General features: G+C 72.2%; 88 protein-coding genes and 1 pseudogene (2 of these 89 cut by a window edge). 46 read left to right on the forward strand and 43 right to left on the reverse strand.

Features of this window, described 5'->3' with window-relative positions; translation table 11 throughout:
• The 4 genes from F4556_RS29850 to F4556_RS29865 all read right to left on the reverse strand — a co-directional run.
• Positions 1 to 1,447: the 5' portion of a catalase gene (locus F4556_RS29850; RefSeq protein ID WP_184921557.1), read on the reverse strand. Its footprint begins 11 nt before the window's first position; 1,447 of the gene's 1,458 nt are visible here — the first part of the coding sequence; its start codon is at positions 1,445 to 1,447; its stop codon lies off the left edge, out of view.
• 95 nt (positions 1,448 to 1,542) lie between these two features.
• Positions 1,543 to 1,764 carry a hypothetical protein gene (locus tag F4556_RS29855; protein ID WP_184921559.1) on the reverse strand — a complete coding sequence of 74 codons (222 nt, stop codon included), beginning with the start codon at positions 1,762 to 1,764 and terminating at the stop codon, positions 1,543 to 1,545.
• 53 nt (positions 1,765 to 1,817) lie between these two features.
• Entirely contained in the window at positions 1,818 to 2,765 is a 948-nt protein-coding gene (gene ligD / locus F4556_RS29860) for a non-homologous end-joining DNA ligase (protein ID WP_376775752.1), read from the reverse strand.
• Positions 2,766 to 2,802: 37 nt separating this feature from the next.
• Complete coding sequence (locus tag F4556_RS29865; RefSeq protein WP_184921561.1) at positions 2,803 to 3,525, reverse strand: SDR family oxidoreductase; 723 nt, start codon at positions 3,523 to 3,525, stop codon at positions 2,803 to 2,805.
• Between the two features lie 101 nt (positions 3,526 to 3,626).
• On the opposite strand from F4556_RS29865, the gene F4556_RS29870 reads away from it, so the two are divergent.
• Positions 3,627 to 4,553, forward strand: coding sequence for a LysR family transcriptional regulator (locus F4556_RS29870; RefSeq protein ID WP_184921563.1), 927 nt, complete (start codon positions 3,627 to 3,629; stop codon positions 4,551 to 4,553).
• Between the two features lie 10 nt (positions 4,554 to 4,563).
• Complete coding sequence (gene ku / locus F4556_RS29875; protein WP_246511120.1) at positions 4,564 to 5,400, forward strand: non-homologous end joining protein Ku; 837 nt, start codon at positions 4,564 to 4,566, stop codon at positions 5,398 to 5,400.
• Positions 5,401 to 5,504: 104 nt separating this feature from the next.
• Here ku and F4556_RS29880 read toward each other — a convergent pair whose 3' ends face one another.
• Both F4556_RS29880 and F4556_RS29885 read right to left on the reverse strand, forming a co-directional pair.
• The gene (locus F4556_RS29880; RefSeq protein WP_184921565.1) at positions 5,505 to 6,899 is read right to left on the reverse strand and encodes an NADP-dependent succinic semialdehyde dehydrogenase; all 1,395 of its coding nucleotides are present in this window, start codon (positions 6,897 to 6,899) and stop codon (positions 5,505 to 5,507) included.
• A gap of 20 nt (positions 6,900 to 6,919) precedes the next feature.
• Positions 6,920 to 7,192 carry a DUF6158 family protein gene (locus tag F4556_RS29885; RefSeq protein ID WP_184921567.1) on the reverse strand — a complete coding sequence of 91 codons (273 nt, stop codon included), beginning with the start codon at positions 7,190 to 7,192 and terminating at the stop codon, positions 6,920 to 6,922.
• Positions 7,193 to 7,321: 129 nt separating this feature from the next.
• Between F4556_RS29885 and F4556_RS29890 the strand changes: the two genes are divergently transcribed.
• Both F4556_RS29890 and ligD (F4556_RS29895) read left to right on the forward strand, forming a co-directional pair.
• The gene (locus F4556_RS29890) at positions 7,322 to 8,350 is read left to right on the forward strand and encodes a PHP domain-containing protein (RefSeq protein WP_184921569.1); all 1,029 of its coding nucleotides are present in this window, start codon (positions 7,322 to 7,324) and stop codon (positions 8,348 to 8,350) included.
• The gene (gene ligD / locus F4556_RS29895) at positions 8,350 to 9,231 is read left to right on the forward strand and encodes a non-homologous end-joining DNA ligase (protein WP_184921571.1); all 882 of its coding nucleotides are present in this window, start codon (positions 8,350 to 8,352) and stop codon (positions 9,229 to 9,231) included. Before F4556_RS29890 ends, ligD (F4556_RS29895) begins: the two co-directional genes overlap by 1 nt.
• Here the strand turns inward: ligD (F4556_RS29895) and F4556_RS39795 are convergent, their stop codons facing one another.
• The 4 genes from F4556_RS39795 to F4556_RS29915 all read right to left on the reverse strand — a co-directional run bounded on the left by F4556_RS39795 (position 9,232) and on the right by F4556_RS29915 (position 11,796).
• The gene (locus F4556_RS39795) at positions 9,232 to 9,540 is read right to left on the reverse strand and encodes an LPXTG cell wall anchor domain-containing protein (protein ID WP_184925400.1); all 309 of its coding nucleotides are present in this window, start codon (positions 9,538 to 9,540) and stop codon (positions 9,232 to 9,234) included.
• 99 nt (positions 9,541 to 9,639) lie between these two features.
• A complete protein-coding gene (locus F4556_RS29905; protein WP_184921573.1) occupies positions 9,640 to 10,239 on the reverse strand; it encodes a vitamin K epoxide reductase family protein in 600 nt (199 codons plus the stop codon).
• Complete coding sequence (locus F4556_RS38575; RefSeq protein WP_184921575.1) at positions 10,236 to 11,033, reverse strand: thioredoxin domain-containing protein; 798 nt, start codon at positions 11,031 to 11,033, stop codon at positions 10,236 to 10,238. The genes F4556_RS29905 and F4556_RS38575 overlap by 4 nt, the downstream gene beginning before the upstream one ends.
• 112 nt (positions 11,034 to 11,145) lie before the next feature.
• Entirely contained in the window at positions 11,146 to 11,796 is a 651-nt protein-coding gene (locus tag F4556_RS29915; protein WP_184921577.1) for a hypothetical protein, read from the reverse strand.
• Positions 11,797 to 11,908: 112 nt separating this feature from the next.
• Between F4556_RS29915 and F4556_RS29920 the strand changes: the two genes are divergently transcribed.
• Entirely contained in the window at positions 11,909 to 12,901 is a 993-nt protein-coding gene (locus F4556_RS29920; RefSeq protein ID WP_184921579.1) for an adenosine deaminase, read from the forward strand.
• Between the two features lie 78 nt (positions 12,902 to 12,979).
• On the forward strand, positions 12,980 to 15,016 hold the full coding sequence (locus tag F4556_RS29925; RefSeq protein WP_184921581.1) for an ATP-binding protein: 2,037 nt from the start codon (positions 12,980 to 12,982) through the stop codon (positions 15,014 to 15,016).
• A 2-nt stretch (positions 15,017 to 15,018) separates the two neighbouring features.
• Here the strand turns inward: F4556_RS29925 and F4556_RS29930 are convergent, their stop codons facing one another.
• On the reverse strand, positions 15,019 to 16,680 hold the full coding sequence (locus tag F4556_RS29930; protein WP_184921583.1) for a hypothetical protein: 1,662 nt from the start codon (positions 16,678 to 16,680) through the stop codon (positions 15,019 to 15,021).
• 110 nt (positions 16,681 to 16,790) lie between these two features.
• Between F4556_RS29930 and F4556_RS29935 the strand changes: the two genes are divergently transcribed.
• On the forward strand, positions 16,791 to 17,420 hold the full coding sequence (locus F4556_RS29935) for an MBL fold metallo-hydrolase (protein ID WP_184921585.1): 630 nt from the start codon (positions 16,791 to 16,793) through the stop codon (positions 17,418 to 17,420).
• Between the two features lie 4 nt (positions 17,421 to 17,424).
• Here the strand turns inward: F4556_RS29935 and F4556_RS29940 are convergent, their stop codons facing one another.
• The gene (locus F4556_RS29940; protein ID WP_184921587.1) at positions 17,425 to 18,411 is read right to left on the reverse strand and encodes an aldo/keto reductase; all 987 of its coding nucleotides are present in this window, start codon (positions 18,409 to 18,411) and stop codon (positions 17,425 to 17,427) included.
• A 178-nt stretch (positions 18,412 to 18,589) separates the two neighbouring features.
• Between F4556_RS29940 and F4556_RS29945 the strand changes: the two genes are divergently transcribed.
• On the forward strand, positions 18,590 to 19,837 hold the full coding sequence (locus tag F4556_RS29945) for an amidohydrolase (protein WP_184921589.1): 1,248 nt from the start codon (positions 18,590 to 18,592) through the stop codon (positions 19,835 to 19,837).
• 7 nt (positions 19,838 to 19,844) lie between these two features.
• On the opposite strand, the gene F4556_RS29950 is transcribed toward F4556_RS29945, so the two are convergent.
• The 3 genes from F4556_RS29950 to F4556_RS29960 all read right to left on the reverse strand — a co-directional run bounded on the left by F4556_RS29950 (position 19,845) and on the right by F4556_RS29960 (position 21,669).
• Complete coding sequence (locus F4556_RS29950) at positions 19,845 to 20,642, reverse strand: DUF4389 domain-containing protein (protein ID WP_184921591.1); 798 nt, start codon at positions 20,640 to 20,642, stop codon at positions 19,845 to 19,847.
• A gap of 98 nt (positions 20,643 to 20,740) precedes the next feature.
• Positions 20,741 to 21,241, reverse strand: coding sequence for a methylated-DNA--[protein]-cysteine S-methyltransferase (locus F4556_RS29955; RefSeq protein ID WP_184925403.1), 501 nt, complete (start codon positions 21,239 to 21,241; stop codon positions 20,741 to 20,743).
• A 98-nt stretch (positions 21,242 to 21,339) separates the two neighbouring features.
• Entirely contained in the window at positions 21,340 to 21,669 is a 330-nt protein-coding gene (locus F4556_RS29960; RefSeq protein WP_184921593.1) for a hypothetical protein, read from the reverse strand.
• A gap of 166 nt (positions 21,670 to 21,835) precedes the next feature.
• Here F4556_RS29960 and F4556_RS29965 point away from each other — a divergent pair, with 166 nt between their 5' ends.
• Positions 21,836 to 25,201, forward strand: a complete 3,366-nt coding sequence (locus F4556_RS29965; protein WP_221503728.1) for a cellulose binding domain-containing protein — start codon at positions 21,836 to 21,838, stop codon at positions 25,199 to 25,201.
• A 27-nt stretch (positions 25,202 to 25,228) separates the two neighbouring features.
• On the opposite strand, the gene F4556_RS29970 is transcribed toward F4556_RS29965, so the two are convergent.
• Positions 25,229 to 26,008 (reverse strand): IclR family transcriptional regulator, encoded by a 780-nt coding sequence (locus F4556_RS29970; protein WP_221503729.1) that lies wholly within the window; start codon positions 26,006 to 26,008, stop codon positions 25,229 to 25,231.
• Between the two features lie 117 nt (positions 26,009 to 26,125).
• Between F4556_RS29970 and F4556_RS29975 the strand changes: the two genes are divergently transcribed.
• From F4556_RS29975 to F4556_RS30010, 8 genes are all read left to right on the forward strand, one after another.
• Positions 26,126 to 27,454, forward strand: a complete 1,329-nt coding sequence (locus tag F4556_RS29975) for a sugar ABC transporter substrate-binding protein (RefSeq protein WP_184921597.1) — start codon at positions 26,126 to 26,128, stop codon at positions 27,452 to 27,454.
• Positions 27,454 to 28,353, forward strand: coding sequence for a carbohydrate ABC transporter permease (locus tag F4556_RS29980; RefSeq protein WP_184921599.1), 900 nt, complete (start codon positions 27,454 to 27,456; stop codon positions 28,351 to 28,353). The genes F4556_RS29975 and F4556_RS29980 overlap by 1 nt, the downstream gene beginning before the upstream one ends.
• Positions 28,350 to 29,204, forward strand: coding sequence for a carbohydrate ABC transporter permease (locus F4556_RS29985; RefSeq protein ID WP_184921602.1), 855 nt, complete (start codon positions 28,350 to 28,352; stop codon positions 29,202 to 29,204). The genes F4556_RS29980 and F4556_RS29985 overlap by 4 nt, the downstream gene beginning before the upstream one ends.
• Positions 29,205 to 29,242: 38 nt before the next feature.
• Positions 29,243 to 30,166: a 5-dehydro-4-deoxyglucarate dehydratase gene (locus F4556_RS29990; protein WP_184921604.1), complete on the forward strand. Its 924-nt coding sequence runs from the start codon at positions 29,243 to 29,245 to the stop codon at positions 30,164 to 30,166.
• Complete coding sequence (locus tag F4556_RS29995; protein WP_184925409.1) at positions 30,166 to 31,422, forward strand: glucarate dehydratase family protein; 1,257 nt, start codon at positions 30,166 to 30,168, stop codon at positions 31,420 to 31,422. Before F4556_RS29990 ends, F4556_RS29995 begins: the two co-directional genes overlap by 1 nt.
• Positions 31,416 to 32,561: a hypothetical protein gene (locus F4556_RS30000; RefSeq protein ID WP_184921605.1), complete on the forward strand. Its 1,146-nt coding sequence runs from the start codon at positions 31,416 to 31,418 to the stop codon at positions 32,559 to 32,561. The genes F4556_RS29995 and F4556_RS30000 overlap by 7 nt, the downstream gene beginning before the upstream one ends.
• 5 nt (positions 32,562 to 32,566) lie before the next feature.
• Positions 32,567 to 33,325: an NAD-dependent epimerase/dehydratase family protein gene (locus tag F4556_RS30005; protein ID WP_184921607.1), complete on the forward strand. Its 759-nt coding sequence runs from the start codon at positions 32,567 to 32,569 to the stop codon at positions 33,323 to 33,325.
• 72 nt (positions 33,326 to 33,397) lie between these two features.
• Positions 33,398 to 34,585 carry an ROK family transcriptional regulator gene (locus F4556_RS30010; protein WP_184921609.1) on the forward strand — a complete coding sequence of 396 codons (1,188 nt, stop codon included), beginning with the start codon at positions 33,398 to 33,400 and terminating at the stop codon, positions 34,583 to 34,585.
• 2 nt (positions 34,586 to 34,587) lie between these two features.
• Here F4556_RS30010 and F4556_RS30015 read toward each other — a convergent pair whose 3' ends face one another.
• Positions 34,588 to 35,568 (reverse strand): glycosyltransferase family 2 protein, encoded by a 981-nt coding sequence (locus F4556_RS30015; RefSeq protein ID WP_184921611.1) that lies wholly within the window; start codon positions 35,566 to 35,568, stop codon positions 34,588 to 34,590.
• Positions 35,569 to 35,749: 181 nt separating this feature from the next.
• Between F4556_RS30015 and F4556_RS30020 the strand changes: the two genes are divergently transcribed.
• The 4 genes and pseudogenes from F4556_RS30020 to F4556_RS39870 form a co-directional block, all read left to right on the forward strand.
• Complete coding sequence (locus F4556_RS30020) at positions 35,750 to 37,021, forward strand: glycosyltransferase family 39 protein (RefSeq protein WP_246511121.1); 1,272 nt, start codon at positions 35,750 to 35,752, stop codon at positions 37,019 to 37,021.
• Positions 37,022 to 37,451: 430 nt separating this feature from the next.
• Positions 37,452 to 38,093: a hypothetical protein gene (locus tag F4556_RS30025; RefSeq protein WP_184921616.1), complete on the forward strand. Its 642-nt coding sequence runs from the start codon at positions 37,452 to 37,454 to the stop codon at positions 38,091 to 38,093.
• 347 nt (positions 38,094 to 38,440) lie between these two features.
• Positions 38,441 to 38,824, forward strand: coding sequence for a WXG100 family type VII secretion target (locus F4556_RS30030; RefSeq protein WP_184921618.1), 384 nt, complete (start codon positions 38,441 to 38,443; stop codon positions 38,822 to 38,824).
• A 179-nt stretch (positions 38,825 to 39,003) separates the two neighbouring features.
• Positions 39,004 to 39,303, forward strand: a pseudogene (locus F4556_RS39870) (WXG100-like domain-containing protein); the annotation flags it as partial.
• Between the two features lie 332 nt (positions 39,304 to 39,635).
• On the opposite strand, the gene F4556_RS30040 reads toward F4556_RS39870, so the two are convergent.
• The gene (locus tag F4556_RS30040; protein ID WP_184921622.1) at positions 39,636 to 40,058 is read right to left on the reverse strand and encodes a hypothetical protein; all 423 of its coding nucleotides are present in this window, start codon (positions 40,056 to 40,058) and stop codon (positions 39,636 to 39,638) included.
• Between the two features lie 403 nt (positions 40,059 to 40,461).
• Between F4556_RS30040 and F4556_RS30045 the strand changes: the two genes are divergently transcribed.
• The 4 genes from F4556_RS30045 to F4556_RS30060 are packed head-to-tail and all read left to right on the forward strand — an operon-like array spanning position 40,462 to position 49,114.
• Positions 40,462 to 43,707, forward strand: a complete 3,246-nt coding sequence (locus tag F4556_RS30045; protein ID WP_184921624.1) for a toxin glutamine deamidase domain-containing protein — start codon at positions 40,462 to 40,464, stop codon at positions 43,705 to 43,707.
• Between the two features lie 37 nt (positions 43,708 to 43,744).
• Complete coding sequence (locus F4556_RS30050) at positions 43,745 to 45,892, forward strand: SUKH-4 family immunity protein (RefSeq protein ID WP_184921626.1); 2,148 nt, start codon at positions 43,745 to 43,747, stop codon at positions 45,890 to 45,892.
• A 48-nt stretch (positions 45,893 to 45,940) separates the two neighbouring features.
• Positions 45,941 to 47,761, forward strand: coding sequence for an ATP-binding protein (locus tag F4556_RS30055; protein WP_184921628.1), 1,821 nt, complete (start codon positions 45,941 to 45,943; stop codon positions 47,759 to 47,761).
• A 54-nt stretch (positions 47,762 to 47,815) separates the two neighbouring features.
• Positions 47,816 to 49,114 carry an SUKH-4 family immunity protein gene (locus tag F4556_RS30060; RefSeq protein WP_184921630.1) on the forward strand — a complete coding sequence of 433 codons (1,299 nt, stop codon included), beginning with the start codon at positions 47,816 to 47,818 and terminating at the stop codon, positions 49,112 to 49,114.
• Positions 49,115 to 49,129: 15 nt separating this feature from the next.
• Here the strand turns inward: F4556_RS30060 and F4556_RS30065 are convergent, their stop codons facing one another.
• The 6 genes from F4556_RS30065 to F4556_RS39220 form a co-directional block, all read right to left on the reverse strand.
• The gene (locus F4556_RS30065) at positions 49,130 to 50,650 is read right to left on the reverse strand and encodes a CehA/McbA family metallohydrolase (protein ID WP_184921632.1); all 1,521 of its coding nucleotides are present in this window, start codon (positions 50,648 to 50,650) and stop codon (positions 49,130 to 49,132) included.
• Positions 50,651 to 50,745: 95 nt separating this feature from the next.
• Positions 50,746 to 52,710, reverse strand: a complete 1,965-nt coding sequence (locus F4556_RS30070; RefSeq protein WP_184921634.1) for a YehQ family protein — start codon at positions 52,708 to 52,710, stop codon at positions 50,746 to 50,748.
• Positions 52,707 to 53,867 carry a VWA domain-containing protein gene (locus F4556_RS30075; protein WP_184921636.1) on the reverse strand — a complete coding sequence of 387 codons (1,161 nt, stop codon included), beginning with the start codon at positions 53,865 to 53,867 and terminating at the stop codon, positions 52,707 to 52,709. Before F4556_RS30075 ends, F4556_RS30070 begins: the two co-directional genes overlap by 4 nt.
• Positions 53,864 to 56,137 (reverse strand): DUF5682 family protein, encoded by a 2,274-nt coding sequence (locus tag F4556_RS30080; protein WP_184921638.1) that lies wholly within the window; start codon positions 56,135 to 56,137, stop codon positions 53,864 to 53,866. Before F4556_RS30080 ends, F4556_RS30075 begins: the two co-directional genes overlap by 4 nt.
• Positions 56,134 to 57,234 (reverse strand): ATP-binding protein, encoded by a 1,101-nt coding sequence (locus F4556_RS30085; protein WP_184921640.1) that lies wholly within the window; start codon positions 57,232 to 57,234, stop codon positions 56,134 to 56,136. Before F4556_RS30085 ends, F4556_RS30080 begins: the two co-directional genes overlap by 4 nt.
• Positions 57,235 to 57,277: 43 nt before the next feature.
• Positions 57,278 to 60,904, reverse strand: coding sequence for a DUF4132 domain-containing protein (locus tag F4556_RS39220; protein ID WP_313068832.1), 3,627 nt, complete (start codon positions 60,902 to 60,904; stop codon positions 57,278 to 57,280).
• A gap of 265 nt (positions 60,905 to 61,169) precedes the next feature.
• Here F4556_RS39220 and F4556_RS30095 point away from each other — a divergent pair, with 265 nt between their 5' ends.
• The 4 genes from F4556_RS30095 to F4556_RS30110 are packed head-to-tail and all read left to right on the forward strand — an operon-like array spanning position 61,170 to position 67,185.
• Positions 61,170 to 62,714: an ATP-binding protein gene (locus tag F4556_RS30095; protein ID WP_184921644.1), complete on the forward strand. Its 1,545-nt coding sequence runs from the start codon at positions 61,170 to 61,172 to the stop codon at positions 62,712 to 62,714.
• Between the two features lie 29 nt (positions 62,715 to 62,743).
• Entirely contained in the window at positions 62,744 to 65,728 is a 2,985-nt protein-coding gene (locus F4556_RS30100; protein WP_313068835.1) for a Z1 domain-containing protein, read from the forward strand.
• On the forward strand, positions 65,700 to 66,707 hold the full coding sequence (locus tag F4556_RS30105; RefSeq protein WP_246511122.1) for a NaeI family type II restriction endonuclease: 1,008 nt from the start codon (positions 65,700 to 65,702) through the stop codon (positions 66,705 to 66,707). Before F4556_RS30100 ends, F4556_RS30105 begins: the two co-directional genes overlap by 29 nt.
• Before the next feature lie 4 nt (positions 66,708 to 66,711).
• Positions 66,712 to 67,185 carry a very short patch repair endonuclease gene (locus F4556_RS30110; protein WP_313068836.1) on the forward strand — a complete coding sequence of 158 codons (474 nt, stop codon included), beginning with the start codon at positions 66,712 to 66,714 and terminating at the stop codon, positions 67,183 to 67,185.
• A gap of 9 nt (positions 67,186 to 67,194) precedes the next feature.
• On the opposite strand, the gene F4556_RS30115 is transcribed toward F4556_RS30110, so the two are convergent.
• Positions 67,195 to 68,256, reverse strand: coding sequence for a DNA cytosine methyltransferase (locus F4556_RS30115; RefSeq protein WP_184921648.1), 1,062 nt, complete (start codon positions 68,254 to 68,256; stop codon positions 67,195 to 67,197).
• A gap of 432 nt (positions 68,257 to 68,688) precedes the next feature.
• Positions 68,689 to 70,299 (reverse strand): alpha/beta fold hydrolase, encoded by a 1,611-nt coding sequence (locus F4556_RS30120; protein ID WP_221503730.1) that lies wholly within the window; start codon positions 70,297 to 70,299, stop codon positions 68,689 to 68,691.
• Between the two features lie 202 nt (positions 70,300 to 70,501).
• On the opposite strand from F4556_RS30120, the gene F4556_RS30125 reads away from it, so the two are divergent.
• The 5 genes from F4556_RS30125 (at position 70,502) to F4556_RS30145 (ending at position 79,031) form a co-directional block, all read left to right on the forward strand.
• Complete coding sequence (locus F4556_RS30125; RefSeq protein ID WP_184921650.1) at positions 70,502 to 70,816, forward strand: hypothetical protein; 315 nt, start codon at positions 70,502 to 70,504, stop codon at positions 70,814 to 70,816.
• Positions 70,817 to 70,924: 108 nt separating this feature from the next.
• Complete coding sequence (locus F4556_RS30130) at positions 70,925 to 71,767, forward strand: SDR family NAD(P)-dependent oxidoreductase (RefSeq protein ID WP_184921652.1); 843 nt, start codon at positions 70,925 to 70,927, stop codon at positions 71,765 to 71,767.
• 147 nt (positions 71,768 to 71,914) lie between these two features.
• Positions 71,915 to 73,330, forward strand: a complete 1,416-nt coding sequence (locus tag F4556_RS30135) for an alpha/beta hydrolase (protein WP_184921654.1) — start codon at positions 71,915 to 71,917, stop codon at positions 73,328 to 73,330.
• 68 nt (positions 73,331 to 73,398) lie between these two features.
• Positions 73,399 to 78,735 carry a tetratricopeptide repeat protein gene (locus F4556_RS39565; protein WP_184921656.1) on the forward strand — a complete coding sequence of 1,779 codons (5,337 nt, stop codon included), beginning with the start codon at positions 73,399 to 73,401 and terminating at the stop codon, positions 78,733 to 78,735.
• A complete protein-coding gene (locus tag F4556_RS30145; protein ID WP_184921657.1) occupies positions 78,732 to 79,031 on the forward strand; it encodes a hypothetical protein in 300 nt (99 codons plus the stop codon). The genes F4556_RS39565 and F4556_RS30145 overlap by 4 nt, the downstream gene beginning before the upstream one ends.
• Positions 79,032 to 79,044: 13 nt before the next feature.
• Here the strand turns inward: F4556_RS30145 and F4556_RS30150 are convergent, their stop codons facing one another.
• The 4 genes from F4556_RS30150 to F4556_RS30165 all read right to left on the reverse strand — a co-directional run bounded on the left by F4556_RS30150 (position 79,045) and on the right by F4556_RS30165 (position 83,993).
• Positions 79,045 to 79,818, reverse strand: a complete 774-nt coding sequence (locus F4556_RS30150) for an SDR family oxidoreductase (RefSeq protein WP_313068839.1) — start codon at positions 79,816 to 79,818, stop codon at positions 79,045 to 79,047.
• A 654-nt stretch (positions 79,819 to 80,472) separates the two neighbouring features.
• A complete protein-coding gene (locus F4556_RS30155; RefSeq protein ID WP_184921659.1) occupies positions 80,473 to 81,228 on the reverse strand; it encodes a hypothetical protein in 756 nt (251 codons plus the stop codon).
• On the reverse strand, positions 81,225 to 83,387 hold the full coding sequence (locus tag F4556_RS30160; protein WP_184921661.1) for a hypothetical protein: 2,163 nt from the start codon (positions 83,385 to 83,387) through the stop codon (positions 81,225 to 81,227). The genes F4556_RS30155 and F4556_RS30160 overlap by 4 nt, the downstream gene beginning before the upstream one ends.
• A 60-nt stretch (positions 83,388 to 83,447) precedes the next feature.
• Positions 83,448 to 83,993 (reverse strand): hypothetical protein, encoded by a 546-nt coding sequence (locus tag F4556_RS30165; RefSeq protein ID WP_184921662.1) that lies wholly within the window; start codon positions 83,991 to 83,993, stop codon positions 83,448 to 83,450.
• A gap of 883 nt (positions 83,994 to 84,876) precedes the next feature.
• Here F4556_RS30165 and F4556_RS30170 point away from each other — a divergent pair.
• The 6 genes from F4556_RS30170 to F4556_RS30195 all read left to right on the forward strand — a co-directional run bounded on the left by F4556_RS30170 (position 84,877) and on the right by F4556_RS30195 (position 91,071).
• On the forward strand, positions 84,877 to 85,437 hold the full coding sequence (locus F4556_RS30170; RefSeq protein WP_184921664.1) for a hypothetical protein: 561 nt from the start codon (positions 84,877 to 84,879) through the stop codon (positions 85,435 to 85,437).
• A 35-nt stretch (positions 85,438 to 85,472) separates the two neighbouring features.
• Positions 85,473 to 87,623: a bifunctional polysaccharide deacetylase/glycosyltransferase family 2 protein gene (locus F4556_RS30175; protein ID WP_246511123.1), complete on the forward strand. Its 2,151-nt coding sequence runs from the start codon at positions 85,473 to 85,475 to the stop codon at positions 87,621 to 87,623.
• 406 nt (positions 87,624 to 88,029) lie between these two features.
• Complete coding sequence (locus F4556_RS30180) at positions 88,030 to 89,688, forward strand: M4 family metallopeptidase (protein WP_376775753.1); 1,659 nt, start codon at positions 88,030 to 88,032, stop codon at positions 89,686 to 89,688.
• A gap of 372 nt (positions 89,689 to 90,060) precedes the next feature.
• A complete protein-coding gene (locus tag F4556_RS30185; protein ID WP_184921668.1) occupies positions 90,061 to 90,234 on the forward strand; it encodes a DUF6479 family protein in 174 nt (57 codons plus the stop codon).
• Positions 90,235 to 90,314: 80 nt separating this feature from the next.
• A complete protein-coding gene (locus F4556_RS30190; RefSeq protein WP_184921670.1) occupies positions 90,315 to 90,647 on the forward strand; it encodes a DUF3040 domain-containing protein in 333 nt (110 codons plus the stop codon).
• Positions 90,648 to 90,681: 34 nt separating this feature from the next.
• Positions 90,682 to 91,071 carry an ATP-binding protein gene (locus F4556_RS30195; RefSeq protein WP_184921672.1) on the forward strand — a complete coding sequence of 130 codons (390 nt, stop codon included), beginning with the start codon at positions 90,682 to 90,684 and terminating at the stop codon, positions 91,069 to 91,071.
• Between the two features lie 18 nt (positions 91,072 to 91,089).
• Here the strand turns inward: F4556_RS30195 and F4556_RS30200 are convergent, their stop codons facing one another.
• Complete coding sequence (locus tag F4556_RS30200) at positions 91,090 to 91,578, reverse strand: DUF6328 family protein (protein WP_184921674.1); 489 nt, start codon at positions 91,576 to 91,578, stop codon at positions 91,090 to 91,092.
• Between the two features lie 313 nt (positions 91,579 to 91,891).
• Between F4556_RS30200 and F4556_RS30205 the strand changes: the two genes are divergently transcribed.
• Positions 91,892 to 92,803: a SigB/SigF/SigG family RNA polymerase sigma factor gene (locus F4556_RS30205; protein WP_376775807.1), complete on the forward strand. Its 912-nt coding sequence runs from the start codon at positions 91,892 to 91,894 to the stop codon at positions 92,801 to 92,803.
• Here the strand turns inward: F4556_RS30205 and F4556_RS30210 are convergent.
• Entirely contained in the window at positions 92,758 to 93,072 is a 315-nt protein-coding gene (locus tag F4556_RS30210) for a hypothetical protein (RefSeq protein WP_184921676.1), read from the reverse strand. The two genes, F4556_RS30205 and F4556_RS30210, sit on opposite strands and share 46 nt — an antisense overlap.
• Before the next feature lie 162 nt (positions 93,073 to 93,234).
• On the opposite strand from F4556_RS30210, the gene F4556_RS30215 reads away from it, so the two are divergent.
• Positions 93,235 to 93,930 carry a dienelactone hydrolase family protein gene (locus F4556_RS30215; RefSeq protein ID WP_184921678.1) on the forward strand — a complete coding sequence of 232 codons (696 nt, stop codon included), beginning with the start codon at positions 93,235 to 93,237 and terminating at the stop codon, positions 93,928 to 93,930.
• On the opposite strand, the gene F4556_RS30220 is transcribed toward F4556_RS30215, so the two are convergent.
• Complete coding sequence (locus F4556_RS30220; RefSeq protein ID WP_184921680.1) at positions 93,903 to 96,707, reverse strand: AfsR/SARP family transcriptional regulator; 2,805 nt, start codon at positions 96,705 to 96,707, stop codon at positions 93,903 to 93,905. The genes F4556_RS30215 and F4556_RS30220 overlap by 28 nt on opposite strands.
• A gap of 236 nt (positions 96,708 to 96,943) precedes the next feature.
• Here F4556_RS30220 and F4556_RS30225 point away from each other — a divergent pair, with 236 nt between their 5' ends.
• Positions 96,944 to 98,008 carry a substrate-binding domain-containing protein gene (locus tag F4556_RS30225; protein ID WP_184921682.1) on the forward strand — a complete coding sequence of 355 codons (1,065 nt, stop codon included), beginning with the start codon at positions 96,944 to 96,946 and terminating at the stop codon, positions 98,006 to 98,008.
• A 72-nt stretch (positions 98,009 to 98,080) separates the two neighbouring features.
• Here F4556_RS30225 and F4556_RS37655 read toward each other — a convergent pair whose 3' ends face one another.
• From F4556_RS37655 to F4556_RS30255, 8 genes are all read right to left on the reverse strand, one after another.
• Positions 98,081 to 99,157 carry a glycerate kinase gene (locus F4556_RS37655; protein ID WP_313068847.1) on the reverse strand — a complete coding sequence of 359 codons (1,077 nt, stop codon included), beginning with the start codon at positions 99,155 to 99,157 and terminating at the stop codon, positions 98,081 to 98,083.
• Complete coding sequence (locus F4556_RS37660) at positions 99,154 to 99,975, reverse strand: sugar phosphate isomerase/epimerase family protein (RefSeq protein WP_313068849.1); 822 nt, start codon at positions 99,973 to 99,975, stop codon at positions 99,154 to 99,156. Before F4556_RS37660 ends, F4556_RS37655 begins: the two co-directional genes overlap by 4 nt.
• Complete coding sequence (locus tag F4556_RS37665; protein ID WP_221504590.1) at positions 99,972 to 101,078, reverse strand: dihydrodipicolinate synthase family protein; 1,107 nt, start codon at positions 101,076 to 101,078, stop codon at positions 99,972 to 99,974. The genes F4556_RS37660 and F4556_RS37665 overlap by 4 nt, the downstream gene beginning before the upstream one ends.
• 35 nt (positions 101,079 to 101,113) lie before the next feature.
• On the reverse strand, positions 101,114 to 102,265 hold the full coding sequence (locus F4556_RS30235; RefSeq protein ID WP_184921683.1) for a Gfo/Idh/MocA family protein: 1,152 nt from the start codon (positions 102,263 to 102,265) through the stop codon (positions 101,114 to 101,116).
• Positions 102,266 to 102,330: 65 nt separating this feature from the next.
• Positions 102,331 to 103,311, reverse strand: a complete 981-nt coding sequence (locus F4556_RS30240; protein ID WP_184925431.1) for a hydroxyacid dehydrogenase — start codon at positions 103,309 to 103,311, stop codon at positions 102,331 to 102,333.
• Positions 103,312 to 103,433: 122 nt separating this feature from the next.
• Entirely contained in the window at positions 103,434 to 104,354 is a 921-nt protein-coding gene (locus F4556_RS30245) for a carbohydrate ABC transporter permease (protein WP_184921685.1), read from the reverse strand.
• Positions 104,351 to 105,319, reverse strand: coding sequence for a carbohydrate ABC transporter permease (locus tag F4556_RS30250; RefSeq protein ID WP_184921687.1), 969 nt, complete (start codon positions 105,317 to 105,319; stop codon positions 104,351 to 104,353). The genes F4556_RS30245 and F4556_RS30250 overlap by 4 nt, the downstream gene beginning before the upstream one ends.
• A complete protein-coding gene (locus F4556_RS30255; protein WP_184921689.1) occupies positions 105,316 to 106,653 on the reverse strand; it encodes an ABC transporter substrate-binding protein in 1,338 nt (445 codons plus the stop codon). Before F4556_RS30255 ends, F4556_RS30250 begins: the two co-directional genes overlap by 4 nt.
• Positions 106,654 to 106,897: 244 nt before the next feature.
• Here F4556_RS30255 and F4556_RS30260 point away from each other — a divergent pair, with 244 nt between their 5' ends.
• Together F4556_RS30260 and F4556_RS30265 are read left to right on the forward strand one after the other, a co-directional pair.
• Positions 106,898 to 108,829 (forward strand): DUF2264 domain-containing protein, encoded by a 1,932-nt coding sequence (locus tag F4556_RS30260; RefSeq protein ID WP_184921691.1) that lies wholly within the window; start codon positions 106,898 to 106,900, stop codon positions 108,827 to 108,829.
• Between the two features lie 5 nt (positions 108,830 to 108,834).
• Entirely contained in the window at positions 108,835 to 109,614 is a 780-nt protein-coding gene (locus F4556_RS30265; protein ID WP_184925434.1) for a sugar phosphate isomerase/epimerase family protein, read from the forward strand.
• A gap of 12 nt (positions 109,615 to 109,626) precedes the next feature.
• Here F4556_RS30265 and F4556_RS30270 read toward each other — a convergent pair whose 3' ends face one another.
• Positions 109,627 to 110,688, reverse strand: a complete 1,062-nt coding sequence (locus tag F4556_RS30270) for a substrate-binding domain-containing protein (RefSeq protein WP_184921693.1) — start codon at positions 110,686 to 110,688, stop codon at positions 109,627 to 109,629.
• A gap of 141 nt (positions 110,689 to 110,829) precedes the next feature.
• Positions 110,830 to 113,784, reverse strand: coding sequence for a polysaccharide lyase family 8 super-sandwich domain-containing protein (locus F4556_RS30275; RefSeq protein ID WP_184921695.1), 2,955 nt, complete (start codon positions 113,782 to 113,784; stop codon positions 110,830 to 110,832).
• A 480-nt stretch (positions 113,785 to 114,264) separates the two neighbouring features.
• Between F4556_RS30275 and F4556_RS30280 the strand changes: the two genes are divergently transcribed.
• On the forward strand, positions 114,265 to 115,343 hold the 5' portion of the coding sequence (locus tag F4556_RS30280; protein ID WP_184921697.1) for a phenylacetate--CoA ligase family protein. It continues 31 nt past the right edge of the window; the window shows 1,079 of its 1,110 coding nt (coding positions 1-1,079); the start codon lies at positions 114,265 to 114,267; the stop codon falls past the right edge of the window.

Below are 115,343 nucleotides of genomic sequence, written 5' to 3' on the forward strand. Positions count from 1 at the left end.
TGACCTTGGTGGCGATCCGGTCGCCGAGGTCCTTGTCGATGTTGCGCCAGTACTGCAGCGCCCGCTCCAGCACGGGCGCGGAGACCCCGCCCAGCAGATGCCCGCTGACGTTCGACACCAGCCGGTCGCGCGCCGCGTCGTCCAGCACCTGACGGACCATCGTCCCGGCCTGCCCCCAGTCGTCGTCCTCGCGGTGCAGCGGGTACGCCTCGCGGACCATCTTCCCCTGGACGTCCCAGCCGAGCGGCTCGCCCCACAGGTCCGGCTGGGCGGCAGGACCGCCGTAGGAGTTCGGCGCGTACGGCCGTTCGGTCCGCGCCGCGTCGAAGCGCATCGGCCCGTCCTTGGCGTACGAGTGCACCGGCACGTGCGGCCGGTTCGGCGGCAGCTGCGCGTAGTTGGGGCCGATCCGGTACCGGTGGGTGTCCGGGTAGGAGAAGATCCGGCCGAGCAGCATCTTGTCGGGGGAGACCCCGATGCCGGGCACCAGGTTGGCGGGCTCGAAGGCGGCCTGCTCGATGTGGATGAAGTAGTCGTCCGGGTTCCGGTTGAGGGTCATCCGGCCGACCTCGTGCAACGGGTAGTCGCCGTGCGGCCACACCTTGGTCAGGTCGAAGGGGTTGAACCGGTAGTCCCACGCCTCGGCGTAGGGCATGACCTGGACGTACAGCGTCCAGGACGGCGGCTGGCCGTTCTCGATCGACTCGTAGAGGTCGCGCCGGTGGCAGTCCGGATCGACGCCGGCCAGCCGGTCGGCCTCGGCCTGGGTGAGGAAGTCGACGCCCTGGTCGGTCTTGAAGTGGTACTTCACCCAGAACCGCTCGCCGCTCGCGTTGACCCAGCTGTAGGTGTGCGAGCCGTAGCCGTTCATGTGGCGGTAGGACTTCGGGATGCCGCGGTCGCCCATCAGCCAGGTGACCATGTGCGCGGACTCGGGGGAGAGCGTCCAGAAGTCCCACTGCATGTCGTTGTCGCGCAGCCCGTTGTCCGGGCGGCGCTTCTGCGAGCGGATGAAGTCCTGGAACTTGATCGTGTCCCGGACGAAGAAGACCGGGGTGTTGTTGCCGACCAGGTCGTAGTTGCCCTGCTCGGTGTAGAACTTCAGCGCGAACCCGCGCGGGTCGCGCCAGGTGTCGGGCGAGCCCTGCTCGCCCGCGACGGTGGAGAACCGGGCCAGCATGTCGGTCTTCTTGCCCGGCTGGAACAGGTCGGCCTTGGTGAACCGGCTGACGTCCTGGGTGACCTGGAAGAATCCGTAGGCGCCTGCGCCTTTCGCGTGCACCACCCGCTCGGGCACCCGTTCGCGGTTGAACTGGGCCATCTTCTCGATCAGGTAGTGGTCGTGCAGCAGGATCGGGCCGACCGGTCCTGCGGTCAGCGAATCCGAGTCGCTCTCGACCGGGACGCCGGCGTTGTTGGTGGTGAACGGGACGCTTGCTTCGGACATGGGGAAGGGCCTCCTTGAGGTACTCGCGTACCAGCCGGCCGGCGGTCGGCCCCGCGACGGCCGTCTCCTACTCGAACACCGACCGGGGCCGCTCGCTACTCGGCCGTCCACACCGTCCGGTCGCCGCCGACCCAGGCCACCAGGTCGGGATCGTCCAGGTCGGGGTCGGCCACGCCCGCCCGGCGGACGAACTCGGCCACGTCCTGCTCGCCGGTGGCCTTGCCGACCAGGCGGCCGTAGATCTCCACCCGGCGGTACGGCCGGGCGCCCCTGGTGGGGGCCCGGACCACGACCGGCGGGTGGAAGATGTCGTTCATGCCTCAAGTGTCGCGCCGCCGGTCCCGGACGGCGGGCCGGCGGCGGGCGGGTGTCAGCCGCCGGTGTGCTCGCGGATCACCTCGCGGGCGGGCTTGTCCTCGCGCAGGCCGAGGAAGCGCGGGTGGCGCAGCCGGCCGTCCCTGGTCCAGCCGGTGAAGGCGAGCTGGGCGACCAGCTCCGGGGCCACCCAGTGTGGATGCCGTTCGGGGACGGGGTCGGCGAACGGGGAGCTCGGGCGGGCCAGCTCGTCCAGCCGGGCCCGCAGGCGGACCAGGGTCGCGGTGTCGAAGCCGGTGCCGACCTTGCCGGCATAGCGCAGCAGCGGGCCCTCGTAGTGGCCGAGCAGCAGGGCGCCGAAGCCGGACCTGGCGCCCGCCGGGTCGGTGAAGCCGCCGACCACCAGCTCCTGGGCGGCCGAGCACTTGAGCTTGAGCCAGTCGGGGGAGCGGCGCTGCAGGTACGGCCCGTCCGCGCGCTTGGCGATCAGCCCCTCCCAGCCGCGGGCGCAGGCGTCCGCGAGCGGCACCGGGCCCTCGACCTCGCGGTGCAGGGTGAACCGCAGCGGCCCGCCGTAGTGCACCGCCCGGCGGAGCACCTCCTTGCGCTCGCGCAGCGGCAGCCCGGTGGTGTCGTAGTTCTCCAGCTGGAGCAGGTCGAACAGGTAGTACGTGACGGTCACCCCGCTGGCCCGGGCCCGGACCGGGTCGTGCAGCTGCATCCGGCGCTGGAGCAGCTCGAAGCTGGTCCGGCCGTGGTCGAGCGCGACGATCTCGCCGTCCAGCACGAACCGGCGCACAGGCTGGGCGGCCAGCGCCTCGACCAGCTCCGGGTAGCCCGCCTCCAGCGACTTGCCGTTCCGGGAGAGCAGCCGGATGTCGTCGCCGTCGCGGTAGGCGAGCGCCCGGATGCCGTCGAGCTTGCGCTCCAGCAACCAGCCGGGACCGAACGTCCGGCGCTCGCTCGGGGTGGCCAGCATGGGGGTGAACTGTTGCAGGGTCACCCCTCCAGGGTGCGCCGGGAGGGCGGCCGACGGAAGGTCAGGCGAGCCGGTGGCCGCCGTCCACGTGCAGCATGGTGCCGGTGACGAAGGGGTTGCCGAGCGCGTACAGCACGGCCTGGACCAGGTCGTCCGGCGTGCCCACCCTGCGGGCGGGGTTGCGTTCGGCGACGCCGCGCAGGAAGGCGTCCTTGCGTTCGGCGAGGCCGTCCCAGGCGCCCGAGTCGACGATGCCTGGGGAGACCGCGTTGACCCGGACGGGTGCCAGCTCGACCGCGAGGGCCTCGACCAGGAAGGCCAGCGCGCCGTTGGTGGTGGCCATCACGACCCGCTCCGGGGCCGGGCGCCAGGCGGCCACGCCGGAGAAGAAGGTGAACGAGCCGCCCTCGTTCACCTGGCCCGCCAGGTGCTTGGCGAGCAGCAGCGGGCCGATCACCTTGGCCGCGAACGCCCGCTGCACGGCGGCGAGTTCGAGGGTGGCGACCGGGCCGTTGGCGGGCATCGCGGCGGTGGAGACCAGGTGGTCGAACGGGCCGACCCGCTCCGCCAGCGCGGCGATCGAGCCCTCGTCGGCCAGGTCGAGCCGCTGGACCAGCGCGGGGCCGGCCAGCCCGGCGGCGGTGGCCTCGAGCTTGGCGGTGTCCGGCCCGGCCAGTACCAGGTCGGCGCCGGCGGCCGAGGCGGTCCGGGCGAGCGCGCGCCCGATGTTCGAGCCCGCGCCGACCACGACCAGGCGGCGTCCGTCGAGAGTGTCCTTGCTCATGAGCTGGGTGTCCTTGTCCGTTCGGGTGATGCCACGAGCCTGCGCCCACCTGCTGCCATACGTCCAAGACATGATTTCTTCGCCAGCCATAGACTCCGTGCATGGCAACCCTGCGGCAGCTCGAGTACTTCGTCACCGTCGTCGAGACCGGCGCCTTCACCCGGGCGGCCGAGCTGCTGCACGTCTCGCAGCCCGCCCTCTCGCACCAGGTGCAGGCGCTGGAGCGGGACGCCGGCGGGCGGCTGCTGGAGCGGCTGCCGCGCGCCGTCCGGCTCACCCCGATGGGCCGGGCGATGCTGCCGCACGCCCGGGCCGCGCTCGCCGAGGCCGACCGGGCCAGGACGGCCGCCCGCCGGGCCGCCGGGCTGGACGGCGGCGAGATCCAGCTCGCGGTGGTGTACTCGGTCACCCTCGGTGTGCTGCCGCCGGTGCTGCGGGCCTGGCGCGAGCGGCACCCCGAAGTCCGGGTCCGGCTGCTGGAGTTCGCGCACACCGAGGCGCTGACCGCCGCGATGGCGGCCGGGCGGGCGGACCTGGCGATCGGCCCGGTGCCGGAGTCCTGGGACGGGCCGGTACGGGAGCTGGGGGTCGAGGAGTTCGTCCTGGTGGTGGCCGGGGACGACCCGGTGGCACCCGGCGGGGAGAGCACGCCGCTCACCGAGTTCGCCGACCGGGACTGGGTGCACTACGCCCCGGGCAACGGCCTCGCCGAGCTGCTCGACCAGGTGTGCACGGCGGCCGGCTTCCGCCCCCGGGCGGCCGTCCGCACCGAGCAGACCGCGGCCGCCCCGCTGCTCGCCGCCGCCGGGCTCGGCCCCGCGCTGGTGCCGGCCGACCTGCTGCCGCCGGGCTTCGACGGCCGGGTGCTGCGCCCCGAGCCGCCGGTGCGCCGCACGCTGGCCGCGTACTGCCGCCCGGAGCCCGATCCGCTGACCGCGGCCTTCCTCGCCGTCCTCGGACGGCACACCCGGGTAGGAATCTGGCGCCCGGGCGGCGAAGCTGGAGGCGCGGGGGCCGGTACGCGCTGAGGAGGCCGCGATGGCCAGGGCGATGTGGTCAGGGACGTTGAGCTTCGGGCTGGTCACGGTGCCGGTGGCGCTGTACTCGGCCACCGAGGACCACTCGGTGCGGTTCCGCCAGCTCCAGCGCGGCACCTCGGACCGGGTGCGCAACCAGCGGGTGAACGAGCGCACCGGGGAGGAGGTGGAGTACTCCGACGTGGTCAAGGGCTACGAGCTGTCCGAGGGCGAGTACGTGGTGATCGAGCCGCACGAGCTGGACGAGCTCGCGCCCGGGCGGTCCCGCACGATCGAGATCATCGGCTTCGTCGAGCTGGGCGAGGTGGAGCCGATCCTGTTCGACAAGACCTACTACCTGGGCCCGAAGGGCAAGGAGTACACCAAGGTCTACGCGCTGCTGCGGGAGGCGCTGGCCCGGACCGGAAAAGCCGGGATCGCCAAGTTCTCGATGCGCGGCCGGGAGTACCTGACCGCCGTGCACGCCGAGGCCGACACCCTGACCCTGCACACCATGCACTTCGCCGACGAGATCCGGGATCCGCACCAGGAGGTGGACAACCTGCCGGCGGCCGACGCGACCGTCCAGGAACGGGAGTTGAAGGCCGCCGAGCAGCTGGTGGAGATGCTCGCGATGGACTGGGACCCGAAGGCCTACCGGGACGAGTACGAGGACCGGGTGCGCGAACTGGTCGAGGCCAAGGTGGAGGGCAAGGAGATCGTCCGCCCGGAGGGCCCGACGGTCGCCACCAACGTGGTCGACCTGATGGACGCGCTGAACCGGAGCATGGCGGCGGCGAGCGGTGGGGGGAAGCCGGAGGAGGACGAGCGCAACTCTATGAGAAGGCGAGTGAGTTGAAGATCCCGCACCGCTCCACGATGACCCGGGACGAGCTCCAGCAGGCCGTGCGGCAGGCCACCGCGCCCGCGAGCGGTAAGCGCAGGTTGAAGGCGGTCTCCTGATCAGGGGTTGCCCAGCCAGACGGTGGTGACGTTGCAGAACTCCCGGATGCCGTGGCCGGCCAGCTCGCGGCCGTACCCCGAGTGCTTGACGCCGCCGAACGGCAGGGCCGGGTGCGAGGCGGTCATCCCGTTGAAGAAGATCCCGCCCGCCTCCAACTCCCGCAGGCACTGATCCCGTTCGCCCGGATCGGTGGTCCAGACGTTCGAACTCAGGCCGTACGGCGTCGCGTTGGCCAGCTCGATCGCCTCGTCCAGGTCCCGTACCCGGTACAGCGCGGCGACCGGACCGAAGGTCTCCTCCCGGTACACCCGCATCGCCGCCGTCACCCGGGTGAGCACCGTCGGCGGGTAGTACCAGCCGGCCGACGGCAGGGCCGCGTGGGCGCCGCCGGTCTCGGCGGTGGCGCCGTGCGCGAGGGCGTCGGCGACCAGTGAGGCCAGCTCGTCCCGGCCCTGACGGGTCGCCAGCGGGCCCAGGTCGGTGGACGGCTCCATCGGGTCACCCACCCGCAGGGCCCGCATCGCCTCCGCGAAGGCCGCCGCGAACCGCGGGTAGACGTCCTGGTGCACGATGAAGCGCTTGGCGGCGATGCAGGACTGGCCGTTGTTCTGGATCCGGGCCCGGACGGCGGTGCTCACCGCGGCCGTCAGGTCGGCGCTCGGCAGTACCAGGAACGGGTCGCTGCCGCCGAGTTCCAGCACGCTCTTCTTGAGCGCCGCCCCGGCCGCCGCGCCGACCGCCCGGCCCGCGCCCTCGCTGCCGGTCAGCGTCACGGCCGCCACCCGCGGGTCGCGGATCAGCTGCGGCACGGTGTCGGAGCCGACCAGCAGCGCCTGGAAGCAGCCCGGGGCCGCCCCGGCCCGGCGGAACAGGTCGGCCAGCGCGAGCGCGGTGCGGGGCACGTTGGAGGCGTGCTTGAGCAGCGCGACGTTGCCCGCCATCAGGGCGGGCGCCAGGAACCGGACCACCTGCCAGAGCGGGAAGTTCCACGGCATCACCGCCAGCACGGCCCCGAGCGGGCGGTACCTGACGTACGCCAGCGCGGCCCCCGAGTCGGCCACGTCCAGGTCGTTCGGGTGCTCGTCGGCGATCAGCGCGGCGCCGTGGTCGGCGTACCAGCGCAGCGCCTTCGCGCACTTGGCCGCCTCCGCCCTGGCCTGGGCCAGCGGCTTGCCCATCTCGGTGGTCACCGTCCGGGCGATCTGCTCGCGCTCGGTGTCCAGCAGCCCGGCCGCCCGGCGGAGCAGTTCCGCGCGCTCCTCGAAGCCGGTGGCGCGGTACGTCCGGAAGGCGTCCGCCGCCTTGGCCAGGGCCAGTTCGACGGCGTCCCGGTCGAGCGGCTCGAAGGTCTCCAGGGTCTCCCCGGTGGCCGGGTTGACGGTCGCGATCGGCATGGCGTGCCTCCTGGGGGCGGTTACGCCGGGTGCTCGGCGATCCGGGTGGCGGCCTCCCGGGCCCGGGCGCCGGTCCTGGTCCGGCCCGGGGCGACGTGGCGGTAGGGGAAGCGGCGCAGGTACTCGGCCTCCAGCTGCCCGGAGCGCAGGGTGTGCCGGTAGAGGGCCTCCTCGGAGCCGTAGAGGAAGGTCTCGTGGCGGGTGCGGTGCAGCTGCTCCAGCTCGTGGAGCAGGACGTCCGTCTCCAGGTCGGCGGCCGGGATGCCTCCCGCGCGGGTGTCGGAGTGCAGCATGATCCGTCCTCCTCGGTGTCGTCCCCTGTTCTACCGAGTGCCCCCGTGCGGGCGGCGGAAACCGGGCAAACCGGTTCAGGGACTGCCAAACCGGTTTCCGGCCGGGCCGGACGGGGGACCAGCAGCCGTATGGACCCCGTCCGTGCACTGGAGCGGATCGCCTACCTGCTGGAGCGCGAGCACGCGACCGAGTACCGGGTGCGCGCCTTCCGGCAGGCCGCCGCCGCGGCCCGGGCGCACCTGGCCGAGCACCCCGACCCGGCCGCGCTGGCCGCCGGGGCGAGCCGGCTGCCGGGGATCGGCCCGACCACCGCGAAGGTGATCGCCGAGGCGGTGGCCGGCCGGACCCCGGCCTACCTGGCCGAGCTGGAGACCCGGGCCGACGAACCGCTGGCCAGCGGCGGCGAGGACCTGCTCGCCGCGTTGCGCGGGGACTGCCACCTGCACTCCGACTGGTCCGACGGCCAGGTCCCGATCGAGACCATGGCCAGCACCGCGATCGAGCTCGGCCACCGCTGGGCGGTGCTCACCGACCACTCGCCCCGGCTCACCGTCGCGCACGGCCTCAGCCCTGAGCGGCTGCGCCGCCAGCTCGACGTGGTGGCCGAGCTGAACACCCGGCTGGCGCCGTTCGAGCTGCTCACCGGGATCGAGTGCGACATCCTCGACGACGGCTCGCTGGACCAGGAGGACGAACTGCTCGACCGGGTGGACGTGGTGGTCGGCTCGGTGCACTCCAAGCTGCGGATGGACCCGCTGCTGATGACCCGTCGGCTGCTGAACGCGGTGCGCAACCCCCGGATGGACATCCTCGGCCACTGCACCGGGCGGCTGCTCGGCGACAAGCCCCGGCCGGAGTCCCGGTTCGACGCCGAGCGGGTCTTCACCGCCTGCGCCGAGGCGGGCACCGCCGTCGAGATCAACTGCCGCCCCGAGCGCCGCGACCCGCCGTCCCGGCTGATCGCGCTCGCGGTCGAGGCGGGCTGCCTGTTCTCGATCGACACCGACGCACACGCCCCCGGGCAGCTGGCCTGGCAGCCGTACGGCTGCGCCCGGGCCGCCGCCGCGGGCATCGGCGCCGAACGGGTCGTCACCACCTGGACCGCGAAGCAGCTGCGCAGCTGGGCGGACACCCGGCGTACGCCGAGGCGGCGATGATGCCGGAGGTGACGCTGACCGAGGTGGAGGGGCGGCGGCTGCGGCTGACCCATCTGGAGAAGGTGCTCTACCCGGAGACCGGCTGGACCAAGGCCGCCGCCCTGCACTACTACGCGAGCATCGCGCCGCGGCTGCTGCCGCACCTGGCCGGGCGGCCGGCCTCCTTCCTGCGCTTCCCCGAAGGCGTCCAGGGCCAGCGGTTCTGGGCCAAGCGAGTGCCCGCCGGAGCGCCGGACTGGCTCAGCACGCTGGACGTCGAGCACCGCGAGGAGACGCTCCGGCACGTGGTGGTCGCCGACCTGCCCACCCTGGTCTGGGCGGCCAACCTCGGGGCCCTCGAACTGCACGTCCCGCAGTGGCAGTTGGAGCCCACCGAGCACGACCGCCTGATCATCGACCTGGACCCGGGCCCCGGTGCCTCGATCGTCGACTGCTGCACCGTCGCACTGGCCGCCCGCCGGGCGCTGGCCGCGGACGGGCTCACGGCCTGGGCCAAGACCTCGGGCTCCAAGGGTCTGCACCTGCTGGTGCCGCTGCAGCCCACCCCCGAGCGGGTCGCCACCGGCTACGTCCGGCACCTGGCGATGCGACTGCGGAAGGCCGACCCGGCGCTGGTGGTGGACCGGATGGACAAGTCGCTGCGCCGCAACAAGGTCTTCGTCGACTGGTCGCAGAACACCAGCGCCAAGACCACCGTCGCGCCGTACTCGATCCGGGCCGGGGACCGCCCGCTGGTCTCGACTCCGGTGAGCTGGACGGCGGTTCGGGACTGCCGTCGCCCGGAGGAGCTGGAGTTCACCCCCGAACAGGTGCTGGCCCGGCGTCGCGACCCGATGGCCGACCTCGCCGAACCCCGGTACCGGGGGCGGCTGTCGGAGTGATCAGCCGCGTCGGCGGCGCAGCAGGGCCAGGCCGGCCAGCAGCAGCGCGGCGGCCAGCGCGGCCGCGGCCGGGACGGCCGGGGCGGAGCCGGTCGCCGGCAGTTCGGGCCTGGCCAGGTCGGCCGGGTCGGTGCCGGTCTCGGGTGCGGACGCGGTTGTTGCCGGCCACCGGGTTGCCCACCACCACCACCACCCGGTGGGCCCGGACCGGAGCGGCCGAACCGCTCGGACCGGCCAGCGGCCAGGCGGCGAGCGGCAGCAGGGTGGCGGCGGTGACGGCGCGCAGCAGCATGGGCCGATGCTAGGCAGCGCCGACCGGCGCGGACGCGGCGCCGCGCGGTGCGTCGGGGCAGGCCAAGTCCAATGGTCGTAGGGGTCCCGGTCCGGGCCGGGACCCCTGACCGAGGGTCAGATCAGGGTCTGCCAGTAGTACCAGAACCGCTGCAGGATCAGGATCGCGATCACCGCGTACCAGAGGGCGGGGACCGTCCAGTGGTAGCGGGCCGCCTCCCGGACGACCGGGCGCAGCGCGCCCGGGACGCGGATCACGCCGGACCTGAGGTTGTGCAGCGTGGTGTACCAGAACAGCGGGATCATCGCCGCCCAGACCACCATGCAGTACGGGCAGAGCGCGCCGATCGAGTACAGGGTCTGCGTCATCAGCCAGGTGACGAAGCCGATCCCGAACAGGGTGCCGAGCTGGAGTCCCAGCCAGAACCAGCGCGCGTACACCGCACCGGCCAGGATGCCCGCGCCGACCGCGGCCACCACGGCGAAGGCGGCCAGGCCGATCAGCGAGTTGGGGAAGCCGAAGACCGAGGCCTGGTCACTCAGCATCACCGAGCCACAGCTGATGATCGGGTTGATGCTGCAGCTGGGGACGTAGGACGGGTCCTCCAGCAGCTTGATCTTGTCCAGGGTCAGCACCGCGGAGGCGTACAGCCCGAGCAGGCCCGTGACGAGGAAGAGCCAGCCGAGCCGTCTGCCGGCCTGGACCGGCGTGGTCACTTGGCCCCCGTAGTCTGCTGCACCAGGGCCTTGAAGGCGTCGCCGGTGATCGGCTGGTTGCCCGGGAAGACGTTCAGCTGCTTGCCGTCGAGCTGGACGGTCGGGGTGCCGGTGACGCCGCTGTTGTCGAAGGCGGTGGAGACCTTGGCGGCCCAGGGCAGGTAGGTGCCCTCCTTGACGGCCTTCACGAAGGCGTCGGTCTTGAGGCCGGGCACCTTGTCGGCGAGGTCGAGGATGGTGTTGACGTCGCCGAAGCCGTCCTTGCGCTCGTCGGGCTGGTTGGCGTAGAGCACGTCGTGGAAGGCCTTGAACTTGTCCACGCCCTCGTTCAGCGCCGCACCGGCCGCGTTCAGCGCGGTCTTGGAGCCCTTGCCACCGAGGTTCTTGTCGAGGAAGGTGGCGAGCTGGTACTCGATCTTGTACGTGCCGTCGTCGGCGAGCTGCTGCATGGTCTTGCCCGCGGTGGTCTCCAGCTTCTCGCAGACCGGGCAGCGGAAGTCCTCGTAGACCTTGAGGGTGTGCGGGGCGTCGGCCTTGCCGTACGTGACCAGGGTGCCGTCGGGGCCCGAGGCGTTCGCCGGCACCACCAGCGGGCCGCTCGCCGCGCTGTCCGGGGTGCTCTTCTGGTCGCTGCCGCTCACGGCGAAGGCCACGCCGCCGACCAGGGCCAGCACGGCCACGGAGGAGACGCCGATCACGATCCGGCGGCGGCGCTTCTCGGCCTGCACCTCGCGGGCGCGCTGCTCGTGGAGGCGGGAGGTGGCGGACTGCTTCTTCTGCTGGTTGGTGCTCATGGGGAGTCGAATCCTGTCGCTGCGCGCGCGGAAGCCGCGCGGGTACCTGGGGGAGGCGGGACGTCCGGGCACAGAGCGGCCCGGACGGTCGGAGGGCCTACGCGAGGGGTACTCAGCAGGCCGGTGCGAACACCGGCGGGCCACGCCGCAGGGCGGGCCGGAGCAGGATGTCGTCGGCGGGGACCAGTGCCCGGCTCGACTCGGGGATGGGCAGCCGCAGCACCGGACGGGCCGGGCGCGGGGCCGGCAGGCGGAGCACCCGCCAGACACCGGCGAGCAGTTCGCCGAGCAGCCGGGAGGTGGTGGCCTGCCCGGTCAGCGCGGCCTCGCTGTGGCGCAGGGCCCAGGAGGCGAGCAGCGCGACCAGCAGGTGGCCGACCAGCACCGGCAGCCCCGCCAGCGGCGCGGGCGTGGAGCCCGGGCTGAGCAGGAACTCGCCGATCGATCCGCCGGAGCAGACCAGCGGCTCGAAGCCGGCCAGTGGCCGGGTGCCGCCCGGCACGGCGCAGGTGAGCTGGCCGAGGTCGAACAGCACGCCGACGGCCAGTTGGGTGGGGAGCAGAACGGCGAGGAGCCGGCCGAAGCCCCACCCCGAGCCGACGAAGGCGAACGCCACCAGGAAGGCGGCCAGCCCGCCGAGCGCCACCACCGAGACCGGCAGCGGCTGCCCGGTCAGCACGACCTGGCCGAGGGCGGCGAGCAGCACGACGAGCGCGGCGAACACCGCCGCGCGCACCGCCCTGATCGTCTGACTGCCCTTCATGCCGACGAGTCTGCCACAGCGGACATATGGCGGAGGTGAGCTTGTCAGCGTCCTGTGAGCGGCCTCACGCGGTGCGGGCGGGGGCGATGCTGCGTCCACGTAGAATGGCGCGATGTCCATACCCAAGGCCGAACTCCACCTGCACATCGAGGGCACCCTCGAACCCGAACTGGCCTTCCGGCTGGCGGAGCGGAACGGGGTCGCGCTGCCCTTCGGGAGCGTGGACGAGCTGCGGGCGGCGTACCGGTTCGACGACCTGCAGTCCTTCCTCGACCTCTACTACCGGCTGATGGACGTGCTCCGCACCGAGCAGGACTTCACCGACCTCGCCGAGGAGTACCTGACCCGGGCCGCCGCGCAGGGCGTCCGGCACGCGGAGATCTTCTTCGACCCGCAGGCGCACACCGCCCGCGGCGTACCGATCGAGACCGTGATCAACGGCCTGGGCGCCGCGCTGGACCGGAGCGAGGCCGCGCACGGCATCAGCACCGGCCTGATCCTCTGCTTCCTGCGTGACCTGAGCGCCGGGTCGGCGCTCGACACGCTGGAGTCGGCGAAGCCGTACCTGGACCGGATCACCGCCGTCGGCCTGGACTCAGCCGAGGTCGGCAACCCGCCGTCGAAGTTCACCGCCGTGTACGAGCGGGCCCGCGAGCTGGGCCTGCGGGCCGTCGCCCACGCGGGGGAGGAGGGCCCGGCCTCGTACGTGTGGGAGGCGCTGGACCTGCTGAAGGTGGAGCGGATCGACCACGGGCTGCGCTGCCTGGAGGACGAGGAGCTGGTGGCCCGGCTGGTCCGGGAGCGGATCCCGCTGACGGTCTGTCCGTTCTCCAACGTGCGGCTGCGCTGCGTCGACACGCTGGCCGACCACCCGCTGCGGCGGATGCTGGACGCGGGGCTGGTCGCCACCGTCAACTCCGACGACCCGGCCTACTTCGGCGGCTACGTCGGCCAGAACCTCACCGAGACCGCGGCCGCGCTCGGCCTGACCGCGCAGCAGCAGTACACCCTGGCCCGGAACTCCTTCGAGGCGAGCTTCCTGGACCGGCAGACCCGGGACCGCTACCTGGCCGAGCTGGACGCCTGGGCGGCCGCCTCGGCCTGATCCGACGTCAGGTGCGCCCACGGAGCACCCCTGTGCGATACGGTCGCGCGAGAGCGTGGCGGCAGGGGAGGGGCCGGGATGACGGAGAACAGCATCAGTGGCGGTCAGTTCGAGTCGGTGGTGATGGCCGGCACGGTGCACCTGCACAGCGGTGCGGTGCAGCAGCACTTCGCCCGGATGCTGGCGCAGCCGGTCCGGCGCTTCGTCAACCGGACGGCGGTGCTGGACTCGCTCGACGGGTGGCACCGCGAGGACAGCGAGGCCGACCGGCCGACCGTGGTGGTGCTCAGCGGGGTCGGCGGGATCGGCAAGACCGAGACCGCCCTGCACTGGATCCGGCGGCAGGTCGCCGCCTTCCCCGGGCACCAGCTGTACGCCGACCTCAGCCCGCAGGGGCCGTCGGCGCCGCGTCAACCGGCCGCCGTACTGGAGCAGTTGCTCAGCGAGCTGGGTGTGGCCAAGGACGACCGGCCCAGTGGCACCGAGGAGCTGGCGGCCCGGTTCCGCTCGCTCACCGGTGCCGGGCCCGTGGTGCTGCTGTTGGACAACGCGGTCAGCGCCGCCCAGGTCAGGCCGCTGCTGCCGGGGTCGGCGCAGGCGGTGGTGGTGGTCACCAGCCGGACCAGGCTGCCGGGGCTGATGATGAGTCATGACGCCCACCTGGTGGACCTCGACCCGCTCACCGTGGAGGAGAGCCGGGAACTGCTCGGCGGTGCGGCCGGGGACGCGGCCGACGTCGTGCTCCGGGCCTGCGGCGGTCTGCCGCTGGCGGTCCGGATCGCCGCCGCCAGGATCGCCGACGCGCTGCCGGGCGAGCTGGCCGAGCTGATGGTCCAACTCACGGACGGAGAGCGTCCGTTGGATGCTCTCACGATGCCGGACGACATCTCGGTGCGGGACGTCTTCGCCGCCTCCTATCGCTGGCTCTCCCCGGCGGCGGCTCGCTACTACCGGCAGCTCGGCGTGCACCCCGGCGGGGTCTTCCGGGTCGAGGCGGCCGAGCCGGTGGCGGAGCTGGTGAACAGCAGCCTGGCCACCCCGCTCGGCGACGGCCGCTATCGGATGCACGACCTGGTGCGGCAGTACGCGGCCGAGTGCGCGACGTTGCCCGAGCACGCCGAGGAGCGGGCGGCGGCGGTGGGTGAGGTGCTGCGGCGCGGTCTGCTGCTCGCCGCCGGAGTGGACTCCGCACTGTCCGGCCGGTGGCGGTACGAGCCCGAACCGCTCGGTGTGCTGCCGGCGTTCGCCGACGCCGATGCGGCGGTCCGGGAGCTGGCCGGGCAACGGGAGGCCGTGTTCGGCGCCGTGCGGCTGGCCCACCTGGAGGGTCGACACGTGGTCGGGTGGCAGCTGGGGCAGGCGCTCTGGGGCTTCTGCCTGCGGACCGGCGCGCACCGGGACTGGATCGACAGCCACCGGCTCGGGCTGGACTGCGCGGTCCGCAGCGGTGACCGGCTGGCCGTCGCGCGGATGCACTTCCAGCTCGGGTTCGCGCATCTCGACCGCGCGCTGACCGACCCGGACCACGACGACTTCGGCCGGGCGGGCGAGCAGTTCGGCTCCGCGTTGACGGTGGCCCGGGAGCTCGCGCACGCGCGGACCGAGTCCTCCGCGCTGGAGGGGCTCGGCCTGCTGGCGCTCAAGCGGGCGCAGTGGGCGGAGGCCGGGGAACGGTTCACCGAGGCGCGGGCGGCGCTCGCCGGAATCGACCATCCACGCGGACTGGCGCTGCTGACCAGCCACCTCGGTCGGGCCCGGCTCGGCGCGGGCGCGTACGGCGTCGCGGCGGACTGCTTCCTGACGGCCCGGGAGATGTTCGCAGCGCTGCCCCGGCCGGACGTCTACAACCAGGCGCGCTCGCTGACCCATCTCGCGGAGTGCCGTCGGCTGGAGCGCGAACTTCCCGCCGCGGTGGCCGCGTTGGCGGAGGCCGCCGAGCTGATGAAGGGTGAGGGTTCGGACCGCGAGCTGGGCGGCATCCACCTGCGGCAGGGCGATCTGCTGGCGGAGCTGGGCGACCGGGCCGCTGCGCGGGTGCAGTGGCAGGCAGCCGTGCGGTGCTTCGAGGGCAGCTCCGACCCGCGCGGCGGCGAGGCCCGCGGCCGGCTGGGCTGAGCTCAGGCCGGAGTGATCAGCAGTACCCCGGGCGGCATGTCAGCACCGGCTGTGAGGGTGAGCCGGGTTCTCTCGGCTGGGTGCTCCAGCAGCTGCCGGTGCAGGGCCGAGGCGGCGTGGGTGAAGTCGGCCCAGGCCGGTCTGCTCTCCCAACGGGCTTGTCGGCGTTGGCCGTTGGGGAGCAGGAGGAGGCAGGCGTGGTCCGGCTGCTCCAGGGCGATCACCGGTGCGCCGAGCCGGAACGGGCCCGCCAGGTCGGCCCACTCGGTGTCGAAGGTGCGGTCGGCGGGCAGCAGGAGCAGCTCGGCCGATCCGGGGAAGGTGGGATCCGGGTCGTGCCGGTCGGCGACCAGATGGGAGTCGGTGGGCTGACGGTCCGTCAACCGGGCCGGGTGACGGCGGATCAGCACGGTGTCGGGGGCGGTCGGGCTGACGGTCACGTACATCGGCGGCAGTACCGGCAGCCGGGGGTCCGCGCCGATCGACTCGGGGAGCGGGATCGGCAGGGTGCGCGCCGGGTACGGGGGCTCCGGCAGGTCGAGGCTGCGGTAGAACAGCCGGCGGTGCAGGGCCGCCGCCTCGCCGGGGTGGGAGGTCACCGCGCTCTGCTGCGCGCTCTGTTGCGGGGTCGGCCGGGGAAGTGCGGCGAGCTGTTCGGGCAGCGGGTGGTCGGTCAGCCGGGCGGTGGTCGCGCCGAGCCGGGCCATCGGGGAGCCCGGGGCGACCTTGGTGTCACTGAAGGCGCCGAGCAGGACGGGCGTCCCGAGGTGGGCCGCGTACAGGGTGAGCGAGCCGTGGTCGCCGATCACCGCGTCGGCGGCGACCAGGGCGGCCTTCCAGGTCTCGGTCTCGGGCGCGGGCAGCAGCAGACCGGCCTCGGTGAGATCGCCCAGCAGGCGCCGGACGTTCCAAGGGCCTTCCTTGAACCAGGCGTTGGGGTGCACGGCGGCGATCACCCGGTACTCGTCGGCGGGGAGCTCGGCGAGCGCCCGGCGGAGCTGGCGGTGCCCGGGGGAGCCGAGCAGCGAGCCCTCGGCCCAGGTGGAGGAGAGCAGCACCAGCCGCTGGCCCGGCAGCAGTCCGAACGCCCGGCGGTAGGCCGACCGGAACGGGACGGCGGCGGCGAGCTGGTCGGCACACGGGTCGCCCGCGACCACGGCCACGGGTACGGCCTCCGGGCAGCCCTCGGCCAGCCGGTCCAGCTGTTCGTGATGGGAGAGCACTATCGCGGCCGGTACCACCCGCCCCTCGTGCACCAACCACTCAGCCGTCAGCCCGAAGGCTCCCGGCTCCCGGCTCCCGGCTCCCGGCTCCCGGCTGAGTGTCTTATTGTATCCGGCGCCGTGCGGTGAACCGATAAGCGGGGTAAGGAGGTTGTGCAGATCGCCGCCCCGGTTGGTGGCGATCGCGACGTCGAGCGCGGCGGCTTTCGCCTCCTCCCACGGCAGGTACGGCATCCCCATCGTGGTGATGAACTCCCGCGTCCCCGGGTCCAGCGCCGAGGAGCCGGTGCAGGTGAAGACCACGCCCACCCGGTCGTCGCCGCGGAACACGCTGAGCAGGTCCAGCAGCCGGGTCGCCGAGGTGACGTTGTGCACCACGCCGAGCACCATCCGCTCGGGCGCCACGGTGTGCCACCGCCGGTCCACCGCATCCACCCGCACCGGCTCACCTCAAGCTCTCGCCCGTCCGGTCCCGTACCGGGGCCCTCCACTGTAGTGCCGGTCCGGGAAACTCCCGGCGGGCCGGGTGGTGCGGCTGACATAGTGGCCGGATGCGCTTGATCAAGTACGGCCACGCCTGCGTGCGCCTGGAGACCGACGGCCGGGTTCTCGTGATCGACCCGGGCACGTACTCCGAGGCCGAAGCTCTCGATTCGGCCTCGGACGTGCTGGTGACCCACGAGCACCCCGACCACATCGACATCGCCAAGCTGGTGGCGGCCCGGGAGCAGAACCCGGAGCTCCGGGTGTACCTGCCGCGGCACGCCGCCGAGCAGCTTCCCGAGCTGGGCGACTCGGCGGTGGTGGTCGAGGTCGGGCAGCGGTTCACCGCGGCCGGGTTCACCGTGGACGTGGTGGGCGGGGCCCACGCCGAGATCTACGACGGCCTGCCCGGCTGCGCGAACGTCGGCTTCGTGGTGGACGGCGACGTCTACCACCCCGGCGACTCGCTGTTCGTGCCGGAGCAGTCGGTGACGACCCTGCTGGTGCCCGCCGGGGCGCCCTGGCTCAAGCTGGCCGAGGCGCTGGACTTCGTCCGGGCGGTGAAGCCGGTCCGGGCGTTCCCGATCCACGACGCCTACCTGAGCGATCTCGGCCGGGAGAACTTCGACGGCTGGATGGACTTCAAGGGCGACACCGAGTACGCCCGGATCCCGCTCGGCGAGTCCGTGACGTTCTGACCGCTCAGCCGGCCGCGTCCAGACGGTCCCGCTGATCGGCCGTCAGGTCGAGGTCGACCGCCGCCAGGCTCTCGTCCAGCTGGGCCACTGAGCTGGCGCCGACCAGCGGGATCACCGGCACCTCGCCGCCGATCAGCCAGGACAGCACCACCTGGTTCGGCGTCGCCCCGGTCTCCGCCGCGACCTCGCGCAGGGCGGCCAGCCGGGCCGGGGTGCCGGCGTGGTCGAAGCCGGGGGTGAGCGGGCGGTCGGCGCGGGCGTAGGCGCCGGCCAGCAGCGGTGAGTACGCGACCAGGGCCAGCTGCGGTTCGGTGCGCAGATAGCTGAGCAGTTCGCCGGTCACCACGCCCTGGGTGCCGTCGGCGGAGCGCAGGCTCGGCCGGTCGGTGCGCTGGCGCAGGTAGCTGTGGTGGGACTGGACCACCTCGTACCCGGGCAGTCCGGCCCGGGCCGCCAGGCTGCGGGCCCGCTCGATCCGCCAGGTCCAGTGGTTGCTGACCCCGAGCAGGCCGACCGTGCCCTCGCCGACCACGGCGGCGAAGCCCTCGACGGTCTCCTCGAGCGGCACGGCGGTGTCCTCGATGTGGGCGTAGAGCAGGTCCAGCTTCTCGATGCCCAGGCGCTCGCGGCTGCGCTCGGCCTGCTCGCGGATCACCTTGGCGGACAGTCCCTCCACGTTCAGGGTGAAGGTGCTGGTGGGCTCCAGCGGCCGGGCGCCGAGCTTGGTGGCGATGGTGACCTCGTCGCCGATGCCCCGGCTGCGCCGCCAGCGGCCGAGCAGGGCCTCGCTCTCGCCGCCCTGGCTGCCGTGTACCCAGAACGAGTAGTTGTTGGAGGTGTCGACGAAGCTGCCGCCCGCCTCGACGTACCGGTCCAGGATCGCGAACGAGGTGGCCTCGTCGGTGTCCGTGCCGAACCGCATCGCGCCCAGGCTCAGCACGCTGACGGTGCGGCTGGTCTTCGGGTCGGTGCCGATCGTGCGGTACTTCATGGCGGGGCTCCCTCGTACGGCCCGTGCTCTCCGGGCTGGTGACGAGGAGTCTGCTGGTTAGAGCGCACTCCAGGTCAAGCGCGTCCGGGCGGGTGCCGTGACCTTCGGCCGGTTACGGGTGGGGCGCCGGGTGGAAGGAGTGCAGCGGCGGATCCGACGAGCTGTGAGGAGCACGAACATGGGCGAATTGGCACTGGACGGACCGGAGCTGGCGGAACTCGCCGGCCTCTACCGTGAGTTGCACGCCAACCCCGAGCTCTCCGGGGCCGAGCACCGGACCGCCGCCGAGATCGCCCGACGGGTGGAGAAGCTCGGCTACCAGGTGACCACCGGGGTCGGCGGGACCGGGGTGGTCGGGGTGCTGCGGAACGGCGAGGGGCCGACCGTGCTGCTGCGGGCCGACTTCGACGGGCTGCCGGTGCGCGAGGAGACCGGGCTGCCGTACGCCTCGACGGCCGTCGGCGTGGATCCGGACGGCAAGGAGGTGCCGGTGATGCACGCCTGCGGCCACGACATGCACGTGACCTGCCTGGTCGGGGCGCTGGGGCTGCTGGTCCGGGGCAGGAAGGCGTGGTCGGGGACGGTGCTGGCGGTGTTCCAGCCGGCCGAGGAGACCGGTACGGGCGCGCTGGCGATGGTGGCGGACGGCCTGTTCGAACGGTTCGGCCGCCCGGACGTGGTGCTCGGGCAGCACGTCGCCCCGTACCCGGCCGGGATGGTCGGGCTGCACGCGGGCCCGGCGTTCGCGGCCACCGACGCGCTGCGGATCAGGATGTTCGGCAAGGGCGCGCACGGCTCGCGGCCGGAGTCGGCGATCGACCCGGTGGTGATGGCCGCCGCCACCGTGCTGCGGCTGCAGACCGTGGTGTCCCGGGAGATCGCGGCGACCGAGACCGCCGTGGTCACGGTCGGTTCGCTGCACGCCGGCACCAAGGACAACATCATCCCGGCCGAGGCGGAGCTGCGGGTCAACATCCGCAGCTACACACCGGAGGTCCGGGCGGCCGTGCTGGCCGGGGTCGAACGGATCGTCAGGGCCGAGGCGGCCGCCTCCGGGGCGGTCCGGGAGCCCGAGTTCACGCCCCTGGACAGCTTCCCGGTGCTGGTCAACGACCACGCGGCGGTGGACCGGGCCCGGGCGGCCCTGGTCGCCCGGCTGGGCGAGCGGAGCGTGGTGGACCCGGGCCCGGTGACCGGCAGCGAGGACGTCGGCGCGTTCGGCGCGGCCGCCGGGGTGCCGACCTGCTACTGGCTGTTCGGCGGCGCCGACCCGGCCGAGTACGCCCGCGCGGAAGCGGCCGGCCGGGTGGCCCAGGACGTCCCGTCCAACCACTCGCCGCACTTCGCGCCGGTGATCGAGCCGACGCTGAGCACCGGGATCACCGCGCTGGTGACCGTCGCGACGGCCTGGCTGGGCCGGGACTGACGGCGGGTCAGTAGGTCGAGGTGAGCGGCCGGGAGACCCGGGCGGTGTCGTCGTCGTCCGAGGTGACGGTGGTGGTGACCGAGCTGGCGACGTACGACAGGACACCGATCACGATGAACACCACCAGCAGGCCGCGCCCGCCGCTGCTCAGCACCAGCGGCCGGGTGGCCGAGGCCGGGCCGCCGCCGACGGGGGTGTCGACGGCGGTCTCGCCGAACAGGCCCTTGGGGTAGGCGGAGCTGAGCATCAGGTAGTACGCCTGGTAGCGGTACCGGTAGCGGACGATGGCCGCGGTCGCCTCGAACAGCGGGCGCGGCATCCGGCCGAGGAACAGCACCACCAGCCAGCTGATGAACGACACCGCCCACCAGCCGAGGCTCAGCACGCCCTGGATGATCGCCGCCGGGATGACCAGGATGATGCGGAAGAAGACCGCCAGCCGGTTCAGCTCACCCGGGCGGACCTCGATCCGGACGGGGTACTCGGGCGCGTCGAACCGGAACGGCGGGTACGCGTCCACCAGCAGCATCAGGTACGCCTCCACCCGGGTGCTGTACGCGACGTACCCGGTCAGGTAGCGGGCCGCGAACTCCGGCAGCCGACCGGTGATCAGCGCTCCGAACCAGCCGATCACCACCACGAAGAACGCCACGATCGAGAGCAGCCAGACCACGATGAACTGCGGGATCAGCAGCAGCATCCGCAGGAACACGGTGAGCCTGCTCTGCTGCTTCGGCTCCGGCACGTCCAGCGCCGGAAGCCACTCACGGCCGGGCGCCGGCAGCGTGGCGGATGCGTCCCACATGGTGTCTCCCTGAGGCTTCGTCAGCAGTACCCTGCTCCGAAGATCGCAGGGCCCGACGGAGCCCGCCCGCCGGGCTGGACCGAACGGGACGGGAGCGGTCAGCCGCGACCCTCCAGCTCCAGCAGCTGCTGCTTGCGCTCCAGCCCGCCCGCGTAACCGGTGAGCGAACCGTCCGCCCCGATCACCCGGTGGCAGGGCCGGATCACCAGCAGCGGGTTCGACCCGTTGGCCGTCCCGACGGCGCGGGCCGACTTGCGGGGCAGCCCCGCCTGCTCGGCCAGCTCGCCGTAGGTGACCGTGCGGCCGTGCGGGACCTGCTCCAGCGCGGCCCACACCCGGCGCTGGAACTCGGTGCCGTGCGCGGTGAACTCCAGGTCGAAGGAGGTCGACTCGCCCGCGAAGTACGCCCGCAGCTGCTCGGCCACCTCGGCGAAGGCCTCGGCCTTCTCGATCCAGCCGGGCTGCACCACGGCCGCGTTCCGCTGCCCCGTCGTCATCGACACCGAGGCGAGCGCGGTGCCGCCCTTCGCGGTGGCGGACTCCTCGCCGACGAGCAGCAGCTCACCCAGCGGGCTGTCGAGGGTGGTGTAGACGGTGATCACGGTCTCTCCCAGGGAACGGGCGGTTCGTACCTGTCCCAGTCTGCCGGGTGGCCAGGGCCCCGACCGGCGGAAATCGGACACGGCACTCGCGCGGTTCAGCGGGTGGGCGTCCGGGACCCGGCGGCCAGGACGACGCCGGCGGCCACCGCGATCACCCCGGCGGTGCGGAACCCGCGGTGGGAGCGCCAGGACAGCACCGACCAGCGGGACTGCGCGGAGAGCAGCGAGCCGGTGCTCAGCCAGGACGCGGTGGAGACCACCGAGAGGGCGGAACCGATCGAGCCGAGCGAGAGCACACTGCCGACCGAACCGACGGACAGGACGGAGCCGACCGACCCGATCGAGAGCACCGAGCCCACCGAACCGATCGACAGCACGGAGTCCTTGGACCAGAGCGAGAGCGGCGAGTCAGCGAGAATCGGCATGCTCCGAATCGTAGACCGGGCGGTGTCGGATCTGACGGCCCGTCCGATTACTGCGCTGTCCACATATGTGGAAGGGATACGTAATTTAGGATAACTATTGACCTGCTGGACCGGTGTCAGCACCATGATGGGCGGCTGCCTCTCCCCCCACTGCTCTGGAGGTACGTTGTCCACACGAAAACTCGTCGCGCTCGCCTGCGCGGCGACGGTGCTGCTGGCTGCCGGCGGGCTAGCCGTCGAGGCAAACGGCGTGGCACCCAACGGAGTTCAGGAACAGGCCGTCGGCTCGCTGGACCTGTCGAAGGCCAACCGCAGGGCGCCCGTCGCCGGTCTGTACGACTGGTCCAAGGCGGGCTACCGGGGCGGCGCGGACCTGCCCGGCGCCGCCGACACCAACCCGGACGCGGCCTGCCAGATCACCCCGGCCGAGCTGGCCGCCCAGTTCGGGGTGCGCCCCGACGACGGGGTGGACGACTCGGCGGGGCTGCAGTCCGCGATCGACCAGATCAGGACCACCTGCTCGCCGAGTGCGGGCTACGGCAAGCTGTCGCTGATCACCCTGCCGGCCGGAGTGCTCCAGGTCTCCCGGCAACTCGGCGTCGATGCCGACTACTTGACGATCCGTGGGGCGGGCAGCGGCGCCGGTGGCAGCCGGATCGTGTTCCGGCCGGACGCCGACACCCGGTACGACGCGCTGACGCCGGACGGATCGGACTGGGACGAGGACGGCATGACCTCGGGCTCGGCCAAGGGCGGCTGGATCTGGCCCGGCCGCGGGCTGTTCCGGGTGCAGTCGCGCGGCGTGCACAGCGCCTACGCCAGTGAGTACGCGGCGGCGCCGGCCAACCGGAAGGACCTGTTCGAGGGCACGGTCAACGTGCACTGGAAGGCGGGCCTGAAGCTCCGTGAGAAGACCGGCGGCGCCGGGTTCGCGGCCAGGACCGGGGACACCGTGGTGCCGCTGGCGAGCAGCGGCGCGCTCACCGACTTCCGGGTCGGCGGGCTGGTCAACATCCGGGCCGCCAACTCGCTGAAGTTCTACGCCCAGCAGGACATCCAGCCGGCCGACGGCACGCTGCAGAACATCCACATGCGGCAGCAGATCTTCACCGTCACCGCCGTCGACACCGCCAACCGGACCCTCACGCTGGACAAGCCGCTGGAGTACGACGTCCCGGTCACCTCGACCTCGGACGGCTCGGCCGCGATCGACGGCGCGGTCTACGACTCCAAGGCCGCACCGATCGTGGACCCGGTGCTCGGGGTCGGCTTCGAGAACTTCGCGCTCACCCAGGACATGCCGAACCTCAGCCAGGCCGACGCCGTGCACAACTACGGCAACATGTCGCCTGCCGACGAGATTCACGGCATCGTCTTCAAGTGGGCCGCCAACTCCTGGGTCCGGGGCATCCGGACCGAGATGACCGGGTCGCACCCGATCGTCACCGAGGAGGCGTACCACCTCCAGATCGTGAACAACCAGCTGGACGGCTCCTGGAACAAGGGCAAGGGCGGCAACGGGTACTTCCGCGGCTCCCGGGTCTGGGACTCGCTGTACGCCGGGAACACCTCGCGGAACCTGCGGCACTTCACCTTCCAGTGGTCCGCCTCGGGCAACGTGGTGATCGGCAACGACTTCGACTCCGACATCAACCTGCACGGGGGATGGGAGCGGAACAACCTGATCGAGCTCAACACGGTGACCGTGCCGTACGAGCACCGCTCCGCCAACTGCCGCTCCAACTGCGGCGAGGAGGGCGGGGGTGGGACGGACGCCTCCACCTGGTTCCCGGTCTGGTGGGGCGCCGGGAAGAAGGCGGTGAAGTGGTCCGGTTCGAGCGGGCCGCGCAACGTGTTCTTCCACAACACCATGACCAAGCAGGTGGCCGCCGGTGCGGCGTACACCCCGTACTACGCCGACCAACAGCGGATCTACCAGTTCGGCTGGAGCGGCACGGCGTGGCAGCACCTGGACGCCGGGGGAGTCCCGATCCCGGACTGGGCGGGGCGGGAGCAGCTGGACTACAGCGGCGGGCACGGGGTGGACGCGACCCGGACCGACGGTGGGGCCTCGCTCTTCCTCAAGTCGGTGGGCGGGGGCACTCCTTCGCCTTCGTCCTCCGCATCGCCGTCGCCCTCGCCGTCGCCGAGTCCCAGCTCTTCGCCGACCGCAGCCGGTTGCCTGAGCGCACGGACCGTCAAGGGGTCGAGCTGGAGCAACGGGTACGGCATGGACGTCTTCGTCAAGAACAACTGCGCCACCAAGAGCGTGAGTTGGACGGTTGAGTTCGACCTGCCGGCCGGGACCACGGTCGCCAGCAGCTGGTCCTCGGTCAGGACGCAGAGCGGTCAGCACTACAAGTTCGGCAACGTGAGCTACAACGGCGCCATCGCCCCCGGTCAGGAGGAGAGCTTCGGTTTCAACGCCGCCGGTCTCGGCCTGCCGCTGAGCTGCACCGTCAACGGGGCTCCCTGTGGCGGGGGTTCGACCACCCCGGGCCCGACTGCGACTCCAACCGTGACGCCGAGCCCGACCCCGACCCCCACCACCCCGCCCGGCCCGGTGGTGGACGTGTCGACCGCCGCCCAGCTGAGCGGTGCGCTGGCGGCGGCCGTGCCCGGCCAGACCATCCGGCTCGCGCCCGGGGAGTACCACGGTGCGTTCGCCACCACCCGGCCCGGTACGGCGGCGCAGCGGATCACGTTGACCGGCCCGCGTACCGCCGTGCTGGTCAACGACGGGCCGTCGGGTGACGCGCCCGCCTGTCCGGAGCCGACGGCCGGCTGGGACCCGGGGTACGGGCTCTGGCTGGCCGGGGCGCCGTACTGGAACCTGGCCGGCTTCACCGTGAAGGACTCCAAGAAGGGTGTGGTGCTGGACAGTTCGCACCACGTCACGGTGGACGGGGTGTACGTCCACCACGTCGAGGAGGAAGGGGTGCACTTCCGCCGGTCCTCGGCCGACGGGGTGATCCGGAACTCGGTGATCGAGTACACCGGGCTGGTCCAGCCCGGGTACGGGGAAGGGGTCTACCTCGGTTCGGCCGGTTCGAACTGGGGCTGCCACGGCAACACCGGCGGGGCGGACCGTTCGGACCGGGTGCTGGTGGAGAACAACCGGATCGGCCCGTACATCGCGGCCGAGCCGATCGACGTCAAGGAGGGCACGTACGCCGGGATCATCCGGGGCAACACCTTCGACGGGCGCGGGATCAGCGGTGAGAACTCGGCCGACTCCTGGATCGACGTCAAGGGCATCGACTACCTGATCGAGGGCAACGCCGGCAGCTTCGCCGCACCGGGCACGTTCGCCAACGGGTACGAGACGCACAACCCGGGCAGCACGCCGTCCTTCCCGAACGGCTGCGGCAACGTGTGGCGGAACAACACCTCGGACCTGGGCGGGGTGGGCGCCTACGCCGTCAAGATCACCTCGCCGTCGAGCTGCTCGGCCCGGCCCAACGTGGTGTACGCCTCCAACACCGTGACCAGGGCGGTGAGCGGACTGACCAACGTCCCCGTCACGCCGTAGCGCGACGGGGACGACGGACGGCAGGCGCTATCTGATGCCGTGTCGGCGGAGCGTGCCGGCGAGGGCGGTGGTGTGCGACACCACCGCCCTCGCGACGCGGGCCACCTCCTGCTCGGTGGCCGCGGCGACCGGCATCGAGCAGCTGATCGCGTCGGTGGCGGGGATCCGGTAGTGCACGGGGGCGGAGACGCAGCTGACGCCCGCCGTGCCCTGTTCGCGCTCCAGCGCCCAGCCGCGGTCCCGGGTGCGGGCCAGTTCGGCGTGCAGTTCTGCGCGGTCGGTGACGGTGTGCGGGGTGAGCGCGGGGAGCTCGGCCGGCAGTATCGCGTCCACCTCGGCGGTGGTCAGCTCGGCGAGCAACGCCTGCCCCAGGGCGGTGAGATGGGCCGGCAGGCGCCGGCCGACCCGGGAGACCACCCGGACGGTGTCGCGGGCCTCCCGGCTGGCCAGGTAGAGCACGTACGCGTCGTCCCGGCGGGCGAAGTGCACGGTGTAGCCGGTCTCGGCCCGGAGGTCCTCGAGGGCCTCGTTGGCGTACGGCAGGGCCGGGTCGCGGTCCAGGTAGGCGGTGCCGGAGAGCAGTGCGTGCGGCCCGACGCCGAAGGCGGAGCCGCTGTCGTCGGCCTCCACCCACTTGAGCTCGCGCAGGGTCCGGATCAGGGCGTGCAGGCTGCTGCGGGGGTAACCGAGCCGTTCCTGCAGCTCGCTGACGGTCAGTCGGCCGGGGGAGGCGGCCAGGGCCTCCAGGATGCGCACGGTGCGCTCGGCCGACTTGACCGTCGAGGCGTCCGGCTGGGCAGAGGGCATGTCCACCATCCAGATAGGTGCTGCAGGAGTGTTGACCGTCATAGTAACGGACGCTAACTTTCCCTTGCAGTGCTGCCACATTCTCAGATTCTGTCCAGATACGTAGACAGGACTTCGATGCTCCGCAGATCCGCATCCATCCTCTCGGCCGCGCTGGCGGCCGTCGTGGCCCTGACCACCCTGACCGCGTGCGGCTCCGGCGACAGCCAGGGCGCCGCCGACGACAAGGCCCCGCTGGAGATCTGGGTGCGCAAGCCCCCGGGCTCCAACACCGAGAAGACCCACCAGCAACTGGCCGCCAAGTTCACCGAGTTGACCGGCGTGCCAGCTCATGTCACCGCGCTGTTCGACGACTTCGAGACGAAGCTGCAGCAGGCCGCGGCCCAGAAGAAGCTGCCGGACCTGATCGTCAACGACACCGCCCAGCTCGGCACCCTGGTCAAGCAGGGCCTGGTCCGCGAGGTCGACCGGCCCGGCACCAAGGGCGGCGACCAGCTGATACCCGCGTCCTGGGACGCGGCCAAGGGCGCCGACGGCAAGTACTACGGCGTCCCGTTCTCCGCCCAGACCTTCGGGCTGTTCGTCCGCAAGGACTGGCGGGAGAAGCTCGGCCTGGCCCAGCCCACCAGCTGGGACGAACTCGACGCGCTGGCAACCGCGTTCACCACGCGGGACCCGGACGGCAACGGCAAGGCCGACACCTACGGCTACGTGGTCCCCGGCTCCACCAAGCGCGGCTACCTGGACTGGTACTTCTCCAGCTTCCTGTGGTCGGCGGGCGGCGACTACTTCGCCAAGGACGGGAAGACGCCCGCGATCGGTGACGGCTCGTCGGTCGCGGCGGCCCAGCGGCTCAAGGACCAGTTCTGCACCGCGAAGACCGTGGTGCCGGGCGCGGCGACCGCCGAGACCACCCAGGCCCACCCGCTGTTCGAGACCGGCAAGGGCGGCATCTACTTCACCGGCCCGTACAACATGGCCCGGTTCGACAAGAGCCTCGGCAAGGACAGGTACGAGGTGATCGCGCTGCCCGCCGGCCCGGGCGGCCGGAGCGTCTCGCTGGCCGAGGGGGAGAACGCGTACCTGATGGCCGGTTCGAAGAACCGCACCGGGCAGCAGAGGTACGCCGAGTTCCTGGTCTCGCCCGAGGGGCAGACGATCGGGATGGCGGGCGACACCGACGGCAACGTGGTCCGACTGCCCGTCAACAAGGGCATGGACCTGGCGGCCGTCCGCAAGGACCAGCGCTGGCTGGTCTTCGACAAGGTCTACCGCGAGGCGGGCCGGTACGTGCCGGTGGTGAAGGAGTGGACCCCGTTCCGGCAGGCCTCCGCCGAGGCGTTGAACGGGATGGTGGCCGACTGCGGCTCCGACCCCAAGGCGGTGCTCGGCAAGCTGGCGGGGACCTTCGCGGCCGAGCTGACGAAGCAGGGGGTCGGATCCTGATGTGGCTTAGGCCCTCCGCCGGTTGGGCCCGGGGCCGGCTCACCCCTTGGCTGTTCCTGGCCCCGGCGCTGGTGCTCTTCGCGCTGTTCAAGTTCCTGCCGATGTGGCGCGCGGTCGAGATGAGCTTCCACGAGGTCCGGCCGTACCTGGGCGACCGCTGGGTCGGCGGGGCCAACTACCAACAGGTGGTCACCGACGAGGCGTTCCTGAGCGCGATCGGGCACACCCTGGTGCTGGCGGTCGGTCAGACCGGCGGCTCGGTGCTGCTGGGACTGGCGCTCGCGCTGGTCCTGGAGGGCACCGCGCGGCGGCTGTGGATCGTCCGCACCGCGGTCTTCCTGCCGACCGTCACCGCGATGGCGGTGGTCGCCGAGGTCTGGCGGATCCTCTACTACCCGGCCGCCGACGGCATCGCGAACTCCCTGCTGGCCTGGGTCGGGGTCGGGCCCTCGCAGTTCCTCAACAGCCCGGACAGCGCGCTCTGGTCGGTCATGACGGTCGGCGTCTGGCGCGGTGCGCCGTACGACATGATGATCTTCCTGGCCGCGCTGGCCGGCGTGGACCGCACGCTCTACGAGGCGGCGGCCGCCGACGGCGCGGGGGTGTGGCGGCGGGTCTGGCACGTCACGCTGCCCGCCCTGCGGCCCGCCTTCGTCATCCTGCTCACCCTGGCCGCCATCCGCAGCCTGCGGGTCTTCACCGAGATCTTCCTGCTCACCAACGGCGGGCCGAACGGCTCGACCGAGGTACTGATGACGCTGATCTACCGACTCGGCCTGGAGCGTGGGGAGTTGGGCGTGGCGGCGGCCGGTTCGATGGTGCTGCTCGGGGTCTCGGTGCTGCTCACCCTGCTGGTCGGACTCAGCCGCCGCGGCAGAACCGGAAAGGCCGTGACATGAAGAACCGTCAACTCGACTCCGCACTCGGCCTGGACGCCCGGACCGGACCGCTCGCCCTGATCGGCAAGGTGGTGCTGCACGGGCTGCTGGTGCTGGTCTTCGCCGGTCCGCTGCTCGCCCTGCTGGTCAGCGCGTTCAGCCCGGTCAGCGATCCGACCCGGCTCACCCTGCTGCCGACCGACTTCACCCTGGCCAACTTCCGGGCCGCCTTCGACCGCGACGTGCTGCGCTACCTGCTCAACTCCTTCCTGGTGGTGGGCGGTGGGCTGCTGCTCCAGGTCGGGGTGAGCATCTCGGCCGGCTACGCGCTCGCTCGCAAGCGCTTCCCGGGGATGCGGCTGGTGCTGCTGCTGATCCTGTCCACCATGATGCTGCCGGAGGAGGTGCTGGCCATCCCGCTCTCACTGGTGCTCTCCGACCTCTCGCTGATCGGCAGCCTCTGGGGCATGATCGTGCCGGTCGGCGCCTGGGCCTTCTCGATCCTGGTGACCGCCGAGTTCATGAAGGAGATCCCGCTCGAACTGGAGGAGGCCGCCCGGCTGGACGGCGCAGGTGACCTGCGGATCTTCTGGTCGGTGGTGCTGCCGCTGTGCAAGCCCGCGCTCGGCGTGATCGGCATCTTCGGCTTCACCATGATCTGGGACCAGTACATGCTGCCGCTGTTGGTCGCCACCGACGCGAAGCAGTTCACCCTGCCGCTCGCCCTGCGCACCCTGCGCGCCGACGAACAGGTCGGGGTCGGCGTCCTGCTGGCCTCCGCGCTGCTCGCCCTGCTGCCCAGCGTGCTGGCCTTCCTGGCCATGCAGCGGCAGTTCATGCGCGGGCTCACCTCCGGCGCGGTCAAGGGCTGACCGGCCCTCTCAACTCACTGTTTTCCTCAGGAGATTCAATGCGCCTGCACGGCCTTCTGTCGTTCCCCCTGACCCCGTTCACCGACGACGACAAGGTGGACCTGGCCGTCTTCGCCGAGCACCTGGAGCAGCAGATCGCCGCCGGGCCCGCCGCGCTCTTCGTGGCCTGCGGCACCGGCGAGTTCACCGCCCTGGCGCTGGACGAGTACCGCGACCTGGTGGCCACCGCGGTCCGGGGCGCCGACGGCCGGCTGCCGGTGGTGGCGGGCTGCGGCGGTGGCCCCCGGATGGCCCGAGACTTCGCCGTCGCCGCCGCCGAGTGCGGCGCGGACGGCCTGCTCCTGCTGCCGCCCTACCTGGTCACCTCCACGCCCGGCGGGCTGGTCGAGCACGTCCGCTACGTCGCCTCGGCGACCCCGCTGCCGGTGGTGGTCTACCAGCGCGCCAACGCCGTGCTGGACGAGGCCGCCGCGCTGGCCCTGCTCGACGTGCCGACCGTGACCGGCATCAAGGACGGCCGGGGCGACGTGGACGCGATGCTCCGGCTGGTCACCGCCGTCCGCACCAGCGGCCACCCGAGGGCCGCCGGGTTCGGCTTCCTGAACGGGCTGCCCACCGCCGAACTCTCCGTCCAGGCCTACCGGGCGATCGGCGTGGAGTGCTACTCCTCAGCCGTACTCTGCTTCGCGCCCGACCTGGCCACCGCCTTCCACCGGGCGGTCGAACGGGGCGACCACGACACCGTCCGGCTGCTGCTGGCCGAGTTCTACCTGCCGCTGGTCGCGCTGCGCGACCGGGTCCCCGGGTACGCCGTCGCGCTGGTCAAGGCCGGGGCCCGGCTGGCCGGGCTCGCGGTGGGCGGTGTCCGGCCGCCGCTGGTGGACGCCTCGCCGGAACACGTCCGCGAGCTCGGCCGCATTCTGACACGCGGCCGGGCCGCGCTGGCTACGGTGGTGGAGTGATGCGCATTCAGGACGTGGTGATCACGCCGATCGCCTTCGCCGACCCGCCGCTGCTCAACTCGGCCGGGGTGCACGAGCCCTGGGCACTCCGGGCGGTGGTCGAACTGCGCTGCGGCGACGGCCTGGTGGGCCTGGGGGAGACGTACGGGGACGCCCCGCACCTGGCGTTGCTGCGCGCGGTCGCGCCGGCACTGACCGGGCTCGACCCGTTCGACACCAACGGGCTGCTGCGCCGGATCCGGGCCGTGCTCGGCGACGCGGACACCCCCGACCGGCACGGCCTGACCGGTGGCTCGACCCCGCAGAAGACCGCGCTGCGGGTGCTCAGCCCGTTCGAGGTGGCCTGTCTGGACCTGCAGGGGCAGCTGGTCGGCCGTCCGGTGGTGGACCTGCTCGGCGGCCGGGTTCGGGACGAAGTCCCGTACTCCGCCTATCTGTTCTACAAGTGGGCGGGCCACCCCGGCGCGGCCGAGGACGAGTACGGCCCGGCGCTGGACCCGGACGGGATCGTGGCCCAGGCCAGGCTGCTGGTCGAGCGTTACGGCTTTGGCTCGATCAAACTCAAGGGCGGGGTGCTGCCGCCGGAGCAGGAGGTCGAGGCGATCCACGCGCTGCGCGCGGCCTTCCCCGCCCATCCGCTCCGGATCGACCCCAACGCGGCCTGGACGGTGGAGACTTCGCTCCGGGTCGCGGCCGAGACCGACGGTCTCCTCGAGTACCTGGAGGACCCCACCCCCGGCATCCCCGGCATGGCCGAGGTGGCCCGGGGCGCGACGATGCCGTTGGCCACCAACATGTGCGTGGTCAGCCCCGACGACCTGCCCGAGGGCTTCGGGCAGCGCGCGGTGGGCGTGGTGCTCGCGGACCACCACTACTGGGGCGGGCTGCGCCGTTCCGCCGAACTCGCCGCCACCTGCCGCGCCTGGGGCGTCGGGGTCTCGATGCACTCCAACAGCCACCTGGGCATCAGCCTGGCCGCGATGACCCACCTCGGTGCCGCACTGCCCGAACTCAGCTACGCCGCCGACACCCACGCCCCCTGGCAGTACGGCGAGGACGTGCTAGCCGAACCACTGCGGATCGTCGACGGCGCCGTCCGGGTGCCGGACGCCCCCGGCCTGGGCGTCCGGCTCGACCCCGACGCGCTGGCCCGGCTGCACGAGAACTACCTGCGCTGCGGCATCCGGGAGCGCGACGACACCGCGTACCTGCGCAGCATCGACCCGACCTTCGAGAAGCGGCGGCCGCGATGGTGACCGTCTCGGCCCACGCCTTCCCGTGGGACGTGCTCGGCGACCCGGCCTTCGCCGACCGGGTGACCTCCGCCGGGCTGGACGCGGTGACGCTCGCGGTGAGCTACCACTCCACCCGGGCCGCCACCCCGCAGCACCCGCACCGACGGCTGGTGGACGCCAGGTACGCCGCGCTCTACCGCCCGGTCCGGCCGGAGGTCTGGGCCGGGCGGCGGCTGGCGCCGCTCGCCCCGGACTGGCTGGCCGAGCCCGATCCGGCAGGCTCGGCGATCGCCCTGCTGGCGGCGGCCGGCATTCCGGTCAACGCCTGGGTTGTACTCGCCCACAACAGCCGAATCGGGTTGCTGGCACCGGAGTTGACGGTCATCAACTGCTATGGCGAGCGCTACCCGTACGCGCTCTGCCCGAGCCGGCCCGAGGTGCGGGAGCACTGCGCCACGCTCGCCGTCGAGGCACTGCGCGAGCTGCCGGCCGGGGCGCTGCGCGGGGTCTCGCTGGAGTCGGCGGGCCAGCTGGGCGCGAGCCACTTCGGCTGCCACGAGAAGACCGACGGCGCCTACTCGCCGACCGAGCTGCGGGCGCTCTCGGTCTGCTGCTGTGACGGCTGCCGAGCGGGCTGGGGCGGTCTCGGCGTCGAGGAGGTGACCGGGCGGCTGCGGGCGGCGGTGGAGCGGGACGAGTGGCTGCCCGAGCCGCTCGCCGCCACCCTGCTCGCGGCCCGGCAGGCCGCGACCGACCTGCTGCGCCGTCAAGTTGTGATAGCAGTACGGGAGTTGCTGCCCGGCGTGCCGGTCACCCTGCACGCCCACCCCGACCCCTGGGCCGCCGGGCCGTCGCCCGGTCTGACGCCCGCCGCAGCCGCCGAGGTGGATGCCCTGTTGGTGCCGTGCTGGCCGACCACGACGGCCAGTGCCGAACTGGTCCGCAGCGCGGCGGAGTTCGGGCGCCCGGTGGACGCGTACGTGACCGCCCTGCCGCCGGCCGACCCGGCCGGGCTGCCGGACCACGTCCGGCGGCTGCGCGCGGCGGGTGCCGAACGGCTCAGCCTGTACCACCTCGGCCTGCTGCCCGCCCGGCAGCAGCCGCTGCTCGCCGAGCTGGCCGCGGCCTTCCGTGACCAGCCGGCCCCTCAGAGGAGTTGACCTTCATGCACGTCCTGATCACCGGAGCCGCCGGTGGCATCGGCACCATGCTGCGCGAACTGCTGCCCGGCCACGGGCACACCCTGCGGCTCGCCGATCTGCGGCCGATTCCGGACACGGATTCGCTGGTGTTCGACCTGCGGGACAGCGCGGCGGTGCGGGCGGCCGTGCGCGGCGTGGACGCGGTGGTCCACCTGGGCGGGATCTCCGTGGAGGACAGCTTCGCCAACATCCTCGGCGCCAACATCCAGGGCAGCTACGAACTCTACGAGGCCGTCCGGGCCGAGGGCGTGGGCCGGGTGGTCTACGCGAGCAGCAACCACGCGGTGGGCTACACCCCGCTCGACTCGCCCGAGCCGATCGGCACCGACATCCCCAGCCGGCCTGATACCTACTACGGCCTGTCCAAGGTCTTCGGCGAGGGCCTGGCCTCGCTGTATGCCGACAAGTACGGCGTGCAGACGGTGTCGATCCGGATCGGCTCCTGCTTCCCCGAGCCCCGTTCGGCCCGCGCGCTCGCCACCTGGCTCAGCCCCGGCGACTGCGCCCGCCTGATCCACGCCGCCCTCACCGCCCCCGAGGTCGGCCACACCGTCGTCAACGGCATCAGCGCCAACACCCGCGCCTGGTGGGACCTCTCCGGCGCCCGGAAACTCGGCTACCAACCGCAGGACGACGCCGAGGCGTACGCGGACCGGCTGCCGCCGCTCGACCCCGACAGCCCCGACGCCCGGCTGCTCGGGGGGTGGTTCACCACGCTCTGATCCGACGGCCGCCCGGTCTGGCGTGCGGTAACTTCCTAGTCCTGCATCGAATGATCAGGACCGGAGGAAGCCATGAGCCGCCAGCTGCCCGTCGGACCGGGCGGGCAGAGCGCCGCCCAGCCGTGGAACCGGCAACGGCTGCGCAGCAACAACGAGTGGCTGCTGCTGGAACGGCTGCGCACCGACGGCCCCTCCTCCCGGGCCCAACTGGCCCGGGACACCGGGCTGTCCAAGCCCACCGTGTCGGCGGCGCTGGCCACCCTGGAACAGGGCGGGCTGGTCCGCGAGGCGGGCGTCTTCGCCCCCGAACGCGGCCGGACCGCCGTGCTCTACGAGCCGGACCCGACGGCCGGTCACGTGCTCGGCGTGGACATCGGCCGGGGCCGGCTCCGGGTCGCGGTCGCCGACCTGACGGGGGAACTGATCGCCCGTCGGGACGTACCCAACCACGGCCGGTCGGCGGACGAGGTGGCCGACGCCGTGGTGGCAGCTGCCCAGGAGGCCACCGCCGAGGCCGGGTTGACGGCGGACCGGATCGTGCACGCCGTGGTCGGCACGCCGGGCGTCTGGGACGAGGAGCGGCGCAGCGTCCGCTACGCGGGCAACCTGCCGGGCTGGGGGCGGCCCGGACTGTTCGACCGGATCGCCGAGGGCCTGGCCACCGCCGTCACCGTCGGCAACGACGCCAACCTGGCCGCACTCGGCGAGTACGCCTTCGGCGCCGGGGCGGGCGGGCGGGTCTTCGTCTACCTGCTGGTCGGCACCGGCCTGGGTGTCGGCGTGGTCAAGGACGGCGAACTGGTGGCCGGGGCGCACGGCGCGGCCGGCGAGATCGGCTCGCTCCCGGTACCGGGGCAGCAGGTCAATCTTGAGCAGACCGTCTGCGCCGAGGCGGTGGTGCGCTCGGCCCAGGAGCTCGGCCTGCCCGGCTCGCTGACGGCGGAACAGGTCTTCCAGGCCGCCCGGGACGGGGTGCCCGCCGCTGTCGAGGCGGTGCAGGGCGAGGCCGAACGGCTCGCGTACGCCGTCGCGCTGGTCTCGGCCGTGCTCGACCCGGACCTGGTCGTGCTCGGCGGCGGCATCGGGTGCAGCGCCGACCTGCTGCTGGAGCCGGTGGAGCGGGCCCTGCACGGCCTCACCCCGCTGCGGCCGAAGCTGGTGCCGAGCCGGCTCGGCCACGAGGCGGTGCTGCTCGGCGCCGTCGCGACGGCGCTGGACACCGCCCGGCCCGAGGTGTTCGAGCGGCGGACGGCTTCCTGACGTCAGCCCTGCTCGGGCCCTTCCGATCGGGCGGTGTCCAGCGCCGAGTCGGTGCCGACGTAGTAGGTCGGACGGTGCTGGACGGCGGTGTAGATCCGGCCGATGTACTCGCCGAGCAGCCCGGCGCAGATCAGCTGGACGGCGCCGATGAACAGCATCCCGACGAAGAGCGAGGTCCAGCCGGGCACGGTGTGGCCGAACAGGTAGGCGGTCACCGAGAAGGCCAGCAGGCCCAGGCAGACCAGGAAGCTGACCAGGCCGAGCCAGGTGGCGATCCGCAGCGGGGCCGCCGAGAAGCCGGTGATGCTGTCCAGCGCGAGCCGCACCATCTTGGTGACCGGGTACTTGGTGCGGCCTGCCACCCGCTCCTCCCGGGTGTAGCGCACCTGCCCGCTGGGGAAGCCGAGCCAGGGCACCAGCAGCCGGTACACCTGCTGCTGGTCCGGCAGCGCCTTCACGGCCTCCACCGCCGCCCGGCTGAGCAGCCGGAAGTCCCCCGCCTGGGCGGGCAGCTGAGGGCCGGTCAGCTTCCGCATCAGCCAGTAGTAGGCCCCGGCGGTGCGGCGCTTGAATCCGCTGTCCGAGCTGCGGTCCTCGCGGATGCCGTACACCACGTCGAGGCGGTCCCGGTGGGCCAGCGCCAGCATCTCGGCGATCTTCTCGGGCGGGTCCTGGAGGTCGGCGTCGATGCTCGCGACGTACGCGCCGACCGCGCGGTGCAGACCGGCGGTGAGCGCGGCCTGGTGGCCGTAGTTGCGGCGCAGGCCGACCACCCGCAGCTGCGGCCAGTCGGTCTGCAGGTCGGTCAGCAGGTCGGCGGTCTTGTCCGCGCTGCCGTCGTCGACCGCGACCACCTCGTACGGCACGCCGATCCCGTCCAGCGCGGGCCGCAGCCGGGCGGCCAGTGCCGGGAGGGCGTCCTCCTCGTTGTACATCGGCACCACCACCGAGAGGGTGACGGCCGAGCCCGCCGCTGGACTCATCGGGTGCCCCCTTGGGGTCGGTCGAAAGGTGGTCGGATCCTACACAGGCCCGCCGCCGGCTGGTCTGGACCTCTGACCCATGGCGTACGCTTCCGAAAAGTTTGACAGCCCGACACGATGCCTCAAGACGCCTCACGACGCCACGCGCCCGGCCGCACAGCCAGTCAGGAGACCAGGACCCTTGACCGCGATCCCCGGCACCGAGCCGGCCGAGCTGGACGAGCAACCGGACTCCGCGAAGGGCCCGGCGGAGCGCCCGCAGGAGTCGCTCCGGGCATGGTTCGGCCGCGTCTACCAGGAGTACGGCCCGGCGCTGGCCGTGTTCGGTCTGCTGAAACTGACCGGGTTCACCGTCTTCCTGTGGCTGCTCACCTGGTCCGGAGAGTACCTGACCAAGAACCCCCGGTTCGGCGGCGGCGCGCGCCCCTGGGACGTGCTGGCCGGCTGGGACGGCTGGTGGTACCGGCAGGTCGCCGAGAACGGCTACGACCCCCGGTTGGTGAAGATCGGCCCGCCCCCCTTTGAGTTCGAGCAGAACTCGGTCGCCTTCTTCCCGCTCTACCCCGGCCTGATGAAGCTGGTCTCCGCCGTCACCGGCCTCGGCTCCTACGGCGCGGGCATGCTGGTCTCGGTGGTCGCCTCGTTCGTCGCGGCGGCCGGGATCTACGCCCTGACCAGCAGACTGTTCGACCGGCGGACGGGCCTGATCGCCGCCGCCGTCTGGGCCGTCTTCCCCGGCTCCGGCGTCGAGTGGGCGGTCTACTCCGACTCGCTCTTCGTCGCCCTGGCCGTCTGGGCCGGCTGGTTCGTCCTGGAACGCCGCTGGCTGGCGGCCGGAATCACCGTCTTCATGGCCGGCCTCAACCGCCCCACCGCCGCCGCCCTGGTCGCCGCCCTCGGCGTGGCCGCCCTGATCGCCCTCTACCGTCGCCGGGACGGCTGGCTCGGCCCGGTCTCCGCCGTCCTGATCGCCCCGCTCGGCATCTTCGGCTACCTGGCCTGGGCGAACTGGCGGATGGGCGACTGGAGCGCCTACTTCAAGCTCCAGAAGGGCGGCTGGCTGCACTTCTTCGACTACGGCGAGCACACCTTCAACGTGCTGCGGACCATCCTGCTCGGCCAGGGCGGGTACGCCTTCACGTACCCGACCGAGGACATGATCGCGCTGGTCCTGGTGGTGCTGCTGCCGGTCCTGCTGTTCCTGCTGATCCGCCTGCGGGTGCCGGTCTTCCTGCTGGTCTTCACCCTGATCACGATCGTGCTGGTGCTCGGCAGCGCCCAGATCTTCGGCAACACCTCCCGCTACCTGCTGCCCTGCTTCCCGCTCTTCCTGCCGATCGCGGTCGCCCTGCGGCGGCTCTCGCTCCCCTCGCTGGGCGTCCTGTTCGGCGTCACGGCGGTGGCGAGCGGGTGGTACGCGGGGTACGTGCTGTTCGAGCTGGGCATCCCGTAGGCCCGGCCGGTGTGAGCCGGTGTGAGCCGGTGCGAGCGGGGCAGACGCGCGGCGAGACCCACGAGTGGGAGTGCCGTCATGACGACCTCGCCGAACGACCCCGTGCCACCCAGCCCGACCCCCGCCCCGGGCCCGGGGCCCGGACCCGGCCCACTGCCGGGCCCGGTGCCCGGCCCGGGACCCGACCCCGTTCCGCCTGCGCCGCCGCGTCCTGGCCCTCGGCCACCGTGGCCCCGGCCGGGCCCCCGCCCGATCCCGGGGCCGATGCCGGGACCGATGCCCGCACCCGTGACCTGAGCGGGCATCGCACGTGATTGAGCGTCAAGCGGTGGGAGGGCCCGGCGTGCGGATGACGCCTTGACGGTGGTGGCTGTGATGATCACCTCGGCGGGCAGAAGCACGCTGTCTCTCGACGGCTCGGGTGGTTCGGATGGAAACGTGGCAGGGCCTCTCGGAGTCAGTGGCGGAGCGGCTGGCAGCCGCGTCGTCCAGTGAGCGCAAGGTATTCGCGGCGGGCGTTGCGGAGCGGCTGCTGAGTACGCACGAGGCGTTGCCGGAGAAGGAGCAGGCGCCCTTCACTCTGAGCCTGCGGCCGCTGCTGAACTCCGTCTGGGAGGGCGTGTTGGGCGACCCGACGGCCTTCAAGGCCGTCAACCGGCGGGTGGCCGAGTACATGCTCAGCGAGTACTGCCACAACGATGGCCAGGACGGCCCTGACGACGCCAACGAGGACGCCGCCGCGACTGTGCTGCTCGCGGCGGACACCTACCTGCACGGGATCGCGGAGTTCGCCGTCTGGGCCAGCAGCCGCGCGGTGGAGATCATTCACCGTCGTGAGCAGTCCCCCACTCCTGAGCAGGTCATGGCGCACATCTACGACGGTGTGGCCCTTCCGGACCTGGAGGCGGCGCTGGTCCCGGACCTGCTCGCGGAACTCCGTCGCCAGCTTCGCGATCTCGACCTGATCGCAGGCAGGGCCGAGGACATTCGATACTCCCAGCTGGGACTTCCGGTCGACCTCTCGATCCGCCTGCGCGTCGAGCTGCGCGGTCCGCTCTCCGTCCGGGACTGAACGGCCGGGCCAGGTCCGCGAGGACGCCTCCGGGGTGGCAGGCTCCAGCGCGCGCAGGTCGTTGCTCGTCGCGTACCTCGGTGAAAAACAGCGTCAGGGAGTTGCGTACAGGCGGCCATGTCCCGGTGTGGAGTGGCGAGCTGACGCTGTGCCGGTTCGTCACTGGTCGAGCAGGCGCTCTGTCGGCGCCGTCCGATCCTCGGTGCACCGAGCTGTTGCAAGGTCGATACGGTACGAGCACAGCCAACTGTGAGGTCTTATGATCTGATGAGCGATGCTGTTGCTGCTCATTCAGTTGGCGCCGGGGATGCCGAGCAGGACAGTCCAGGGCACAGCAGGGGGCGGAGATGTCGCAGCAGATCGTGGTGGACCCGGTCAGTCTTCGGGCTGAGGGGAAGAGCATGGCGGCGGTCGGTGAGGATTTCTCGGCTGCGGTGAAGGACTTGTCGGCGAAGTTGGAGGCCCTGGAGAAGGGCGACACTCCGCCGTGGGGTGACGACGACTTGGGTGAGAAGTTCGGTGTCGTCTACGAGGGTCTGCGGGACGGCATGAAGGAGTCGATGGCCTCCTTGGGGACCCGGATCGGTGAGATCGGGCACAAGTTGGAGGGCATGGCGGCCAACCACGAGGCGAACGAGTCGACGACGGACGGTTCGTTCCGGACGCTGGAGGGTTCGCAGGGGACGGTCGGAAGTCGGATCGGTGCGTTGCACCGGCCGCAGGTGATCTGACGCGCCGTTCGGGCGTGGGTGTTGTGGCTGTCTGTTCGGTGGGTCTCTTCTTCGTGTTGTCGTGAAGTGCTCGTCATTACTGGGGGTTTGACGAAGTGTCGCTGATGTTGCCGGACAGTGTTGAGTGGGTCCTGGAGATGCTCGGCTTCGATTGGCCGAAGGCTGACGAGGACAAGCTCATGGAGTCCGCGCAGGTGTGGCGGGATTTCGCGGACACGGTCGATGAGTTGCACTATCGGGCGGCGGGTGCGGCGAACAATGTGCGTTCGGCGAACTCGGGTGATTCGATCGAGGCGTTCGGCAAGGCGTGGGAGAAGTTCTCGGCCGGGGGCAGTGACGGGTATCTGGCGGATGCGGCGACGGCGTCGCGGTTGATCGCGGCGGCGTTCGATGCGGCGGCGATGATCGTGATCGCGTGCAAGATCGCGGTGATTGCGCAGTTGGTGGTGCTGGCGGTGGAGATCATCGCTGCTCAGGCGGCTGCGCCGTTCACGCTGGGGTTGTCGGAGCTGGGTGCGGCTGGTGCGGTGCAGGCGACGAAGATGATTGTTCGTCGGTTGTTGAAGGAGCTTCGGGACGCCTTGGTGGAGGCGATCCTGGAGACGTTGAAGGAGCCGGTGGTTTCGGCGGTTCAGGCGATGATCAGTGATCTGATCGCGCAGACGGTGAATCAGGGTTTCGGTGCGCAGGACGGGTATGACCTGGGGCGGACGGGGAAGGCGGGCGCGGAGGAGTTCGTGACCGCGGTCAAGAACTCGGGGCAGACTTTCACGGAGGCGTTGCGGGACGGGGTGGGTTCGCGGGCTGGTGGTCACGCGCGTGGTGGGTTGGACAGTGCGGCGGGGCACGGCAACAACGCGGACTCCTCGGGGAGCAACCACGGCTCGGATGCGTCGAACAGCAGCGACAGTTCGCCGTCGAGCAGTAACAGCAGCCCCTCGTCGAGCAGCAGCAGTCCGTCGTCGGGCAGTAGCCCGTCGTCGGGCAGTAGCCCGTCGGGCAGCAACAGCCCGTCCTCGCACGGTCCTTCGAGCAGTAGCCCGTCCTCCAGCATGCCGTCGTCGTCGAGCACGTCGCCGGACAGTACGCCGAGCCGTGACACGTCCGGTTCGCACGAGGCGCCGCGTTCGACGCCGCAGCAGACGCCCTCGTCCGGCGAGTCGCGCAGCAACGCGCCGTTGGACCCGTTCGGCACCCGGGTGGGCACCGACAGCAGCAGCCCGTCGGGGGACACCGGTTCGACGCGGCCGCATACCGGGGACAGCTCGCCGAACCGTTCCGACGACGGTGGCCGCACCAACACGCCGTCCCCGGAGGGACGTTCGGGTCCGGACTCGCAGCAGTCCTCCCGTACCCCGGACGGTGACACCAGCACCCGCCCCAACAGCGGCACCCCGGACAACGCCGGCTCGTCGCGTACGCCCGACCACGACCCGGGCAGTCGTCCGGCGGCCTCTGACGGTCCGTCGCACACTCCGGATGCCGGTGACAGCCGTTCCCACTCGGGTCCGTCCGAGAACGGCGGCCCCGCGCGTACGCCCGACCACGACCCTGGCACCCGTCCGGCGGCCGCTGACGGCCCGTCGCGTACACCGGATCACGACCCGGGCACCCGCCCGGCGGCCTCTGACGGCCCGTTGCACACTCCGGATGCCGGTGACAGCCGTTCCCACTCGGGTCCGTCCGAGAACGGCGGCCCCGCGCGTACGCCCGACCACGACCCTGGCACCCGTCCGGCGGCCGCTGACGGCCCGTCGCGTACACCGGATCACGACCCGGGCACCCGCCCGGCCGCATCTGATGGCCCGTCGCGTACCCCGGACACCGGTGACAGCCGTCCCCACTCGGGCCCCTCCGAGAACGCCGGCCCGGCCCGTACGCCCGACCACGACCCGGGCAGCCGCCCCGCTCCCGCCGAGAGCACGCCGCCCGCGCGCGGTGACGACAGCCGTCCCAGCTACGGCCCGGTCCGTCCCACCGAAGCGACGCCCAGTCACCCCCCGGCCTCGGCCGACATCCCCGCGCCTCGGCACGGGGACGGGCCGGCTCAGACCCGCCCTGACGCCGCCCCGCAGCCCGACCGCCCGGTTGCGGCGGCACCGGACGCCCGGACTCCCGCACACACCCCGGCGCCCGACCACGCCGCACCCGACAGCGGCCCGTCCCGGGTCGACCCGCGGACCGCCTTCGCGGATCCGGCCGGTGCCACCACCTCGGACGGTTCCGGCACCTCGACCCCGCGCCTGAACACCGCCGGCCTGGGCGCCACCGCCACCGCGCCGCCGTCGGCGGGCCCGGACCACCGCCCCACCCCGCAGCCGACACCGGACGCGGGCACCCCGGCGAACCCGGCCGCTGCCACCCCGGGCGGCGTACCGGGCGGCGTGCCGCACACGGGCGCCCCGACGGCCTCGAACCCGACCACCACCCCCGGGGCCAACCGGCCGACCGCACCGTCCACCCCGGCCACGGCAGGCGGACCCACCGTCCAGCCCCAGCGCCGCCCGGACCACGACGGCCCCACGTTCACTCCGCGCCCGGCCGCCGACCGCGGCCCTGCGACAAACCGCCCCGACCCCCGTAACACGTACGCCAACCCCCGGCCCGACATCCCGTCACGTCTGGACCCGACCGGTTCGAACAACGGCCGCCCCGATGCGGCGCGCCCGGACACCACCCGCCCGGATCTCGGTTCGCGCCTGGACCCGACGGGCTCGAACACAGCCCGTCCCGACACAAAGCGCCCGGACACCACCCGCCCTGACCTCGGCTCACGGCTGGACCCGACCGGTTCGAACAACGGCCGCCCCGATGCGGCGCGTCCGGACGCCACCCGCCCTGACGTCGGTTCGCGCCTCGACCCGACCGGTTCGAACAACACGCGTCCCGACACGCCCCAGCCGGACAGTGCCAAGCCTGACATCCCGTCACGCCTGGACCCCACCGACTCGAACGACAGTCGGCCCGACGCGGCCCGCCCCGACGACACCCAGCCCGACATCGGCTCACGCCTGGACCCCACCGGTCAGGACGCCGACCGCCCCACCGACCACACGCCGGATTCGACTCGGCCGCCGCTGTCCGAGAGCCGCCCGTACGACACGCCCGGTGGTCTCGAGCGGACCGATCCGCAGCACCAGCAGGACCTGGAGAGCCGGGTCCCGAGGAATCCGGACGGCACCCCGCAGCGGCACCCCGACCCGAACGGCGACTGGCCCGGGGCGGTCAACGGTGACGGGCACCGCGCGCCCGGCCGGGACAACAACTGCCTGGACGTGGCGCTCTCCACCGCCGACACGTACAGCGGCAACCCGACCGCGGCCGCGCCGCGCAACGACACCGGCCCGGACGGGGAGCAGGGTGGCCGGGACCGGGCGGAGCGTCAACTCGGCGCGCCGTTCCGGGACATGGGCGACGGCGACCAGGCGTTCAAGCGGATCGAGGACCAGCTCCGCGACTCCGGCCACGGTTCGCAGGCCGTCATCGTCACCCAGGACGCCAACGGTCGCGCCCATGCCTGGAACGTGGTCAACCACGACGGCAAGATCACCTACCTCGACAACCAGACCGGGCAGCGCAGCGACAAGCCGCTCCACAACGGCGACAACGGCGTCTTCGCCGTCGCCCTCGACCCTGACCGTCGCCCGATACCTGCCGACGGCAACTCCCCGGACCGCCCGGGCGACGGCACCGAACGCCGTCCCGAGGATCCGGCGGGCAAGCACAAGCCCGATCCCGAGGACGGCAGCGACGCGGAGCCGGACGAGCACCCGAACAAGAAGAAGAAGCCGAACGACAGCGACTCCGAGCACGACGGCCAGAGCCAGAACGACCCGGACCACCCGCTCAACGACCCCGCCAGGACCGAGCACGACCGGCTTCCGCCCGCGGAGCAGACGGACAACCTGATCTACGGGGTCGCGGGCGACGAGGTCCAGAAGCACCTGCGCGAGACCAACGACGTGCACCGGGTGGACATGGAGCATGTCCACCAGCAGCTGAAGGACTGGGCCAACAGCGGTCATCTCGGTGATGTGCTGGACCGGACCACCGGCGACGACCGGCAGACCTTCCGGCGGTCCGATCTGGAGCACGCACTGCCCGGCTTCAAGGACATGACCCCGGGTGAGCAGGGCGCCGCCGTGGCTGCCATGGGCCGGATGAGCGACTCGTTCCACGAGATGCACGGAGCGGGGATGAGCCCGGAGCAGCGGGACTACCCCTACTCCGCAGACCCGAACAACCCCGGATCGGCGAAGGGGCAGGACGAGCAGGACAGTCGCGGGCACGTCGACCACGAGAAGACCAAGACCGACGCGGGCCTGAAGCAGTCGCCGGATGCCGCGAAGATCAAGCAGGACATCAAGGACGCGTTCGGGGCCAAGAGCTTCGAGGCCGCCCTCGACCAGGCGGTGCACCGCCCGGACCTCACCGGCAAGAACTACGCCGTGATGGAGGTGTACGACCCCAAGACCAAGGAGATCAGCTACATCGTCGAGAGCTCGGTGCCGCCGAGCAGCGAGCGCGCGGGCATCCCCCCGTTGCACTCGGAGACCCATCTGGGGACCTGGCACGACAACCTGAACAACACCCGCCCCGACCCGAAGGACCAGTACCAGGTACTGAGCCTCTACACCGAACGCGAACCCTGCGGCCGGGGCGCGGGTCACGCCAACTGCTCGGGCTTCCTGTCCACGTCGCACGGGGATGTGCCCATCCACTACGGCACTGGTTACCGTAAGGGTGACAAGGTCGAAGGCACGGGTGTGCCCGGCTCAATGACACCGAGGCAGCTGATGAACCGGGACTTCGGCAACCACGTGGCCGAGGTGACCAGGGCTTGGCTGATCACGGAGCAGCGGCGCATGAACTCGGGAAGCTGAGTCGGCGTCCGATGGGTGAGTGCAAGGGAGTGGCCGGATGACGGGGCGGGACGAGACGGCAGTCGGGGCGGTGATCGCTGCGGCGACCGAGCGGCTGCGGGACGGCGGGCCCGGTCGGCTGTTCGTGAGTGGTCCGGCGGGCAGTGGCAAGAGTGCGGTGCTGGCCGCGCTCGCGGCGGAGTTCCCGGCGGCGATCCTGGTGGACGCGGCCGGGCGCAGCAGTGACTCCGTGGTGCAGGAGCTGATCGAACGAACCGGGCTGGCGCAACGCCGCCCGGAGGCCGACCTGATCGACCTGGTCCTGGCGCTGCGCAAGGAGCGGGAGCCGCGGATCCTCCTGGTCGCCAACGCCGATCTGGCCGGTTCGCTCACCTCCGGAGGAGAACCGGCGGTGCTGCAGGCGGTACTGGCGTCGCTGCGGATTCCCGCCACCGAAGGTCCGCTGCGGTTGGTGGTCGAGCAGGTCGAGGGGCCGGAGCTCCCCGATGCCTCGTCGTCGAAGTACGAGGAGAGCGTTCTGAGTCTGCCGTCGGGTCCTGGCGCGGACCCGGTGCGCGCGTTGACCGAGGAGGCCCCGGCCGAGGCTCTCGCCGCGTTGCGGGCGCTGGCCTGGTCCCAGCTCCGTCGGGTGCCGGTCACCGGCTGGGCCGCGCTCTGTCGGGCCGCCGAAGTGCCGTTCGAGGAGAGCCGGCTGGCCGAATGGGCGGCTCAACTGCCGTGGCTGGTACAGGAGGAGGACGGCAGCGTCCGGTTCGACGACCCTGGCCTGGCAGCGGAGCTCAGGGGCGGTGTGCCGGACGCGTCCGGACTCCACTCCCGGATGACCGATGCCCTGCTGGCCGGTGAGCCGGCCGACGACTGGGCCCTGCGCTCGCTGCCGGGCCACGCTGTGGCGGCCGGGCGGTTCGACGAGCTGCTCGCCGATGCCCGTGCCCTGGCCCGGGTGCCGCAGGATGCCCTGCTGGAAGGGTTCCGGGCCGGTTACCGTCAGGGCATCGCGAACGGAACGCACGCGGCCGCACTGCACTTCGTCAGCGGCTACGGCCTGGCGGGCGCACCGCACGGAGAGTGGGTGGCCTGGCTGGCTCATGACGCCTTCACCCGTGGGGAGTTCGCGCGTGCGGAGGAGCTTGCGGCGGCCTGCCCCGAGCCGCTGCCGTTCCGTACCGTCTGGTCCCGCTGGCGGCCTGCCGGGGACTTCACCCGGCCGGTGGAGCCGGTGCACCGCAGCGACCTGGAGTACGTGGCCGCCGCCGAGTATCAGGGTGAGCTCGCAGTCCTGACCGTGGACGAGGACGGGGTCAGCATCGTCCGCGCCGCCGGCACTGGTGAGCCGCTGCCGACGGGGGCCACGGAAGCGGATCCGGTCGAGCTTCCGGACGACGCCGCCGACCTGAGCATCCGTTCGAGATGGCGCTACACCACCGTCCGGGATGCCGAGGCCCGGCCGGTCGGAGTCTTCCACCACCCCGACGCCGGCCACGCGGGTGCGGTCGGTGATCTGCTGGTCCTCGCTGACCGTCAGGGCGCGTACGCCGTCCGGTTGGACCTTGACCGACTCCGTCAGGGGCCGGACCACCGACTGGTCCAGCTGATCAGCGGCCACCGCTTGCTGCCCCGGCCGTTCGACCCGGCGACGGTGGCCGATCTGCGGGGCCTGCTGGAGCGGACGTTCGGGCCCGAGCGGGTCCACCGATGGGCGGAGGACGAGGTACCGGCGGGGATCACGCACGGGCCGACGCGTCGTCTGCTCACGTCTGTCGGTGTGCCGGCGGTGGAGGGTCTGATCGGTCTCTGGCTGGAGCCGGTCGGGGGGCTCGCGCCTCGGGCTTGGGAGTCCACGTCCGACGCCGAACAGCCTTCCGGTAGCGGCCCGTTCCATCTGCTCGGTGAGTGGATGGGGGCGCCGCTTGTGCTGGACGGTGCCGACGGCCGGGTGCTGCGGATGCTTCCGCCGAACTCGTCGGAGTGGGCGCATCCGCGTGAGCCCCTGGCAGGAAGTTCGCTGGAGTCCTTCGTCACCATGGTGGCGCTGCAGAAGCAGTACCTGCAGGTGCACGGGACCGGCGGTCCGGACCGCGACGACGTGCTGGCCGAACTTCAGCTTCACCTGGACGGGGTGGACCGGGCAGCCGCTGCCTCGGACTGCTGGCAGTACGTCCTCGAGACCGACAACTGGGGCTGACCCCAGAACCGTTTCCGCCCACCAGCCGCCGCACCGGAGAGATCAGCCGTGACCGACTCCAGCACCACCGCAGCCCACCAGCCCCACCCGCACCTCGGCGGCCGGGCCACAGCGCTGCGTGCCCTTTCGGCGTGGCGGGCCGGTGCCGACGGCGCGCCCCGCACGGTGCTGATCACCGGCGACGGCGGCAGCGGCCGGTCCCGGCTGCTGGCGGGCTTCCTGATGCTCTGTGAGCCCGGCCACCGCGAGCAGATCGACATCGCCCGGCTCGATCCGGAGACCGTGCCGCCGGCCGAGCTGCCCGCGCCTCCGGTGTTCGGCGCCACGGGACTGACGGCGACTCAGCTCCGCTGGTTGGTGGCGGACCACTTCGCGCCCGGGGCCGACCGTGCCGAGGAGGTGCCCGAGCGGCTGGCCGGGATCGGATCGGCCGAGCAGCCGGAGGCCGTCGTGGTGGCGGACAGCGACCGGGCGGGTGTTCTGCCCGGGCTGGGCGAACCTGCCCGGGTCGCCGCCGAGGTGCTGCTGCCGCTCGCGCTCGCTCCGGGGGTGCGGCTGCTCGCGGACGTCCCCCGGGCCGACGCGGACCGGTTGGCCAAGGAGATACCGGACCAGCACCTGCTGGTGATCGACCTCGACCAGGACCCGTGGCGGGACGAGGAGGCGTTGCTCCGTCAGGCCGAGCACGTCCTCGACCGACCCGACGGGGCCCGGCAGCTGGCCCAGGCGGCGGGTAGCCCGCTGGTGGTGCGGCTGGCCGCCTGGTCGGCCCGGGCCGTGCCGGACGGGCCGGTCTCGCTGCCCCGCAGCGTCGGCGACGCCCTCGACCTGCACGCCGAACGCTGCGGCACCGACGAACTGACCCTCCGTCGCCTGCTCGCCCCGCTCGCGCTGGCCGGGCCGGGTGAGCCGCTGCCGCTCGACCTGTGGGCCCCGGTCGCCTCGGCCGTCGCGGGCAAGGACCTCAGGTCCGCCCTGGTGGCCGGCCAGAACCTGCTGCTGCCCTTCTTCGAGCTGGTGGCGGCCGAGGGCCGGCCGCCCGCCGTCCGGATCGCGCACCCGGCCATCGCCGACGAGCTCCGCGAACGCTTCGGCGGCGCCACCCGCGAGGTCCAGCGGCGGATCGCCACGGCGCTGCTCGCCACCGTCGGCAACGACACTTCGGACCAGTGGGAGGACGCGGCACCGTACGTCCGGGAGCAGCTGACCGGCCACGCGCTGGAAGGCGGGCTGCTGCCCGGCCTGCTGGCCGACCCGGGCTTCCTGCTGCACGCCGAGCAGGTCAGGCTGCGCGCCGCTGTTGAGCACCTGGCCGCCGGTGGCGTCGAGCTGCCGCCGCTGGCACGTACCTGGCTGCGCCTGGCGCCGCTGTTCACCCGGCAGGAGCTGGGTCCGGAGCTGCGGGCGGCACTGCTGGAGCACGGCGCCCGCCAGGACGGTCTGCCCGCACCGGAGTTCGGTCTCGGCCTGCCGTGGCAGACGCTCTGGGCCCGCCCGCTCCCGGGAGTCACGGCCGTCACCGCCGCGACCGGTGCCGAGGGCGGCTCCGTGCTGGTGGCCTACCGGCCGGGCGCCGAACCGGAGTTGACCGCCTACGACGCGCTCACCGGTACGCCCGACGGTGCCGACCCGGATCGACTGGCACGTCCCACCGATGAGCAGCGGGCCGCCGCGCCCTTCGGGATCAGCAGCGGTGGCGACTACCTCCGGGTCTGGGCCCGGACCGCGGACGGCACGGTGGGCGCGCCGGTGGCGCTGTTCCTCTCCGGCGGGCCGCTCGGCGGGGCGGACGTGACCCCGGACGGCCTGGTGCTGCTGGCGGACGCGGCCGGGGTGAGCGTGCTGCGGCTGACCCCCGCTCCTGCCTGACCGCCCGTCCACTACCTTTGACCATTCCGAACGGCGCAGAAGGAGAACGACCGCGTGACGACCCGTGAGCAGGCGATCGAGGCGGCCCACCAGTGGATCAACGGTGCCAAGCCCGAGGAGCAGTGGCACCGGATCGGCGTGCACGAGTTCGACCTCGGCTGGGTGCTGTGGCCCGAGCAGCCCGCCGTCGAGGAGCGTCCGGTCGGTGAGCGGCAGGCCCCCACCGAGATCGGCAGCGCGTGCGCGGTGGTGGACCGGGAGACCGGTGAGCTGACCCACTGGCCGTCGGTGCCGGTCGAGGAGGTCGTGCAGCTCTACCGCGACAAGCTCGGCGCCGGTTCGTACGACCCGGCGCGTCCGCCGGTGGTCGGGCCCGGTGCGACGGCCGTGCTGACCTACCGGGACGCGCAGGGCGAGGAGCAGAACCTGTTCCAGATGTCCGCGCCGGGTGAGGGTCACCCCGAGGTGCGGGCCTGGCGCCACCTCCAGCAGCAGGGCGTACGGCCGGAGGACGTGCTGGCCGTCTACACCGACCTGCGGCCGTGCGAACTGCCCGGCGGTTACTGCGCGGCCGTGCTGCTGGCCGAGCTGCCGGTGGCGTCCTTCTCCTACGGGCACGACTACAGCCCCCGCTACGACCGCCGGGCCGCCGCCGTGCGCGCGCTGACCGAGGCGACCGAGAACACGTTCCGGGCCGCGGGCCGCCCGGTGCCGCCGCGGCCCAACCGGGTGCCGTTCCCGCGCGCGGTCCCCGCCGCCGAGCCCGAGCGGGACGCCGCGCTCGGCCGTCGGCTGGCCGAGCAGTTCGGCGCCGACGGCATGCACCGCTTCGACGCCGACGACACCGCCGCCCGCCCGCTGCCCGAGGCGGCCCGGGGCACCCTGGTCTGGGCCGGACTGCCGACCCGGGTGGGGGGCTTCTTCGAGCTGCTCCCCGGCCTGCCGGACGTGGCCGAGCACCTCGCCGCCACCGGCCGGGGCACCCGGGTCCCCGAGCGGACCCGGGCGGTGCTCGGCGAGTACGTGCTGCTGGGCACCGACGGCCACGCGCTGATCGCGGTGCAGTGCGGCGACGGCGGCACCGGTACGGGCCTCGGGGTGGGCCGGCTCTGGGCCGTCGACCCGGACAACGGCAGCGGCCGGTACTTGAACGCCGACCTCTCCGCCTACCTCCGCTGCCTGGCGCTGTTGGCCGAGCGGCGGCCGACCCTGCGCGGCCTGGCCCCGCAGGAGGCGGCCACGGTGGTCGAGGCGCTGCAGCGCGAGCTCGCGGCCCTGGACGGCACGGTCTTCGAGGACCCGGAGAACTGGTGGGCCGTCATCGTCGAGCAGCTCTGGGACGGGCTGCTCTGACCCCTTGTCCCAGCCTCAACTGCGGTCCAGGAAGACCGGGTTGGTGAGCGCGGCCATCGGCCCCCAGGGGAGGTCGGGGCCCATGCTGTTGCCCTTGCCCGGGGTGCCGTCGGGCTTGGGGTGTCGGACTTCGGCCCGGACGTAGGCGGCCAGCGAGGCGGTGGTCCGCCAGCTGACGGTGGCTTCGCCGGAGGCGGGCAGGGACTCCTGGCGGAGCTGGCCCTCGTCGGTGAGCAGGCGGACGGTCCCGTTCGGCACCCCGGCCACGGTCAGCCGGATGTCCACGGGGGCGTCGGCGGGGACGGTGAGCCGCTCGCCGATCCCGGCCTGTTGCCCGTGGCCGGTGGCGGTGAGCTCCAGCCGGACGGTGGGGGAGCCGGCGATCCAGCTGCGCCCGGCGCGCAGGCCGGCCAGGATGTGATCCCGGGTCAGGTCCTCGGCCAGCACCACGGTGTGCGGGGCGCCGATCGGCTGCGGGCTGCTGTGCGCGTCGCTGTTGCCGATCGCTGGCAGCCAGCGGCGGCCGTGCCGGACCGCTTCGGCCAGTCGGCCGTCCCAGGTGTCGAGGGCGGACTCGTCGTCGTACGTCCAGGGACCGTTCCACACCTCCACCGCGTCGGCCTCCTCGTAGCCGAACTTCCACTGGCAGGCGACGTACGGGCAGTACGGATGCGCGGGCACCACCAGACCGCCGTGGGCGCGGACCTGACGGGTGAACCGCTGGTGCGCCTCGTCCCTGGCCCGGTACCGCCAGTCGATCCACTGTCCTGGCCGGACGCCGAGTGCCAGCCAGTGACCGTTCCGGGTGGTCACCTCCTCGCCCGGGATCACCAGCAGGTCGGGGCCGGCCAGCGGACCCCAGACGGCGTGCGCGGAGGAGGTGTTGTGCTCGGTCGAGACGATGAAGTCCAGGCCCGCCGCCCGGGCGCCCGCCGCGACCTCGGCCGGCAGCCGGCGGCCGTCCGAGTGCACGGTGTGCAGGTGGCAGTCGCCCCGATACCAGGCCCGGCCGCGCCCGCGCGCCCGCTCGGCCGGGTACGCCGGTACGAACGCCGGCCCCGGTTCGCCGAACCGGAACGTCACCTCCACTCGGTACGCCAGGCCCTGCGGCGCCACCTGGTAGGGCCCCAGCACCACGTGCCAGCGCCCCGGCCGGACCGGGCCCGGCAGGTAGCCGGGCGTCGCCGCCTCCCGGCTGATCGCGAACTCGGTCCGGAAGCCGCCCGACCAGCCCCGGAAGCCGGGGCCGCCGAGCTCGGTGCCGCGCTCGTCGAAGATGCCGATGTCACACGAGTTCCCCGGCGTCCCGGCCGGGACCGGCGGCCGGTCGTACTCGTACCTGACCGCCAACTCCCGTACCCCGGAGGGGACGTCGAGCGGAAGGTGGACGAAGTCGGCCGCGCCGGTCTCCAGCCGCCCGGTCAGCACCACCGTCCGCTCGGCCTCCGCCGCGTGCGCAGTCCCCGTCGCCGCGCCGAGTGCCACCCCGGCCACCGCGCCCGCCCGCAGCACGTCCCGCCGTCCGATGCCGTCCATCAGCCACCTCTCCGTAGACCCCGTCGGCCCGGTCTCCTACCCGGGCGGGTGAACCTCGGGTGAGCGGGGGCCCACGGCAGGGCGGCGATCGGCGGTCAGCCCGTGGTGCCTTCGGCGTGCAGCTCGGCGCTGATCGTCAGGAACAGCTGGGCGTCCATCCAGGTGGCCAAGGCCGCTGTGCTGCCCAGGTTCTGATGGGTGGTCAGGACGTCGCGCAGCAGGGCGGCCCCGTGCCGGAGCCCGATCCGGTCCAGCCGGGTGGCGGCCTCGGTCAGGCGGCCGAGCAGGAACTGGTCCAGGTGCCGGAGCCCGTGGTGGGCGAGCTCGGCCAGGGTGGCCAGACCCTCCTCCAGCGCGTCCAGGATCGGATCGGCCGGCCGGTCCAGGGAAGCTCCGAACGCGGTGCTGCCCGGGCCGGGGGAGAGATCGGGCACGGTCACCCCGTCGGCGGTCAGGACCGCGATCGGGTCGAGCAGCAGCCCGCCGCCGGAACGCCGTACCGTCGCGGCGATCCGGCGGACCTCGCCGCGCAGTGCCCGGGCCAGCGCGTCCAGGGCGCCGGGCGCGAAGGGGTTGTGAGCGGCACTGACGGTGGCCCGGACGCCGTTCCGGTCCAGGACGGTGGCGTGGAGCAGCTGTTCGGCCGGGTCGTAGCCGAGCTCCTCGACCCCGGCGACCTCGACCAGGTGCACGTCCTCGGCCTCGACCCGGGGCCTGATCAGCCGGGGCGGCAGCCGGTCGAGCCGGGCGGCGTGGGCCGCGAAGTCCCGGATCAGCACCGGCTCGGCGAGCTCGGTCCAGGAGGTGCCGACCGGGGTCACGCTGTTCGCGCCGACCCGGCCCCGGGCGACGGTGACCGCCCGGCTCGCCGTACGGGTGGCGTTCTCGCTGACCAGGTTGGCGCTCGCGAGCGCGCCGAGCGTACTTCCGAGCAGCCGACGGCGCGCCAGCTCGGGACCGTCGAGCTGCTGACCCTCGGTCAGCTCCCACTGACGCCGCAGGACCAGCACCGTCCCGGCGTCGGCGGACGCGAAGAACACCTCGGCGACCCGCTCCCGCTCGGTCCCGCCGATCCGGCAGCCCAGGGCGACCAGCCGGATCCGGCGCAGCGGCGTCTCGCCCGACTCGTGGGTGCCGAGCACCCGGGCGGCGGCGGTGGCGTCGGTACCGGCGGCGCGGTGCCTGGCGTGCAGTTCGGCGAGCAGCAGGGCGTGGCGTTCCGGCCGGTACCGGGCACCCCGCCCGGCGTGGTCGTCCACCTGGGCGGCCAACTCGGCGACGGTACCGGCCGGCCAGTGCAGGCCGTCCGCCGCGAGGTCCTCGGCGCAGCGGCGCAGCGCACCGACGAACACCGGGCCCGCGTGGGCCACTCCCTCCAGGAGCAGGTCGTCCGCGAGCTCCAGCGCCGGGCCGAGCCCGGCCGGACCGGTGGCCGAGGGGCGGCCGCCGATGTCCAACTCCACGTACGGGTCGGTCAGTCCGCGCTCGTCCGCCGCGCGGAACGCCCAGACGGCCAGCGCCACCGCCTCGCCCCGGCGGGCGGCCGCGGCCTCGGTGAGGGCGTAGCCGAGCTCGCCCGGGACGGGGAACCGGACGGTGCAGGTGGGGAGTTCGGCGCGGGGGACCGGCTCGGCGGGGGTGGCCCGGTACAGGCGGACGGGGTAGCCCCGGTCGAGGGTGCGCCGGGCCTCGGCCAGCGCGCGCTGGCCGACCGCGGCGGCCAAGGCGTGGTCGTCGGCGGTGCCGGGGGACCAGTCGGTGGGGGTGTCGACTGCGCCCTCGGTGGCGGTCTCGCGCTGGTGGGCGAGGATCAGGCCGACCAGGTGGCGGCAGGCTCCGGCCGCGCCGCAGCCGCAGCCGCCGTCGGCCGGGCCCGTCCCCGGCGGCAGCACCGTCTCGGTGCCGTCGGGGAAGCGGCCGCGCAGCGTCCCGTCGGCACCGACCGAGAGCGTCGGGCCCTGGCCCGCGTCCAGTTCGCGGGCGGCGCGCTTGACCAGGCCCCGGTTGGTCAGCGCGGCGAGCGTGTCGAGGTCCAGCGCGAGCAGGTCGGTCCGGTTCATCGGCCGAGCCGTTCGGCGACGAAGGCGGCCAGCTGACCCGGCGTCATGGCGCCCACGTGGGCGCCGACGTCCGCCAGTTGCTGGGCCAGCTCCCGGTCGTAGACCGGGTCCGCCTGTTCGTCCAGGGCGGCCAGCGCGAGCACGGTGGTGCCCTGCTCGACCAGGGCGCGTACGGTCCGCACCAGGCGGTGCGGGTCGCCGCCCTCGTAGAAGTCGCTGATCAGTACGACGATGGCGCGGCGCGGTCGGTCGACGAGACCGGCGCCGTAGTCGACCGCCCGGGCGATGTCCGTCCCGCCGCCCAGTTGGACCCGCATCAGCAGCTCGACCGGGTCGGTGACGTCGGCGGTCAGGTCCACCACGCTGGTGTCGAAGGCGACCAGGTGGGTCCGCAGCCCCGGCAGGCCCCACAGGCAGGCGGCGGTGACCGCCGAGTGGATGACCGAGTCGACCATCGACCCCGACTGGTCCACCAGCAGCACGAGTTGCCACTGCTCCAGGTGGCGGCTGGTCCGGGAGTGGAAGTGCGGCTGCTCGATCAGCAGGCGTCGCTCGGCGGGCTGATAGTGCTTCAGGTTCGCCCGCACGGTGGCCCGGAAGTCGAAGTCCCGGGCGAGCGGCACCCGGCTGGGGCGGGCGGACCGGCTGCCGGTGAAGGACCGGCGGACCTCGGGTGAGAGCCGCGCCATCAGCTGCCGCACCACGGCCTCGACGATCCGCCGGGCCAGGCCGAGCACCTCGGGGTTCATCAGGTGCCGGGTGCGCAGCACCGCGCGCAGCAGGGTCGGGTTGGGCTCGACCCGCTCCAGCACGGTCGGGTCGGTGACGATCTCGTGGATCTCGTAGCGTTCGACCGCGTCCCGCTCCAGGCGCTCGACGGTCTCCTTGGGGAAGAGCCGGTGGACGTCGTCCAGCCAGTCCACGGCGGTGACCGCTGACGGCCCGTCACCGCCCTCGCGGGTGCCGGTGCCCCGGCGCACGCCGCGCCGCAGCTGCTCCTCGTCCCGGCCGTACAGCCACTCCAGCGCCGCGTCGCGGGCGCCGGCCTCGGCGCCGAGCGGGCCGGTGTGCCGCTCGGCCGGTGCGCCGAGGATCAGCCGCCAGCGCTCCAGGCCGGCGTCGGGCGCGGCGCCGGGGACGGCGTCGGGCGGGGTCATCGGGCGGCCCCCAGGCCGTGCCGGTCGATCCGGTGCCGCACGGCGTCCTCCAGGTGCTGGGCCCGTGCGATCAGCAGCGGGTCGGCGGTGGTACGGAGCAGGGAACGGGCGGAGCCGCGCAGCCCGCGCCGCTCGATCAGGCTGCGGGCGACCCGCTCGCGCTCGCGCGGCGGGAACCAGGCGAAGGCCTGGCGCAGCGAGGGCAGCGCGGTCAGGAACTCGCCGTCGGTCATGGCGGTGACCAGACCGTCCAGGACGGGGAGCAGCACGTCCGCATCGTCCCCCGACGTGGCCCCCGGTGCGGTCAACTCGCCCCGGGCCAGCACGAACAGGCCGCCCAGCCAGTCGCCCAACCGCTCCGGGGCACCCGCCGCGCGCACGGCGGCGGCCCGGTCGGCGGCCTCGCCCAGCGCGCAGCGCAGGCCGAAGGCGGCGCCGCGCAGGTCGTCCGGCGCCCGCTCGTCCTCGCTGATCCGGCGACAGATCAGGCCCGCCGTCTCCCGGCTGACGGTGAGCAACTCCTCGGCGTGCAGCAGCGCGTCCCGCACCCCGGCCAGGGCGCGCAGCCGGTCGGGCTGCGGCCCGGCCGGGCCGTGCAGGCCCTCGGCCAGCCAGAGCACCCGGCCGACCGCGCCGTCGATCACCTCGGCGAGCAGCGGGCTGCGGGCGACCCCGTACACCCGGTCGTGCCGCCACAGGCCCAGAGCGGCGCCCAAGGTCTCGCCGAGCGGCCCGAGTTCGCGCTCCGAGCGGATCCCGGCGGCGAGTGCCGCGACCACCTGTTCGGCGAGGCCGGTGGCCCCGCACAGCACGGCGTCGAAGAGCAGGCCGGCGGGCCCGGGGCCGTCGGCGCCCAGCCGCAGGGCGAGGGCGGCGGTCGCGGCCTCCGGCAGGCTCGCGCCGTACCCGCCCGCCTCGATCAGCGCCGCCTCCCGGCCCGCGGCCGGTCCGGGCTCCCAGCGTTCGGTGAGGACCGGGTCGGCGCCGTGCGCGGGGCCCTCGGTCCTGACCAGGCCGGGTACGTCCAGTACCCGGAGCCGGTGCAGCACGCGGGAGCGCTCCAGGTCGGCGGGGTCGGTGAGGTGCAGGGTGAGCGGCCGGCCTTCGGCCAGGCCGAGCCCGGCCAGCCGGGCGGCGACGTCGTGGACCAGCGGCGGCAGCGGGGTGTCGGGGTGCAGGGTACCGACCCGGTCGCCACTGCCGGCCCGCACCAGCTCCACCACCACGGGGTGGGTGCCCGGGGTGAGCGGGCCCCGGCGGGCCCACGGCAGCGGCTGGTCGAGGTCGTCGTTCACCAGGGTGCCCGCCAGGCCGTCCAGCACGTCCAGCCGGGACGGCGCGGCGTGCCCGCGCAAGGTGGCCAGCCCGGCAGTCAGCCCACGGGCGGCGATCAGGTCGGCCGTGGAGACCGGGTGCCGGCGGGCCCGCAGGCGCTCGGCCACCGAGCGGAACAGGCCGTCGGCGGCGGCCCGTTGACCGTGCTCCCAGACCTGCTGGTAGTAGCCGGGCGAGGGCATCCCGGACTGGTAGCCGACGAACGCGTCCAACTGCCGGAAGGAGTACGGCACCAGGAAGCTGCCGCCGACCGAGCCCTCGGGCGGGGCAGGGACGGTCGGCCAGCCGGCGGGCCCGTCCGAGGCCGCCAGGGTCCGCAGCGCGGGACGGTGGAAGCCGCCGGTCACCACCAGGACGGGCCGCCCGCCCGCCTCGGCCAGCGCGGCCCGGACCCAGGCGGCCATGTACTCCTCCCTGGCCCGGTCGCCGGGCGTGGCCTCGGTGTCGCCCCGGACCAGGTCGAAGTAGGTGTCCAGCCGCTCGGCGAGGTCGGCCGGCTGCGCCTCGAACAGCTCGTCCCAGAGGGCGTCCACCGAGTTGACGGCGAACCGCTCGCACAGCCGCCCGGTCGCCTCGGCGTACCGGGCCTCGGCGTCGGCGTACCGGTTGGCGCGCTCCTCGAAGGCCGGGTGCCAGGCGGGCAGGTCGATGAACCGCAGCTCGGCGCCGGCCGCCCGACCCGCCGTCAGCGCGACCCACTCGGGGGAGTACTCGCACAGCGGCGTCCAGGAGGTGGCGGCCCGCCGGTCGTCCCGGTGGTGGCTGAACACGGCGATCGGCAGCCGGTGGCCGAGCAGCAGCTCGTCCAGCCGGTCGTTCATGTCCGCCGGGCCCTCCACCAGGACGTACGCGGGGCGCAGCTCCTCGATCGTGTGCGCGACCAACCGCGCACAGGCGGGGGAGTGGTGACGCACCCCCAGGAAGACCGCTGTCATCGGCCGGCCAGCAGATGGCGGGCGTCGTGCAGCGCCTGCCAGTGCGGGCCGCGACGGCGGGACACCCGCTGCTCCAGGTAGCGGCGGAGCCGGGCCAGGTCCTCGGGGCTGTCCTTGGCGGCGGTGCCCGCCAGGCAGGAGACCAGGTTGCGGGCGTCGCCCGGCTCGCCGCGCAGGAACCAGGCGCGGACGCCCATCGCGTGCGCGACCGAGACGGCCTCCGCCGTGCTCATCACGGCGGACAGCCGGTCCATCGAGGCGCCGTCCCGGGTGGTACCGGAGCGCAGCTCGCGGAAGGTGGTGACCAGCACCTCCAGGACATCGCGGTCCGGCGGCAGTTCGACGCCCGAGCGGCGCAGCAGGGCTGCCGACTCGGCCTCCACCAGGGCGAGTTCGGTGTCCAGGTCGGCGATCGGGAAGACCGTCTCGAAGTTGAAGCGGCGCTTGAGGGCCGCGCTCATCTCGTTCACCCCCCGGTCCCTGGTGTTCGCGGTGGCGATCACGTTGAAGCCCTGGCGGGCGAAGACCATGCCGTCGGCGCCGTCCAACTCCGGGACCGCCAGCACTCGTTCGGAGAGCAGCGAGAGCAGCGAGTCCTGCACCTCTAGCGGGCAGCGGGTGATCTCCTCGAACCGGACGATCCGGCCCTCGGCCATGCCGCGCAGCATCGGCGCGGGCACCAGCGAGCGGGTGGACGGCCCCTCGGAGACCAGCAGCGCGTAGTTCCAGGAGTACTTGATCTGGTCCTCGGTGGTCGCCGCCCCGCCTTGGACGGTCAGGGTGGAGGAGCCGCTGACCGCCGCCGCGATCAGCTCGGAGAGCAGGGACTTGGCGGTGCCAGGCTCGCCGACCAGCATCAGCCCCCGGTCGGTGGCGAGGGTGACCAGCGCGCGGTCGACCAGGCCGGTGTCCCCGACGAACTTGCGGCTGATCCCTGACGGTTCGTCACCGATGACGAACCGTCGGGCGGCCCGCAGGCTGAGCTGCCAGCCCGGCGGCCGGGGGTCGCGGTCGTCCGCCCGGAGGGTGGCGAGCTCCTCGGCGTACCGGACCTCGGCGGGCGGGCGCTGGATCCGGTCCGGCGGGGGAGTGGTCATGGCGGCGTGGTCCTTCTGCTGGTCAACCCGGTTCATGGGACGGTCAGTTGCCGGTGGGCTCGGTGAGCTCGGTGAGATCGCCGAGCAGCTCGGAGGCGATCACCGGGTCGAGGTCGCCGAAGCGCAGCGGGTACGTGCGGCTCGGCCGGTGGTCGCCGGGGGTGGTGTCGAGCCAGACCGTCTCGATCCGCTGCTCCGGGAAGATGTCGATGGCCCCGACCGCGATGCCCTCGTCCGGTGCGAGCACCAGGTACCGGCCGGGCCCGAGCCGGCGGGAGATCCACCGCTCCACCCCGGCGTCCTGCGGGTCGCCGCGGTCCCAGCCGCGCCGCTGCAGACCGAGCAGCTTCACGGTCGGCACCTTGACGCCCTCGAACCGGTGCAGCCGGGCGCCGTCGGCCTCCTGTTCGGTCAAGGTGTGTACCTGGCGCCCGAGTTGCGGGAACGGCTGGAGGATCTCGTAGTCCGCGAACAGCTCCGCCCAGGCCGCCAGCTCCGCGCCCAGGTGCAGCGGGTGGGCGAGCCGCACCAGCGCGTCCGCGGGCAGGGTCAGGGTCTCGTCCTCGACACCGGCGTAGCTGCGGTCCTCGGCCACCCGGAAGGCGACGGCCCGGCCATCGGTCTCCGCGAGCCAGACCAGCCGGCGCACCAGGTGCCACAACAGTGGGTGGCCGACGAAGAGTTGGCCGAACTCGGTGGCCGTCCAGGAGCGCTGCCCGACCATCGCCACCTCCAGCCGGTGCACCTGGTCGGCCGCCACCGTGCGGACGTCCTTCTTCAGCGCGGCGAACCGCTTGCGCTCGGCGGGCGCCAGCTCGGCGTCGTCCTTGGCCCCGGGGGCGGGCAGGTCCTTGCGGCGCTTGCCGTCCTCGTCCAGCACGTACGGCTTCAGCTGCTCGTCGAAGCCGACGGTGAACCGGCGCGGCCCGTACTCGATCACGGTGCTGCCGTGGGCGTCCAGACCGAAGTCCGGAACCAGCCGGTCGGCCAACTGCTCGGCGGACAGGCCGAGTCCGGCCGCCACCTCGGTGATCTTCTCCTGGGCGCGGGTCTTCAGCGCCTTGAACTTCACCCGCTGGGCGATCCCGTGCAGGTGCATCAGCGCGACGTCGCTGCCGATGTCCGCCAGCACGTCCAGGCCGTCCACCGCGCGCTGGTGGGCGCCCTCGCCCGGCCAGTTGCGCAGCACCGGCGTCAGCCGGCGCACCGTCTCGTCGTCGCCGAGCCAGCCGAGCGCGCGCAGCACCCAGGAGTCCTTGGCCGGCATCCCGGCCAGCCGCCACTGCTCGAACAGCGCCCAGCCGAACCCGGCCAGCGACTCGCCGGCGCAGAGCGCGCGCACCTCGTCGACCCCCGGGTACATGGCACCCGGCCGGGAGATCGCCAGCATGGTGACCAGGTGCCGGGCCGCCGCCACCGGCACCGCCCCGCCGGAGCGCAGCACGATCTGCGGCAGCAGCGGCGCGTCGGCCCAGTCACCGACCACCGGCAGCCGGGCCGGCAGCGCGGCCTCCAGCGGATCGGCCGTCAGCAGGACCTCGACTGCCCGCGCCGCCTCGGCGCCGAACCCGGTCGCCGCGCTCCGCACCGCGTCCGGCCCGTGCACCGTGACGATCAGCCGCAGCGCACCCTCCGCGCTGCGGCGGGCCGGGCCCGCCGGGCCCAGCGCGTCCGGGATCAGCAGCGCGGCTGCCGCCGCCCCGTGCCGGGTGAACCACGAACGGGCCGGGCCGGCTGCCGACTTGAGCCGGTCCAGCCAGTCCGCCATCAGCCGGGCGACTTGCCCGTCGAGGTACGGGAACAGCAGCGGAGCCAAGGTGCCGGGCTGGGTGGTGACCAGCCGCCGCAGCATCGGCAGCGCGGCCAGGCCGTGCCGGGCCACCAGCGGTTTGAGTGCGTTCAGGCCGTCCCAGAGGTACTCCGGGCCCGCCCAGTCGGTGAGCAGCGGCTGCACCAGCTCCACCGGGCCCCGGAGGAACAGGCCGACCTCCTGGTAGCCGTTGAGCCGGTCCTTGCGGTGCTGGGCGACCAGCGTGGGCCAGCTGGTCCGCTCGTCCGGCTGCCAGTCGGAGAAGCCGGAGGTGGTGTTCGCCCACTCGTCCTGCTCCCCGGCCCGCCAGCGCAGCTCGGCCACGCTGTCGCGGATCAGCCCGGCGACCACGGGCGGCTTGCCGCCCGTCCGCCTGCGCGTCCACGGCGGGCTGGTCAGCAGCGTGGGCAGCGCCTCGGCGGCCGCGTCCGGTATCCGCTCCGCCTGCGCCGCCAGGGGCGCCACCAACTCGGCCACCGCCGGGTCGAGTTCGGGCAGCACCCGGAGCACCAGCTCCTGATGGGCGGTGACATGGTTGGGCAGCAGCTGCCGCGCCGCCGCTGCGGCGGGCGTGCCGCCGGTGGACGCCTCCGCCAGCATCCGCAGCGCCCGGACCGGGAACCGGCGGGCGGCGGCCAGGACGGCGACGCGTACGTTCCGGTCCTCCACCCGCGCCAGCAGGGCGCCGAAGGCCTCGTCGGAGGGCAGCTCGGCCAGCGCGGTCGCCAGCGCCTTGAGGGTGTCGGAGGAGAGGTACGAGGGCCCGTCCAGCTCGTTGATCAGCAGCCGGGCCGTGGCCGGGCCCAGACCGTCGGCGATGGTGGCGATGGTGGCCACCGACCAGCCCTGCCAGCCCAGGTCGGCCCGGCCGCCGAGCAGTTCGACCTGCTCGGCCGAATCGAGCGAGGCGAACAGCATCGAGCGGAGCGGGTAGCTGTGCCTGATCACGGCACCGGGCTTCTCGCAGCACTCCGCCACCCAGCCGGCCTCGCTCGGCACCAGGTAGGAGACCAGGATCCGGCGCCGCGCGTTGTCGCGGACCTCGGCCAGCGCGGCGACCGTGGCCAGGTAGGTGGCCTCGTCGGCGACCGTGAGCAAGGCACGGACCCGGTCGGCCGCGGACCTGCGCTCCTCGATGCCCATCGGCGCGCTGTCCGGCGGGGTCAACCGGACCACCGGCTTGCTGCTCCGGTACCGCTGGTTCGGGCCGTGGCCGTCCATCCCGAGGAGCTCGACGGTGGCCAGCGCGGCGAAGGTCAGCCCGTGCGTGAGCACCCAGGCGTCGGCGGTCACCCGGTGGTTGGTGTCCGCGTTGTCGGTGAGCGCCGCGAGGACCGCCGCGCCGAGCGGGTCGGCCTCGCCGGCCTGGTACCGCCGGGCGGCGGCGACCAGGACCTGCTGGCTCCGGTCGTTCGTCAGCGACCGCTCGATCCAGTCGGCGTCGTCCGCCAGGCGCTGCCGCAGCTTCTGTGCCGCGTCCTTGGCGGGCGGGGTGACCGAGCGGGGGGTGCCACCACGGCGGGGGTGCAGGGCGCGGAGCCAGTTCGCCGGCAGGACGACGGTGTCCTCGTCCGGGCGCTCGGCGGGCTGATCCGCCTGTGCTGCCGGCTCCACCGGGGCTGCCGGCGGGGCCTGCTGGGGGAGGGCCTCGGCCGCACCGGTCTCCCGGTACCCCTTGCGCTCCTTCTCCGCCACCACCTTGGCCAGGTGCGCGAGCGCGGCCTCCGCCGAGGGGAACTCCTTCACCTGCTCCCGCCCGGCGGTCCCGTTCCGCCCGAAGCGGACCGTCACGGCGCAGCCCTCGGCCGCCGCCTCCCAGAACTTCGCCGAGCCCTCCCCGACGTACTCCCAGCGCCGCACGGTCATCTCCTCGCCCCACACATCTGATCGGATGACCGAACCGTAGCCGCACCCCCCGACAGCCCTGAGTTCGCGCTGCATGTTCTGGATCATCGGACGTCGAAGTGCCCGGCCCGGCAGAGCAGAGAAGGGACTTTCGGCCGGTAATCCGGACCGATCGTCTCTGTACAGGGGACCCGCCCGACAGCGATGATTGATCATTGAATTTGACGGGCCGCTTCTACTCGGTACGTCCTCTCCCACGCGCCCAAGGAACCGGCTACGTATGTCTTCTTCCGTCTCGCTGCCTGCCAGCTGGCAGTACGACGTCCCGACCAGCGGCAGTACTCACCTGCCGCCTGACGCCGGGTACGCGAGTGCGCTGACCAATCAGGGGTACAGCTTCGAAGCGGCAGTGGCCGACTTGGTCGACAACTCCATCGATGCCGGGGCTGACTCCATCGTCGTGCACTTCCTGCGCAACGCGGACCGGATCGTCTCGCTGCTGGTGCTCGACAACGGCGCTGGTATGGACGGGGCAGCGCTGGACAGGGCCATGACGGTTGGTCACCGCCGGAGTTACGGTGGCACGGCGCTGGGCATGTACGGCACTGGCCTCAAGGCTGCCTCGCTGTCACACGCCGGCTCGCTCACGGTGATCAGCCGGACGAAGCGCAGTGGCGCGGCGGGCCGCAAGCTCACCGCGGAGGGGATCGCGGACGACTTCCGCTGCGACACCGTGGAGCCCAGCTTCGCCCAGCGGCAGATCGACGTCTACGACGGCCTGATCGAATGGCACGGCACGATCGTCCGGTGGGACCAGGTGCGGGCCTTCGAGACGGTGGCGAAGGGGGAGAGCGAGCAGTATCTGTCGAAGGCGATTTCGCGGCTGGAGACTCATCTGGGTCTCTACCTGCACCGCTTCCTCAGCCGCGGTCTGAACCTGGATATCGCCGTCTGGGACGTCGGAACGGGCGAGGAGGTGGATCACATCGGTGTGGATGCGCTGGACCCGTTCGGCTACAAGGTGCCTGGCCGGGCTGGTTATCCGAAGCGGTTTACGGCCAAGGTCGAGGGTGTTGGACCAGTGCTGCTGGAGGCTCACATCTGGCCGGCCAAATCGCAGCAGGCCGGCTTCCGCCAGATCGGCCCCGTGCACGAACGTCAGGGGCTCTACTTCTACCGTAACGACCGCCTGGTGCAAGCCGGCGGCTGGAGCGACCTGCGCAGCTCTGAGGGCCACTTGGCGCTGGCTCGGATCGCGGTGGACCTGCCGGACGGGAAGAACGATGTGTTCAGCCTGACGGTGAAGAAGGATGGGGTCGGTGTCACTCCAGCCTTCACACACGGGGTGGAGAAGGCGACCGACAGCACCGGTGCCACCTTCCGGTCCTACTTGTCGGATGCAGAGGCGGCCTACCGTGACGGCGCCTCGCGCTCGGTGGTCGAGCGGCCTGCGGTGATCGAGCCCGGCAAGGGGTTCGACCCGAAGGTCAAGCGGGTTGTCCAGGAGGAGCTGCCGCTCAAAGCAGGCGAGGAGCCCCTGCGGATCGACTGGGTCAGCCTGCCGGAGGACCGGTTCTTCAAGCTTGACCGGGACCGGCATGCGATCCTGATCAATAAGGAATTCAGGGACGATTTCAACGAGGGACGGCGTGGTGGGGCGAACGACGCGCCCGTTACCAAGACGCTGCTCTACCTGCTGCTTCAAGACTGCTTCGGGCTGGGCCGCTGGGAACGGAAGCGCGCTGACCGTATCGACTACTGGAACAGCATTCTGCTGGCGGCCGTGCACGCTCAGCGTGACCGGCGCAACCGCGCCGATTCCTGACCGCCCGTTCGCGATTCGAGGCTTCCGAAGTGACTGACACGCTCCTTGAGATTCACACCGCTGCCCTGGCGGGCATGACCGCCAGCCCCGGCGCGTTCGGGAAGTGGGCCGGACTGGTCGCGGAGGAGGATTTCCCCGACGCCGACCTCAGCGAGGCGACGTTCTGCGCGCGGCTGACAGAGGAAGGGGAGTCCGGTGGAGCGCTGACCGCTCTGTGGGCCCGCTCGCTTACTGCCTGGGACTTCGCTGACAGCCCACGCTGGTCGCCGGATACCGAACCCCGCACCGCTGAGCGCCGCAGCGCGGCCTATGACCGGCTGCGCTTCGGTGACGACATACGGAAGGTGCTCGACTCCGCGGTGCCCGTGGTACGGATGGCTGGCACAACGGTCATCGCTCGCGAGCACACGCCCTGGTACACCCCGGAGCGGGCAGCGGCACGGTCCTTCTACTGGCGGGCGTACGAAGGCAAGCTGCGGCAGAAGGGCTGGTCCGAGGCCGCGATCGCCAGCCTGGACGAGGCGAGCAGAACTGTCGTGGAGCGGCTCACGGACCCGGAGCAGGAGGCCCCCCGGCAGGCGAAGGGGCTGGTGGTCGGCTACGTGCAGTCAGGCAAGACCGCCAACTTCACCGGTGTGACGGCGAAGGCCGTCGACGCGGGCTACCGTCTGGTCATCATCCTCGGCGGCACCCTCAACCTGCTCCGAGCGCAGACCCAGCGGCGCCTGGACATGGAGCTGATCGGCCAGGAGAACATCCTGCGTGGTGCCGATCCCGACGACGTCGACAGCTTGGTCGGCATCGACTACATCGGCGACGACGCTGACTGGCCCGCTTTCGTTCAGCACGGCGGACGCCCGTCGGTGCTGCGTGCATTCGACATCGAACGGCTCACTACGCGGGAGAACGACTACCAGAGTCTTGCCCAGGGCATCCGCGCCTTGGAGTTCGAGAAGCGGGAGCAGGGGCTCCCGTTGTACGACCGGGCCAACCTGCACCGTGCGGCCGCCCGCGTGATGGTGGTGAAGAAGAACAAGAGCGTGCTGACGAAGCTGGTCAAGGACCTCAGGCAGATCAAGGGCATCCTCGGTGAGCTGCCAGCCCTGATCATTGACGATGAGTCAGACCAGGCCTCCGTCAACACCTCTGACCCCAAGAAGTGGGACAAGGGCGCCACCGAGCGCACCGCCATCAACGGGCTGATCTCCGAACTCCTGGGGCTGCTGCCGCGGGCGCAGTACATCGGCTACTCGGCCACGCCGTTCGCGAACGTCTTCGTTGACCCGGGCGACGCCGAGGACATCTTCCCCAGCGACTTCCTGATCTCGCTGCCCCGCCCGCACGGATACATGGGGGCTCAGGACTTTCACGATCTCGATTCCCCGTTGGACTACTCCGAGCGGACGGCCGCCAACTCCCAGGAGAAGGCTCACGTCCGGGGGATCGGCGAGGAACAGGGTGACCGCCTCCAGGAGGCGATGGACGCCTTCCTGCTCACCGGAGCCCTGAAGCTCTTCCGCGCCGATCACGGTGTGCCGGAACAGGCGTTCAGACACCACACCATGCTGATCCACGAGTCTGTGCGGACCGATGACCATGCCGAACTCGCAGACCTGGTCAAGAGCATGTGGCACCAGGCCGGCTACGCCTCAACCGAGGGTCATACCCGGCTGGCCGCCCTCTGGGAAGGCGATTTCGCCGCGGTGTCCGCAGCCCGCGCACTGGACCTGCCGAATCCCGCCGCCTACCGCGAGCTCCAGCCGTACGTCAGCCGGGCGCGTCAGCTGATCACCAAGGGCGGCAACCCGGTCGTGGTCGTGAACGGGAACAGCGACCGGTACTTCGACCAGCTGGACCTGGACTTCGACCGGACTCCGAACGTCTGGAAGATCCTGATCGGGGGGACCAAGCTGTCCCGGGGGTTCACGGTCGAGGGCCTCACGGTCACCTACTATCGGCGGACCACGCGGCAGGCTGACACGCTGATGCAGATGGGACGCTGGTTCGGCTTCCGTCCTGGATACCAGGACCTGGTCCGGCTCTATATCGGCCGGGAGGAGGCGCTCACCAAGACCAGGACCGCTGACCTGTACGAGGCCTTCGAGGCGGTCTGTCGTGACGAGGAGCAGTTCCGCCAGCAGCTGGCCCAGTACGCCGAACTGGTGGACGGCCAGCCCCAGGTCACGCCGGCCCAGATTCCGCCGCTGGTCGCCCAGCACCTCTCCTGGGTCCGGCCGTCGGCGCGCAACAAGATGTTCAACGCCCAGTTGGTCGAGGTCCGTTCACCCGGCAAGCCGGTTGAGCCGGCCGCCTATCCGCAGGACCCGGAGGAGCTGCGGCGGAACACCGAGCGCTGGCAGCCGCTGCTCAGCAGGTTCACTGAGCAGACGGAGAGCTTCACCTCCTCACCCACTGACGGCAGTTCAGGCCGCACCTTCTCCGCCTTGACGGCACGGGTGAGCCACGCTGACCTGATCGCTGTGCTCAGCCAGCTGGAGTGGGAGCGTACGGGAATCTTCCTGCCGCACCTGCGCTACCTGGCACAGTTGGACGGGAGGCTGGCCAAGGTGGATGACTGGCTGCTCATCGCTCCTCAGCTCGCTCAGGCCAGCCGGACTGAGGCCTCGGTTCTTGGCTCAGTTCCGCTCTCACTGGTCCGCCGAAGCCGACAGGCTGACAAGCCGTCCTTCGGACGTATCGCTGGCCTGGACCACCGGCTGGCGGCACAGAATCTCATTGATGCCGCAGCAGTCCCGGGCGCTGTCCCTCCCCGGGGCGTGGGACCGGGTACCGGCGTGGTGCTGCTCTACCCGGTGGTTGAAGCAACCGCCGACACAGAGGTGCCTTCCGTTGTCTCGCAGGGCAAGGCTGATCCGTCCAAGTTGGTGATGGCCTTCACTCTCATCCCGCCGCAGTCCGCGATCGGCACCTCGCGTCGGCTGGTCCACTTCGAGGCCAGGAACTCGCGCAATGAGGACGCGATCATTGCGGCGACCGCTGACCAAGACCGCTGACCGGACCCTGTTGCCTGACCTGGAGATTCATGTGACCGTCCCGTACGCCAGCGATGATGAGCTGGAGCGAGTCAAGGCAGAGCTGTACCTTCTGGATCCGACGGGCGAGCGGTTCGCGGCGGTCCTGCGCAACACGATTGACCAGCTGCTCAATGGTGAGGTCACTGGCCGCTACGCCTGGGCGGAGCTCTTCAAGACGGAGAAGACCCACGCTGGAACCATGGTCGAGATCAACCTCCAACGAGAGTTCCGCTTCGCTGACGGCCAGTTGATGGACTATCAGATCGCAGGCATCGACGTGGACTGCAAGTACTCTCAGAAGTTCGGGGCATGGATGATCCCGCCGGAGGCGGTTGGCCATATCTGCCTGGTGGTCTCCGCAGACGATGACCGGAGTCGTTGGAGTGCTGGGCTGGTCCGGATACGCGAAGAGATCCTCAACTCCGGATCCAACCGTGATCTCAAGCTCACGATCAAAGCAGAGCACCGGGACCAGATTGTCTGGTTGTGGCGAGACGCCGAGCTCCCGGAGAACGTCCTGCTCCACCTGGACAGCGACGTCCGGGCCCGGATCCTCATCCCGGGCACAGGCAAGGGCCAGGCCCGGCTGAACCAGCTCTTCCGACTGGTGCACGACAGGCGCATCGGCCGGGGAGTGGTGCGCACCGCCGCCCAGCAGGTCGACTACATGGCCAGGGTCAGGGAAGGCAGCAAGAGCCGGGCACGTCCCAAGCTGCGGACCGAGGGCATCATCATCCTCGGCGGCTATCAGGCCCATCAGGAGATCGCTGCCGCACTTGGCGGGAGTGTGCCCAAGCAGGGCGAGTTCGTCGCCCACCGAGTGGTTGAGGCCCGGCCAGAGCATCTGGGCCGTCCCCGGGCCCAGATCGCTGGCAAAGACTGGGTCATCGCTGACGCCGGCGATCCGCCTGAGGAGGCGCCCAAGCTTCCGGACCCGCAGCGGAAGGCCGCATCATAAGGGGGTGAGCAACCCTGCCGAGAGTGACGAGCCGGCCTGGACCCCACCGGAGGGCTCGTGGGCCAGCTCAGCCGCGCGCCGCCGCAACATGCAGGCGATCCGGAGCCGTGACACGGGGCCCGAGCTGCAAATCCGGAAACTGCTGCACCGGCAGGGCTTGCGCTACCGCGTAGCGACCCGGCCGGTACCCAGCCTGCGGCGGACCGCTGACATCGTCTTCGGTCCTGTCCGGTTGGCTGTCTTCGTTGACGGTTGCTACTGGCACGGCTGCCCCGAGCATTACGTCGCGCCGAAGACGAACTCGGGCTACTGGTCCGACAAGGTGCTGCGCAACATGGCACGGGACCGGGACACCGATGGGCAGCTGCGCGCGGCCGGCTGGACCGTGCTCCGGTTCTGGGAGCACGAGCCAGCCGAACAGTGCGCTGTGGAGATCGCCGTCCTGGTGAGCCGCCTCCGGGCCGAAAGCGGTAAGTGAGGACGGGGGCTACTTGGCGGCTTCCGCAGCTTCGTAGGCCTCGAACGCTGCGTAGATCTCTTCGCCGACGGCCCGGGCGACCGGCGGCGGGAACGCGTTACCGACCTGACGGTAGGCGGCGGTCTTCCGGCCGCTGAACTTCCAGTCCTCGGGGAAGCCCTGAATGATGGCGGCCTGGGTCACGGTGAGCTTGGGCCCGTTCGCGGCGAACAAGTCCCTTTCCGGATCCTTCATCTCTTCCGGGTTGTTCGCGACGCCCAGACCGCAGACGCCGAGATCCGCCCAGGCACGCTTGGCACGAGTGGGTCCGAGGTCCGCGCCGCCGTGCTTCTTCGATCCGCCGACCAGGGTCGGGGCCACTCCGCGGAGAGCCTTCCCGTACCACTCCTTGAACGCCGCCTCACCGCGAGGATCGCCCGACTGTTCGAAGCGGGCCCGCATGCTCTCCTCGAGTGCCTGGCCGACCGTCAGCTCTCCAGCGCCGCCCGGCACCGCGGACTTCTCGGCGAAGTGCTTGGCGAACTGAGGCTTCATCATGACGAGGATGGCGCGGGGCCGGAGCTGCGGCACCTGGAACTGCTTTGCCTCCAGGACCTTCCAGTAGCAGTACGCGTACCCGAGGTCCTCAAGCTGCGCGACGATCTCCTTGCGGTAATCGGCAAACTTCGGGTCCACCAGACCGCGCACATTCTCGATCATGACGGCTTTGGGCTGGAGGACGCTGACGAGCCTCAGCATCTCCGGGAAGAGGTCACGCTCGTCGTCCCGGCCGAGCTGCTTTCCGGCTGCGGAGAACGGAGGGCACGGAACACCTCCGGCCAGCAGATCGAGCTCTCCCGGTGCAAGCCCGAGCGAGAGCGGCTCGAATTTGCGCAGGTCGGCCGGGATGACCTTGCAGTCGGACCACTCCGGGTTGCTGCCGGTGTTGTTCTCCAGGGTCGTGCAGGCATCCTTGTCGATCTCGATGAGGGCACGGTGCCTGAAGCCAGCCTTGTGCAGACCCAGGGCTTGCCCTCCGGCTCCTGCGCAGATCTCCACGGAGGTGTACTTCAGTGCATTCTCGTGGGCCATGTCCCCTCCTCAAATCGAACCGGTGAGGCTCTGGTCCTGCTTCACCAAAGCAGAGACTGGCAGATCCCAGTGACAGTGAGCCTCACTCCGTGCACAGCAATGGCGAAGTAGGCCCGAAATCCACTCCTCCTGATGACGCCATAGCGCGGAAACCAGAAAGACCCCACATATGAGGTGGGGCCTTTCGCTGTCATCCGAGAGGTGACGCGTACCACTGCTCTGCAAGCGTTGTCCCTGGTCAGTGACCCGGAGTTCACTCTGTCCAGTCAGCTTAGCCGGCTGGCTCCGCAGTGCCTGACGTGGACCGCTGCGTGCCAGTCGCTCAAGGCGGAGCGATGGCGCGGTCGACAGGCACAGCGGGCGTGCGGTCGGTGATGGCTGACCGCACGCCCGCTGTTGGATATCGCTACCGGTGGACTACCGGACGATGCGTCAGGCGGGCATCGGGAACGCGTCGGCGTCGGGCTTGAGGAGCTGGCCCGGCTTGGGGGCGATCTGGTCGACCAGGTAGGAGGTGACCAGGGCGCTGAGGGCCTTGCTCCGGCCGATCGCGCAGTGCTCGACGACGTCGACGCTGACCAGGACGGCGTTGTTGAGTTCGCGCTGCATGTTCTGGGCGAACTTGTACTGGGTGGCCGGGTCGTAGAGGTTGCCGATCACCATGATCGGGTTGGCGGTCCGCTTGTTCCAGGGCCCGGTGAAGCGCTCCATCTGGCGGGCCGGGGCGGGCCAGGTCGAGCAGGCGGGGCCGTCGAAGGCCTGGTAGCGGCCGAAGGTCGGCGCGCCCAGCTCCCAGGCCCGCGCGATCAGCGGGAACAGCTTCGGGTTCGACGGGTACGGCTTGTCCTGGCAGTTCACGCCGTAGTACGAGTCGTCGCTGGTGTACGGGGTCTCCGGGAGGGCCTCACGGAGGGCGTTGGGTGCGAGCACGGCCAGCGCGCTCGCCTCGTTCGGCTCGACGGCCTGGGCGGACTTGGCGGCGAGCGCGGGCTGGGCGTTGATCGCCTGGTCGAGGGCCTGCAGCGAGCGGGCCAGCGGGGCCTGCCGGCTCTGCGCGTACAGGGCGTTGGCGACCTGGCTGGTGAAGGTGCTCAGGGTGACCGTGGAACCGTCCGGCAGGGTGACCGGGTCGGTGCGCAGGTGGTCGCGGATCGCGTCGAACTTGGCCCGGGTGTCACCCTCGGCGAAGGCGCAGCGGGGAGCGCCCGCGGCGTGGCAGCGCGACAGGAAGGCGTCCAGGGCGAGCTCGAAGCCGTTGGCGCGCTCGCGGTCGTACTCCAGGCCGTTGGCCAGGCGCAGCTGGGGGTCGACGTTGCCGTCGATGATCAGCGCGCGCACCTTGCTCGGGTACATGTTGGCGTAGGTGGCGCCGATCAGGGTGCCGTAGGAGAACCCGGCGTAGGTGAGCTTGGCGTCACCGACGGCCTGGCGCATCCGGTCGAGGTCGCGCACCACGTTCATGGTGGACATGTGCTTGATCAGCTCGCCCGCGTTGCGGCCGCAGGCGTCCGTGTAGTCCTTGGTGGCGGCCAGGGTGCCGCTGATCTCGGTCGGGGTGACCGGTACGCCGGTCATCCGGTCGAAGACCGCGTTCGCCTCTTCGTTGCTGGTGAAGCACTTGAGCGGGTTGCTCCGGGCGACACCGCGCGGGTCGAAGCCGACCAGGTCGAAGCTCTGCATCACCCGGGGCTCGAACCGGGTCGTGGTTGCCCACAGGTACCCGCTGCCGCCGGGGCCACCGGGGTTGAGGAACAGCGAGCCGATCCGCTTGGACGGGTCACCGGCCCGGCGCCGCATCATCGCGATGCCGACCTTCTCGCCGTCCGGCTTCGCGTAGTCCAGCGGGACGGGGTAGACGGCACAGTCGTAGATCAGCGGGTCCGGCTTCGTCGGGTCCGGGTTGCACGGAGTCCAGGTGACCGGGGCGACCTTGTCGGCAGAACTCTCCGCGGGCGCTGCGGACGCCGTGGCGGTGGTGCCGGCGAGCATCACGAGCGCGCTGGTGAACGCCACCGCGATGGTCGATATGCGTATGCGTACCAAGGGATCCTCCTCTGTAGCTGCAAAACTCGCCCAGACTGACAGGTTGGGATCAATGGGGGAAGACCCGGACGTGCTATGGATTTCGGGTAACGGGTGCGCCCGGAGGGGCCATTGACGGTTCGTCGGCAGATCGTCCGCAGCTCGTCGGCGGGTCGGCCCGTGGTGGCGGGTCCGGAGCGGGGAGTTCTCCTACCCTCGCTGCATGACCGAGAACGAGATCAAGCTCAAGGCCATCGCCGCGCTCACCGCCCTGCGCGGCGGAGTCGGGACGGACTACGCCTCGGACCTGCTCGGCGAGGTGATCCCGGACTACTTCACGGTGCCCGCCGACGCGGACGCCAACGAGATCGGCCGCGCCGTGCTGGGGCAGTTGTCGAAGCCGCTGAGCGCCCTGATCACCGGATTCGTACTGGCCTTCGAGGCGGTGGCGGACGGCTACGAGGAGACCGACCCCCAGGTCTCGACGGAGCAGATTCTCCAGGTGCTCGCCCTGGAGATCGCCGCCGACTCGGACTGAGCGGCGGCTCCCACGAGCGGGGCCGCCGTGGTGCGAGCGGCGGGGCCGACAGGGGCGCGGCATATGATCATCCGGCCCGCGCAGCCCGGCACCGGAGAGGGAACACCCATGGCCGACCAGCGAGTTGTCATTGTCACCGGCGGCGGCAGCGGAATCGGCGAGGCCACCGCCCGCCTGCTGCGCGCCTCCGGACACCAGGTGATCGTCTCCGGCCGCCGGCCCGAACCGCTGCACCGGCTCGCCGAGCAGACCGGCGCCGTGGCGCACCCCTCGGACACCACCGACCCCGACGCGGTCCAGGCCCTGGTGGACGCGGCGGTGTCCCGGTTCGGACGGCTGGACGGCCTGGTGGTCAACGCCGGGATCGGACGGCCCGGCGCCGTCGGTGACCTCTCGGTGGAGGACTGGGAGGCCGTGATGCGGACCAACCTCACCGGTCCGTTCCTGCTGCTGAGGGCCGCACTGCCGCACCTGCTGGAGAGCCCCGCCGGGTCGGTCGTCGCGGTCGCCTCGGTCTCCGCCCTGCGCAACGGCCTCGGCAACGCCGCGTACGCGACCTCGAAGGCCGCACTGCTCCAGCTCTGCCGCTCGCTCGCCGTCGACTACGGCCGCCGGGGGCTGCGCGCCAACGTGGTCTGCCCGAGCTGGGTCCGGACCGAGATGGCTGACCGCCCGATGACCCGGCTGGCCGACCGGGCCGGCCTGGACGGCGTCGAAGCGGCCTACCAGGAAGCCACCCGCCTCAGCCCGGCCGGCCGGGCCGGCGAACCGCACGAGGTGGCCGAGGCCATCAGCTGGCTGCTCTCACCCGCCGCCAGCCTGGTCAACGGCGCCGTGCTGACGGTCGACGGCGGCATGACCGCCCTCGACCCGGGCACGGTCGCCTTCGACTTCCGGGTCGAACCGCGCCACGACGGCGGTCCGGCTGCGCCCGGCGGCCGAAGCTCCTGACGCCGGGCGGCTGCGCCGGCGCACTGCCCGGAAGGTCTTCGGGCGTCCGGTGGACCGGTAGAATCGGTGGTGGTAGCGGGAGTTGACGCATCATCGGAAGAGTTGGCGAGGCCATTCCCCACAATCCGATGGGCAGGGGTGGGAGTGATGAGGCCACGACTGCGGCACCTGGTCGTGGTGCTGCCAGGGATCGGTGGCAGCGTGCTGCGGACAGTCGGCGGCACGCCTCGGTGGGACCAGCGACGGCGGAGCCTGGCAGCCGCGGCGATGGACCCCGGGCGACTGAGTCTGGCGGAGCACCCGACGCTCGCCCCGGTGGGCCTGCTGCCCGGGATCAGGCTGGCGGGACCGTTCGTGCTGCCTGGGTACGACCGGCTGGTGCACCGGATCGAGCGGGCCTTCCGTGACGTTCGGGTGGACACGGCCAGGCCGGGGCAGCCGCCGGATCTCCGCGCGGACCTGCTGCTCTTCCCGTACGACTTCCGATTGGGCGTCGAGGCCGCGGCAGCGCGGCTGGCCGCCGAACTGACGGCTCGTCTGGCGGAGGAGACCCCAGGTGCCAGGCGCCGACGGGTCATCGTGGTGGCGCACTCGATGGGCGGCCTGGTCGCCCGCTACTGGCTGGGCCCGCTCGGTGGCGCGCCGGACTGCGCGGCGCTCATCACCCTCGGCACGCCGCACCGGGGAGCCCCGAAGGCGTTGGACCTGCTGGTGAACGGTGCCCGGGTCGGGCCGGCCCGGTTCGACGCGGTGACCGAGGTGCTGCGCGACTGGCCGTCGGTGTACCAACTGCTGCCCAGGTACCCGGCGGTGGGTCCATTCGAGGGCAGGGCCCGCTACCCGCACGAGCTGACCGACGGCGTACCGGAGAGCTTCTCGTCCCGGGCGAAGGCCGCCTTCACCGTGCACGGCGAGATCGAGAACGCCTGGGACACCCTGGCCGGGCGGCCCGAAATGCCGGACGTGACACCGGTGTTCGGGCGCGGTCACGCTACTCTTCAGCAGGCCGTGCGGACCCCGGCGGGCTTGCTGGTCACCAAGGATTCCCCGGCGTGGCTGCCGAACCGGGACTGGCACGGCGACGGCACCGTACCGGCGATCTCCGCGATTCCCGTCGAGCTGGGGGAGCAGCCTGCGAGGTGGCGCGCCACATCCGGCCGCCACCTCGAACTCTCCTCATCCGCAACCGTCGTGGAGGTGCTGCAGAACTATTCGGCGGGCTCATTGCGGGCAGTCCGGGGTGACGCTCCGGACCTGCCGTGGCTCGGCCTCGACCTCGAGGAGGCGGTGCCGGCCGGCAGCCCCGTCGAGGTCGGCGTCGTCCTGCACGGCGCGGCGGCCGATGAGCGCACCTCCGTCCGGGTCCGGGTCCGTGCAGAGGACGGCACCGACGGCACGGACTGGATCGCGGGTGCCCGGGTCGCGGAGGCGCGGTGGCGGGTGTCCGTACCTGGACTGCGGCCCGGTGTGCACCACCTGGTGGCGGAGGCGGTGCAGGTGCCGCGCGTGGACCAGTTGCGCTGCGACGAGGTGTTCGGTGCGGTCGGGGCAGGCGCCCGGTGAAGGGCGGTAGACCTCGCTGGAATCGGGCGCACGGCGCTGCCGGACTTCTGCCGTACATCCGGTCCGGGGTGGCCGAAACCCTGCTGGAAGGTCCGTTGCCCGGCCCCTCGGACGGTCCGCCGATGGAGCGGGCCCGGCGACTCTACGAGGCCTTCGCCGCGGCGGGCATCCGCTACGTCGACGAGCCGGTGGGCAGCGAGCCGGGCCGGCAGGAGATCCGGACCCCCGATCAGGTGCTGCTACGGCCACGGCACGCCACCTGCCTCGACCTCGCGGTCACCTATGCCGGGGCCTGCCTGGACGCCGGACTGCACCCGATGCTCGTCCTGTTGGACGGCGAGCGGCCCGAACAGGCCGCGCACGCCCTGGTGGTGGTCTGGCTGGGCGGCAGCTGGGACGGCGCCGAGGCGTACGACTACCCGCTGCTCGACCTGCTGCCGCCCGGAGGAGTGGTGTTCCCTGCGCCGCCGGCCGAGCTGCTCGACGACCTGCGGGCCTCGGCGGACGAGCCCGGCGCGTTCCTGGCTGTCGAGGTGACCGGCGCCGCGTCCGCCGCGTACAGCCCGGACCCGGCCCGTCGCGCCGGGCTGGGCTGGGAGGAGGCGGTACGGACCGGTGCCGAGCTGCTCCGGGCCGGGGCCGGACGCTGGTTCGCGGGCGTCGACGTCGGGGTCGGACACCCGCAGGTCGACCCGTTCCCGCTGCCGGGCCACCCGGCCGCCAGGGTGCTCGCGCCGCCGTACCTCGAACTGGCATCTGACAGCGGGCCGTTGAAGCAGCTGTCGGCCCGGCACGAGGTGGTCGCGTTCCATCCACGGGACGAGCTGGACCTGTTGCTCGACTGGTGCCAGCAGCCGAGGCCCGGAGTGGACGGTGGCCCGCCCACCAGGATCGCTTTGCTGCACGGTGTCGGAGGCGCCGGAAAGACCCGGCTGGCGGCCGAGTTGGGCAGTCGGCTCGCGGATCTGGGCTGGCACACCGGCTTCCTGCTGCGCGCCCTGGATCCGGAGGACCTGGCCTGGCTAGGGCGGGTGGCCTCGCCGTTGCTGGTGCTGGTGGACTACGCGGAGGAGGCCCGGTGGGAGGAGGTCAGCCGGCTCCTGCGGGCCCTCCGAGGCCGCCGGAGCCCCACCTGCGTGGTGCTCACCGCCCGCTCCGTCGGCAGTTGGTGGCACGACGAGATCGCCGACGCACTGGCGAAGGAAGGCCACCCGTACCTGCTGCGCGACATCCCGCTGACGGCCCGTCACCCCCGGGCAGCCGGGGTCTACCGGGCCGCCCTCCGGGCGTTCGCCCCCGAGACGACCCTCGGTACGGCACCGGGGCGGGAACCCGAGTCCTACCGCTGGACCACCCTGGACCTGGTGATGCTGGCCTGGCTGGCGGTGCACGGCCCGGGCGCACCGCCCGAGTCCGAGCAGGCCCTGCACGCGGAGATCCTCCGACACGAACTCGCCTACTGGCGGCGGGCCTACCGAACCCAGATCGGCGCCAAGCCCCCGGCCGACCTGCTGCGTACGGCCGGTGCCTGCGTCAGCCTGCTCGGCCCTCGGCGGGAGCGGCTGGCGGCCGTGCTCGGCGCGGTCGAACCGTTGGGCGACGACCCGCGCTGGCGGACCCAGATCGCCGACCTGCTGGCCGAGTTGCTGCCCGCCGCACCCGAGGACGGCTCACTGGCGATCCGCCCCGACCCGGTCGGCGCCCATCTGCTGGCCGAGGTCTTCGGCGCCGACGAGGCGCTGCTGCTGCGGTGCTTCGAGCTCGCGGACCGTGACGAACGGCTGAACGGCTGCGTCGCCCTGTCCCGCGCCGGAGGCGCGGGGGGAAGTCAACTCCGGTACCGGCTGGCCGAATCAGCGCTCCGGGGAGTGCCGGAGATCTGGCAGTCGGCCCTGGTGGTGGCGAGCACGCAGGGCGGCCCGTTCGTGGCAGCGTTGGAGAGCCTGGCGCAGTTGGCGGACACCCCGCTGCCGCTCGCCCTGTTGGACGAGATCCTGTCGGCCGGGTACGTCACCACGCGGCGACTCGCGATGATCGTGGCTACCAGGCTGGCCCCCGAGGCCCTGGCGGAGGGCGGGAGCGAGAGCGAGCAGGACGGCGCAGCGCGGGCCCTGTGGCTGGTGGAGTTCTCGATCAGGCAGAGCGAGGCGGGGGACTACGACGGCTCATTGGAGTCGGCGGAGGAGGCGGTGGTCCTGTTGCGCCGGCTGGCGACGGGTGGTGCGAGTGAGCACCGCTTCCACCTGGCCGGCGCGCTCAACCGGCTGGGGGTGGCGCAGGCCGAGACCGGGCGGCGGGATGCGGCGGTGGTGTCGGGGCGCAGGGCCGTGGCGCTGTTCCGGCGGCTGTCGGGAGAGGAGTTCCCCAACCAGCGGTGGGCGCTCGCCGGGGCGCTGCACAATCTGTCGGTCCATCAGGGGGGCGCCGGTGACCGGCGCAGTGCCCTGGAGACCAGTATGAAGGCGGTGGAGCTGCACCGGGAGCTCGCCGAGGACGGTGCGGCGTATCGGGTTGCGGCACTGGCCGGGGCGCTGAGCGGACTCTCCATTCGGCAGGTCGACGCCGGAGAACCGCAGCAGTCGGTTCGTACGGCCTCGGAGGCGGTGGAGCTTGCCCGCCGCCTGGTGGCCGAGGATCCGGCTATTCACTTGCCTCGGCTGGCCGACGGACTCAACAGCCTGTCCAATCAGCTTTCTGCGGTGCGGGAGCCGCGCCGGGCGCTGGAAGCGATCGCCGAAGCGGTGGAGATCAGGCGGCACCTGGTCCAGTTGGATCCAGACGCGCACCTGGAGGACTTCGTGGCTGCCACGGTGAACCTGTCGGTGCAGCGGCACGCCAACGGGGACCGGACCGGAGCGGTGGAGACCTCGCTCGCGATGGTGCAGTTGTTGCGCGGGTTTCCCGACACCGAGCGATTCCGCCTCATGCTGGCCACGACCCTGCAGAACCTCTGCTGCCAGCTCGCCGATGTCGGCGACTCGGCGGCGGCAGTGGCGGCGGCCGACGAGTGCGTCGGCCTGTTTCGGGCTCTGGCGGACGAGAGCCCCGAAGCTTTCCGGCCACAGCTGGCGGCGGCGCTGTCCAACCGGGTGACCGTTCAGGAGACGGCAGGTGACCCCGGGGGCGCGCTCGCCACGGCGATGGAGGCCATGGAGCTGCACCGGGGGTTGGCCGCCGACTTCCCCGAGGCGTTCCAGCCGCTGTTCGCCCTGGCTCTGGGCAGTCTGGCCGGTCAGCAGGCTTACAACGGCGACCGGGTCGGGGCTCACCGTGCAGGACAGGAGGCAGCCGACCTGTTCGCCGTTCTGGCGGAGCGAACTCCCGGTGTTTTCGGCCCCCCGCTGGCGTGTGCGCTGACCAATCTCTCCCGCCACCAGCGTCACGTCGGCCTGCGGCGGGCGGCCCTGGCCTCGGCGGAGCAGGCGGTGGACCTTCGCCGGGAGCAGGTCCGGGCCGACCCGGCGCACCTGCCGGAGTTGGTGGACTCGCTGACGGCGCTTGCGACCAGCCGCGCCGATCTGGGTGACTTCCGGGGTGCGCTGAGCGCCGAACAGGAGGCGGTGGAGCATCAGCGGTACCTGGTGGTCTTCGATCGGGCGGGCCACCTGGCCGGACTCGCCGAGGTGGTGCACAACCTGGCGCTCACCCTCGGCCGGATCGGCGAGCAGGTCGAGGCCCTGAGCTCCGCGGCGGAGGCGGTGGAGCTTCAACGTGAGGTGACAGACAGCAACCCCGTGGGTGGCCGGGCAAACCTGGCCGTGGTGTTGCACACGCTCGCGATCCAGCAGCGCGACTCTGGTGACGACGCGTCGGCTCACCAGACCTCGCGGGAGGCCGTCCGCATTCAGGAGCAGCTCGCCGAGGTGAGTCCGGGTGCCTTCCTGCCCGGACTGGCGATGATGCTCGCCACGCTCGCGAACAACGATGCCGCCGCCGGGGAGCGTACGGTGGCGCTCGAATCCGCACGCCGTTCGCTTGAGATCCGCAGCAGGCTGGCGGAGGCCGAACCGGAAGCCTTCGGGCTCGAACTCGCGGCGGCACTGAGCAACTTGGCTGCCCATCAGGCCAGTTCCGGAGACCTGGAGGGAGCCCTGGAGTCGGGAGCCCGGGCGGTGGAGCTCCGCCGGGCCCTTGTGGCGGCGGAGCCGGAAGCGCACCGGCCCGACCTGGCCCGGTCGTTGAACAACTTGGCGGTGGCCCAGGCCATGAGCGGCTCCCTGGCCGAGTCCGTCGCATCGGTCACCGAGGCGGTGCAGATCAGCCGGGACCTGGTGCTGGCCGATGTGGAGCCGTACCTGCCTCCGCTACGGCTGCACGTCAGGCTGCTGCTGCTCCAGCTGGTGGAGCACGCGGGTCTGCCGGAGGCTGTGCGCCGGTCGGACCAGGTGATGCTCGGCCTGCCGGGGGAGGTCCGGGCCCAGCTCCTCACCGACCGAGCACAGTTGCGGCTCCAGCACGGTGACGCCACCGGCGTCGTGGCAGACCTGGCCGAGGCCGCCCAGCTGATCGACGCGGGCGGGCACCTGGTCCGGTCCGGTGAGGTCCGGCGGGCGGTACGGGGGATCCTCGGCGAGCTGCGCGAAGAGCCGGTGGACCGTCGGATCGACCTGCCGCACTTCCCGGCCTGGGCGGAGCTGGCCACCGACATCGACGCCCGCTTCTTCATCGACCTGTGGCGGGAGCAGCAGAACTGGGAGGAGCGGGCGGCGCTCGCGCGGAAGATCGGCGAAGACCTGCTGTACCCCGCGCTGCACGAGACCCTCGCGGTCGCCCGGGCGATCCACCCGGAGGAAGGCAGCCTCGACCTGCTCGCCGACCTGGTCGCCTTGGCGGTCGAACACGGTGCGGCCGAAGCTGTACGACTGTTCTCGATCGCCCATGAGCAGCGTGAACTGGTCACCCGTTGGCTGTCCTTGACGACCTGGCAGGACAAGTACGAGCATCTCCGGGTGAACCCCCGGCTGCTGACCGATCGGCGGATCAGGGCCGTGCTGGAGGCGCTCGGTGACGACCCGTCCGCCCGGCTCCACCTCGCGGTCCTGTGTCTGGCCGACCAGCTCGGACTCGCCGGGGCGTACGACGCGGCGACCGACCCGGTTGCCGCCTCCGACGCCGGGCTCACTCTGCTCGAACGTGGTGAAGTGGGCGCGCTGGCAGAGTTGTTCGTGGTGGCTCCGCTGCTGCGCCAGCAGGCCTTCACGGGGGCCTACCTGGAGTCGGTGCAGCTGCTGGTACCGCCCGCCGACGAGGCCCGGGCGGCGGACCTGATGCGGAGCGCGGCAACCCAGGGCTCAGCGGTCCAGCGCGAGGCAGGGGCGGTCCGGCTGCGCAGGCTGGCCGCCTGCCGGCCGGAGGCCGAGGAAGGGCTGCGGGAGCTCGGCGCGATCCTGGTGGAAGGACTGTGAGCCCGGGCATAGCCGGCTCGGACCGCTACCGAGGCACCGCGACGCTCGAGTACTGGGCCAACCCGCTCACCTGCCTGGGCAGCTTCCGGGTGAGCCTCACCGTCTCGGTGGCCGAGGGCAGTTGGCGGGGCATCGCGATCCCGGACGGCGCCAGGTCGGAGCGGGCCCGGGAGGGGCTCGACTTCCTGCTGCTGATCGATCCGGTCTTCACCCTGCGCCTCCCGGACGGCAGCACCCGCCTGGTCAGTGCCGTCGCCGAGGGCGAACGCCTCGCCCTCGGCGCCGTCGAGGGCTGAGCGGCGCACCCGGTCACTCGGCCTGTTCGAAGTGGAACGCGCTGATGAAGCAGTCCCGGGGCTGCCGGATCGCGAACATGACGCACTCGACCAGGGAGTGGGCGGTGAGCCCGTCACCCGCGCCGCGCGGGGTGGTCTCCCACTCCGGGGACAGCGGGTCGGGGTTGGCGAAGTCCGGCGGGTAGAGCGAGATGACCCGTACGCCCTGCGGCCGGAGCCGCTTCGACAGCACCCCGGCGAAGCCGGCCTGGGCGCTCTTGGCCGCGTAGAACGCGCCGTGCGCCTCCGAGCGGTGCAGCCCGGGCACCCCGGCCGTCGAGACCATGTTCACGATGTCGGGGCAGTCCGAGGCGAGCAGCAGCGGGAGGAACGCCCGTACGGTCAGCACGGTGCCGGTGGCCCCGGAGGCGATGGTGTCGGACACCTCGTCATCGGTGCAGGACAGCAGGTCGGTGCCCGCCAGCCAGCGGGAGCCGTTGTTGACCAGGACGTCCAGGCGGTCGGTCAGTTCGCCGACGGCGGTGCCGAAGGCGCGGATCGACGCCGGGTCGGAGAGGTCGCAGGCGAACGGACGGACCTGTTCATGGCCGAGGCCGCGGATCTCGTCCGCGACCTTGGTGGCGGCGGCCAGCGAGCGGGCGGAGAGGAAGACCTCGGCCCCGCGCTCGGCAAAGCGGATGGCGAGGGTGCGGCCGAAGTCCCTGGAGGCGCCAGTGACGGCGACCCGAAGGCCCGTCAGATCGGCGGGGGCGGCGGGGGTGCTGCTGATGTTCACGGTGTCGTCCACGGTTCGAAGTCAACGGGTATGCGGGCAAGGCTGGATTCTGTCCGGCGGATCGAGCCCAGGGCGTGACCCGCGGCTTGGGCCAGGTCGCCGAGAACTGAGCTACATATTCGTCGAACGGTGGGATGCCGACCACGGCTCGGCGCTCGTCCATGTGTTCCGGGTCTTCGCACGGCCACGGGATCGGCGAGCCGTATTCGTCCATGATCTCGTTTAGACGGGCCGCGTGCTGCGTGGTCAAGCGACGCTACGTCAACTGCTCTGCCGGGTCCGTACCGTTCGCTCGCTGCGCGGGCTGGTGATCAGCCGCAGCCCATGTCCGCGAACCCGGCTACCAGTGCCGCCACATCGGGGGATTGATAATCCAGGGCTCAGATCGATGGTGCGTGCCTTGACGGCCCTAACGGTGCAAATCTGTACCAAAGATCCTTCCATGGCACGGTGACAGCCAGGTCTGGGGGGCTTGGGGTGTCATGGCAAGGTGCTGATCAGTCCGTCAACTTCCTGATCGGTATTGGATCTCGTACTGGTCCTACAAGTACCTGACCTGTCTCTACGGCCTGCGGATTGACCCGCCTCCGTCGTCGACCACGCTGGCGCCGCAATCTCGGTCGGCTACTTCTGGCGGGGTGGTCGGTACGGCGCACGATGGTCGGGTCAACCTCCCGCCGGGGCGGGTGACCCGTGAGCGGAAGGCAGCCGGTCGGCGAGTTCCTTGGCGTCGTAGTCGAGGAATAAGGCGCGCAGGGTGTGCAGGAGATCCTGATGGTCGGCGGAGGTGAGGTTGCCGACGAAGGTGTGCAGGAGCTGGGCCACGACCACCCATGTCGAATCGGGGCGCCACTGCTGGACCTCCCGCACGACCTGGTCGACATCGATACCGGGGGCCAGAAGACCGCGATGGCCAGTCTGCTCCAGCATCAGATACAGCCGCGCCTTCGCCGGAGTACGCAGGATCTCCTCCTCCATGAACCTTATCCGGGCCGCGACTTGGTGGCGCTCGAGCTCTTCGATCGCCATCTCTCGGCCGATTCGGGCTGCACGCTCGGCGCTGGAGAGCGTGTGTTCGTCGACATGCACGGAGACGTGGGCCGACACGATCTCGATGCCGCAGGTGCGCCATGGAAGGCGAGATCGTAGCTCGTGGTTGATGTCCTGTTCCGTGGTGTCACACCGCAGAACGGTGCGTTGCAATGCGATCCGTTCGGCGACGCCGCGCACCGCTCGGGCCGTGTCACCGAAGGCAGGCGAAAGGCTGGCCCGGTCCATTTCCCGTCGCCACTCGACGCGGAAGGCGGCGATGAAGGAGAGCCCTGGGTCCGCACTGTCGAGGACATCATGAAACTCCCGCACCCAGGCAGCCTCTGTGAAAATCGGCTCGGGGGAGAAACGGCGGCGCATCAGCGACCTCACGCATCCTCCAGGGCTGCACTGGTAGTCCTGGGGCGGTAGGGGGCAACGGCACGGCTGCGGTCGTGGTCGAGGAGGTCCGCCAGTTCGTGTCGTAGCTGTACCCGGGCGGGGTCGGCATCCGTCGCCGGGACGGGCTGCCACTCGTACAGGACGTCGCGCAGCTGGTGGCGGAGTCGACGTGCCTGCCCTGGAGCAGCAGCACTGAGGGCGCCTCGCAGTACACCGAAGATCAGCGGTTGAAGGTCGGGGCGCTGGTGTGCCGTGTCCATCCACAGGTTGAATGCGTCAGCTGTTCCCGCCTTCTCCTCTTCGGATGACAGCAGCGCACTCCAACCAGCGGACAGGTCTCCGGGTTTGGGTACGAACTCGCCGTTCTCGCCGTCACCCGGAACGAGCAACACCGAATTGTTGGCAGTTCCACTTCTGCTCGAGGTCAAGGTCGCCAGGGCGGCGAACGCCCGACAGCCGGAACGGAGACGGGGCGACTCGGGTGCGCACCACTGGATGATCGAGGTGAACAGACTCTCGCGTGCGGTCGGGTCGGACCAGATGGTACGTACGGCGGCGCGGAGCGACTCCTGGACGGCGGGGGTCTCGGACTCCGCCGCGTGCCCCAGCCGGATCAGGGCCTTCCCGGTGTGGCGGCGGCCGAACTCGCCGGCGCAGACGTCAACAGCCAGTCTGCACAGTGCCGGGTTGTCCTTGCTCTTCGACCAGCGCAGCAGGAACTCGTGGATGAGCCGCCCGAAGGTGGGATGGAGGGCTGCGGCGGAGATCAGGTCGGTTGCCGCCCTCCACAGGTCTGGGTCCTTGGACCATGCGGTGATGATCTGATCCAGCGGGTCCGACTTCCGGTGACGGGTTGCCCAGCGGACGGCGAACGCACCGACCCTGTTGGCCAGCAGCAGCCGTTCGTCGCGGGTGAACGATTCGAGGAGCCCTTTGGCTCTGGTCCGCGGGGCGTCGGCCATCCAGGACAGGAACGTCATACGGGCCGTTGGACGGTCGACCCAGAAGTAGCCGAGGACGGCGTCGTCCCATCCGGGCCGTCCGAAGTCGAGCGTGTCCGCTCCGAGATCGAGTTCGGCCCCGATTTCGTCGACGAGTTCGACGACGCCCGGCGCTTCCTGGCCCCTGAGCGACACGGGGGTCTTGAAGCGACTGCAGAGCTCGGCCGTTTGCGCGTACACATGACCGACGGATGCGTTCCTGAACAATGCCGCCACGAGCAGGAAGTTCCGCTCGAAGCTTGTCCTGCCTGGCTTCCTGTGCCACTCCAACAGATCCTCGCGCCATGCGGTGCGCGCCTTCAGGACGTCCAGCACCTTGGCGTTGAATCCGTCCGGGTCCGCATCGGACCTCAGTGCGGGGTGTTTGGCTTCATCGGCCTTGAGAATGAGTGCGACGATCTGGAGGACGTCGGAAGGCCGCTGACGGGCCAACAGTCCGGAGATACGCTCATCGTCCAGCCACCGCCGGGAGTCGAGGTCTGGCGCCTCGGCCCTGAGCCACGCCCCGGCGATCTTCAGCGGGTCGGGACGGCCCAGCACGGGAACGATGTTCGGCGGAGCCTGCGCGCTGACGCGCTGCCATTGCTTTGGCGCGGCCAGGACGATGAGTCGCGAGTTCCGCTTCTCGAGGATGTGATGGATCTCGTGGAGCATCGCGCCGAAGTCGTCGCTGACCGTGAAGTTCTCCTCGTCTGCCGGGAGTTCCAACAGGTACCCGGCGTTTTCCTCGTGCGGTAGGCGCCGCAGCGGGAAGCGCGCGGTGCCGCCGAAGCTGAGTGGGCCCACCGTGGCTCCGGTACGCAGATGTAGGTCGGCCAGCAGCGCGTGGGCGGTGAAGGCGCGCCCAGCGCCCGGCTTCCGAAGCAGGACCAGTACTGCCCCGGGCTCCTCGAGCGCGGCGTAGGTCTCCGGATAGCCGTCGGGCTCGGCGAAGACCGCGCGGACGGTCTTCAGGTAGCGGTGGGGAAGCTCCGAATGTTCCAGCAGTTGGCCGAGGACCGCAGTGAGTTTCACCGCGGTCATCTCACCAAAGTTGAACAGTGCCTCCTGCCGCAGCTCGGAGACTGCGGCCCGCAGCACTCTCCGGGCCTCGCTGATAGCGGAGTCCTCGCGTGCGGTTTCACCGGACTCGAAAGGCTCGGTGGGCATGGCAGGTTCCATGGGGTTCCCTGTCGTTGCTGTGTGGCAAGTGCTCTTCTGGCCTTGACGTCAGAGCAGGTCGTCGATCTCGACGCTGGTCATCTCCGCGCCGGGACGGACGATCTGCGCGGTGTGCTCGACGTCGATGTTCGCCAGAATGGAAACGCGGCCGGCCTTTAGGGCGCGGGAGACGCCGTGGACGTCTCCTGCCCGGTTGAAGATGCGCATCCCGCTCGCAGGCCGGTCCTCGCCGACGAAAGTGATACGGCGTCCGTACGCCTCTTCCAGGACGGCCCGCAGCCGGCCGAGCGCGCGCCGCAGCCGCTCGTCCTGATTGTCGATCAACTGCTCGTGCTCGGTGTACACGTCGAGCACGTCCAGCAAGGACTCCAGACGATCGGCCAACTCCATCGTCACGTTGTCCGGGTCGAAGTCCAGAGCACGGCCGGGGTTGCCGGCCACCACAGCGGGCCATTGCTCTGCTGGAGCGGCTTCGCTGGAGCGGCTGCGTGCAGCGCGGCGGTCGAGGACGACCTCGGCGCGATGGTAGAGGAACGCGATGGCCTGGGTGAGAGCCGAGGCAGCCAGCACGGGAAAACCCAATTCGTCAGTCATCGCCGCCCTTTGCGTGCCCCGTCTGACGGGGCGATCACGATACGTATGCATTCGCCTACAGAATGCGATGGCAAGGGGTGGCAAGGGAGCGTATTGCTGCGAGATGACCAGAAATCGTGCCGAGGCCCCGCTCGGGTGGGCTGCTCGGCCTTGAAGGGCATGCCTCTTCGTAGTCGTGTGTGGCCGAAACTTGACCGCTGGCGGTTTTGGCAGTGATCAGGAGTCGGGCCGGTGGGGTGCGGTGGTTCCGCTGTGTTGCCGAGGTTTCGAGGCCCCCGCCAGGACTGGGACTGCTCAGGCTGCCCGGACTGCGGGATGAGCGGCGCGGGAGACGACTGGGGGCGGCGGCTTGGCAGCGAGTACCTGGTCGGCGCGTTGGGCAGCGAGGACGTTCACGTCCTGCTGGATGACCCCGTCGGGCCGAGAGACTTCTCCGGCAACGGCTCTCCAGAGTCGGCGAGGCCATCGTGAAGGTCGGTTCGGCGAACCGGAGCACCCGAGTTCGACAGGTGGATACCGCAGGGCTTCCGGCGTCACCTGAGGGGCCACTGCGGAGGCCGGGAAAAAACTTTTCGGTTCGGTGTGACACCGTCGGCGACTCCGACGCTGAAGGACATGAGATGTGCACCGAACGGTCATGACGCACTCACCGGGCTCGCCACTGCTGCCGCAGGGGTGAGCCCGGAGCCGGGCGGACGGCGGGCTCCCCCGTGTCCACCGCCCGCCCGGCTCCGCGTCACGCCCGACCGTTCGACATCCCACCTGTTCCCGGGTGGGCGGCAGGACCTTCCCCGGACCCTGCCGCCCACCCGGGCTCGTCCTCAGGCCCGATTCGCCGTCAGTCCCGAACCGCCGTCAGTCCCGAACCCCAGAGGCCGTCCCGATGACCCGACCGCCCGGTGCCGTCCGCGAGGACACCGTGCTGACACCCCGTCCGCACGAGGGCCGTCCGTCCGTCGGTGCCCACGTCCCGGCGCAGCGCGCCGCCGACAGTCCGGTCTTCGTCGACGCCTCCGGCCGTCGCCAGCGCCGGGTGCGCCGGCTCGGCCGACTGCTGGTCGTACCGGCCGCCGCCTACGTCCTGCTGCTGGTCAGCACGCTGCTCGGCGGACCGACGGTCAGGTCCCCGCTGCTCCCCGCCCCGCCGCCGCCCGCCGCCCAGCCCGATGCCCCGGCCGCGGCGCCCGCCGAGCCGGCGTCGCCGTCGCCTGAGGCCAGTCCGTCCGCCAAGGCCCGCACCGGCCCGGCCGACCCCGGTGGCGCGTCCGGCACGGTCGGCAGGGCCTCGCCGGGGAGCTCGACCGGCACCGCAACGGTCCCGGCTTCGAGCCCGCCGGCCACCGCCGGACCGAGCCCCGCGCCGGCCGCCACCGCCACCGCCACCAGCCACGGGAAGTCTTCGTCCGCGCCCGGTCAGAGCGGCAAGCCGACCAACCGCCCGTAGTCCCGTCCCGATGCAGCAGGCAGGAACCGCACCCCTTGTCCAAGAACCGCCGCCGAGCACGAGGCCGACGGGCCAGTGTGCGCAACGTCCCGCTGCGCACCCACTGGCTGCTGCTGACCACCCTCGTCCTCACGCTGTCCGCCGCGCTGCTGCTGCAGGGCTACACCCAGCACATGTTCGACGGCACCGCCGACGGCGCCCCGCGGGTGGCGGGCCCGGCTGAGGCGGTGCCCGCGCAGATCGCCTCGGGCGGCCCGGTGATCGAAGGCGCCGCCGGACGGACCGCCGCCCCCAAGGCCCGGACCATCGCGCTGACCTTCGACGACGGACCCGACCCGGTCTGGACCCCGCAGATCCTGGACGTCCTGCGGCGCAACGAGGTCCGGGCCACCTTCTTCGCCGTCGGCACCCAGGTCGCCGCCCACCCGGACCTGGCCCGGCGGATCGTCGCGGACGGCCACCAGATCGGCCTGCACACCTTCACCCACACCAACCTCGGGACCGCCCCCGCCTGGCGCCGCTCGCTGGAGCTGAGGGAGAGTCAGCTCGCCGTGGCCGGCGCGACCGGCGTGACCACCCCGCTGCTGCGCCCGCCGTACTCCTCCACCAGCAACGCCCTCAGCGACGCGGACTGGAGCGCCGTTCTCGCGGCGGGCGAGGACGGCTACCTCACCGTGCTCACCACCCAGGACAGTGAGGACTGGCGCCGCCCCGGCACCGCCGGGATCGTGGCCAACGCCACCCCGAAGGACCAGGCCGGGCAGATCGTGCTGCTGCACGACGCCGGCGGCGACCGCTCGCAGACCGTCGCCGCCCTGGAGCAGCTGATCCCCCGGCTCAGGGCGGCCGGGTTCACGTTCGGTACGGTCAGCGAGGCCACCGGGCTACCCGATCCGGTCCAGCGGGCGAGCGCCACCGACCACTGGCAGGGCCTGGCCCTGATCACCGCGCTGCGGACCAGCGACTGGGTGCTGGCCGCGCTGTCCTGGCTGCTGTGGGCGGCGGGCGGCATCGCCCTGCTGCGGGCCGTCGCGGTGCTCGTCGCGGCCCGGCGGCACAAGAAGATGCGGGGCAAGCCGTGGGGGCGGCCGGTCACCGAACCGGTCAGCGTCATCGTGCCCGCCTACAACGAGAGCGCCGGCATCGAGGCGGCCGTCCGCTCGCTGCTCGCCTCCGACCACCCGGTGGAGATCATCGTCGTCGACGACGGATCCACCGACGGCACCGCCGACCTGGTGGAGGCCCTGCGCCTGCCGGGCGTCCGGGTGATCCGCCAGCAGAACGCCGGCAAGCCCGCCGCTCTCAACACCGGTATCGCCGCCGCCTCGTGCCAGCTGCTGGTGATGGTGGACGGTGACACCGTCTTCGAACCGGACGCCGTCCGCATGATCGTCCAGCCGTTCGCCAACCGCCGGGTCGGCGCCGTCTCCGGCAATGCGAAGGTGGTCAACCGCGGTGGCCTGCTGGGCCGTTGGCAGCACATCGAGTACGTGGTCGGCTTCAACCTGGACCGCCGCCTGTTCGACCTGGCCGAGTGCATGCCGACCGTCCCCGGCGCCGTCGGCGCGTTCCGCCGCGAGGCGCTGCTGCGCATCGGCGGGGTCAGCGACACCACCCTGGCCGAGGACACCGACCTCACCATGGCGCTGTGCCGCGACGGTTGGCGGGTGGTCTACGAGGAGCGCGCCAAGGCCTGGACGGAGGCGCCCGCCTCGCTCGGCGCGCTGTGGAAGCAGCGCTACCGCTGGTGCTACGGCACCCTCCAGGCGATGTGGAAGCACCGCGGCGCCCTGGTCCAGCGCGGCCAGGCCGGCAAGTTGGGCCGCCGCGGCCTGCTCTACCTGCTGATGTTCCAGGTGCTGCTGCCGCTGCTGGCGCCGGTCGTCGACGTGTTCGCCGTCTACGGCCTGGTCTTCCTCGACCCGGTCCGCATCATCGGGCTGTGGGGTGCGTTCCTGCTGCTCCAGATCTTCATGGGCCTGTACGCGTTCCGCCTGGACAAGGAGCGCCCCGGGGCGCTGTGGAGCCTGCCGCTCCAGCAGTTCGTCTACCGGCAGTTGATGTACCTGGTCGTCATCCAGTCCGTCTTCACGGCCGTCGCCGGCTCCCGCCTGCGCTGGCAGCGGATGGAACGCTACGGCAGCCTCACCGTTCCCCCGAAGGCCGGGCAAGGGGCCGCCCACTGACCGTTCGTCCGTAGGGTCTCCAGGAAAAGGGCAGCATTGCCGGAATGGCGGTGATGCCGCTTTCTGCTGCGCCGAATTCGTATTCCGGGAGCCTTCGCTAACAGACGGCGGACCTGCGGGCAAGAATCCGGAAACGGCGGAGTCCCGCCAATGCTGCCGGGCCCCGAATCGTGCTCCGGCATCAGGAAATCGGCCTTTTTGGCGAGCTCCGGCCAATTCCGATCCCGGGTCTGTTCATCCCGTCCGACGGGTCGTCATGCTTCTGCCAGCCCCGTACCGCACCCGCCGGCCCCACCCCGTTCCGGCAGGTGCCGCACGACCGCACGGAGCAGCACGTCAGCGTCCGTTCCGCCCCTCAGGCACTGACCCCGGTGCCCCGGAACGCGGCGCGACCGCGCACATGCGGTTGGATCCGGAAGGAATTACCTACGTGAAGCGAAAGCTCGCACTCGGAGCCGCCCTCTCCGCCTCGGCCCTGCTGGCCGGCGCGATCCAGGTCAGCGCCGGTACGGCGCAGGCCGTCCCCACCCCCGTGGTCGGCCAGCAGCGCGCCGCGCTGCTCGCTCAGGCCGACGGCGCGGCTCCGGCCGCGGCCCGCGCCCTGGGGCTCGGCAGCCAGGAGCGGCTCGTGGTCAAGGACGTGGTGGCCGACGCCGACGGCAGCCGGCACCTGCGCTACGAGCGCACGTACGGCGGACTGCCCGTCCTGGGCGGCGATCTGATCGTCCATCAGGACGCCAAGGGCTCCGTGAAGTCGGTCGACCGCGCGATACCCGGCACCCTCGCACCCACCGGCCTGACCCCCAAGCTCTCCGCCGGGCAGGCGGCTGCTCAGGCAACCGCCGCGGTGCGCGCCACCCTGGGCACCGCCAAGGACTCCGACGAGCCCGCGCTCACCTCGGTGGACCGGACCGGCGCGGCCCAACTGGTCCTCTGGGCCGCCACCGGCAGCCCCCGGCTCGCCTACCGCACCACGGTCGAGGGCGTGCGCGCCGACGGTACCCCCAGCAGCCAGCTGCTGGTCACCGACGCCGCCACCGGCGAGCTGCTCTCCAGCCACGAGCAGGTGCAGACCTCCAACGCGGCGGGCACCGGCAACGGGGTCTTCGTCGGCAACGTCGCGCTGACCACCAACTACACCGGTTCCACCTACGAGTTGAAGGACAACACCCGCGGCGGCCAGTACACCGTCACGCTGAAGAACAAGCAGGGCGGCAGCGGCACCCTGTACACCGACGCCGACAACGCCTGGGGCACGGGCACCGTCTCCAGCGACCAGTCGGCCGCCGTGGACGCCCAGTTCGGCGCCGCGGCCACCTGGGACTTCTACAAGAACACCTTCGGGCGCAGCGGCATCCGGGGCGACGGTGTCGGCGCCTACAGCCGCGTCCACTACGGCCGTAACTACGTCAACGCGTTCTGGTCCGACTCCTGCTTCTGCATGACGTACGGCGACGGTGCCTCCAACACCCACCCGCTCACCGAGCTGGACGTCGCGGGCCACGAGATGACGCACGGCGTCACCGCCAACACGGCCGGCCTGAACTACTCGGGTGAGTCCGGCGGCCTCAACGAGGCCACCTCGGACATCTTCGGCTCCATGGTGGAGTTCAGCGCCAACCTGCCGAAGGACAACCCGGACTACCTCATCGGCGAGCTGATCGACATCAACGGCAACGGCACGCCGCTGCGCTACATGGACAAGCCCTCCAAGGACGGCCGGTCCGCCGACTCCTGGTCCTCCGGCGTCGGCAGCCTCGACGTCCACTACTCCTCCGGTGTCGCCAACCACTTCTTCTACCTGCTCGCCGAGGGCAGTGGCGCCAAGACCGTCAACGGCGTCAGCTACAACAGCCCGACCAGCAACGGCTCGACCCTGGCCGGCATCGGCCGGGCCAAGGCCCAGCAGGTCTGGTACCGCGCGCTGACCGTATACATGACCTCCACCACCGACTACGCGGCCGCCCGTACGGCGACCCTGAACGCCGCCACCGACCTCTACGGCAGCGGCTCGGCCGAGTACGCCGCGGTCGCGGCCACCTGGAGCGCCGTCAACGTCAACTGACCGGCCCGCACCGGACACCGCTGTCGCCGGCTCCTCCCTCGGGAGGGGCCGGCGACAGCGGCAATCCGGACCCATTCCGGAATTGTCCCGGGATCGGAGCCAGCCGTATTTACCGGAATTGGTGAACACCAGCGGGCGCACCGCCGAGGGGGTGCGGTCAGGCTGAACTCTCCGGGTGCGGAATTCGACGAGATCGTGGTCGGCGCGGGCAGCGCAGGCAGCAGCCGGGCAACCGGCCGGCGTCGCGGTGCGTCTCGGCCGCGATCGCGGCGTTCCTGGCCGGTCGGCCGGTATGCGGCGGCATTTTCCGTACGGCACCGCGACGCGGCGTTTCAAACGGAGGTGTGCGGACAGGCGCGGAACATGATGCTGATGGATCTCGCAGTGCAGACGCAGCTGGCCGACTCCGGCCTCGGCGCGCTCTGGCTGATCGCGGCCGGGGCGGTGCTGGTGGCGGTGATCGTGCTGGCCTTCGTCCTTGGCCAGCGCGCCAAGGACCGGGAGCCGCCGCCGACCGGAATGCACCGCCGTCGCAGGCGGCGTTGACGAGGCGTGACGACGCGTTGACGAAGGCGGTGGCGCGAACGGGCAGGTCGGTAGGTCGTGTTGGTGCGGAGGTGGCGGCGATGGATGGCCCTGCACTGTCGTGGCGCGAGCGGAGGATCCTCGCGGAGATCGAGACGGACCTGGTGGCGGCTGACACCAGGCTGGCCCGTGAGCTTGGTTCGATGCGCCGGGGCCGGCTGCGGTGGCCCTACGCCCTGCTCCGGGCCGTCGCGCGGATCCCGGCCGGGGTGGTGACCGTGGCGGTGGCCGTCTCGCTCGCGCTGGTCGTGATCGCCGCGCAGCTCCGGACGGTGTCGGCCCTGGTGTCGGTGGGGGTGGTGGTGGCGGCCACGCTCTTGGTGCTGTTCGCCCGGCCGCTCAGTCGGCTGGTGGCGCGCCGTCGTGGCCGGTGAGTTCCGGACGGGCGGAGGTGGGAGTGTGCGTCGGATGCCCGCGCTGCAGGTCGAGCTGGACGGCCGGCCCGGCTCGGTCCGGGTGGCGCGCGCGGCCACCTGCGGCTTCCTGCGCGGACTTGCGGACCGGGGCGAGGGCGGGCTCAGTGCCCGTACCCGCGAGGACGTCGAGCTGGTGGTCGGCGAACTGGTCGGCAACGCCTGCCTGCACGCGCCCGGTCCGTGCCGGCTCAGGGTGGTGGTGACGCCCGGGGCCACCGTCGACGTGGCGGTCGAGGACACCAGCCCGCAGCTGCTCCGGGCGCCGCCCCGGCCCGGCCCGCCGGGTCTGGGGCTGGTCGTGGTGACGGTGCTCGGGCGCGGCGTGCACGTCCTGCGGACCGGCACCGGGAAGGTCGTCGCCACCACGGTGCCCGAGCGCTGAGCAAGATGGCGCGAGGGCTCACCCCTTGGAGCGGTGCAGGACGGCGATGGGCAGCAGCACCCAGCAGAGCCCGAACCAGAGCAGCACGCCGCCGGCGATCGCCCATGCGGCCCAGCCGAGACCGGCGACCCGCAGGAGCAGCAGCAGCGCGACGGAGATCGTCCCGGCGAGCAGGACGAGACCGAGCGCGACCAGGTGGGCGACTGCCGTGACCATCAGCGGTTTGATGTGCTTCCCGGCCAGCAGCCGGTGGTAGGAGACCGGGGCGATCAGGGTGCCGACGGCGAACGCACCCAGTGTCACCACCGTGACGTAGAGGGTCCGGTCGAGGTCGTCGAGCGTGGCGAACCGGTCGGTGAAGGCGACCGTCAGCAGGAAGCCGAACATGATCTGCGCGCCGGTCTGGGCGATCCGCACCTCCTGGAGCAGATCGCCCCACCGGCGGTCGGCCCGCTCCTCCTCGGTCTCGGCGCGGCCGCCGTGGGAGTGGTTCGGTTGCGCGGGCATGCGGGCCTCCAGCGGGTGGGCGTACGGCCGGCCTCCCCTCCGCGTCTGCCCGGCGTACGCGGTTTAGCACGGCCCCGATCCGGGGACCAGAACGGATGAGGAGTGTTCGGGCAGCGGCCCGGCTCCGGTCCGGCGGCCGGCGCGTCGCCGGCGCCTCACGGCACGGCCTCCGTGCCTGGGCACCGCAGCCTGAAGAAGCCGGGCGCGACGGTCTCCGACCAGTAGATCCGCGCGCACCACCCTTCGGCCGGTGGATTCTCCCGGCCGGGTGCGGCGGCGCGTGGGACGTCCAGGGGAGATGACCCCTGGGGAGATGACCACGGTGGCCACTTCCGACACCACCACCCTCCTGTCGGCCGAGCTCCACCGGCCCACCCACCGGGAGATGCGGGCGATGGGCAAGACCGAGGCCCGCGCCCTCAGCGACGCGCTCTTCGCACGACTGGCGGACCTGGAACGGGAGTCGGCCGCCTACAGCTACGTGCGCGGCACGATCATCGAACTCAACATGCCGCTGGTCCGGTTCGCCGCGGCCGGCTTCCGGCGCGGCACGGCCGAGCTGGACGACATCCTCCAGGTCGGTACGGTCGGCCTGATCAAGGCCGTGGACGGCTACGACCACCGGCGCGGCGTGGAGTTCGCCACCTACGCGATCCCGACCATCACCGGTGAGATCAAACGGTTCTTCCGGGACACCAGCTGGCCGCTGCGGGTGCCGCGCAGCCTGCAGGAGCTCTACCTGCGGGTGGCCCGGTGCTCGGACCGGCTGGAGCAGACGCTCGGCCGGCTGCCCACCCCGGAGGAGATCGCCGAGGAGCTCGGCCTGGACCCCGCCGAGGTGGCCGCCGGGCTCGGGGTCGGCCGGGCGTACCGGGCCGACTCGCTGGACGCGCTGCGGCAGGACCGTGACGACCCGAACGGCAGCACGCTGGTCGACCGACTGGGCGCCTGTGACCGGGAGTTCGACCTGACGGAGTTCCGGGAGGCGGTCCGGCCGCTGCTCAGGGCGCTGCCGGCGCGGGAGCGTACGGTGCTCGCGCTGCGGTTCTGGGGCGACTGCACCCAGGCGGAGATCGCCGCGGAGATCGGGGTCTCCCAGATGCACGTGTCGCGGTTGCTGGCGGGCATCCTGAGCGGTCTGCGCGAGCGGCTGGCGGACGAGCGGGACGGTCCCGGTGGTCAGCCTCCGGGCGGGTCGGAGGCCCGTTCGGTGCTGCCGCGGTAGCAGCGGTCGGAGCAGAAGCGGTCACGGCGGCGGATGCCGGGGTGGTCGTACTCGCGGCCGCAGCGGACACATATCCGGTGCGGGCCGTGCGGGTCGTACGGATCGGGGGTCAGGCCGAGCTGGGTGAGCAGCATGCGGCAGTCCGCGGCGTCGATGGCGTGGGAGGCGACGACGAGCCGGGCGCGGGCTCGGGTGTCGGCGGAGGCGACTTCGGTGACGTGTTCGAGCGTGCTGCCGAGCGTGGTGAGGTCTCGGCCGGCCTGTGCCATGGCTGGTCCCCGGTCGGTGCTGGGTGGGGCAGGACCGGCAAGGGTACTGCGCGAAGGCCCGCGATGTGCGGCGACGGGCGGGCGGATTGGCCCGTTTCGTCCGGCACGCCGTGGGCAGGCGCGGAGCGGGCGGCCAGGAGGAGCAGTCGAGGAGGCGCCGTGATGCCGGAGGAGGTCTTCGTCCCCGTCGACGGATCGGTGCTGGCCGGGGAGTTGGCCGTGTCCGCGGACCGGCCGGTGGTGGTCTTCGCCCACGGCAGCGGCAGCTCGCGGCACAGCCCGCGCAACCGGGCGGTGGCCGCCGCCCTGCAGCGAGCCGGGCTCGGGACACTGTTGCTGGACCTGCTGACCGCCCGCGAGGAGCGACAGGACCTCGTGACGGCCGAGTACCGCTTCGACATCGGCCTGCTGGCGTGGCGCCTGACGGTCACTGTCGACTGGCTGGCCACCCGGCCGGACACGGGCGAGCTCCCGGTCGGCCTCTTCGGCGCGAGCACCGGGGCCGCCGCGGCCCTGCGGGCGGCAGCGGAGCAGCCGGCGCGGGTGGCGGCCGTCGTCTCGCGCGGCGGCCGTCCTGACCTGGCCGGGGACGAGGCCCTCCGCCGGGTCCGGGCACCGGTGCTGCTGATCGTCGGCGGCCACGACCCCGAGGTGCTGCGGCTCAACGAGGAGGCCGCCGAGCAGCTCGGCGGGCCGTGCCGACTGCGGGTGATCCCGGGCGCCACCCACCTGTTCGAGGAGCCCGGCGCACTGGAACAGGTCGCGGACCTGGCCCGGGACTGGTTCCTGCACGAGGGCTCCGAGGAGGACCCGCCAGGGACCTCACCAGGTCAGCTCGGCGAGGGGTTCCCCGGCTGATCGGCTTCGAGTGCCGGGCAGTCGGCCTCGAGTTCGCGGAGCTTGGCCCTGGCCTCCTCGGCCTCGGTGTGGGCGCCGTCGATGGCGTCGAGAACGGCGACCGCCTGCTGGAGGGCCGTCCGGGCCGCCGGGCGGCGGCCGAGGTGGCGCAGGCTCTCGCCGAGGTGGACGAGGTTCTCCGCCTCGTTGTAGCGGTGGCCGAGGGCCTGGTTCAGCCGCAGGCTCCGGCGGAAGCAGCCGACGGCGCGCGGGTGGTCACCGAGGTGGCGGTACGCGAATCCCAGGGTGTCCCAGGTGTTGGCCGCCCCGCGGTCGTCGCCGAGGCGCCGTTGGATGCCGAGGGCTTCGCGGCAGAATCGGATCGCCTCCTCATGCTCGCCGAGCTGGGCGTGGTCCCAGGCCACCGCGTTGAGCGCGCGGGCGACGGCGGCTTCGTCGCCCGCGCGGCGGAGCAGACCGAGGGCGAGCCGGTCGTGGGACAGCGCGCGGTGACGGTCGCCTTGGCGCTCGTGGAGCCAGCCGGTGCTGAGCTGGGTCCGGCCCTGTCCGAGCAGGTCGCCGAGGGCCGTGTACAGCGCCAGGGCCTGCCGCAGGTGCTCGTGCGCGGCCTCGGGCCGGCCGGTCTCGCAGCTTGCGTTGGCCAGCTCCTGGTGGGCGTGCGCCTGGGCCGCGCGGTCGCCGATCCGGGTGGCGGCGGCCAGCGCGGTCAGCTGAGTGGCCGTCAACTCGTGCCAGCGGCCCCGGCGGGCCAGATAGGTGCTGAGCTGGAACGCCAGAAGGCAGGCCCTGGTGTCCTGGCCGGTCCGGGCCGCCGCTTCCAGGACCAGGAGCAGGTTGGGGCTCTCCACGGAGAACCAGTCCAGGGCTGCACCGTGGTCGGCGAACCGCTCGGGCACGACACCAGGTCGCGGCGGGTCGAGCTCGGTTCGGCGGCGGTGCGGCCAGAGCAGGCGATCGGCGTGCTCGGCACTGTGCAGGTGGTGGTCGAGCAGGCGTACGCTCGCCGGCTCCTGCTCCGGATCGGCTGCGGCCAGCTCCCGGGCGTAGGCGGCGAGCAGGTCGTGGATGCCGTAGCGACCGGGGGAGACCTCGAACACCAGGTGGGCCTGGGCGAGTTCGGCCACCAGGACGCGTACCTCGCGGAGCGGCAGGGCGGCCAGGCCGGCCAAGGCGTGGACACCGATCTCGGCCCCCGGATTCGCGCCGAGCAGCCGGAACAGCCGGGCCGCTCCGTCGTCGAGACAGCGGTACGACCAGGAGAAGACCGCGCGCAGGTCGGACGCGGCGTCGCCGCCGTTGAAAGCGTCCAACCGGTACTGCCGGTCGGCGAGTTCGGCGGCGACCGCGGCGAGTGCGGAGCCGGGGCGCTCGACCGCCCTGGCCGCCACGATGGACAGCGCCAGCGGCAGTCCGGCGCAGCTGGCGACGACGGCCTCGACGGCCTGCGGTTCGGCGGCGATCCGGGCCTCGCCCAGGTGGCTGCCGAGCAGGCGGCGGGCGTCGTCCGGTGCCAGCAGGTCCAGTACGACCGGACGGGCGCCGTGTGCGGTGAGCAGCCCGGTCAGCCTGCTGCGGCTGGTCACCAGCACGGCCGAGCCCGTCCCGCCGGGGAGCAGGGGGGTCACCTGGTCGGAGTTCCTGGCGTTGTCCAGCACGACCAGCAGGCGCCGGTCGGCGGTGAGGCTCCGGAAGAGCGCGCCCCGGGCGTCCTCGTCGGCCGGGATGTCGCCGTCGCCGACGCCGAGGCCGCGCAGGAGGGTCCCCAACGCCGTGGCCGGGGGCAGCGGTTGAGCCGAGGGTGCGTAGCCGCGCAGGTTCACGTGGAGCTGGCCGTCCGGGAAGGCCGGCAGCTGGTCATGGGCCGCGCGCAGGGCCAGCCAGGTCTTGCCGGAGCCGCCCGGACCGGAGATCGCGCACACCCGGCCGGCCCGGGCGGTGGCGGTCCGTGGTTCCAAGGCCCGGGCCAGTTCGCGGAGTTCGGTGGCCCGGCCGACGAACGCCAGTGGTGGGGCGGGGAGTTGACGGGGGACCGAGGCTTGTGCCGGGGAGGGCTCGGGAGCGGTCAGGATCTGCTGCTGACAGGCCTGCAGGTACCGGCCCGGCTCGATGCCCAGCTCCTCCACCAGGTGTGCCCGGGTCCGCCGGTAGACCTCCAGGGCCTCGGCGGTCCGCCCGCAGCGGTGCAGGCAGAGCACGAGCTGTCCGGCGAGCCGCTCGTCCAGTGGGCTCGCCGCTGCGCCCGCCGTCAAGTCGGCCAGCATGGCGGCGTGTTGGCCCAGTTCCAGCCGCAGGTCGTTGCGGTCGAGTTCGGCCGCCGCCCGGTTCTGTGACAGCGTGTCACGCCAGGCGTTGAGCCACGGTGTGTCGTACCTGGCCAGTGGCTCGCCCTGCCACAGTCGCAGTGCTCGGTCCAGCAGGGCGAGTGCGGCGGACGGGTCGTCGGTGGCCTGGGCCCGTTCCAGCAGGCTGCGGAACAGGTGGACGTCCACCTGTTCCGGGTCGACGGCCAGCCGGTAGCCACCGGGTCCCCGGGTCAGGGTGACGTCGGCCGGCAGCAGCCGGCGCAGCCGGGAGAGGTAGCTGTAGAGCGAGGCCCTCGCCCGGGGTGGTGGATCGTCGCCCCAGACCCGTTGTTCGAGCTCCTCGACCGCGACCTCCCGGTTGGCCTCGATCAGCAGCACGGCCAGCACCACGCGCTGCCGAGGCGGTCCGAGCGCGAGCCGTCCGCCGTCGGCGCAGGCGGCCGTGCCCCCGAGCAGCGTGAAGCGCACCGTCATCCAGGCCCCCGATTCCGCTCCGAACGATGTGACCCGATCCTGTCAGTTCGCGCCCGTCGTTTTCCCGGCTTTCGCACAACCGGGCCCGGTCATCTGATCGATCGTTCGGTCAGCTGAGGTCACGAGCCCGCTCCCCTAGGGCCGGGATCTGATCGCGGATCACTCTTTGATCCTATACTGATCGAATGGTATAACTTGATCGAAATGGATCCGCCCGGCCGCCACAAGGGGAGTACATGGCCATCTCAGCTGAGGTCCGGCGCGTGTGGATCACCAATGCCGTGCGCGAACTCGGGACCGTACGGGTGGTCGATCTCGCCCAGCACCTCGGGATACCCGCCGTCACCGCCCGCCGTGACATCGCCGCGCTGGCCCGCGACGGGGTGCTGCGCCGCTCGCACGGCACGGTCTCCCTGCCCGGCGACGCCGTCGCGGTCGAGGCCGAGAGCCGGGAGCAGGTGATCGGCATGCTCGTTCCCACCGTCGGCTCCTACTTCGACGAGGTGATCGCGGGCGCCCGCGCCGCCGCCACGGCCGCCGGGGCGCGACTGGTGCTGGCGATCGCCCCGTACGAGGCCCGGGACGACCGGGCCCAGGCCGAGCGGCTGCTGGACTCGGCCGTCGACGGGCTGATGCTGACCCCCAACCTGCTCCCGGGCGGGCACAACGACGACTTCGGCTGGCTGGACGACCTGCCGGTCCCGACCGTCCTGGTCGAACGGCGGGCGGCCCCGGACGGTCCCGGCGCCGCGCTGGACGCCGTCGGTTCGGACCACCGCCACGGAGTCCTGCTCGCGCTGCGGCACCTCGCCTCGCTGGGCCACCGCTCGGTGATCCTGGCCGCCCGCGCCGACACCTGGACGTCCCATCAGGTCCGGCACGGCTACGCGGAGGCCGTGCGGCTGCTCGGCCTGGTGCCGCAGCCGATCCTCGAGGTGGACTCCCGGGTGGTCGGGCCCAGCGGCGTCGAGCGGCTGGCCGAGCAGATCGTCGTCGCCGCCGCGGCCGGTGCCCGGGCCGTCCTGGTGCACAACGACCACGCCGCCATCCAACTGCCCTCGCTGCTCAGGGCCCGGGGCCTGCGGGTCCCCACCGACCTCGCGCTGATCTCGTACGACGACGTGTACGCCGCGCTGGCGGCCCCCGCCCTGACGGCCGTCGCCCCGCCCAAGCGGGCAGTGGGCGCGGCCGCCGCGGAGCTGCTGCTGCGGCGCTTCGCCGACGGCGCGGCGCTGCCCGCCCGACGGATGGAGCTGCTGCCGGACCTGAAGGTCCGGGGATCCTGCGGCGCCAACCGCTGAAACCCCGTGGCTGAAACCCCGTCAGGGCGGTGGCGTGGATCAACTGATCCGCACCACCGCCCTGACGGGGTTTCAGCCGGCGGCCGAGTCGGCGAGCCGGGCACCGGCCACCCGGAGCCAGTGGCCCGCGCGCCCACGGGCCGAGGCCGGGTCGCCAGCGAGGGCGGTGAGGGTCAGGGCGCGGGCGTCGGCCGACTCCCCGGCGACCACGCGCACGGGCACCCCGGCCCGTTCCGCGCGGAGCACGATCTCGCCGACCACTTTGCCGCGCAGGCTGGTCGCGTCGAACCGGCCCTCGCCGGTGACCACCAGGTCGGCCGTGGCCAGCGCCTGATCGAGCCGGAGCAGCTCGGCGACGGTGGACGCCCCGGGGGCGACGGCCGCGTCCCAGGCCGCGGCGAGCCCGTAGGCGGTACCGCCCGCCGCCCCGGCGCCGGGCCGGTCGGGGTCGCCGCCGAACAGTCCGGCGAGGTGGGTGAGTCCGCGTTCGAGCTCCGCGACGTTGGCCGGCCCGGCGCCCTTCTGCGGCCCGTAGACGGCGGCCGCGCCGTCCGGTCCCAGCAGGGGATTGGTGACATCGGTGAGCAGCCGGACGCCGCCCGGCGGCGCGGGCCGCAGGCCGGTCCGGTCGATCCGGTGGGCCCGGGCCAGGGAGCCGCCGCCGTCCGGCAGCGGCCGGCCGTCCCGGTCGAGCAGCGATAGGCCGAGGGCGGCCAGCAGGCCGGCGCCGCCGTCGGTGGAGGCGGAGCCGCCGAGCCCGATCAGCAGGCGGGTCGCGCCGTGGTCGAGCGCGGCGGCGACGAGCTCGCCCGTGCCGCGGGTGGTGGCGGTGAGCGGGGCGAGCTGGGCCATCAGCGGAAGGCCGCTGACGGTGGCCAGTTCGATCACGGCGGTGCCGTCCGGCAGGAGCGCGTACGCCCCGTCGACGGGTCGGCCGTCGGGGCCGGTGCAGGCGGCCACCCGGTGCAGGGTGCTGCCCGGGTGGGCGGCCGCGACGGCGGCGAGGGTGCCCTCGCCGCCGTCGGCCATCGGACGGAGCGTCAGGTGGTCGTCCGGTCTGACGGAGCGCCAGCCCTCGGCCAGTGCCAGGGCCGCCTCCTCGGCGGTGACGGTGCCCTTGAAGGAGTCGGGGGCGATGACGACCCTCACGGGGCGGCCACGTGGGCTCGGTGACGTTCGATCAGGGTCTGCAGGGTCTGCGCGCCGGGGGTGTCCCAGATCTCCTGGTTGAAGATCTCGACCTCGATCCAGCCGGTGTAGCCGGCCGCCGTGACCTGGGAGGTCAGGGTGGCGAAGTCGATGTGACCGTCGCCGACATGGCCGCGTCCTAGCAGGGCGTCGGCGGGCAGCGGCAGGGTCCAGTCGCAGACCTGGTACGCGGCGATGCGCGAGCCCGCCCGGGCGATCTGGGCGGCCAGGTCCGGGTCCCACCAGACGTGGTAGCTGTCGACCACCACACCGACCTGCTCCACCGGGTGCGGTCCGGCGAGGTCGAGGGCCTGGCCGAGGGTGGAGACCACGGCACGGTCGGCGCAGAACATCGGGTGCAGCGGCTCGATCGCCAGCCGGACACCGAAGTCCCCGGCGTGCGGGGCGAGTTCGGCGAGCAGGTCGGCGACCCGGCGACGGGCGCCGGCCAGGTCGCGGGAGCCCTCGGGCAGGCCGCCGACCACCAGCACCAGGGTGTCGGTGCCGAGTTCGGCCGCCTCCTCGATCGCCTGCAGGTTGTCGGCCAGCGCGGCCCGCCGCCCGTCCGCCGTCGCGGCGGTCAGGAAGCCGCCCCGGCACAGGCTGCTGACAGCCAGGCCCGCGTCGCGGCAGAGCCGAGCGGCCCGTTCGACGCCGACCTCGGCCACCTTGTCCCGCCAGAGGCCGATCGCCGGGATGCCCGCGTCGACGCAGCCCTGGACGGCCTCCGGCAGCGACCAGCCCTTGGTGGTGATCTGGTTGAGCGACAGCCGGTTCACGCGTCGACCCCCGCGACGGCGAGGAACTGCCGCATCCGGTGCGCGGCCAGCGCCGGGTCCGGCAGCACGCCGGCCGCGTCGGCCAGCCGGAACAGCTCGACCAGGTGCGGCACCGACCGCGCGCTCTGCGCACCGGCCACCATGGTGAAGTGCTCCTGATGGCCCGCCAGCCAGGCCAGGAACACGATCCCGGTCTTGTAGTGGAAGGTCGGCGCGGCGAACAGGTGCCTGGCCAGTGGCAGCGTCGGGGCGAACAGCTCGTCGTACCGGTCCAGGTCACCGGCGTCCAGTGCCCGCAGCGCCGCCGAGGCGACCCCGGCGATCGGGTCGAACACGCCCAACAAGGCGTCGCTGTGGCCGAGTTCATCACCACGGATCAGCTCGGGGTAGTTGAAGTCGTCCCCGGTGTACAGCCGCACGCCGGCCGGCAGGGCCCGCCGCAGCGCGACCTCGCGGTCCGCGTCCAGCAGTGAGACCTTGATGCCGTCGATCCGGCCGGCGTGCTCGCGGATCAGGGCGAGCACCGTCCCGGTGGCCGCGTCGAGCGAGGCAGATCCCCAGTAGCCCGCCAGTGCCGGGTCGAACATCTCGCCGAGCCAGTGCAGGATCACCGGCCGGGCGGACTGGGCGATCAGCTCGCCGTACACCGCGAGGTAGTCCTCCGGTCCGACGGCGACTGCCGCCAGCGCCCGGCTGGCCATCAGGATCGGCTGCGCGCCGGCCTGCTCGACCACCTCGAGCTGCTGCTCGTAGGCGGCCAGGATGTCGGACAACAGAGGTGCTGGCTGGGCGAGTTGGTCGGTGCCGACCCCGCAGGCGAGGCGGCCGCCGACGGCCCGCGCCTCGGCCCCGGAGCGGGTGATCAGCTCGCGGGTGGTGGCCCAGTCCAGGCCCATGCCGCGCTGGGCGGTGTCCATCGCGTCGGCGACGCCGAGGCCGAGCGACCAGAGGTGGTGGCGGAACGCGAGGGTGGTGTCCCAGTCCAGCGCGGCGGGCGCGCCGGGGGCGTTCTCGGCGGCCGGGTCGGCCACCACGTGGGCGGCGGCGTACACCACCCGGGAGACCGGCGCGGCGCCGACGGGCAGGGCGAGCGGTTCGCGCATCCGGTACGGGCCGGTGCCCGGGAGGGTCAGGGTGGTCACAGGGTCAGCTCCGGCACGTCCAGGCGGCGGCCCTCGCGGGCCGACTGCAGGCCGAGCTCGGCGAGTTGGACGCCCTTGGCGCCCTCCAGCAGGTCCCAGTGGTACGCGGAGCCGGTGGCCACGTGTCGCAGGAAGAGCTCCCACTGCACCTTGAAGCCGTTGTCGAACTCGTCGTTGTCCGGCACCTGCTGCCACTGCGAGCGGAACGACTCACCGGCGGGAAGGTCGGGGTTCCAGACCGGCTTCGGGGTCGAGGCCCGGTGCTGGATGCGGCAGTTGCGCAGCCCGGCGACCGCGCTGCCCTCGGTGCCGTCGACCTGGAACTCGACCAGCTCGTCGCGGTCCACCCGGACCGCCCAGGAGGAGTTGATCTGCGCGGTGATGCCGCCCGCCAACTCGAAGACGCCGTACGCCGCGTCGTCGGCCGTCGCCTGGTAGCTGCGGCCCGACTCGTCCACCCGGGCGGGGATGTGGGTGGCGGTGTGCGCGTACACCGAGCGCACCGGCGCGATGATGCCGTCCAGCACGTAGCGCCAGTGCGGGAACATGTCCAGGATCATCCCGCCGCCGTCCTCGGCGCGGTAGTTCCAGGACGGGCGCTGGGCGCTCTGCCAGTCGCCCTCGAACACCCAGTAGCCGAACTCGCCGCGCACGGACAGGATCCGGCCGAAGAAGCCGCCGTCCACCAGCCGCTTGAGCTTGAGCAGACCGGGCAGGAACAGCTTGTCCTGCACCGCCCCGTTGCACACCCCGGCCGCGCGGGCCAGCCGTGCCAACTCCAGGGCACCGGCGAGGGATTCGGCGGTCGGCTTCTCGGTGTAGATGTGCTTCCCGGCCGCGATCGCGGTCCGCAGCGCGGCCTCCCGGGCCGGGGTGACCTGGGCGTCGAAGTAGACCTCCGCCAGCGGGTGGGCGAGCGCCTCGTCCAGCGAGGTGGTCCAGTGGGTGAGGCCGTGCCGGTCGGCCAGCTCCTTGAGCTTCACGGCGCTGCGGCCGACCAGGATCGGCTCCGGCCAGAGCACCGTGCCGTCGCCGAGCGGCAGGCCGCCCTGCTCGCGGATGGCCAGGATCGAGCGCACCAGGTGCTGGCGGTAGCCCATCCGGCCGGTGACGCCGTTCATCACGACGCCCATCACCTTGCGGGACATGGAGGTCTCCTCTTGCATCTTGCATCAAATGAAATGACGTGCTCGGAACGGCGGCTGACGGATCGTCAGGCCGTCCGGTGGATGTCCTGCGGCAGCACCGGGTGGGCGAAGGGCAGCCCGGCGGTGTAGCGGGCCAGCTCGTCGGCGGCGGCGCCGGCCATCCGGTGCAGCTCGTTGCCGAGCGAGCCGGCCACGTGCGGGGTCAGCAGGACGTTGGGCAGGTCGTAGAGCGGCGAGTCGGCCGGCAGCACCTCGGGGGTGGTGACGTCGAGGACCGCGTTCAGGCGGCCCGGCACCAGCTCCTCGATCAGCGCGTCCTGGTCGATCAGCGAGCCGCGCGCGGTGTTGACCAGGGTCGCGCCGTCCGGCATCAGGGCCAGCATCCGACGGCTGATCAGGTGCCGGGTGGCGGGCAGCTCGGGCGCGTGCACGCTCACCACGTCGCTGAGCCCGCACAGTTCGTCGAGCGCCACCGACCTGGCCCCGAGGGCCGCGGCCTCCGCCTCGTCCACGTACGGGTCGTGCAGCAGGAGTTCGAGATCGTACGGGCGGAGCAGCTCCATCACCCGCCGGCCGATCTGCGAGGCGCCGACGATGCCGACGGTGCGGCGGTAGTTGCCGATGTGCGACTCGGCGTACGGCCAGTCGTACGGAGCGCGGCGCTCGCGGTACTCGGCGCTCAGCCGGAGCACCTGCTTGTTGGCGAACAGGATCGCGCCGACGGTGTACTCGGCGACCGGGAGGGCGTTGGCCCAGGCGGCCGAGGCGACCCGGATGCCGCGCTGCCAGCAGGCGTCGGTGATGTGGTGCTTGACGGATCCGGCGGCGTGGATGACGGCGCGCAGCCGGGGGGCTGCGGCCAGCACGGTGTCGTCCAGCGGCGGGCAGCCCCAGCTGCTGACGATCACCTCGGCCTCGGCCAGCGCGGCGGCGGCGGCCGGCCCGGTGAAGTCGTCCACCACCAACAGCGGGTCGAGGTCGGCGAGTTCGGTGAGCCGGGCCAGGCTGCGGGAGTCGAGCAGGTGGGACGCGAGCTGGGGGTGCATGGCGAGCAGGGCTCGGGGTCGCGGGGGCGTCGGCGCGGCCGGGGCGGCGGCAGCGGCGGGCGCGGTCTGGGGGAGGGACACTCGATTCTCCGGGGTGTCTTCGAAGTGGCCTGGGCGGGTGGTCACTTGACGCTGCCGGCGGTGAGACCGGCCTTCCAGTGCCGCTGCAGGACGACGAAGGCGATCACGAGCGGGAGGACGGCGAGCAGGGAGCCGGTGACCACCAGCGGGTAGTACTCGGGGAAGGCGCGGGTCTCGGTGTTCCACGCGTACAGGCCGAGGCTGACCGGGAAGAGCTTGCTGTCGGAGAGCATCACCAGCGGCAGGAAGAAGTTGTTCCAGATCGCGGTGAACTGGAACAGGAACACCGTGACGAAGCCGGGCATCACCATCTTGAGCCCGATCGACCAGAAGGTGCGCAGCTCTCCCGCGCCGTCCATCCGGGCCGCCTCCAGCACCTCGCCGGGGACGTACCCGGCGCAGAACACCCGGGACAGGTAGACCCCGAAGGGGTTGACCAGGGAGGGGATGAAGACCGCCCAGAAGGTGTTGACCACACCGACTTTGGAGGCGAGCAGGTACATCGGCAGGGCCAGCGCGGTGGTCGGCACCAGGACGCCGAGCAGGACCAGGCCGAACAGCTTCTCCTTGCCGCGGAAGGCGTAGACCTCGAAGGCGTAGCCCGCGCAGATGCAGACGAAGGCGCAGAGCAGGGCGCCGATGCCCGCGTAGAGCAGGGAGTTGAGGTACCAGCGGAAGTAGACGCCGCCGTCGGCGGTGGCGAGGTGGGCCAGGTTCTCGCCGAGGTGCCAGTTCTCCGGGGAGAGGGTACGGCCGACCAGCAGGTCGCCGGTGTTCTTGGCGGCGGCGGTGACCAGCCAGCCGAGCGGCAGCAGGGTGTACAGGGTGGCCAGCAGCAGCGCGCCGTTGACGGCCGTCTTCGACAGCAGCGGCGGGCGCCGCCGGACCGGCGGCCGGCCGGGCCCGGGTGCCTTCCCGGTCTTGCGGTGGGTGGCCTGCTCGGGGGACGTGAGGGTGCTCATGCGGTGGCCTCCGCTCGGCGGTCGGACCGGTTGCGGCTGACCCGGGTGACGACGAAGGACAGGAGGGCGGCGACCAGCGCGAGCAGCACGGAGGACGCCGCGGCCAGCCCGTAGTCGTTGCGCTCGAAGGCGGCGGTGTAGGCGTACATGTTGGGCGTCCAGGAGCTGATCACGCTCGGCGCCGTGCCGTGCAGGATCATCGGTTCGGTGAACAGCTGGAGCGAGCCGATCACGGTGAACAGGCCGACCATCGTGAGCGAGGCCCGGATCAGCGGGACCTTGATGTTCAGCGCGGTGCGCAGCGGTCCGGCACCGTCCACCACGGCGGCCTCCAGCACCTCGCGCGGGATGGCCTGCAGCGCGGCGTAGAAGATCACCATGTTGTAGCCGACCCACTCCCACAGCGCGATGTTCACGACGGCGGGGAGCGGCCGGCCGAGCAGGTCGGGCCGGGTGCCGAAGGACTCCAGGGCACCGATCACCGGGCTGATGCCGGGGGTGTAGAGGTACATCCAGATCAGCGCGGCGATGATGCCGGGCACCGCGTGCGGCAGGAACAGCGCCAGCTGGAAGAACCGGCGGGCCCTGGCCAGCGTGGAGTCCAGCAGCAGGGCCAGCAGCAGCGAGACGCCGATCATCAGCGGGATGTACAGCAGGCAGTACTGGGCGATGGTCAGGAACCCGGTGCGGAAGGCCGCGTCACCGAGGGCCCTGGTGTAGTTGCCGAGGCCGGTGAACACGGTGGTGCTGCCGCCGAAGCCCAGGCCGGACTGCTGCTCGGTGAACAGGCTCAGGTAGGCCGCGTAGCCGATCGGGATCAGCGTGCAGGCGGCGAACAGGACGAAGAACGGGGCGAGGAGCACGGCGGGGGCGCGGTACCTCCCGCGCCGCCTGACGGTGACGGCGCGGGAGGAGGTCTGACCGGCGGTGCTCTGCGGCGGGGCCGCGGAACGGTGCTGGGTCACTGGGCGACCTTGAGTCCGCGGTTCTTCAGCTCGGCGACGGTGGCCTGCTGGCCGGCGTCGACGGCCCCCTGGACCGTGCCGCCCTGGCCCAGCTTGCCGAGGGTGTCCTTGATCGCGGTATTGGTGGCGCCCATCGCCGGGCCCCACTGCCAGCCCTGCTTGATGGACTCGGCGGCCTTGACGAAGACGGAGTAGATGTCCTGGCCGCCGTAGAAGTCGGTCTTGAAGGCGGCCTTGGCGACCGGGACGAGCTCGGGCGCCGCCGGGTACATCGAGGAGGTGCCGGAGGAGATCCGGGCCTGGATGCCCTCGGGGGTGGTGGTCGCCCAGGTGGCGAACTCGAGCGCGGCCTTGGCCTTCTTGCTGTCCTTGGAGACCGCGAAGGTGGTGCCGCCGAGCATGCCGCTGGCCGGGGCGCCGTCCCAGGTCGGGACCGGGGCCACGGCCCACTTGCCGGTGGCGTCCGGCACGGTGCCCTTCAGGACGCCGCCGCCCCAGGCCGCGCCCACGTACCCGGCCGTCTCGCCCTTCTGCAGGGACGCCGTCCACTGCTGGCTGAACGAGGGCTGGACGCGGACCAGGTCGTCGGAGACCAGCTGCTGCCAGTAGTCCGTGACGCGCTTGGTCTGGCTGCTGCCGAGGTCGATGTTCCAGGTGTCCCCGACGCCGGTGAACCAGTGCGCGCCGTTCTGCCAGGCCAGCGCCTCGAAGGTGCTCGGGTCGTCCGGGAAGAAGGTGCCGATCCGGGAGTTCGGGTCGGCCTGCTTGAGCTTCTGGGCGGCGGCGCGGTACTCGTCCCAGGTCTTCGGCGGGGCGGTGATGCCGGCCTTGTCGAAGAGGTCCTTGCGGTAGAAGAAGGCCTGCGGGGCGGCGTCCAGCGGAATCGCCCAGACGGCGCGGCCGAGGGTGGTCAGCTCGACGGCCTGCGGCAGGTACTTCGCCTTGAGGTCGGCGGAGACGAGCTTGGTGATGTCCTGCACGGCGCCCTGGCTGACGAAGTCGGGCAGCTGGCCGTACTCGGTGTTGAAGACGTCGGGCGCGTTGCCCGCCTTCACCGCGTTGGAGATCTTCGCGTAGCCGCCGGCCACGCCGGAGGGGATCGACTCGAACTTGACCTGGACGTTCTTGTGCGAGGCGTTGAAGGCGTTCACCACGTCCTGGGTGCCCTTGGCCCAGCCCCAGAAGGTGATCGAGACGGGCTGGCCGTCATCGGCGGCGGCGGTGTCCTCGGCACCGGATCCGCAGGCCGTCAGGAGGGAGAGGGTGACGGCGGCGGCGGTGAGAGCGGCGGCGGCGCGGACTCTGCGGCGGCGGGCGGCGGGGGTGAGGGACATGGCGCGGCTCCTGTGGAAGGGGGGCGGTGTGCCGGGGGGTGTCGCTATCCTGCGACCACCTTCGATCGGAGTCAAGAGCAAAGGATCAATTGATCTGATGTGATCTCACTGTGACCATCCACTGCCCTGATGCCGCTGGTGGGCCGAGTTGGCCTGAATATTCGGATCATTTGATCTGGATTGCTTGACGATCGATCGGCCGCTCCCTAGATTCGATCAGCCACCCCGAGCAAGGAGCACACCCATGCCCTCGATCGAGCTCCCGCCCGAAGACCGCGTGCTCAGCCCGCACACCGGCTGGACCAGGGCGCACTGGGAGGCCGTCGCCGACGGCCTGCTGGCCGCCGTCGGGCGGCACGCCTGCCCCGGGTACGCCCTGATCGACCTGCCGGGCAGTCGTCCGAGCGTCTCCGGACGCCGTTCGGACGGCCTGGAGGGCTACGCGCGGACCTTCCTGCTCGCGGCCCTCCGGGTGGCCGGGGCCGGCGGGGACGACCCGCACGGCGTCCTGAAGCGGTACGCCGAAGGGCTGGCGGCGGGCACCCGCACCCCCACCACGGAGCGCGACCTCGCCGACGGCGACCAGGTCTCCTGGCCGCTGATCGGCGACCGCAGCCAGGCCATGGTCGAGGCCGCGTCGATCGCCGTGGCCCTGCGCCTCACCCGTCCGTGGCTCTGGGACGGGCTGGACGAGCGGACCCGTGAGCAGGTTCGCGCCTGGCTGGCCCCGGCCCTGCACCACACCCCGGTCGACAACAACTGGTGGCTCTTCCCCGCCATGGTCGGGGGCTTCCTGGCCGAAGTGGGCCTCGACCAGGACGGCTCCGCCCAGCGCGCCCTCGACCGCGGCCTGGCGAAGATCGAGCAGTGGTACCTGGGCAACGGCTGGTACACCGACGGCCGCCCGCGCGCGTTCGACCACTACAACGGCTGGGCCTTCCACCTGTACCCCGTCCTGCACGCCCGGCTCAGCGGCGACCCGCGGCTGCGCGACACCTACGGCCCCCGGCTCGCCGCCTACCTGGACGGCTACGCGCGCACCTTCGGCGCGGACGGCGCGCCCGTCCACCAGGGCAGGTCGCTCGCCTACCGCTTCGCCGCGGCCGGGCCGCTGTGGGCGGGCGCGCTGAGCGGGCACACCCCGCTGGCGCCCGGTGCCACCCGCCGCCTCGCCTCCGGCGCGCTCCGGTACTTCGTCGACGGCGGGGCGCTGGACGCGGACGGCCTGCTCACACTCGGCTGGTTCGGACCGTACCCGCCGATGGTGCAGGAGTACTCGGGACCGGCCTCGCCCTACTGGGCGAGCAAGGGCTTCCTCGGGCTGCTGCTGCCGCCCGACCACCCGGTCTGGACGGCGGTCGAGGAGCCGGGCCCGGCCGAGCGCGAGGACGCGGTCGTCCCGCTCCCGCAGCCCGGCTGGCTGATCCAGTCCACCGCCGCCGACGGCCTGGTCCGGCTGCACAACCACGGCAGCGACGACCAGCCGGCCGACCAGGTGCTGCCCGACAGCCCGCTCTACGCCCGGCTCGCCCACTCCACCGCCACCGGCCCGGCCTTCGGGGACGTCCCCGACAACCACTTCGGGCTGGTGGCCGACGGCGCGATCAGTGAACGCGGCCCGATCCGTCCGCTCGGCACCGGCGACGGCTGGGCGGCCTCCGCCCACCGGCCCCGGATCGGCGGCGTCGAGCTCCCGGGCGTCACCGTGACCTCGGTGCTGCTGGCGTCCGGCGCGGAGGAGGTCCACGTCCACCTGGTCACCGGGGCGGACCCCGGCACCGAGGTCCGGCACAGCGGGTGGGCGGTGGCCGGCGGCGAGGTCCGCGCCGGGTCGGACCACCGGTTCGCCGAGGTCTCGGCCACCCGCCCTGGCGGTGGGCGGCTGAGCTCGGCGCTGCGGCCCGTCCAGGGCTTCACCGCGGCAGGCACCCACCGGCTCGCGGACGGCACGGCGTTCGGGCCCGACGCGGCGCTGCCCGTGCTGACGGGCGGTACCCCGGCCGACGGGCCCGCGCTGTTCGTCGCGGCATCGCGGCTGGCCGGACCGGCAACCCGGCCGTTCCCGGCGCCCCGGGTGATCGTCGACGGCTGCCAAGTACAAGTGCACTGGCCGGACGGGACCGGGCACGAGGCCCTGCTCGCCACCGGAGCCGTCACCGTCCGGCGGACGGGATGACCGCCGTGCGACTCGCCTTCTCCACGCTCGGCCTGCCCGGCCGCCCGCTCGCCGAGGTGGTCCGCCTCGCCGTGACGCACGGCTGGAGCGGACTCGAACTCCGCTGCGCGCCGGGCGAACCGGTGCACCCGGCGATGACCGCCGAGGAGCGGCGGGCGGCGGCCCGGACCCTGACCGGAGCCGGGATCACCCCGCTGGCCCTGGCCGGCTACGTCGGGATCGCGGCCCCCGGTGACGACGCCGCCCCGGTCGCCGAGCTGCGCGAGCAGCTCCGGCTGGCCGCCGACCTCGGCGCGCGGTACGTCCGGGTCTTCCCGCGCGGCGGCGACGGGCCCGCCGCCGAGGCCGACCGGCGCGCCGCCCGCCGCCTGGCCGCCGCGGCCGACACCGCCCTGGCCCTGGGCGTACGCATCCTGGTGGAGACCCACGACTCGCACCGGGGCGGGCGGGACGTGGCCCGGCTGCTCGACCTGGTGCACCATCAGTCTGCAGGCGCCCTGTGGGACCTGATGCACACTCGGCTGGCGGGTGAGTCACCCGTGGAGTCGTTTGCGGCGCTCGCCCCGCACCTCGGCTACGTCCAGGTCAAGGACATCGCCGGGCCGCAGGACCTCACCCCGCTGCCGCTCGGCGGGGGAGTGCTGCCCATCGCCGGGTGCGTACGCCTGCTGCCGCGCGACTGCTGGGTCTCGTGGGAGTACGAGGCGCCGTGGTTCCCGTCGGCCGCCCCGCTGCCGGACCTGCTCGGGCCCGGCGCGGCCTTCCTCACCGCGGCGGCCGGCTGACCCCGCGTCGGGTCAGCCGGCGCCGCCGCCGCACGAGGTGCGGACCTTCAGCTCCGGCAGCAACTGGACGTGGTGGGTCGGCAGTTCGGACCTGCCGTCGAGGCGACGGAGCATCAGCTCCACCGCGGCGGTGCCCACCGCGCGCTTGGGCGGGGCGACGGCCGTCAGCGGCGGGGCGGCCAGCGCCGCGAACACGTCGTCGTACGAGATCAGCGCCAGGTCGTCCGGCACCCGCAGACCCCGGGCCCGCAGCAGCGGCACCAGCTGGATCGCCTCGTGGTCGTTGTGCACCAGGACCGCCCGCACACCGTCGGCCGCCGCCTCGATGATCCGCGCGGCCACCAGCTCCGAGTCGAGGCCCGGGCGGTGGATGTCGATCACCGGCTGCGGCTTCAGCCCCAGCAGCCGGACCGCCTCCGTGTAGCCGGCCCGCACCTGGTGCGCCGTCCAGCTGTCCTCCCGGGCGGCGAGCAGGACGGACTCGTGGCCGAGCGAGAGCAGGTGGCGCAGGGCGAGCAGCACGCCATGGCGGTGGTCGGAGCCGACCGCGTCCAGCTCGGCGGCGGCGCTGTCCGGCGGGGCGAGCCGCTCGACCAGAATGGCGGGCACCGGCAGATCGCGTACCCACTCCGTCTCCCCGGAGTCGGTGCCGGGACGCCAGTTGGGGGTCAGCAGCAGCCCGTCGAGCCCGGCGTCCAGCAGCTGCCCGACCTGGGCGTGATCGTCCGCGGACTCGTACGAGGCGATGCCGAGCACCAGCCTGGCCCCCGCTGCCAGGGCCGCCGCCCGGGCGCCGTCGATCACCTCGTCGAAGTACGAGCCGACGGTGGGGACCAGCATGCCGATGACGTGACCGCTCCCCGCGGGCCCGGTCGTCGCACCCTCGGACCTGGGCAGTGAGACGGCCCCGTGGGAGCGGCGCAGCAGCCCGCTGTCGGCGAGCGCCGCGACGTCCCGGCGCACGGTGACCGGAGCGGTGCCGATCCGGGCCGCCAGATCCATCACCCGGACCGTGCCCAACTCCCGGACGACCTCGAGGATCCGAGCCCGCCGCTCCTCCGCAGTGATGGTCATGGCTTCCCTCTCCCCGCCCGGAGCACCGAGGCAGCCGGTGCGTTCTCCAGACCAATTAGTATCACTCGGTCACCTGCTGATCGAGTACCTGTGGACGGAGGGGCACCACCCTGCGGGGCTCCGGGCCGGGCGGGCCGCACATCAGGCCGTGACGACCTCGAGCCGGGGCGGGTTGCCGCTGTTCAGACGGGTGTTGAGGACGGCCGCGAGGCCGACCGCGCCGAGCGGCCCGAAGACGGCGAGCGAGGCGGTGCCGCTTCCGCCGGCGGAGGGCAGCGCGGCGGCGACCGCGCCGGTCACGTCGAGGCCGACCCAGTCGTAGCCCGTGGAGACCGCTCCGGTGCCGAGCGCCGTGGTCGGGGCGGGGGCGCCGTTCCAGGTCACGCCGGGTTCCGTCCAGGTGCCGGAGGCGGTGGCGAAGGCCTGCAGCGTGGTCCGGATCCCGGCCGAGTCCTGGACGTTGCCGTACACCCAGAGCACCGCGCGGGACACCGTGCCGGTCAGCCCGGAGACGTCGAACTTCAGCAGGGACCTGCGGTTGTAGCCGTTGTTGGCCACGTTGCTGTTCTTCACCACCATGGTGGTGGCGTTGCCGTAGTTGGTGTTGCCGTAGGCCCCGTCGCGCACATAGGTGGTGGCGGTCGCGCCCAGCCGGGTCGCGGTCGCGGCAGCGGGGGCGGCGCCGGTGGTGCCGAGCGTGACGGACTGGCTCGCGCCCTGCTTGCCGCCGGTCTCGGCGAGCAGGGCGACCTGCCCCGAGGTGGTCAGGACGGTGACGCCGGAGGCGGCGGTGACGGAGGCGTAGCCGGGGCGGGCGACAGTGACCTGGACGGTGGTGGCGATCCGGCTCGGGTCGCTGACGTGGACCGACAGCGTGCCGCCCTGCTCCTTCACGACCACCGAGCACGGGGCGGAGACCGTGATCGGCCCAGCCGTTCCGGCGGCGAAGAAGTTGGCCATGGTCAGTCCGAGGGACGGGCAGCTGATCGCCTGGACGGTGGAGGTGTTGGACAGCACGGTGGCCGTCGGGGCCGCGGCCCGGGCGGCCGCGGTGGCCGCCGTCGCGCCCGGCATCAGCACGTAGTGGTAGCTCGCGTCGACCGGGTCGGTGCCGTGGTCGAGCGACATCGTGACGTAGTTGCGGGTGAGGGGGGTGGTGGAGGAGCCGGTGTTGACGTCGGACCAGGCCCCGGTGCGGGCCACCCGCTTGGCCTTGACCGTCGCACCGCCCGGGAACACCCAGGCGCCCACGCCGTTGATGGCCATGTACTTGCTGCCGGTGAACGTCTGGCTCCAACCGAGCGTGCTGGACTGGACGGTGCCGTCCACGGTGAAGACGAACGCGTTGTTGGGGCTCATGTTGCGGTTGTCGACAGTGGTCTGAACCGGGACGCCGTCCGTGGCGGTGATCCCCGCACCCAGGCACACGATCGAGTCGTCCAGGCAGAACCAGGACTTCTTGCCGGTCAGCGTGGACTGCAGCCCGCGCACGTCCTGGCCGACCGCCGAGAAGGTGCCGTCGGTCGCGCCGCCCGCCCAGGTCGCGCTCGGGTGGGAGGCGCCCCAGGCGCCGCCCGCCGCATCGGCCAGGACCTTGGTGGAGACGGTGGTGCCCGGCAGCGCGTACGGGTCGACGGTGGGCCAGAAGGCGTCCGAGTACTGGCCGTTGCCGTAGGTGTCGCCCCACCAGTAGAGCATTCCGTTGTTGGTGTGCCAGCCGCGCAGGTTCTCGCCGTTGCCGGTCTCGTAGAACGAGGTGCGGGCCGAGCACATGCTGATCGACGCGGCCCAGCCGGCCCGGCGGTGCACGGCCCGGTCCATCGCGAACACCCGGCTGTTCACCGGCTCGGCGCTCGCGGTGACCGAGGAGTTGTTCAACAGGGCCTGGGCGCGCGCCAGTTCGGGAATCTCCATGGTGGTGCTGGTGAGCAGGTTCCGGTAGTAGTCGCGCTGGATCCAGCCCTTGGCCATGGACTTCCAGGAGGCCGCCACGGACGCGGAGACCGCCCCGGAGTCGGCGAGCCGCAGGACGTGGCCCACGATCGAGTGCCCACGGACGTGGTCGTCCTGCTGCACGTCCGGCCTGGAGAGCTGGACGCCGCGGCTGATGGACCGGCCGGAGACGCCGTCCATCACCAGCCCGTTGTAGAGGAAGGGCGCGTAGGCGTTGGTCACCGAGTCGTAGTAGTTCTGCACGGCCGGGTCGGTGACGGCCCAGGCGGTGCCGGCCAGCAGCGCGAGCAGCTTGCTCACCCCCCGGAGGAAAACCTCGCCGTAGGCGCCGGTGTACGGGATGTAGGTGTGCTGCACGAAGCTGCCGTCGGCGTAGAACCCGTCACCGCTCAGCACGTACGGGAAGACCGGGGGAAGGGCGTCGCGCGCGACGCCGATCGGGGCGGCGCTCTTGCCGAGCACGCCGCGCAGCGCGTACACCTGGCACAGGTCGACCCGGTTGGCCCCCGTGCTGGTGCCGCTGTACGTGGCCAGCCGGGAGGCGGGGACGAAGTGGTCGACCGCGGCACAGTAGTCGGCGATCTGAGCCGCCGTCAGCTGGGGGTACATCAGGACGCAGGCGTCCAGCATGCGCTGCGGGGCGCCGATCTCCCAGTCCCACCAGTTGTTGTAGACCGTCGTGGTGGGGGAGTAGGCATGGGCGTGCATCCAGTCGAGACCGGTGGTGATCGCCGAGGCGAGCGACGCACTGCCGGTCAGACCCGTACCGGGCTGGACGTAGGCCAGTGCCATGACCCGCAGACGCACGTAGCAACTGGTGACGTTGGCCGACACACTGCCGATCGGCAGGTCCGGCCACAGCGAGGACGCCCCCGGAGCGATCGACCCCAGGTAGCCGTCGGCTTCGGTGCCGAGCGCGGACAGCGCCGTGGAGTACGGGGCCGCCGCCGGGTCGAAGCCGGAGCCGGTCAGCATCAGCGACCAGGTGTCGCGCATGGCGTCGTAGGCGTCCGCGGCCCAGGCCGCCCCGGGGCGCAGCAGCTGGGACGCGGCCGCCAGGGCGGTGGCGGTCCCGCCGATCCGGAGCAGCCGCCGTCGGCTCATCGAAGCGCTGAAACGGCTGCGGGGCTGGTCGGCGTCCATGGCACGTCCTCCTTGACGAACGAAACCCCCCGATCCGAATGGCCAGGACGGTAACGGCCGCCGCTCCGCACCGGCAATGGGCCGGGACCACATGACCGGCCATATGTTTCGCCGCACCCGGTCCGACCCCGGAAGGTGGTCACGGATAGTGAGGGCGCGAACTCCCTGCGGAGCGTCCATGCGGCAGCCGGGTGACCTGACATGGTCCAGCCAGTTCGCTGACGAAGCCTTCAAGGGTTGCCGACGAACCGTCACCCTGAACAGGCCGGTGGAGGACGGGTCGACGGGGGTGAGGGCATGAACGTACGACTGGGGACACGACCGAGCGTGACGGTCGGAGAGCTCGAGGCTTACCGACGGGCGCAGTTGGCGCAGACGCTGACCTTCGTCGGCAGGTCGAGCCCTTACTACGCGGCTCACCTTTCCGGGAAGGCCATCACCCCTGAAACCGCGCGCGCCCACCTGCGGAGACTGCCGGTGATGACCGGTCAGAGCTGGCAGGACAGCCGCGCGGCCATCCGTACCGGCACCCCGGCCGGGGCTGTCGTCGGCTACACCAGCGGCACCACCGGCGAGCCGGCAGCCTTCTTGAGCTCCCCGACGGAGCGGGCCGAGCTGGCCCGCTTGCAGGCGGCCAGGCGCAGTGAAGGGTTGACGCTCTCGTTCACCAGCGTCAACCACGGTTCGGCCGCCTTCGGCGGCTTCACCACGGGTGTCGTCCCACAACCGCTGGTCACCGAGGCCCAGTACGAGCAGGTCGCCCTGATGCTCGAACGGGCGACGGAGCCCTACGCCTCCCTCGAACCGGTCCGGGGACTCGAAGGAACCCTGTTCAGGATCAAGGAGCTGACGCTCTATCTGATGGAACGCCGCGGCCGCCTGGACGATCTCGGCATCAAGGCCGTCACCGTGGGGCGCAACCTGCTGTCCCCGGCCTGGCGGCGACGCCTCGAGGACTGGTGGGGAGCGGAAGTCCGTTCCGTCTACGGCTTCTCCGAGCTGCGTGTCTGCAACGCCGCCTCCTGCGGGGTGTGCGGCTACCACCACATGCCGCCCACCGGCCTCGCCGAAATCCTGCCCCTGCACGACGACTCACCGGTCCGACCGGGAGAACGAGGACGGCTCGTGGTGACCGCCTTCCACCCGTACGTCCAGCTGGAACCACGCCTGCGCTACTACCCCGGAGACCTCGCCGAACTGGCACCGGAACCCTGCATCCGCTGGGGCGAACACGGCTTCCGCCCGCTCGGCCGGGAACAACACTCCATCACCCTCCCGGGCAGCGGAGACCTGATCTGCCCCGCCGACGTCCACCCGGCCCTGGCCGACCACCCCGACGTCCACCGCTTTCACCCCACCCCGCCACCCACAGAGATCTTCTCCAAGGACGAGGTCGGCACCCCACGCTTCCGCCTGGAAGCCACCGAGGGTGGCGCCGAGCTCCACGTGGAGCTGCGCCATGACCCGCTCGTCTGGCCGGAGAAAGCCGCCCGCGCGCAGCAGGAGATCACCGACAGCCTGCTCCTGCCGCACACCGTGGACGTCGTCGTCCACGGACC

Source organism: Kitasatospora gansuensis (assembly GCF_014203705.1).
GTDB lineage: Bacteria > Actinomycetota > Actinomycetes > Streptomycetales > Streptomycetaceae > Kitasatospora > Kitasatospora gansuensis.

Bases quoted from the DNA above. Each gene is read 5' to 3' on its own strand.
- F4556_RS29855 (WP_184921559.1), bottom strand. From the start codon at position 1,764: ATGAACGACATCTTCCACCCGCCGGTCGTGGTCCGGGCCCCCACCAGG.
- F4556_RS29865 (WP_184921561.1), bottom strand. From the start codon at position 3,525: ATGAGCAAGGACACTCTCGACGGACGCCGCCTGGTCGTGGTCGGCGCG.
- F4556_RS29870 (WP_184921563.1), top strand. From the start codon at position 3,627: ATGGCAACCCTGCGGCAGCTCGAGTACTTCGTCACCGTCGTCGAGACC.
- ku (WP_246511120.1), top strand. From the start codon at position 4,564: ATGGCCAGGGCGATGTGGTCAGGGACGTTGAGCTTCGGGCTGGTCACG.
- F4556_RS29880 (WP_184921565.1), bottom strand. From the start codon at position 6,899: ATGCCGATCGCGACCGTCAACCCGGCCACCGGGGAGACCCTGGAGACC.
- F4556_RS29885 (WP_184921567.1), bottom strand. From the start codon at position 7,192: ATGCTGCACTCCGACACCCGCGCGGGAGGCATCCCGGCCGCCGACCTG.
- F4556_RS29890 (WP_184921569.1), top strand. From the start codon at position 7,322: ATGGACCCCGTCCGTGCACTGGAGCGGATCGCCTACCTGCTGGAGCGC.
- ligD (WP_184921571.1), top strand. From the start codon at position 8,350: ATGCCGGAGGTGACGCTGACCGAGGTGGAGGGGCGGCGGCTGCGGCTG.
- F4556_RS38575 (WP_184921575.1), bottom strand. From the start codon at position 11,033: ATGAGCACCAACCAGCAGAAGAAGCAGTCCGCCACCTCCCGCCTCCAC.
- F4556_RS29915 (WP_184921577.1), bottom strand. From the start codon at position 11,796: ATGAAGGGCAGTCAGACGATCAGGGCGGTGCGCGCGGCGGTGTTCGCC.
- F4556_RS29920 (WP_184921579.1), top strand. From the start codon at position 11,909: ATGTCCATACCCAAGGCCGAACTCCACCTGCACATCGAGGGCACCCTC.
- F4556_RS29925 (WP_184921581.1), top strand. From the start codon at position 12,980: ATGACGGAGAACAGCATCAGTGGCGGTCAGTTCGAGTCGGTGGTGATG.
- F4556_RS29935 (WP_184921585.1), top strand. From the start codon at position 16,791: ATGCGCTTGATCAAGTACGGCCACGCCTGCGTGCGCCTGGAGACCGAC.
- F4556_RS29940 (WP_184921587.1), bottom strand. From the start codon at position 18,411: ATGAAGTACCGCACGATCGGCACCGACCCGAAGACCAGCCGCACCGTC.
- F4556_RS29945 (WP_184921589.1), top strand. From the start codon at position 18,590: ATGGGCGAATTGGCACTGGACGGACCGGAGCTGGCGGAACTCGCCGGC.
- F4556_RS29950 (WP_184921591.1), bottom strand. From the start codon at position 20,642: ATGTGGGACGCATCCGCCACGCTGCCGGCGCCCGGCCGTGAGTGGCTT.
- F4556_RS29960 (WP_184921593.1), bottom strand. From the start codon at position 21,669: ATGCCGATTCTCGCTGACTCGCCGCTCTCGCTCTGGTCCAAGGACTCC.
- F4556_RS29970 (WP_221503729.1), bottom strand. From the start codon at position 26,008: ATGCCCTCTGCCCAGCCGGACGCCTCGACGGTCAAGTCGGCCGAGCGC.
- F4556_RS29975 (WP_184921597.1), top strand. From the start codon at position 26,126: ATGCTCCGCAGATCCGCATCCATCCTCTCGGCCGCGCTGGCGGCCGTC.
- F4556_RS29980 (WP_184921599.1), top strand. From the start codon at position 27,454: ATGTGGCTTAGGCCCTCCGCCGGTTGGGCCCGGGGCCGGCTCACCCCT.
- F4556_RS29985 (WP_184921602.1), top strand. From the start codon at position 28,350: ATGAAGAACCGTCAACTCGACTCCGCACTCGGCCTGGACGCCCGGACC.
- F4556_RS29990 (WP_184921604.1), top strand. From the start codon at position 29,243: ATGCGCCTGCACGGCCTTCTGTCGTTCCCCCTGACCCCGTTCACCGAC.
- F4556_RS29995 (WP_184925409.1), top strand. From the start codon at position 30,166: ATGCGCATTCAGGACGTGGTGATCACGCCGATCGCCTTCGCCGACCCG.
- F4556_RS30000 (WP_184921605.1), top strand. From the start codon at position 31,416: ATGGTGACCGTCTCGGCCCACGCCTTCCCGTGGGACGTGCTCGGCGAC.
- F4556_RS30005 (WP_184921607.1), top strand. From the start codon at position 32,567: ATGCACGTCCTGATCACCGGAGCCGCCGGTGGCATCGGCACCATGCTG.
- F4556_RS30010 (WP_184921609.1), top strand. From the start codon at position 33,398: ATGAGCCGCCAGCTGCCCGTCGGACCGGGCGGGCAGAGCGCCGCCCAG.
- F4556_RS30015 (WP_184921611.1), bottom strand. From the start codon at position 35,568: ATGAGTCCAGCGGCGGGCTCGGCCGTCACCCTCTCGGTGGTGGTGCCG.
- F4556_RS30025 (WP_184921616.1), top strand. From the start codon at position 37,452: ATGGAAACGTGGCAGGGCCTCTCGGAGTCAGTGGCGGAGCGGCTGGCA.
- F4556_RS30030 (WP_184921618.1), top strand. From the start codon at position 38,441: ATGTCGCAGCAGATCGTGGTGGACCCGGTCAGTCTTCGGGCTGAGGGG.
- F4556_RS30050 (WP_184921626.1), top strand. From the start codon at position 43,745: ATGACGGGGCGGGACGAGACGGCAGTCGGGGCGGTGATCGCTGCGGCG.
- F4556_RS30065 (WP_184921632.1), bottom strand. From the start codon at position 50,650: ATGGACGGCATCGGACGGCGGGACGTGCTGCGGGCGGGCGCGGTGGCC.
- F4556_RS30070 (WP_184921634.1), bottom strand. From the start codon at position 52,710: ATGAACCGGACCGACCTGCTCGCGCTGGACCTCGACACGCTCGCCGCG.
- F4556_RS30075 (WP_184921636.1), bottom strand. From the start codon at position 53,867: ATGACCCCGCCCGACGCCGTCCCCGGCGCCGCGCCCGACGCCGGCCTG.
- F4556_RS30080 (WP_184921638.1), bottom strand. From the start codon at position 56,137: ATGACAGCGGTCTTCCTGGGGGTGCGTCACCACTCCCCCGCCTGTGCG.
- F4556_RS30085 (WP_184921640.1), bottom strand. From the start codon at position 57,234: ATGACCACTCCCCCGCCGGACCGGATCCAGCGCCCGCCCGCCGAGGTC.
- F4556_RS30095 (WP_184921644.1), top strand. From the start codon at position 61,170: ATGTCTTCTTCCGTCTCGCTGCCTGCCAGCTGGCAGTACGACGTCCCG.
- F4556_RS30115 (WP_184921648.1), bottom strand. From the start codon at position 68,256: ATGGCCCACGAGAATGCACTGAAGTACACCTCCGTGGAGATCTGCGCA.
- F4556_RS30125 (WP_184921650.1), top strand. From the start codon at position 70,502: ATGACCGAGAACGAGATCAAGCTCAAGGCCATCGCCGCGCTCACCGCC.
- F4556_RS30130 (WP_184921652.1), top strand. From the start codon at position 70,925: ATGGCCGACCAGCGAGTTGTCATTGTCACCGGCGGCGGCAGCGGAATC.
- F4556_RS30135 (WP_184921654.1), top strand. From the start codon at position 71,915: ATGAGGCCACGACTGCGGCACCTGGTCGTGGTGCTGCCAGGGATCGGT.
- F4556_RS30160 (WP_184921661.1), bottom strand. From the start codon at position 83,387: ATGCCCACCGAGCCTTTCGAGTCCGGTGAAACCGCACGCGAGGACTCC.
- F4556_RS30165 (WP_184921662.1), bottom strand. From the start codon at position 83,993: ATGACTGACGAATTGGGTTTTCCCGTGCTGGCTGCCTCGGCTCTCACC.
- F4556_RS30170 (WP_184921664.1), top strand. From the start codon at position 84,877: ATGACCCGACCGCCCGGTGCCGTCCGCGAGGACACCGTGCTGACACCC.
- F4556_RS30185 (WP_184921668.1), top strand. From the start codon at position 90,061: ATGGATCTCGCAGTGCAGACGCAGCTGGCCGACTCCGGCCTCGGCGCG.
- F4556_RS30190 (WP_184921670.1), top strand. From the start codon at position 90,315: ATGGATGGCCCTGCACTGTCGTGGCGCGAGCGGAGGATCCTCGCGGAG.
- F4556_RS30195 (WP_184921672.1), top strand. From the start codon at position 90,682: ATGCCCGCGCTGCAGGTCGAGCTGGACGGCCGGCCCGGCTCGGTCCGG.
- F4556_RS30200 (WP_184921674.1), bottom strand. From the start codon at position 91,578: ATGCCCGCGCAACCGAACCACTCCCACGGCGGCCGCGCCGAGACCGAG.
- F4556_RS30205 (WP_376775807.1), top strand. From the start codon at position 91,892: ATGACCACGGTGGCCACTTCCGACACCACCACCCTCCTGTCGGCCGAG.
- F4556_RS30210 (WP_184921676.1), bottom strand. From the start codon at position 93,072: ATGGCACAGGCCGGCCGAGACCTCACCACGCTCGGCAGCACGCTCGAA.
- F4556_RS30215 (WP_184921678.1), top strand. From the start codon at position 93,235: ATGCCGGAGGAGGTCTTCGTCCCCGTCGACGGATCGGTGCTGGCCGGG.
- F4556_RS30220 (WP_184921680.1), bottom strand. From the start codon at position 96,707: ATGACGGTGCGCTTCACGCTGCTCGGGGGCACGGCCGCCTGCGCCGAC.
- F4556_RS30225 (WP_184921682.1), top strand. From the start codon at position 96,944: ATGGCCATCTCAGCTGAGGTCCGGCGCGTGTGGATCACCAATGCCGTG.
- F4556_RS37665 (WP_221504590.1), bottom strand. From the start codon at position 101,078: ATGCGCGAACCGCTCGCCCTGCCCGTCGGCGCCGCGCCGGTCTCCCGG.
- F4556_RS30235 (WP_184921683.1), bottom strand. From the start codon at position 102,265: ATGTCCCGCAAGGTGATGGGCGTCGTGATGAACGGCGTCACCGGCCGG.
- F4556_RS30240 (WP_184925431.1), bottom strand. From the start codon at position 103,311: ATGCACCCCCAGCTCGCGTCCCACCTGCTCGACTCCCGCAGCCTGGCC.
- F4556_RS30245 (WP_184921685.1), bottom strand. From the start codon at position 104,354: ATGAGCACCCTCACGTCCCCCGAGCAGGCCACCCACCGCAAGACCGGG.
- F4556_RS30255 (WP_184921689.1), bottom strand. From the start codon at position 106,653: ATGTCCCTCACCCCCGCCGCCCGCCGCCGCAGAGTCCGCGCCGCCGCC.
- F4556_RS30260 (WP_184921691.1), top strand. From the start codon at position 106,898: ATGCCCTCGATCGAGCTCCCGCCCGAAGACCGCGTGCTCAGCCCGCAC.
- F4556_RS30270 (WP_184921693.1), bottom strand. From the start codon at position 110,688: ATGACCATCACTGCGGAGGAGCGGCGGGCTCGGATCCTCGAGGTCGTC.
- F4556_RS30275 (WP_184921695.1), bottom strand. From the start codon at position 113,784: ATGGACGCCGACCAGCCCCGCAGCCGTTTCAGCGCTTCGATGAGCCGA.